Annotated in this window: 98 protein-coding genes and 3 pseudogenes (2 of these 101 cut by a window edge); 50 read left to right on the top strand and 51 right to left on the bottom strand. The window is 69.9% G+C overall.

Annotated elements, in window-relative coordinates; all coding sequences use genetic code 11:
• Nucleotides 1–255 carry the end of an NAD(P)-dependent oxidoreductase gene (locus tag SLUN_RS27685; RefSeq protein ID WP_108152708.1) on the top strand. It extends 354 nt beyond the left edge of the window, so 255 of the gene's 609 nt are visible here — the last part of the coding sequence; the start codon falls outside the window, past its left edge; the stop codon is at nt 253–255.
• A gap of 8 nt (nt 256–263) precedes the next feature.
• On the opposite strand, the gene SLUN_RS27680 is transcribed toward SLUN_RS27685, so the two are convergent.
• Nucleotides 264–1,163, bottom strand: a complete 900-nt coding sequence (locus tag SLUN_RS27680; protein WP_108152707.1) for a LysR family transcriptional regulator — start codon at nt 1,161–1,163, stop codon at nt 264–266.
• A 55-nt stretch (nt 1,164–1,218) separates the two neighbouring features.
• Between SLUN_RS27680 and SLUN_RS27675 the strand changes: the two genes are divergently transcribed.
• From SLUN_RS27675 to SLUN_RS27660, 4 genes and pseudogenes are all read left to right on the top strand, one after another.
• The gene (locus tag SLUN_RS27675) at nt 1,219–1,998 is read left to right on the top strand and encodes an inositol monophosphatase family protein (RefSeq protein ID WP_108152706.1); all 780 of its coding nucleotides are present in this window, start codon (nt 1,219–1,221) and stop codon (nt 1,996–1,998) included.
• A gap of 60 nt (nt 1,999–2,058) precedes the next feature.
• The gene (locus SLUN_RS27670) at nt 2,059–2,544 is read left to right on the top strand and encodes a GNAT family N-acetyltransferase (RefSeq protein WP_108152705.1); all 486 of its coding nucleotides are present in this window, start codon (nt 2,059–2,061) and stop codon (nt 2,542–2,544) included.
• Nucleotides 2,545–2,694: 150 nt separating this feature from the next.
• Nucleotides 2,695–2,869, top strand: a pseudogene (locus SLUN_RS42650) (IS630 family transposase); the annotation flags it as partial.
• A 102-nt stretch (nt 2,870–2,971) separates the two neighbouring features.
• The gene (locus SLUN_RS27660) at nt 2,972–3,499 is read left to right on the top strand and encodes a hypothetical protein (protein ID WP_254709781.1); all 528 of its coding nucleotides are present in this window, start codon (nt 2,972–2,974) and stop codon (nt 3,497–3,499) included.
• A gap of 317 nt (nt 3,500–3,816) precedes the next feature.
• Here the strand turns inward: SLUN_RS27660 and SLUN_RS27655 are convergent, their stop codons facing one another.
• On the bottom strand, nt 3,817–5,175 hold the full coding sequence (locus SLUN_RS27655; RefSeq protein WP_108154969.1) for an NAD(P)-binding domain-containing protein: 1,359 nt from the start codon (nt 5,173–5,175) through the stop codon (nt 3,817–3,819).
• A 165-nt stretch (nt 5,176–5,340) separates the two neighbouring features.
• Between SLUN_RS27655 and SLUN_RS27650 the strand changes: the two genes are divergently transcribed.
• Complete coding sequence (locus SLUN_RS27650; RefSeq protein ID WP_108152704.1) at nt 5,341–5,700, top strand: ArsR/SmtB family transcription factor; 360 nt, start codon at nt 5,341–5,343, stop codon at nt 5,698–5,700.
• A gap of 16 nt (nt 5,701–5,716) precedes the next feature.
• Here SLUN_RS27650 and SLUN_RS27645 read toward each other — a convergent pair whose 3' ends face one another.
• Complete coding sequence (locus SLUN_RS27645) at nt 5,717–7,327, bottom strand: FAD-dependent monooxygenase (protein ID WP_108152703.1); 1,611 nt, start codon at nt 7,325–7,327, stop codon at nt 5,717–5,719.
• Nucleotides 7,328–7,524: 197 nt separating this feature from the next.
• On the opposite strand from SLUN_RS27645, the gene pstS reads away from it, so the two are divergent.
• The gene (gene pstS / locus SLUN_RS27640) at nt 7,525–8,649 is read left to right on the top strand and encodes a phosphate ABC transporter substrate-binding protein PstS (protein ID WP_108152702.1); all 1,125 of its coding nucleotides are present in this window, start codon (nt 7,525–7,527) and stop codon (nt 8,647–8,649) included.
• A 42-nt stretch (nt 8,650–8,691) separates the two neighbouring features.
• On the opposite strand, the gene SLUN_RS27635 is transcribed toward pstS, so the two are convergent.
• Nucleotides 8,692–9,429, bottom strand: coding sequence for an aquaporin (locus tag SLUN_RS27635; RefSeq protein ID WP_175313017.1), 738 nt, complete (start codon nt 9,427–9,429; stop codon nt 8,692–8,694).
• A gap of 85 nt (nt 9,430–9,514) precedes the next feature.
• Nucleotides 9,515–9,829 carry an ArsR/SmtB family transcription factor gene (locus tag SLUN_RS27630; RefSeq protein ID WP_108152701.1) on the bottom strand — a complete coding sequence of 105 codons (315 nt, stop codon included), beginning with the start codon at nt 9,827–9,829 and terminating at the stop codon, nt 9,515–9,517.
• Between the two features lie 123 nt (nt 9,830–9,952).
• On the opposite strand from SLUN_RS27630, the gene SLUN_RS27625 reads away from it, so the two are divergent.
• A complete protein-coding gene (locus tag SLUN_RS27625; protein WP_108152700.1) occupies nt 9,953–10,399 on the top strand; it encodes an arsenate reductase ArsC in 447 nt (148 codons plus the stop codon).
• Nucleotides 10,400–10,444: 45 nt separating this feature from the next.
• Here SLUN_RS27625 and pstB read toward each other — a convergent pair whose 3' ends face one another.
• The 5 genes from pstB to SLUN_RS27600 all read right to left on the bottom strand — a co-directional run bounded on the left by pstB (nt 10,445) and on the right by SLUN_RS27600 (nt 14,769).
• Complete coding sequence (gene pstB, locus SLUN_RS27620) at nt 10,445–11,305, bottom strand: phosphate ABC transporter ATP-binding protein PstB (protein ID WP_108154967.1); 861 nt, start codon at nt 11,303–11,305, stop codon at nt 10,445–10,447.
• A gap of 5 nt (nt 11,306–11,310) precedes the next feature.
• Nucleotides 11,311–12,219, bottom strand: a complete 909-nt coding sequence (gene pstA / locus SLUN_RS27615; RefSeq protein ID WP_108152699.1) for a phosphate ABC transporter permease PstA — start codon at nt 12,217–12,219, stop codon at nt 11,311–11,313.
• Complete coding sequence (gene pstC, locus SLUN_RS27610; protein WP_108152698.1) at nt 12,216–13,157, bottom strand: phosphate ABC transporter permease subunit PstC; 942 nt, start codon at nt 13,155–13,157, stop codon at nt 12,216–12,218. Before pstC ends, pstA begins: the two co-directional genes overlap by 4 nt.
• The gene (locus SLUN_RS27605; protein ID WP_257153804.1) at nt 13,154–14,131 is read right to left on the bottom strand and encodes a PstS family phosphate ABC transporter substrate-binding protein; all 978 of its coding nucleotides are present in this window, start codon (nt 14,129–14,131) and stop codon (nt 13,154–13,156) included. Before SLUN_RS27605 ends, pstC begins: the two co-directional genes overlap by 4 nt.
• A gap of 266 nt (nt 14,132–14,397) precedes the next feature.
• A complete protein-coding gene (locus tag SLUN_RS27600; protein WP_108152696.1) occupies nt 14,398–14,769 on the bottom strand; it encodes an ArsR/SmtB family transcription factor in 372 nt (123 codons plus the stop codon).
• 467 nt (nt 14,770–15,236) lie between these two features.
• Between SLUN_RS27600 and SLUN_RS27595 the strand changes: the two genes are divergently transcribed.
• The gene (locus SLUN_RS27595) at nt 15,237–17,273 is read left to right on the top strand and encodes a M4 family metallopeptidase (RefSeq protein ID WP_108152695.1); all 2,037 of its coding nucleotides are present in this window, start codon (nt 15,237–15,239) and stop codon (nt 17,271–17,273) included.
• Nucleotides 17,274–17,358: 85 nt separating this feature from the next.
• Here the strand turns inward: SLUN_RS27595 and SLUN_RS27590 are convergent, their stop codons facing one another.
• From SLUN_RS27590 to SLUN_RS27560, 7 genes are all read right to left on the bottom strand, one after another.
• The gene (locus SLUN_RS27590; RefSeq protein ID WP_108152694.1) at nt 17,359–18,597 is read right to left on the bottom strand and encodes an alginate lyase family protein; all 1,239 of its coding nucleotides are present in this window, start codon (nt 18,595–18,597) and stop codon (nt 17,359–17,361) included.
• A 251-nt stretch (nt 18,598–18,848) separates the two neighbouring features.
• Nucleotides 18,849–21,509 (bottom strand): alpha-glucan family phosphorylase, encoded by a 2,661-nt coding sequence (gene glgP, locus SLUN_RS27585; RefSeq protein ID WP_108152693.1) that lies wholly within the window; start codon nt 21,507–21,509, stop codon nt 18,849–18,851.
• Between the two features lie 138 nt (nt 21,510–21,647).
• Nucleotides 21,648–22,934, bottom strand: coding sequence for a flavin-dependent oxidoreductase (locus SLUN_RS27580; RefSeq protein ID WP_108152692.1), 1,287 nt, complete (start codon nt 22,932–22,934; stop codon nt 21,648–21,650).
• Nucleotides 22,935–22,965: 31 nt separating this feature from the next.
• Nucleotides 22,966–24,105, bottom strand: coding sequence for a monodechloroaminopyrrolnitrin synthase PrnB family protein (locus SLUN_RS27575; RefSeq protein ID WP_108152691.1), 1,140 nt, complete (start codon nt 24,103–24,105; stop codon nt 22,966–22,968).
• A gap of 95 nt (nt 24,106–24,200) precedes the next feature.
• Complete coding sequence (locus SLUN_RS27570; RefSeq protein ID WP_108152690.1) at nt 24,201–25,616, bottom strand: MFS transporter; 1,416 nt, start codon at nt 25,614–25,616, stop codon at nt 24,201–24,203.
• Nucleotides 25,613–27,064, bottom strand: a complete 1,452-nt coding sequence (locus tag SLUN_RS27565; RefSeq protein WP_108152689.1) for a 4-hydroxyphenylacetate 3-hydroxylase family protein — start codon at nt 27,062–27,064, stop codon at nt 25,613–25,615. Before SLUN_RS27565 ends, SLUN_RS27570 begins: the two co-directional genes overlap by 4 nt.
• Before the next feature lie 103 nt (nt 27,065–27,167).
• Nucleotides 27,168–28,121 carry an AraC family transcriptional regulator gene (locus SLUN_RS27560; protein ID WP_108152688.1) on the bottom strand — a complete coding sequence of 318 codons (954 nt, stop codon included), beginning with the start codon at nt 28,119–28,121 and terminating at the stop codon, nt 27,168–27,170.
• Between the two features lie 118 nt (nt 28,122–28,239).
• Between SLUN_RS27560 and SLUN_RS27555 the strand changes: the two genes are divergently transcribed.
• The 5 genes from SLUN_RS27555 (at nt 28,240) to glgB (ending at nt 37,311) form a co-directional block, all read left to right on the top strand.
• Nucleotides 28,240–29,169, top strand: a complete 930-nt coding sequence (locus tag SLUN_RS27555) for an SDR family oxidoreductase (protein ID WP_175312976.1) — start codon at nt 28,240–28,242, stop codon at nt 29,167–29,169.
• A gap of 463 nt (nt 29,170–29,632) precedes the next feature.
• On the top strand, nt 29,633–31,633 hold the full coding sequence (locus tag SLUN_RS27550) for an alpha-1,4-glucan--maltose-1-phosphate maltosyltransferase (RefSeq protein WP_108152687.1): 2,001 nt from the start codon (nt 29,633–29,635) through the stop codon (nt 31,631–31,633).
• A complete protein-coding gene (gene treS, locus SLUN_RS27545) occupies nt 31,630–33,336 on the top strand; it encodes a maltose alpha-D-glucosyltransferase (protein WP_108152686.1) in 1,707 nt (568 codons plus the stop codon). The genes SLUN_RS27550 and treS overlap by 4 nt, the downstream gene beginning before the upstream one ends.
• Before the next feature lie 154 nt (nt 33,337–33,490).
• Nucleotides 33,491–34,873, top strand: a complete 1,383-nt coding sequence (locus SLUN_RS27540) for a maltokinase N-terminal cap-like domain-containing protein (protein ID WP_108152685.1) — start codon at nt 33,491–33,493, stop codon at nt 34,871–34,873.
• Nucleotides 34,874–35,100: 227 nt separating this feature from the next.
• The gene (glgB, locus tag SLUN_RS27535; RefSeq protein ID WP_217504971.1) at nt 35,101–37,311 is read left to right on the top strand and encodes a 1,4-alpha-glucan branching enzyme; all 2,211 of its coding nucleotides are present in this window, start codon (nt 35,101–35,103) and stop codon (nt 37,309–37,311) included.
• A gap of 36 nt (nt 37,312–37,347) precedes the next feature.
• Here glgB and SLUN_RS27530 read toward each other — a convergent pair whose 3' ends face one another.
• On the bottom strand, nt 37,348–39,618 hold the full coding sequence (locus tag SLUN_RS27530) for a HelD family protein (RefSeq protein WP_108152683.1): 2,271 nt from the start codon (nt 39,616–39,618) through the stop codon (nt 37,348–37,350).
• Nucleotides 39,619–39,766: 148 nt separating this feature from the next.
• Between SLUN_RS27530 and SLUN_RS27525 the strand changes: the two genes are divergently transcribed.
• Nucleotides 39,767–40,336, top strand: a complete 570-nt coding sequence (locus SLUN_RS27525) for a DUF6817 domain-containing protein (protein ID WP_371413854.1) — start codon at nt 39,767–39,769, stop codon at nt 40,334–40,336.
• Nucleotides 40,337–40,429: 93 nt separating this feature from the next.
• Here the strand turns inward: SLUN_RS27525 and SLUN_RS27520 are convergent.
• Nucleotides 40,430–40,921, bottom strand: a pseudogene (locus SLUN_RS27520) (membrane-associated oxidoreductase); the annotation flags it as partial.
• Nucleotides 40,922–41,338: 417 nt separating this feature from the next.
• Complete coding sequence (locus tag SLUN_RS27515) at nt 41,339–41,791, bottom strand: nuclear transport factor 2 family protein (protein ID WP_108152682.1); 453 nt, start codon at nt 41,789–41,791, stop codon at nt 41,339–41,341.
• 241 nt (nt 41,792–42,032) lie between these two features.
• Between SLUN_RS27515 and SLUN_RS27505 the strand changes: the two genes are divergently transcribed.
• Nucleotides 42,033–42,917 carry a helix-turn-helix transcriptional regulator gene (locus tag SLUN_RS27505; RefSeq protein ID WP_108152680.1) on the top strand — a complete coding sequence of 295 codons (885 nt, stop codon included), beginning with the start codon at nt 42,033–42,035 and terminating at the stop codon, nt 42,915–42,917.
• A gap of 143 nt (nt 42,918–43,060) precedes the next feature.
• Here the strand turns inward: SLUN_RS27505 and trxA are convergent, their stop codons facing one another.
• The 5 genes and pseudogenes from trxA to SLUN_RS27480 all read right to left on the bottom strand — a co-directional run bounded on the left by trxA (nt 43,061) and on the right by SLUN_RS27480 (nt 46,907).
• Complete coding sequence (gene trxA, locus SLUN_RS27500; protein WP_108152679.1) at nt 43,061–43,408, bottom strand: thioredoxin; 348 nt, start codon at nt 43,406–43,408, stop codon at nt 43,061–43,063.
• Nucleotides 43,405–43,812, bottom strand: coding sequence for a MerR family transcriptional regulator (locus SLUN_RS27495; protein ID WP_108152678.1), 408 nt, complete (start codon nt 43,810–43,812; stop codon nt 43,405–43,407). Before SLUN_RS27495 ends, trxA begins: the two co-directional genes overlap by 4 nt.
• A gap of 29 nt (nt 43,813–43,841) precedes the next feature.
• The gene (locus tag SLUN_RS27490) at nt 43,842–45,464 is read right to left on the bottom strand and encodes a glycosyltransferase family protein (protein WP_254709779.1); all 1,623 of its coding nucleotides are present in this window, start codon (nt 45,462–45,464) and stop codon (nt 43,842–43,844) included.
• A gap of 117 nt (nt 45,465–45,581) precedes the next feature.
• A pseudogene (locus SLUN_RS42715) lies at nt 45,582–46,315 on the bottom strand (NAD(P)-dependent oxidoreductase).
• Between the two features lie 73 nt (nt 46,316–46,388).
• Entirely contained in the window at nt 46,389–46,907 is a 519-nt protein-coding gene (locus SLUN_RS27480) for an Lrp/AsnC family transcriptional regulator (RefSeq protein ID WP_108152677.1), read from the bottom strand.
• 64 nt (nt 46,908–46,971) lie between these two features.
• On the opposite strand from SLUN_RS27480, the gene SLUN_RS27475 reads away from it, so the two are divergent.
• From SLUN_RS27475 to SLUN_RS27460, 4 genes are all read left to right on the top strand, one after another.
• Nucleotides 46,972–47,880: an NAD-dependent epimerase/dehydratase family protein gene (locus tag SLUN_RS27475; protein ID WP_108152676.1), complete on the top strand. Its 909-nt coding sequence runs from the start codon at nt 46,972–46,974 to the stop codon at nt 47,878–47,880.
• A complete protein-coding gene (locus SLUN_RS27470; protein WP_108152675.1) occupies nt 47,880–48,779 on the top strand; it encodes an aldo/keto reductase in 900 nt (299 codons plus the stop codon). Before SLUN_RS27475 ends, SLUN_RS27470 begins: the two co-directional genes overlap by 1 nt.
• Nucleotides 48,780–48,969: 190 nt before the next feature.
• Nucleotides 48,970–50,439 (top strand): glycoside hydrolase family 16 protein, encoded by a 1,470-nt coding sequence (locus SLUN_RS27465; protein ID WP_108152674.1) that lies wholly within the window; start codon nt 48,970–48,972, stop codon nt 50,437–50,439.
• A 21-nt stretch (nt 50,440–50,460) separates the two neighbouring features.
• Nucleotides 50,461–51,417, top strand: coding sequence for a DUF1996 domain-containing protein (locus SLUN_RS27460; RefSeq protein ID WP_108152673.1), 957 nt, complete (start codon nt 50,461–50,463; stop codon nt 51,415–51,417).
• Between the two features lie 182 nt (nt 51,418–51,599).
• Here the strand turns inward: SLUN_RS27460 and SLUN_RS27455 are convergent, their stop codons facing one another.
• On the bottom strand, nt 51,600–52,991 hold the full coding sequence (locus SLUN_RS27455) for a cation:dicarboxylate symporter family transporter (RefSeq protein WP_257153802.1): 1,392 nt from the start codon (nt 52,989–52,991) through the stop codon (nt 51,600–51,602).
• A 122-nt stretch (nt 52,992–53,113) separates the two neighbouring features.
• On the opposite strand from SLUN_RS27455, the gene SLUN_RS27450 reads away from it, so the two are divergent.
• From SLUN_RS27450 to SLUN_RS27425, 6 genes are all read left to right on the top strand, one after another.
• The gene (locus SLUN_RS27450) at nt 53,114–54,754 is read left to right on the top strand and encodes a sensor histidine kinase (protein ID WP_108152671.1); all 1,641 of its coding nucleotides are present in this window, start codon (nt 53,114–53,116) and stop codon (nt 54,752–54,754) included.
• Between the two features lie 85 nt (nt 54,755–54,839).
• Nucleotides 54,840–55,541 carry a response regulator gene (locus tag SLUN_RS27445; protein WP_108152670.1) on the top strand — a complete coding sequence of 234 codons (702 nt, stop codon included), beginning with the start codon at nt 54,840–54,842 and terminating at the stop codon, nt 55,539–55,541.
• Between the two features lie 159 nt (nt 55,542–55,700).
• Nucleotides 55,701–57,062 (top strand): extracellular solute-binding protein, encoded by a 1,362-nt coding sequence (locus tag SLUN_RS27440; RefSeq protein ID WP_108154963.1) that lies wholly within the window; start codon nt 55,701–55,703, stop codon nt 57,060–57,062.
• On the top strand, nt 57,059–57,925 hold the full coding sequence (locus SLUN_RS27435) for a carbohydrate ABC transporter permease (RefSeq protein WP_175312972.1): 867 nt from the start codon (nt 57,059–57,061) through the stop codon (nt 57,923–57,925). Before SLUN_RS27440 ends, SLUN_RS27435 begins: the two co-directional genes overlap by 4 nt.
• On the top strand, nt 57,925–58,749 hold the full coding sequence (locus tag SLUN_RS27430; RefSeq protein ID WP_108152668.1) for a carbohydrate ABC transporter permease: 825 nt from the start codon (nt 57,925–57,927) through the stop codon (nt 58,747–58,749). Before SLUN_RS27435 ends, SLUN_RS27430 begins: the two co-directional genes overlap by 1 nt.
• Before the next feature lie 192 nt (nt 58,750–58,941).
• Entirely contained in the window at nt 58,942–59,553 is a 612-nt protein-coding gene (locus SLUN_RS27425) for a helix-turn-helix domain-containing protein (RefSeq protein ID WP_254708534.1), read from the top strand.
• Between the two features lie 21 nt (nt 59,554–59,574).
• Here SLUN_RS27425 and SLUN_RS27420 read toward each other — a convergent pair whose 3' ends face one another.
• On the bottom strand, nt 59,575–60,600 hold the full coding sequence (locus tag SLUN_RS27420) for an ATP-dependent 6-phosphofructokinase (protein WP_108152666.1): 1,026 nt from the start codon (nt 60,598–60,600) through the stop codon (nt 59,575–59,577).
• Between the two features lie 462 nt (nt 60,601–61,062).
• Between SLUN_RS27420 and pta the strand changes: the two genes are divergently transcribed.
• The 3 genes from pta (at nt 61,063) to pyk (ending at nt 65,935) form a co-directional block, all read left to right on the top strand.
• Complete coding sequence (gene pta, locus SLUN_RS27415) at nt 61,063–63,144, top strand: phosphate acetyltransferase (RefSeq protein WP_108152665.1); 2,082 nt, start codon at nt 61,063–61,065, stop codon at nt 63,142–63,144.
• The gene (locus SLUN_RS27410) at nt 63,141–64,430 is read left to right on the top strand and encodes an acetate kinase (RefSeq protein WP_108152664.1); all 1,290 of its coding nucleotides are present in this window, start codon (nt 63,141–63,143) and stop codon (nt 64,428–64,430) included. Before pta ends, SLUN_RS27410 begins: the two co-directional genes overlap by 4 nt.
• A 74-nt stretch (nt 64,431–64,504) precedes the next feature.
• Complete coding sequence (gene pyk / locus SLUN_RS27405; protein WP_108152663.1) at nt 64,505–65,935, top strand: pyruvate kinase; 1,431 nt, start codon at nt 64,505–64,507, stop codon at nt 65,933–65,935.
• Between the two features lie 111 nt (nt 65,936–66,046).
• Here the strand turns inward: pyk and SLUN_RS27400 are convergent, their stop codons facing one another.
• The 5 genes from SLUN_RS27400 to SLUN_RS27380 form a co-directional block, all read right to left on the bottom strand.
• Nucleotides 66,047–69,535, bottom strand: a complete 3,489-nt coding sequence (locus SLUN_RS27400) for a CARDB domain-containing protein (RefSeq protein WP_108152662.1) — start codon at nt 69,533–69,535, stop codon at nt 66,047–66,049.
• 407 nt (nt 69,536–69,942) lie between these two features.
• Nucleotides 69,943–71,238, bottom strand: coding sequence for a hypothetical protein (locus SLUN_RS27395; protein ID WP_108152661.1), 1,296 nt, complete (start codon nt 71,236–71,238; stop codon nt 69,943–69,945).
• Nucleotides 71,228–71,785, bottom strand: a complete 558-nt coding sequence (locus tag SLUN_RS27390; RefSeq protein WP_108152660.1) for a DUF6114 domain-containing protein — start codon at nt 71,783–71,785, stop codon at nt 71,228–71,230. Before SLUN_RS27390 ends, SLUN_RS27395 begins: the two co-directional genes overlap by 11 nt.
• 97 nt (nt 71,786–71,882) lie before the next feature.
• Nucleotides 71,883–72,539 (bottom strand): DUF6230 family protein, encoded by a 657-nt coding sequence (locus SLUN_RS27385; RefSeq protein WP_108152659.1) that lies wholly within the window; start codon nt 72,537–72,539, stop codon nt 71,883–71,885.
• A gap of 677 nt (nt 72,540–73,216) precedes the next feature.
• Complete coding sequence (locus SLUN_RS27380) at nt 73,217–74,203, bottom strand: tetratricopeptide repeat protein (protein WP_175314062.1); 987 nt, start codon at nt 74,201–74,203, stop codon at nt 73,217–73,219.
• Nucleotides 74,204–74,422: 219 nt separating this feature from the next.
• Here SLUN_RS27380 and SLUN_RS27375 point away from each other — a divergent pair, with 219 nt between their 5' ends.
• Complete coding sequence (locus SLUN_RS27375; RefSeq protein WP_108152657.1) at nt 74,423–75,070, top strand: TetR/AcrR family transcriptional regulator; 648 nt, start codon at nt 74,423–74,425, stop codon at nt 75,068–75,070.
• Nucleotides 75,071–75,118: 48 nt separating this feature from the next.
• On the opposite strand, the gene SLUN_RS27370 is transcribed toward SLUN_RS27375, so the two are convergent.
• Together SLUN_RS27370 and SLUN_RS27365 are read right to left on the bottom strand one after the other, a co-directional pair.
• Nucleotides 75,119–76,138 carry an SDR family NAD(P)-dependent oxidoreductase gene (locus tag SLUN_RS27370; RefSeq protein WP_108152656.1) on the bottom strand — a complete coding sequence of 340 codons (1,020 nt, stop codon included), beginning with the start codon at nt 76,136–76,138 and terminating at the stop codon, nt 75,119–75,121.
• On the bottom strand, nt 76,135–77,313 hold the full coding sequence (locus SLUN_RS27365; protein ID WP_108152655.1) for a UDP-N-acetylglucosamine--N-acetylmuramyl-(pentapeptide) pyrophosphoryl-undecaprenol N-acetylglucosamine transferase: 1,179 nt from the start codon (nt 77,311–77,313) through the stop codon (nt 76,135–76,137). The genes SLUN_RS27370 and SLUN_RS27365 overlap by 4 nt, the downstream gene beginning before the upstream one ends.
• A 63-nt stretch (nt 77,314–77,376) precedes the next feature.
• On the opposite strand from SLUN_RS27365, the gene SLUN_RS27360 reads away from it, so the two are divergent.
• The gene (locus SLUN_RS27360; protein WP_108152654.1) at nt 77,377–78,057 is read left to right on the top strand and encodes a response regulator transcription factor; all 681 of its coding nucleotides are present in this window, start codon (nt 77,377–77,379) and stop codon (nt 78,055–78,057) included.
• Nucleotides 78,054–79,475: a sensor histidine kinase gene (locus tag SLUN_RS27355; RefSeq protein ID WP_108152653.1), complete on the top strand. Its 1,422-nt coding sequence runs from the start codon at nt 78,054–78,056 to the stop codon at nt 79,473–79,475. The genes SLUN_RS27360 and SLUN_RS27355 overlap by 4 nt, the downstream gene beginning before the upstream one ends.
• A 33-nt stretch (nt 79,476–79,508) precedes the next feature.
• On the opposite strand, the gene icmA is transcribed toward SLUN_RS27355, so the two are convergent.
• The 5 genes from icmA to SLUN_RS27330 form a co-directional block, all read right to left on the bottom strand.
• Nucleotides 79,509–81,209: a coenzyme B12-dependent isobutyryl-CoA mutase large subunit gene (gene icmA, locus SLUN_RS27350; RefSeq protein ID WP_108152652.1), complete on the bottom strand. Its 1,701-nt coding sequence runs from the start codon at nt 81,207–81,209 to the stop codon at nt 79,509–79,511.
• Between the two features lie 86 nt (nt 81,210–81,295).
• Nucleotides 81,296–81,622 (bottom strand): DUF3817 domain-containing protein, encoded by a 327-nt coding sequence (locus SLUN_RS27345; protein ID WP_108154962.1) that lies wholly within the window; start codon nt 81,620–81,622, stop codon nt 81,296–81,298.
• A 76-nt stretch (nt 81,623–81,698) separates the two neighbouring features.
• Entirely contained in the window at nt 81,699–82,208 is a 510-nt protein-coding gene (locus SLUN_RS27340; RefSeq protein ID WP_108152651.1) for a MarR family winged helix-turn-helix transcriptional regulator, read from the bottom strand.
• Between the two features lie 137 nt (nt 82,209–82,345).
• The gene (locus SLUN_RS27335; RefSeq protein ID WP_108152650.1) at nt 82,346–82,639 is read right to left on the bottom strand and encodes an MTH1187 family thiamine-binding protein; all 294 of its coding nucleotides are present in this window, start codon (nt 82,637–82,639) and stop codon (nt 82,346–82,348) included.
• On the bottom strand, nt 82,636–82,980 hold the full coding sequence (locus tag SLUN_RS27330; RefSeq protein ID WP_108152649.1) for a DUF3817 domain-containing protein: 345 nt from the start codon (nt 82,978–82,980) through the stop codon (nt 82,636–82,638). Before SLUN_RS27330 ends, SLUN_RS27335 begins: the two co-directional genes overlap by 4 nt.
• 171 nt (nt 82,981–83,151) lie before the next feature.
• Between SLUN_RS27330 and SLUN_RS27325 the strand changes: the two genes are divergently transcribed.
• The 4 genes from SLUN_RS27325 to SLUN_RS27310 all read left to right on the top strand — a co-directional run bounded on the left by SLUN_RS27325 (nt 83,152) and on the right by SLUN_RS27310 (nt 85,819).
• Entirely contained in the window at nt 83,152–83,784 is a 633-nt protein-coding gene (locus tag SLUN_RS27325; protein ID WP_108152648.1) for an AIM24 family protein, read from the top strand.
• Nucleotides 83,784–84,434 carry an AIM24 family protein gene (locus tag SLUN_RS27320; protein WP_108152647.1) on the top strand — a complete coding sequence of 217 codons (651 nt, stop codon included), beginning with the start codon at nt 83,784–83,786 and terminating at the stop codon, nt 84,432–84,434. Before SLUN_RS27325 ends, SLUN_RS27320 begins: the two co-directional genes overlap by 1 nt.
• A 23-nt stretch (nt 84,435–84,457) precedes the next feature.
• A complete protein-coding gene (locus tag SLUN_RS27315) occupies nt 84,458–85,213 on the top strand; it encodes an AIM24 family protein (RefSeq protein WP_108154961.1) in 756 nt (251 codons plus the stop codon).
• Between the two features lie 129 nt (nt 85,214–85,342).
• On the top strand, nt 85,343–85,819 hold the full coding sequence (locus tag SLUN_RS27310) for a MarR family winged helix-turn-helix transcriptional regulator (RefSeq protein ID WP_108152646.1): 477 nt from the start codon (nt 85,343–85,345) through the stop codon (nt 85,817–85,819).
• Between the two features lie 87 nt (nt 85,820–85,906).
• On the opposite strand, the gene meaB is transcribed toward SLUN_RS27310, so the two are convergent.
• Together meaB and SLUN_RS27300 are read right to left on the bottom strand one after the other, a co-directional pair.
• Nucleotides 85,907–86,863: a methylmalonyl Co-A mutase-associated GTPase MeaB gene (meaB, locus tag SLUN_RS27305; protein ID WP_108152645.1), complete on the bottom strand. Its 957-nt coding sequence runs from the start codon at nt 86,861–86,863 to the stop codon at nt 85,907–85,909.
• 11 nt (nt 86,864–86,874) lie between these two features.
• Nucleotides 86,875–88,083 (bottom strand): acetyl-CoA C-acetyltransferase, encoded by a 1,209-nt coding sequence (locus SLUN_RS27300; RefSeq protein WP_108152644.1) that lies wholly within the window; start codon nt 88,081–88,083, stop codon nt 86,875–86,877.
• A gap of 145 nt (nt 88,084–88,228) precedes the next feature.
• Here SLUN_RS27300 and mce point away from each other — a divergent pair, with 145 nt between their 5' ends.
• From mce to SLUN_RS27275, 5 genes are all read left to right on the top strand, one after another.
• Nucleotides 88,229–88,657, top strand: coding sequence for a methylmalonyl-CoA epimerase (gene mce / locus SLUN_RS27295; protein WP_108152643.1), 429 nt, complete (start codon nt 88,229–88,231; stop codon nt 88,655–88,657).
• A 166-nt stretch (nt 88,658–88,823) separates the two neighbouring features.
• Nucleotides 88,824–92,747: a polarized growth protein Scy gene (scy, locus tag SLUN_RS27290; protein ID WP_108152642.1), complete on the top strand. Its 3,924-nt coding sequence runs from the start codon at nt 88,824–88,826 to the stop codon at nt 92,745–92,747.
• 114 nt (nt 92,748–92,861) lie between these two features.
• Nucleotides 92,862–93,800 (top strand): coiled-coil domain-containing protein, encoded by a 939-nt coding sequence (locus SLUN_RS27285; protein WP_108152640.1) that lies wholly within the window; start codon nt 92,862–92,864, stop codon nt 93,798–93,800.
• Nucleotides 93,801–93,966: 166 nt separating this feature from the next.
• A complete protein-coding gene (locus SLUN_RS27280; protein WP_108152638.1) occupies nt 93,967–94,950 on the top strand; it encodes an ABC transporter ATP-binding protein in 984 nt (327 codons plus the stop codon).
• A gap of 3 nt (nt 94,951–94,953) precedes the next feature.
• On the top strand, nt 94,954–95,733 hold the full coding sequence (locus SLUN_RS27275; protein ID WP_108152636.1) for an ABC transporter permease: 780 nt from the start codon (nt 94,954–94,956) through the stop codon (nt 95,731–95,733).
• Nucleotides 95,734–95,906: 173 nt separating this feature from the next.
• Here the strand turns inward: SLUN_RS27275 and SLUN_RS27270 are convergent, their stop codons facing one another.
• Nucleotides 95,907–96,770, bottom strand: a complete 864-nt coding sequence (locus tag SLUN_RS27270; protein ID WP_108152634.1) for a hypothetical protein — start codon at nt 96,768–96,770, stop codon at nt 95,907–95,909.
• A gap of 267 nt (nt 96,771–97,037) precedes the next feature.
• Here SLUN_RS27270 and SLUN_RS27265 point away from each other — a divergent pair, with 267 nt between their 5' ends.
• From SLUN_RS27265 to SLUN_RS27255, 3 genes are all read left to right on the top strand, one after another.
• A complete protein-coding gene (locus SLUN_RS27265) occupies nt 97,038–97,919 on the top strand; it encodes a hypothetical protein (RefSeq protein WP_108152632.1) in 882 nt (293 codons plus the stop codon).
• A 111-nt stretch (nt 97,920–98,030) separates the two neighbouring features.
• On the top strand, nt 98,031–99,131 hold the full coding sequence (locus tag SLUN_RS27260; RefSeq protein ID WP_108152630.1) for an ABC transporter ATP-binding protein: 1,101 nt from the start codon (nt 98,031–98,033) through the stop codon (nt 99,129–99,131).
• A gap of 19 nt (nt 99,132–99,150) precedes the next feature.
• Nucleotides 99,151–99,993 carry an ABC transporter permease gene (locus SLUN_RS27255; protein WP_108152628.1) on the top strand — a complete coding sequence of 281 codons (843 nt, stop codon included), beginning with the start codon at nt 99,151–99,153 and terminating at the stop codon, nt 99,991–99,993.
• A gap of 5 nt (nt 99,994–99,998) precedes the next feature.
• Here SLUN_RS27255 and SLUN_RS27250 read toward each other — a convergent pair whose 3' ends face one another.
• Nucleotides 99,999–100,328 carry an Rv1322 family protein gene (locus tag SLUN_RS27250; RefSeq protein WP_108152626.1) on the bottom strand — a complete coding sequence of 110 codons (330 nt, stop codon included), beginning with the start codon at nt 100,326–100,328 and terminating at the stop codon, nt 99,999–100,001.
• Nucleotides 100,329–100,542: 214 nt separating this feature from the next.
• Here SLUN_RS27250 and SLUN_RS27245 point away from each other — a divergent pair, with 214 nt between their 5' ends.
• Complete coding sequence (locus SLUN_RS27245; protein WP_108152624.1) at nt 100,543–101,583, top strand: LLM class flavin-dependent oxidoreductase; 1,041 nt, start codon at nt 100,543–100,545, stop codon at nt 101,581–101,583.
• Between the two features lie 76 nt (nt 101,584–101,659).
• Here SLUN_RS27245 and SLUN_RS27240 read toward each other — a convergent pair whose 3' ends face one another.
• Nucleotides 101,660–102,052, bottom strand: coding sequence for an SCO5389 family protein (locus SLUN_RS27240; RefSeq protein WP_108152622.1), 393 nt, complete (start codon nt 102,050–102,052; stop codon nt 101,660–101,662).
• Between the two features lie 243 nt (nt 102,053–102,295).
• On the opposite strand from SLUN_RS27240, the gene nucS reads away from it, so the two are divergent.
• On the top strand, nt 102,296–102,958 hold the full coding sequence (gene nucS, locus SLUN_RS27235) for an endonuclease NucS (protein WP_175259789.1): 663 nt from the start codon (nt 102,296–102,298) through the stop codon (nt 102,956–102,958).
• A 117-nt stretch (nt 102,959–103,075) separates the two neighbouring features.
• On the opposite strand, the gene SLUN_RS27230 is transcribed toward nucS, so the two are convergent.
• The 3 genes from SLUN_RS27230 to SLUN_RS27220 form a co-directional block, all read right to left on the bottom strand.
• Nucleotides 103,076–105,559, bottom strand: a complete 2,484-nt coding sequence (locus SLUN_RS27230; protein WP_108154960.1) for an ATP-binding protein — start codon at nt 105,557–105,559, stop codon at nt 103,076–103,078.
• A 257-nt stretch (nt 105,560–105,816) separates the two neighbouring features.
• Entirely contained in the window at nt 105,817–106,140 is a 324-nt protein-coding gene (locus SLUN_RS27225) for an STAS domain-containing protein (protein WP_041984301.1), read from the bottom strand.
• 172 nt (nt 106,141–106,312) lie between these two features.
• On the bottom strand, nt 106,313–107,161 hold the full coding sequence (locus tag SLUN_RS27220; RefSeq protein WP_108152618.1) for a 3-hydroxyacyl-CoA dehydrogenase family protein: 849 nt from the start codon (nt 107,159–107,161) through the stop codon (nt 106,313–106,315).
• 187 nt (nt 107,162–107,348) lie between these two features.
• Here SLUN_RS27220 and SLUN_RS27215 point away from each other — a divergent pair, with 187 nt between their 5' ends.
• Nucleotides 107,349–107,921, top strand: coding sequence for a cob(I)yrinic acid a,c-diamide adenosyltransferase (locus SLUN_RS27215; RefSeq protein ID WP_108152616.1), 573 nt, complete (start codon nt 107,349–107,351; stop codon nt 107,919–107,921).
• 44 nt (nt 107,922–107,965) lie between these two features.
• On the opposite strand, the gene SLUN_RS27210 is transcribed toward SLUN_RS27215, so the two are convergent.
• Nucleotides 107,966–108,532: a hypothetical protein gene (locus tag SLUN_RS27210; protein ID WP_108152614.1), complete on the bottom strand. Its 567-nt coding sequence runs from the start codon at nt 108,530–108,532 to the stop codon at nt 107,966–107,968.
• A 151-nt stretch (nt 108,533–108,683) separates the two neighbouring features.
• On the opposite strand from SLUN_RS27210, the gene SLUN_RS27205 reads away from it, so the two are divergent.
• From SLUN_RS27205 to SLUN_RS27195, 3 genes are all read left to right on the top strand, one after another.
• Nucleotides 108,684–109,889 (top strand): sensor histidine kinase, encoded by a 1,206-nt coding sequence (locus tag SLUN_RS27205; RefSeq protein ID WP_108152612.1) that lies wholly within the window; start codon nt 108,684–108,686, stop codon nt 109,887–109,889.
• Nucleotides 109,886–110,536 carry a response regulator gene (locus tag SLUN_RS27200; protein WP_108152610.1) on the top strand — a complete coding sequence of 217 codons (651 nt, stop codon included), beginning with the start codon at nt 109,886–109,888 and terminating at the stop codon, nt 110,534–110,536. The genes SLUN_RS27205 and SLUN_RS27200 overlap by 4 nt, the downstream gene beginning before the upstream one ends.
• A gap of 262 nt (nt 110,537–110,798) precedes the next feature.
• Nucleotides 110,799–112,559: a glycoside hydrolase family 18 chitinase gene (locus SLUN_RS27195; protein ID WP_108154959.1), complete on the top strand. Its 1,761-nt coding sequence runs from the start codon at nt 110,799–110,801 to the stop codon at nt 112,557–112,559.
• 92 nt (nt 112,560–112,651) lie between these two features.
• On the opposite strand, the gene SLUN_RS27190 is transcribed toward SLUN_RS27195, so the two are convergent.
• From SLUN_RS27190 to atpD, 3 genes are all read right to left on the bottom strand, one after another.
• Nucleotides 112,652–113,098 (bottom strand): DUF2550 domain-containing protein, encoded by a 447-nt coding sequence (locus tag SLUN_RS27190; RefSeq protein ID WP_108152608.1) that lies wholly within the window; start codon nt 113,096–113,098, stop codon nt 112,652–112,654.
• A 170-nt stretch (nt 113,099–113,268) separates the two neighbouring features.
• A complete protein-coding gene (locus SLUN_RS27185) occupies nt 113,269–113,643 on the bottom strand; it encodes a F0F1 ATP synthase subunit epsilon (protein ID WP_108152606.1) in 375 nt (124 codons plus the stop codon).
• Nucleotides 113,644–113,753: 110 nt separating this feature from the next.
• A protein-coding gene (gene atpD, locus SLUN_RS27180; RefSeq protein ID WP_108152604.1) for a F0F1 ATP synthase subunit beta crosses the window boundary here: on the bottom strand, nt 113,754–114,033 show its end. The gene runs 1,163 nt beyond the window's last position; only the last 280 of its 1,443 coding nucleotides appear in the window; its start codon lies beyond the right edge, outside the window — the gene reads right to left on this strand; its stop codon occupies nt 113,754–113,756.

The following is a 114,033-nucleotide window of genomic DNA, read 5'->3' as shown; positions in this document are numbered from 1 at the left end:
AAGGTGCTGGGCGACCGGCTCGCGGACAAGGTCGAAGCCGACAACACCGTTCTCGCGGCCGGGGGCACCGTCTTCCACGCCGGGATGCTCGCTGACGGGCCGGAAAGCCCCCGTCGGCGCACGGTCGGCCTGGAGGCCGCGCCTCCCTTCGACCTCGGTGCGAAGGTCAGCCGGGAAACCGTCGCCGCGGCGATGCTCGACGAAGCCGAGGCGCCTGGTTTTCCCGGTGCCGTGGCCCTGCCATTGGCGGAGTAGAGGAGCAGTCAGCAGGCGGTGATCTCCTCGATCGACGCCCGGACCTGCTCGCGGAGCCAGGCGTGGGCGGGGTCGGAATCGTAGCGCTGGTGCCAGTTGCAGTTGATCGTCGCCGCCGGGGACTCGATCGGCAGCGGCCGGGCGAGGAGTCCGAACGCCTCGATGAGCGGGCGGCCGAGGATCGCCGTGCAGGTGACCAGCGCGTCGCCACGGGCGGCGATCTGCAGGGCGGTGGAAACCGTCGCCACCGCCGCGACCACCCGGCGCCGCAGGCCTTCGGCAGCCAGCATGTCGTCGATCGGCGCGGTGAGGCGGCCACGCCGGGAGATCACCACATGCGGCTGCGCCGCGTAGGAGGCCAGGTCGAGTCCGGCGGCACAAGGGTGGTCCGCGCGCATCGCCACGACGAGCCGATCGTCGCCGAGCCGCTCGGACCGGAACTCGGGCAGACTCGGCCTACCGCCACCGAGTTCCAGATCGACGCGGCCGTGTCGCAGGTCGTCGGTGTCGACGGAGTTCTCCGCCAGCACCCGCAACTGCACCCCGGAAGCCCGCTGCTGGATCCTCCCGATCAGTACCGGTAGCAGTGACGCGGCCACCGCGTCGTGACACTGGATCGTGAAGGTGCGTTCCATCTCGGCCGGGTCCAGCTCACGGATCGGCGAGAGCACTTCGTGCGCTTGCCTGACCAGCCGGTGCACGTCCTCCCGCACCGACAGCGCGTACGGGGTGGGAGCCATCGAGTGGCCGGTGCGCACCAGGATGTCGTCCCCGGTGACGGCGCGAAGTCGGCCGAGGGTGCGGCTGACCGCGGGCGAGGAAAGGTGCAGCCGCTCGGCTGCGCCCATCACACTGCCCTCTTCGAGCAGGGCGTCCAGCACGGTCAGCAGATTCAAGTCCAGTTGCATAAAAGTAAATCTTAACAAGACATAGATCCACTTCGATCAACTCCAGGAGCATCCCATGAACCAGGAACTGCTTGCCGCCACCGTCGCCGCCGTCCGCCACGCCGGCGCCCGGATGATGACGCGCTATTCCACCGAGTCCCGTCAGCCCGGGCTCCCCGAACTGCTCGTGAACCTCCAGGCCAATGACGCGGCCGTCGTCGACACGTTGCGCCCGGCGTTGACCGAGGCCCTGCCGAGCGCGGGCTGGCTCAACGACGAACACGGATCGGGACCGCTGGCCATGGGCGAGTGGTGGCTCATCGACCCGGTCGGTGGCAACGTCAACGCCGTGCACGGCATGCCCGACTGGAACATCGGCGTGAGCCTCGTCCGTGACGGCCGCCCGGTGCTGGCGGTGGTCTACTTCCCGGCCCTCGACGAGATGTTCACTGCGACCGAGGGCGGCGGGGCGTTCCTCAACGGTGAACGGCTGCGGGTTTCGGTCAAGACGTCGTTGGACGGCGCACTGGCCGGGACCGGCCAGGCCAAGCCGGGTCACGACCCCGAGCTCGCGAAGCGGATGGGCTCCGCCTTCACCGCGATGATGAACGCCGCCCTCTATGTGCGGGTCTCCGTACCGGTGACCCAACATCTCGCCCAGGTCGCCGCGGGCCAGATGGACTTGCACTGGCAGTTCGACAACGTCCGGTCCCACGCGGCAGGTGTGCTTCTGGTCCAGGAGGCCGGAGGCGTCGTGACCGACATCGAGGGCAAACCGTGGGAACTGGCCGGCGAGAGCTACCTCGCCGCCGCGCCGGGTGTGCACGCCGCCGCGCTGGAAGTCCTCACCGCCTGAGGGAAGTTGCAAAGTCCGGATCCATCTTCCTCATCACCGCCACGAACGGGAGAATCGCGAATGACGACCACCGTGCCGCCCGGCCTTGCCGAGCTGACCGAGATCATGGCCTACGCCGACTTCGCGACCAGCGCGTCGGCGTCCGTACGGGAGGCCTTGGGCGTCGGCTCGTTGCAGGTCGGCTCGACGCGGGCACTGGCCATCCGCGAGGACCCGAGCAACTTCTTCAACCGGGCGGGTGGGTTCGGCGCCGAACAGTACGCGGTATGGGGGGGTGAGCGGATCGTCGCGGTCGGGAGCGTCTTCCTGAACGGGGAGTGCGCCGACATGTTCGGCGGGGCGACGCTCCCGGAAGCGCGCGGGCGTGGCGCCCAGTCGGCGCTGCTCACCGCTCGCGTCCGGGCGGCCACGGCTGAGGGCTGCCGATGGCTCGTCGCCGAGACCGGCGTGGAAGGTCCCGGTGAGCACAACCCGTCGCTGCACAACATGGTGCGCGTCGGCTTCGAGCCGTTGTATGAGCGGGCCACCTGGCTGTGGCGTGCGTAGCCCGTTGATGTTGCGGCCGGCACCCGGCCGGGCGAGCCGTGCCGGCTCTGCTTTCGGTCCAGAGATCTTTGATGGTGCGGGTCAACTCGGGTCGTGACGGTTGGTGTGGGGTGCTGTGCCGGAGGGCTGAGGCATCCCGATGGCGGTGGGCTGACGGCCGAGGAGCGGGCGCGGCGCGAGCAAGTCCGTTCCGCGGTAGCCGACTTGGACGAGGCAGGCCGGGGCCTGAGGCCGCCCGAAGGCCGCACGTGGAACCGCCGTGGCCACACCCCCGTCGTGCGGGTCACCGCCGCAAGGACCAAAACGCGTCTCGATGGCCGCGCTGAGCGGCACCGACGCCGACGCCGTCAAAGATCCCTAGAGGTCTCCCGCGGTTGATCGACCGCACCTGCCCCGTACCCCATGCACCCCGCAGACAAGGACGATCATGAGTACCCTCACCACACCCCGAACCACCCCGCCGGCACGGGTGAACCGAGTCCGCTGGCGCATCCCGGCCCGGCTGCGCAAGAGCATCCTGGTCACGCATGTCGTGTCGGCAGGAGCCTGGATCGGCATCGATGTCATCTCCACCGTTCTGGTGGTGATCGGCTGGGTACGCGCGGGCGACGACCGCACCGCCGTATACCGGGCACTCGCGGACTTCTTCGTCGTTCCCCTGCTGCTGTCGGCTCTCGCAGCGGGGGTGGTCTGCCTTGTCACCGGTGTCCTGCTGGGGCTGGCGACCAAGTGGGGACTCGTTCGCTACTGGTGGGTATCGGTGAAGCTGGCCCTCAACGTCATCGCCTGCGTGATGCTGCTGTTGTTCCTGGGCCCGATCACCGAACTCGCCTCGGGCGAACAACCGTTGCAGGACATCTGGTTCGTCGCGTTCCTCGCCACCACCGCCATGGTGCTGCTGAGTTTCGCGATGGTGCTCTCGGTCTTCAAGCCGTGGGGCCGAGTCCGCAAGTAGTTCTCGCGCGCCGATGTACGGCGGCCTTCTCCACAATCGAGGCGACTGTCAGCAGGCGAAAGCGCGACGCACACGAGATGGAGAATGCAGAGACCAGCATCCGATCGAAGTTCCGCATCCCGCGGGCACCTGCCCACCGACCACCGCCGAAACCACCGCGGACACGTGGGCCAGTAACAACCAGATAGCCGCGCACTGACTGCACAGCTGGTGAACCCCGGTCAGCCGAGCCGGAGTTCGCCGTGACCAGCGAGACGTCACCCATTGTCACCGATAAGATCGCGGTCCCCTCGCGCCAAAGGCCGGTCATCGCCGGGTCAGCAGCCGCCGCCGGAGGTGGCCGGGGTGCCGGTGCCGATCTGGAGGGTGGTGGGGGCCGCACAGCAGCCGCCGCCCTCTTCGGCCCTGGCGGCGTCGGGCTCGTCGAACAGGCCGGCGCCGCCGCATACGCCGGTCTCGGGGAGGGTCAACTCGACGCGCTCGGCGGCTTCCTGGTCTCCGGCGAGGGCGGCTGCGACGGAGCGGACCTGCTCGTAGCCGGTCATGGCGAGGAAGGTCGGGGCCCGGCCGTAGCTCTTCATGCCGACGAGGTGGACGTCCTGCTCCGGGTGCGAGAGCTCGCGGACGCCGTGCGGGTGGACGGTGCCGCAGGAGTGGACATTGGGGTCGATCAGCGGGGCCAGTTCGACCGGAGCCTGGAGACGATCGTCGAGCCCGAGGCGGAGCTCTTCGAGGAAGGACAGGTCGGGGCGGAAGCCGGTCAGCACGATGACCGTCTCGACCGGGTCGAGACGGCGCCCGTCCTCGGCCACGAGCACCAGCCGGCCGCCGCTCCTCTCGACGGCTGCCGTGCGGAATCCGGTGACGGCGGAGGCGTATCCGTCGTCGACGGCGGCCTTGGCACGCAGGCCGAGTGCGCCGCGGGCGGGCAGTTGGTCGGCTTCGCCGCCGCCGAAGGTGGAGCCGCCGATGCCGCGCCGCAGGACCCACACGGCGTGGGTGCCCGGGGCGTCCTCGGCCAGGTCGGCAAGGTCGGCGAGGGCGGTGAAGGCGGAGGCGCCGGAGCCGATGACGGCGGTGCGCCGGCCCTCGTAACGGGCGCGTACGGCCGGGTCCTTGAGGTCCGGGACCCGGTAGGAGATGCGGTCTGCCGCAGCGCGCTCGCCGAGGGCGGGCAGGCCGTCGCCGCCGATCGGGCCGGGCGTCGACCAGGTGCCGGAGGCGTCGATGACGGCGCGGGCCGTGATCCGCTGCTCGGTCCCGTCGGCGCCTTGGATGTGCACGGTGAAGGGCTGCCGCTCGCGGTCGGCGTCGACGACCCGGTCGCGGCCGAGGCGGGAGACACCGGTGACGCGGGCGCCGAAGCGGACCCTGTCGCCCAGGGTGTCGGCGAGCGGCTGCAGGTAGCGCTCCGCCCAGTCGCCGCCGGTGGGGTACGTCGCTCCGTCGGGCGCGGTCCAGCCGGTGGGGGCCAGGAGCTTCTCGGCGGCGGGGTCGACGAGCTCGGCCCAGGTGGAGAAGAGGCGTACATGACTCCACTGCCGTACGGCGGCGCCCGCACTGTCCCCCGCCTCCAGGACCAGGGGCTCGATGCCGCGCTCGACGAGGTGGGCGGCAGCGGCCAGACCGATCGGGCCGGCTCCGATCACCACGGTGGGCAGGGCGGTGGCGGGCATCTCGGTGGTCGGCACGGTCACGGTGACTCCCCAGGCATTATTTCGACATCCGTCGATGGCTTACGTAGCCAGGATGCCACCTGCTTCGATGGACGTCAACATAGACACACATCGAAACAGAGGAGCGACGCGGGCGCTTGGTTCGACGTGTGTCAACATAGACGTATGTCGAATACGAAGGTGCTGCCCCTGCTGGAGCCGGACGTCGCCCCCTGCTGCCCGCCGTTGACCGAACGCCCCCTCACGGCAGAGGAGGCCGTACGCACGGCCGCCATGTTCAAGGCGCTCGGCGACCCGGTCCGGCTGCGGCTCTTCTCGTCGATCGCCTCGCACGAGGGCGGCGAGGCATGCGTCTGCGACATCTCCGACGTCGGCGTCTCCCAGCCGACCGTCAGCCATCACCTGAAGAAGCTCAAGGAAGCGGGCCTGCTCACCTCCGAGCGGCGCGGCACCTGGGTCTACTACCGGGTCGAGCCGTCCGTGCTGGCCGCCCTGGGCCACATCCTCGGCCGGTACGCGGCCTGACGCGCACCATCGCCGTTCACGCGCGGGTCGTGCGCGCCGCGGCGGCCGAGAGCGGCAGCCACCGTTCGAGATATCCGACGAGCCCGGTCAGGTCCGTACCTCCGGCCCGGTACGCGATGTAGCCGTCGGGCCGGACCAGGCAGTGCGTGATGCCGCGCCAGGGCACCTTCGTACCGAGTGTGTGGACATGGATCAGGTGATCGCGGCCGCGGGTGGCGGCCTCGATCCGGCCGGTGTCCCAGACGTCGTGCGGGCCGCAGAGGAGCAGGTGGTACCCGGGCGCGGCAGTCGTCGCATGCAGGCCGCCGGGAGTGTCGGGGAGCCGGTCACCTGCCCGCGGGCCGCGCCTGGGTGGATGCGGGCCCTCGGCCGTGGCGGGGCTGCGCCGGTAGTTGATGGCCAGCTGGGAGAGCCTACGGAAGGCCGCGGCGCGCAGGGCGGGAAGGCGAAGGACCAGCGGGGCGAGGCGGGGTGCGAGGTGGGTGCGGGCCAGCCGCAGCAGTGGACTGCGGCTGGTGGCGATGATGAAGGCGCGGTCGGTGAAGCGCAGGACGTTCCGGCCGACCGGGGCGCGTTCACTCTCGTACGTGTCCAACAGGGCGGCCGGTGCGGCGTCGCGGCAGACGAGGGCGAGTTTCCAGCCGAGATTGAGGGCGTCCTGGATGCCGGTGTTCATGCCCTGGGCCCCGGCGGGACTGTGGATGTGGGCGGCGTCACCGGCCAGGAAGACGCGGTCGGAGCGGTAGTTCTTGGCGCCGCGGTTGTGGATCCGGAAGTCGGTCATCCACACCGGGTCGCGCAGGAGCAGCCGGTCGCTGACGTAACGGTCGGCAATCGACTGCAACTGGCCGATGTCCACCGGGTTTTCGGCACCCGGGCTGCTGGCATCCGGGCCCTTGGCACCCGGGGTTCCGGCATCGGGGGTTCCGGACGGTCGCATCGCGAGCATCCGCCAGCTCGCGGGCGAGCCCAGCGGGAAGAAGAACAGCATCCCGGTCTCGGTCATGTACGCGTGCGCGGCGCCGCGTTCCAGACCGTCGACCTCCAGGTCAGCGAGGAGGAACGTCTGCGGGTAGGAGTAGCCGTCGAAGCCGATCCCGGCCTGATCGCGTACCGTGCTGCGCGCCCCGTCGCAGCCGACGACATAGCGGGCACGCACGCTCTCCTCGGTGCCGTCGCGCTGCCTCAACCGGCAGGCGACGTGACCCCCTTCGGCAGTCAGCTCCACCAGCTCGGTTCCCCGTTCGACCGCCGTACCGTCCTCGGCGAGACGGCTGCCGACCACGCTCTCCGTCTCGGCCTGGGACAGGAACAGCAGGAAGGGGTACGGGGTGTCGGCGACGCCGATGTCGAACAGCGGCAGCCGGACCGTACGACGACCCGGAAGGTGCATCCGCAGCTGCACGGCCGGATTCCCGCGCGCGACCAATGTGTCCGTCACGCCGAACGGGGCCAGGGCTTCCAGGGTCCGGGGCTGGATGGCCAGGGCACGTGACTCCCTGGCCCGGTCCAGGTTCCGGTCGACGATCCGGAACCGCGCGCCGTACGCGTGCAACTGAGCCGCGAGAGCCAGCCCCGTCGGCCCCCCGCCCACCACCAGGACATCAAGTGACTCACTCGCAGCCATGGCAGCAGTCTGCCGCCAATGAGCGCGCCGCGCCTGGACGGCGCCGCGGCAGCTCTGCCGGCGCCCGCCTCCGCCGGGTGAACGCTCGCGCCTTCCAAAGAGTGGCAGAGCGACAGCTGGTGTTCATCGACGCGTCACCCCAGGCGCTCGTGCATAGGGCGAACATCTATTTTCCCGGCTTCTGGAAGGGAACACGGATGCAGCATCGACTGACGAGCCGCAGGTACCTGCTCGGCGCGGGTGTGACAGCAGTGGCGGGCGCCGTGCTCCTGACCGCCTGCGGGCTCGGCGACGCCGCGGACGAGGACCCACCGCCCACGAAGGCGACGACAAGCCGCATCGCGTGCGCGCAGAAGGGGCAGCTGCCCGCCTCCGGTTCCAGCGCCCAGCAGAACGCGATGGCGCACTGGATGCGGGAGTACCAGCGGGCGTGCCCCGGGGTGGAGATCCGCTACGTGCCCGTCGGCTCCGGGGCCGGTGTCGCCCAGTTCCTGCGCGGGGCGACCGTGCTCGGCGGGACCGACAGCGCACTGAAGCCCAACGAGGTCGAGGATTCCCGCGAGGTGTGTCCGGGGGGCAGAGCCATCGATCTGCCGATGGTCGGCGGCCCCATCGCCATCGGCTACAACGTCTCGGGCGTGGAGAACCTCGTACTGGACGCCCCCACCCTCGCGAAGATCTTCAATTCGGAGATCACGACGTGGGACGCTCCGGCCATCCAGCGCCTGAACCCCGGGCTTCGGCTGCCCGCAATCCCCATCAGCGCACTGCACCGCTCCGACGATTCGGGCACGACCCAGAACCTCAACGCCTACCTCGCCGGGGCCGCGCCGGACGAGTGGCCCTACCCGAAAACGAAAGCCTGGCAGGCCAAGGGCGGCAACTCCGCGCCCGGTTCGGACGGAGTGGCAACTCAGGTAGGCGCCACTGACGGCGCGATCGGTTACTTCGAGCTCTCGTTCGCCAAGGCGGGCAAGATCCCCACGGTCAGACTCGACACGGGTGCCCCCGAGCCCGTCGCCGTCTCCGCCGAGACCGCCTCAGCCGGTATCGCCGCAGGCCAAGTGGCAGGCACCGGCAAGGACATCACGCTGAAGTTCGACTACAGCACCAAGGCCGCCGGGGCCTACCCCATCGTCCAGGTCACGTACGAGATCGTCTGCGACAAGGGCACGCCGGCCGATGTACTGCCCGCCCTGAAGTCCTTCCTGACCTACACCGCGGGTCCGGAGGGCCAGAAGGACCTCCCGCGGATTCACTACGCCCCCCTGCCGGAGGCGGTGGCCGACCAGGTCCGCACGGTCATCCGCACCCTGTCCTGACGCGTCGGCGTCACGCTTCGGCGTCACCCTTCGGCGTCACCCTCACGGCCGCGAATCGGCCCGCCCCTGCATGAAGATGAGCGCCACCAGGGCCAGCCCGACCACGGCACCGGCCAGTTGGGCGCCGATGAAGCCCGGGACCGAGCCGGGTGCGATGCCGGCGAATGTGTCGGAGAACGCGCGGCCGATCGTCACAGCCGGGTTGGCGAACGAGGTGGACGAGGTGAACCAGTAGGCGGCGCCGATGTACGAGGCGATGGCGACCGGTGCGAAACGCAGGCGGTCGGTGCGCGCCAGTCCGAAGATCAGCAGGATCAGCCCGGCCGTTGCCACGACCTCGCCCAGCAGCAGATGGCCGGCGGAGCGGTCGTGCGTGGACCACTTGACCAGCGGCTCGCCGAACATCGCGTCGGCCAGCACGGCACCGGCAATCGCCCCCGCGACCTGGGCGGGGACGTACACGGCCACCTCGCGGGCGGTGACGCCGGCGCCCCCGCGGCGGGCGGTCCACCACTCGGCCAGGGTCACGGCCGGGTTGAAGTGCGCACCGGAGACCGGGCCGAGCAGAGCGATGAGGACACCCAGTCCGAAGACCGTGGCCAGGGAATTGGCGAGCAGCTGGAGGCCGACGTCCTGGGTCAGTTCGGTGGCCTGGATGCCGGAGCCGACCACCACCGCGACCAGAGCGGCGGTGCCGACCAGTTCGGCGGCGGCCCGGGCGACCAGCGGCGTGCGGGGCGGTGCGGCGCCCGGCGCGGGCCGGGGCTCTGCGGCGGCCATGACTGACTCCGCGGCGGTCTCGGGGCGGGCGGCCCGGGTGGTGCTCAACAGGACTCCTCCGTGCGGATGCGACGGGACAACGTGATCAGGGGCAGGAGCGCTTGAGGTTCGCATCGGCCGTGGCACGCGCGGTCACGGCCAGGTCGGCGAACTGACCGGCGAGCGCCTCGATGACGTCGGGCCTCAGCCGGTAGTACGTGAACCGTCCGCAGGGCTCGGTCTCCACGACCCCGGCCTCGCGCAGCACCTTCAGGTGGTTGGAGAGATTGGTCTGCCGTGCACCGGTCTCCTCGACCAGGTGCGTCGTACAGAGCGTCTCGCGGGCGAGCAGGGTCACGATCTTGAGCCTGAGCGGGTCGGCCAGCACCCGGATCAGTTCAGTGTCGACTGACGTCATCATGGGCTGATACTGTCACATCATCCAGAGCTGATACCAGTCTGGACTGAGCCGTAGCGCCCGTTCGGAGGGGGTCCCATGTCCACCCCACCGCTCCCCGCCCTTCCTGATCCGGAAGAAGAACCGATGTCCTCCACCCCTGCCGCCTCCGTGCTGTTCGTCTGTGTCCACAACGCCGGACGCTCCCAGATGGCGGCCGCCTGGCTGACCCACCTGGCCGGGGACCGGATAGAGGTCCGCTCCGCGGGATCCAACCCCGGCGACGCCGTGAACCCGGCCGCGGTCGAGGCGATGAAGGAGGCCGGCATCGACATCTCCGCCGAAACCCCGAAGATCCTCACGATCGACGCCGTCCGCGAGTCCGACGTCTGCATCACCATGGGCTGCGGCGACACCTGCCCGGTCTTCCCCGGCAAGCGCTACCTGGACTGGCAGCTGGAGGACCCGGCCGGGCAGGGCGTCGAGGCCGTACGCCCCATCCGCGACGAGATCAAGAGGCTCGTCGAGGGCCTGATCGCCGAGATCGACGCCGAGGCCGCGAAGCGCCGCGCTGGTGGCACCCGGACCTCCTAGGCCGTGTCTGACAAATCCCGTCTGGCGCTATGTGTCAGACACGGCCTAGCCGAAACGACCGGTGATGTAGTCCTCGGTGCGCTGGTCGGCCGGGTTCTCAAAGATCGTCACCGTGGTGTCGTACTCGGCGAGACGGCCGTGGCGCACCCCCTCCTCGTCGACGTCCGCGGTGAAGAAAGCGGTGTAGTCGGAGATACGGGCGGCCTGCTGCATGTTGTGGGTGACGATGACGATCGTGAACTGCGAGGCCAGTTCCGCCATCAGGTCCTCGATCTTGGCGGTGGCGATCGGGTCCAGCGCGGAACACGGCTCGTCCATCAGGATCACCTCGGGCTTCACCGCGATGGCGCGGGCGATGCAGAGCCGCTGCTGCTGGCCGCCGGACAGCGCAAGCGCACTCGCCTTCAGCTTGTCCTTGACCTCGTCCCACAGCGCCGCTCCGGTCAGGGCTTCTTCGACGAGATCGTCGAGATTGCCCTTCACACCGTTCACCCGCGGCCCGTACGCAACGTTGTCGTAGACCGACTTCGGGAAGGGGTTCGGCTTCTGGAAGACCATGCCGATCCGCCGCCGGACCTCGATCGGGTCGACCTCGGCGTCGTACAGACTCTCCCCGTAGTACGCGACCTTCCCGGTGACACGGGCGCCGGGGATCAGGTCGTTCATCCGGTTCAGACAGCGGATCACCGTGGACTTGCCACAGCCGGAGGGGCCGATCATCGAGGTGATCTGACGGCTGCCGACGGTCAGCGTGACATCGCGTACGGCCTGGTGGTCGCCGTACCAGACATCCAGATCGGCGATCTGGAAGACCGGGTTGTCCAGCGAGGGCGACGGCCTGCCGTGCCGCCGGCCACCGAGCGCGATCGAGAAACCGTGGCTCTCGGGGGTGTCGTCCTTTGTCATGGCGGTCACCAGCGCTTGCTGTAGTGGTTGCGGAGCCAGATGGCGGTGGCGTTCATCGCGAGCAGCAGGCCCAGCAGGATCACGATAGCCGCGGCTGCCAGGTGGTGGAACTCCTCACGGGACTGGCTGATCCAGCCGTAGATCTGCACGGGCAGCACGGTGTACGCGCTCCCCAGCCCCTCGGGGTTGAACGCAACATAGGTGACCGCGCCGAGCATGATCACGGGTGCGGCCTCGCCGATCGCCCGGGACAGGGCGAGGATCGATCCGGTCGCGATGCCTGGGACAGCGGCGGGCAGGACCTGGCGCCGTACGGTCTGCCACCGCGTCGCCCCCAGAGCCAGCGAAGCCTGCCGGATTGACTGCGGTACGGCTCTGATGGCTTCCCGCGCCGAGATGATCACGATGGGCAGCACCAGCAGTGACAGAGTGAGCGATGCCGTCAACACCGTTGTGCCGAGGCCGAGTTGGCGGGCGAGCAGGCCGAGTCCCAGGATGCCGTAGATGATCGAGGGGACCGCGGCGAGGTTCTGGATGTTCAGCTCGATCAGCCGGTTGTACCAGCGGTCGGGATTGGCGTACTCCTCCAGATAGATCGCCGCCATGATTCCGGTCGGCAGGCAGAACAGCGCGGTGAAGGAGATCACCCAGATCGTGCCGAAGATCGCCGACTGGGCACCCGCTCTCTCGGGGCGGCGGATCGAGGGGAAGTTGGTCCACAGCCGGGAGTCCAGCCGCGGCCACGCGGCGACCAGGACGTAGATCAACAGCACACCGAGGAACGCAATGCTGATGGCCAGGCAGGAGAACAGAAGCCAGCGGAAGGCGGCTTCGCCCGGGCGGAAGCGCGGGCCCGCCAGCTTGCGGCCCGGCACGGGGGCCGGTGGTGCGATCGGGTCGCCCACGACGCTCATTCGTACACCTCGCGGTACTTGCGCACCAGACGGATGCTGATCACGTTCATCACGAAGGTCAGCAGGAACAGCAGTGCGCCGACGGCAAAGATGGTCTTGTACTCGAAGGACGCCGTCGAGACGTCACCGGACGCCGCGCCCGCGATGAAGGCGGTCATCGTCTGCATCTCATGCAGCGGATTGAGGGTCAGATCGGGCTTCGCGCCCGCCGCGATCAGCACGATCATGGTCTCGCCGAGCGCGCGGGAGACACCGAGGACGAAGGCGGCAACGATGCCGGACAGCGCGGCCGGCATGACGACCCGTACCGAGACAGTGCGCTTGCCGGAGCCCAGCGCATAGGCGCCGTCGCGCAGCGAGTACGGGACGGCCGACATCGCGTCCTCAGAGAGGGAGGCGATGGTCGGCACGATCATGACACCCATCACGAGCCCGGCGGACAGGGCGTTCTTGACCTCGGGCGGGTCGCCGAAGGGCCAGTGGTCCTGGAGCAGTGGGGTGATGAAGGCGAACGCGAAGAAGCCGTAGACCACGGTGGGGATACCGGCCAGGATCTCCAGAATCGGCTTGAAGATGCCGCGCGTGCGCCGGCTCGCGTACTCGCTGAGATAGACGGCGGCCCCCAGGCCGATGGGGATCGCCACGATCAGCGCGATGACGGTGATCAGCACTGTGGCCGTCAGCAGGGGCAGGACGCCGTACTTGGGGTCGGAGAACAGGGCGGTCCACTCGGTGCCGGAGAGGAACTCCCACACACCGACCCTCTGGAAGAAGTCGGCGGTCGGCGGGATGAGCGCCACCACGATCCCGACCGTGGTGCCGACCGAGACCAGGGCTGCCAGGAACAGCAGCGCCTTGATGACCGCCTCGCCGTAGTGTGGCCGGGCCCGCCGCAGGGAGCGAGTCCCTGCGGGGGACGGTGGGACGGGCGCAGTCACTGGCTCGACTTCAGCTTCTCGAGGTCGGCCTGGAGCTCCTTCTCCTGCGTGGCGTTGAGCGGGATGAACTTGGCGTCCTTGGCGATGTCCTGGTTGTTCTCGACGTAGTACTCGACGTACCCCTCGGCCTCCGGGCGCTCCAGAGCCTTGGCGCTCGGGTAGATGAACAGTGGACGGGACAGCGGCTTGTACGTGCCGTTCTGCGCGGTCTCCACACCGGGCGCCACGCAGCCGTCACCGGCGTTGATCTTCAGGGCCTTGAGCTTGTCCTGGTTCTCCTCGAAGTAGGAGAAGCCGAAGTAGCCCATGCCGCCGTCGGATCCGGCGACGCCCTGCACCGTGACGTTGTCGTCCTCGGTCGGGCTGTAGTCGGTGCGGGACGCGCCTTCCTCGCCGTTGATCACCTCGGTGAAGTAGTCGAAGGTGCCCGAGTCGGTGCCCGCGCCGAAGAGCTTCAGCGGCACGCTCGGGAACGTGGGGTCGACCTGGTTCCAGTTGTTGACCGTGGACTTGGGTTCCCAGATCTTCTTCAGCTGGGCGACGGTCAGGCAGTCGACCCAGTCGGCGTCCTTGTTCACCACGACGGTCAGCGCGTCATTGGCGACGGTGAGTTCGTCGTACGTGATGCCCTTCTTGTCGCAGGCGGCCTTCTCGTCGGGCTCGATGGGGCGGGAGGCGTCGGAGATGTCGGTCTCGCCGTTGCAGAACTTCTCGAAGCCGCCGCCGGTGCCGGAGGTGCCCACGGTGACCTGGACCTTGGGCTGCTCCTCGGCGAAGAGTTCGGCGGCGGCCGTACTCAGTGGTGCGACCGTGCTGGAGCCGTCCACCGTGACCTTGCCCGACAGTTCTTCGCTCACAGCGGAGCCCGAGGTGCTGCCCGAATCCCCGCCCCCGCAGGCGCTCAGCGTCAGTGCTGCGGCGAAGGCCAGCGCGGCGGGCCCGGCAAACCTTCTGGAACCACTGGCTGCGTTCACTTTTCTCGATCCTTGAGGTCGGGCCGGTGTCGAAGCCGGCATCCGAGGGGCCGGTACGGGAGACCCCCTCACACCTTGGATCGAACTTTGACTATATGAATCCACGGTGTACAAACGGTGACCCAGTCGGGAACTATAGCTGTGCATCTATATAGGCAATCGCCTCTATGTGCATGTCGGGCGCATAGAAAAGAGGGCGGAAGCTATTTCCCTCCACCCTCAGGCGTGCGTTTCGGAAAGCGCTTGAGTCTCCGCCCAGGCCGTCTTCAGAGGGAAGCGACGGGTGAGCTCAGGATCCGCCGTACGGCTTCCATGCCCACCCGGTCGACCGAGTACCAGACCCAGGTGCCGCGCTTCTCGCGCGACAGCAGGCCGGCCGTGGCCATGGTCTTCAGATGGTGGCTTATGGTCGGCTGCCGCAGCCCGAGCTTCTCGGTGAGGTTGCCGACGCAGGCCTCACCGCCGGGCGCGGTCTGTATCAGGTGCAGCAGCTGCAGCCGGGTGGGGTCGGCGATCGCCTTCAGCACGCGGGCGGTGCGCTGGACCTGCTCACGGTCCGCGAGGGGTGCGGTCAGCGAGGGTGCGCACGGCCCGGTGACCCCCTCGCCCGATTGCGGGCCCGGTATAAAGACACTCATCTATGCAGCATACGAAGCGCCCTCCCCCGGAAAGCGGGCCGATCACTTCCCGGTCCATCTGTTCACTTGGAGTTCACCTTCACTGCCGCCGCAGGGCCCCTCGCTTCCGCTGCCGCACGGGCGCCCGGAACGAGCCACAGTTCGAGGTGATCGCCACGACCGGGAACCAGCCCGCACTCAACACCCCGTTCACACAGCACGAGTTGGGGATGAACCTCGAAACACTCGCTGAGTCCGGCCTGCGCGAACGTTCGACGGCGTCGCGGTGATGATCGACGAAACGTCCGCTTAACGAACATGACCAATCGGGCAGCGGACGATTTCCGGCCAACTTGTTGACGCGGTCCTGACAGCAACCGTTCACTGCTGCCACTCTTCCTGCGATCCACGCTCCACATGTGCTCCGCATGCTCTGCCCGGCCGGCCCCACCCAGCCGACCGGTACCCCCCTCGCAGAAGGAGTTCGCGTGAGACCCACGCCTCGCCGGCGCGCCACAGCGACCGGAGCTCTCATAGCCACCGCAGCCCTCCTCGCGGTCGGCTTCCAGACCGGCACCTCCTCGGCCGACCCGGCGTCAACCGCCGTGCCGGCGGCGGCGAAAGCGGGGAAGGCCGACCCCGGCGCCCTGCCGCTGACCCTCTCCCCCGCCCAGCGCGCGGAGCTGATACGCAAGCAGAGCGCCACCACGGCGGCCACCGCCAAGGAACTGGGCCTCACCGCCCAGGAGAAGCTCGTCGTCCGGGACGTCACGCAGGACCGCGACGGCACCACGCACACCCGCTACGAGCGCACCTACGCCGGACTCCCGGTCCTCGGCGGCGACCTCGTGGTCGCCGAGACCAAGGCGGGCGCCACCGAGTCGGTCACCAAGGCGTCGGCGGCCGTCCTCAAGAACGTGGACACCAGCGCCGACGTCGCCCCGGCCACCGCCGAGAAGCAGGCGCTGGGTGCGGCCAAGGCGGAGGGTTCGGCGAAGACCAAGGCCGACCGCGCGCCGCGCAAGGTGGTCTGGATGGCGAAGGGCACGCCGGCCCTCGCGTACGAGACCGTCGTCGGCGGCATCCAGCACGACGGCACCCCGAACGAGCTGCACGTCGTCACCGACGCCACCACCGGGGCGAAGCTCTTCGAGTGGCAGGCGGTCGAGAACGGCACCGGCAACACCCAGTACAGCGGCCAGGTCACCCTCGGCTCGACCCAATCGGGCTCGACCTACAACCTGACCGACGCCGGCCGCGGCAGCACCAAGACGTACAACCTCAACCGCGGCACCTCCGGCACCGGGACGCTGTTCTCGGGCCCCGACGACATCTGGGGCAACGGCCAGGCCTCCAACTTGGAGACCGCGGGTGCCGACGCCGCGTTCGGCGCCGGGATCACCTGGGACTACTACAAGAACGTCCACGGCCGCTCCGGCATCCGCGGTGACGGCGTCGGCGCGTACTCCCGGGTCCACTACGGCAACAACTACGTCAACGCGTTCTGGCAGGACAGCTGCTTCTGCATGACGTACGGCGACGGCTCGGGCAACGCCAAGCCGCTCACCTCGATCGACGTGGCCGCGCACGAGATGACGCACGGCGTCACCGCCGCCACCGCGAAGCTCGTCTACAGCGGCGAGTCCGGTGGTCTCAACGAGGCGACCTCCGACATCTTCGCCGCGGCCGTCGAGTTCTACGCCAACAGCGCCCAGGACAAGGGTGACTACCTGGTCGGCGAGAAGATCGACATCAACGGCGACGGCACCCCGCTGCGCTACATGGACAAGCCGAGCAAGGACGGCGCGTCCAAAGACGCCTGGTACTCGGGCATCGGCGGGATCGACGTCCACTACTCCTCGGGCCCGGCGAACCACTGGTACTACCTGCTCTCCGAGGGCAGCGGCGCCAAGACCATCAACGACGTCAGCTACGACTCGCCGACCTCCGACGGTCTGCCCGTGACCGGCATCGGCCGCGACAAGGCCTCGCTGATCTGGTTCAAGGCGCTCACCACGAAGTTCAACTCCACGACCAACTACGCGGCCGCCCGCACCGGCACCATCGCGGTCGCGACGGAGCTGTACGGAGCCACCAGCGCCGAGGTCAAGGCCGTGACCGACGCGTGGGCCGGCATCAACGTCGGCGGCCGCCCCGGCGGCGGCGACCCCGACCCGGGCACCGTCTTCGAGAACACCACCGACGTCTCCATCCCGGACAACGCCGGTGCGGTCACCTCGACGGTCACGGTCTCCGGCCGCACGGGCAACGCCCCGAGCACGCTCAAGGTGGCCGTGGACATCATCCACACCTGGCGCGGTGACCTGGTCGTCGACCTGCTCGCCCCGGACGGCACGGTGTACCCGCTGAAGCCGTTCAGCTCGTCCGACTCGGCGGACAACGTCCAGGCGACGTACACGGTCAACGCCTCGTCCGAGGTCGCGAACGGTGCCTGGAAGCTGCGGGTCCAGGACAAGGCGGCGCTGGACGTCGGCTACATCAACAGCGTCAAGCTCACCTTCTGAGCCTTGCCGTAAACAGTGAGGAAGCTGCCCGGGGCCCATGGCCCCGGGCAGCTTCCGCGTTCCGTGCCGCAGCGGTCGGGCCGGCCTATGCCGTGTTGCCCGCGTGGGTGAGCGTTTCCCAGGCGACGAACAGGTTGTTGGACCCGGCCGGTCGCTGCTGCTCGGTGAGGCGCTGGGTGTTGGTCATGCCGATGCCCATGCGGTTGTGCAGGGCGTTGAAGCCGACCTCGGTGATGGGGCCGAGCTTGTCCTTGAGGCTGCCGTTGCAGAGATTGCCGGGCACGGGCTCGCCGAGCTGGTACTTGGCGTGCAGGCCCAGCGCGTGACGGAGCCGTTCGGCGACCTCGGGGTAGAGGTCCTGGCCCTGGATGCGGCTGGTCTCGGCGATGTGCGAGATGGCGGAGAGTCCGTATCCGGTGTGGGTGAGATCGCGGCAGGTCTCCTGGCTGAGCCCGTTCATGAAGGTCGACTGGCCCTGCCAGTACCCGATGATCTCGTCGCGGGTGTCGAGACCGGAGCCGGGCGCGGTCTTGGGCAGGGAGCCGTCCGAGGTCACGTAGATGTACGCGGGGACGCGGCCGCGGAATTTGGTGACGGCCTTGTCGTAGGCGCCGCGGTCCTCCAGGAAGACCGCGATGCCGATCGCGGCCTCGACCATGCTCAGCTCCCAGTTGCCGTTGGAGTGCGAGCCGTTGATGACCTTCGGAAGGTAGACGTTGCGCAGCATGGTGCCGAAGCGGCCGGAGTTCGGCCAGCTGCTGTAGGTGTACTTGACGATCTCGGCGGCCCGCGGCCAGGAGGAGCCGGCCCAGCCGGTCTGCAGCGGGGCGTTGCTGTTGGTGTGGTCCTTGATCACGGCGGACCAGGCGTCCATGATCTCGATCGACTTCGTGGCGTAGCGGCTGTCTCCGCCGATGTACCAGGCCAGCGAGAGGGTGTACGCGGCGATCGCGTCCTCGCGCTCGTCCGTGCAGCCGTTGTTGGGGTTGGAGTACGAGCCGCACTCGACGATCGCGCGCGGCTTGGCGGTACGGGTGAGCGAGGCGTACTTGCTGCCGAGCATCTGGTCGTAGGCGCCCTTCCAGGGCTGGGCGCCGGCCTGGACCTTGGCCTTCACGAAGTCGAGCTGGGGACGGCTGACGAGTACGCCGGGGTGGGTGAAGTTCACGGGGGCGGCGGCGAGTTGGGCGTGGGCGGGCGTCTCTTTCACGGCCGAGGCCGGGGCTGTCAGCACCGCGGCGAGCACTGAGGCCAGGACGGTGGCGAGAGCCGTCATCAGCAGTTTGGGTCTGCGCAGGGCGTGCGTGGTGGATCCGGTACGCATGGGGGTTGCCTTCCGGGTGGGGGCCATCCAACGAGGTTCACTCACATGAACGCTGGATGTGAGAGTGAACTGAAGCGTGGATCTGGAAGTTAGGGGCATCCCATGAGCACGTCAAGGCTTGACTTCAGGACATGAAGAAAGTCGCGAGGAAGGCCGTGGGCAAAGTCGCGGCCGGAGGGGCGAACGGCGAGGCGGGCGCGGGCCATTGGCCCGCGCCCGCCCGGCGCCTCACCACACCGCGGTCCGGTGCGTCAGCGCATCAGCACTCCCGCGCCCTCCCCCGTCGCCTCCGTCGGCAACGCCACCAGACCCAGGTCCGCGCTGGCGGCGAGCAGTCGGTGGGCCGGGAGGATGCGCACCGTGTAGCCGAAGGGGCCCGTGCTGTCGAGGGCGAGCGGCCCCTCGTAGACCCAGCGGCCCTCCAGGTCGGGACCGCCCGTCGGCTTCAGCGGGAAGTTCTGGGCGCCGGCGATCGCGTCGTCGGAGTCGACGCGGCCCGCCACCGCCTGTACCTCCACATCGTCCGGCTGGAGTTCGCCGAGGGCGACCCGCACCCGCAGGGCGAGGGTTGAGCCGAGCTCCGCCGTGCCGCCCGCCGCGGCCGCCTGTTCCAGCGCCTCCACATGGTCGACGGCCACCCACGGCCAGGCGGCGCGCACCCGGGACTTCCAGGCCGCAAGCTCCCTTGCCGTATCGGCGTTCAGGGAACGGTGGGCCCGGGCCGCGGGGGCGTACAGACGCTCCACGTACTCGCGCACCATGCGGCCCGCGAGCACCTTGGGGCCGAGCGTCGTCAGCGTACGGCGGACCATTTCGATCCAGCGTCCGGGCAGTCCACTGCCGTTGCGGTCGTAGAAGCGGGGGGCCACCCGCTCCTCGATCAGCTCGTACAGCGCGGCCGCCTCCAGATCGTCGCGCCGGTCGTCGTCGGTCGCCGAGCCGTCCGCGGTCGGGATGGCCCAGCCGAAGTCCGGCTCGAACCACTCGTCCCACCAGCCGTCCAGCACCGACAGATTGAGGCAGCCGTTCAGCGCCGCCTTCATCCCGCTCGTCCCGCACGCCTCCAGCGGCCGCAGCGGATTGTTCAGCCACACATCGCAGCCCGGGTAGAGCTTCTGCGCCATCGCCATGCCGTAGTCGGGCAGGAAGACGATGCGATGACGGACGCGCGGATCGTCCGCGAATCGCACCAGCTCCTGGACCAGCCGCTTCCCGCTGTCGTCCGCCGGATGCGCCTTGCCCGCGACGACGATCTGGACCGGGCGGGTCGGGTGCAGCAGCAGTTCCATCAGCCGGTCGCGGTCGCGCAGCATCAGCGTGAGCCGTTTGTACGAGGGGACCCTGCGGGCGAAGCCGATGGTGAGCACGTCCGGGTCCAGGACCCCGTCGATCCAGCCCAGTTCGGCCGCGCCGGCGCCGCGCTGCCGCCAGGAGGCGTTCAGCCGCGACCGCACCTCCAGGACCAGCTGCTCGCGCAGCGCGCGCCGCAGCTCCCAGATGTCGGCGTCCGCGATGTCGGCCACGGCGTCCCAGCGTTCGGAGCCGCCCACGGACAGGGCGTCCTCGGCCCGGCTCACCCCGATCTGGCGCACCCCGAGGCGGAACACCTCGGGCGCCACCCAGGTGGGCGCGTGCACCCCGTTGGTGACGGAGGTGATCGGCACCTCCTCGGCGTCGAAGCCCGGCCACAGACCGGCGAACATGCCGCGGCTCACGGCCCCGTGGAGCGTGGAGACCCCGTTGGCGCGCTGGGCCAGCCGCAGCCCCATCACCGCCATGTTGAAGAGATTGGGCTCGCCGCCCGGATAGGTCTCCATGCCGAGCTGGAGCACCTTCTCGACCGGCACTCCCGCCAGCTCCCCGCGCTCGCCGAAGTGCCGGGCGACGAGCTCGCGGTCGAAGCGGTCGATGCCGGCGGCCACGGGGGTGTGCGTGGTGAAGACGGTGCCCGCCCGCACCGCCTCCAGGGCCGCGTCGAAGTCCAGACCCGTGTCACCCAGTTCGCGGATGCGCTCCAGGCCGAGGAAACCGGCGTGGCCCTCGTTGGTGTGGAACACCTCGGGCGCGGGGTGTCCGGTCAGCCGGCAGTACGCCCGTACCGCCCGCACTCCCCCGATCCCCAGCAGCATCTCCTGCAGCAGCCGGTGCTCGCTGCCGCCGCCGTACAGCCGGTCGGTGACCTCGCGCTCGCCGGGGCCGTTCTCCTCGACGTCCGAGTCGAGCATCAGCAGCGGTACACGGCCGACCCGCGCGACCCAGATATGGGCGCGCAGCGAGCGCCCGCCGGGCAGTGCGAGGGAGACCCGGCAGGGTGTCCCGTCGCCCTCCCGCAGCAGGCTCAGCGGCAGCTCGTTCGGGTCGAGCAGCGGATAGTGCTCCTGCTGCCAGCCGTCGCGGGACAGGGACTGGCGGAAGTAGCCGTGCCGGTAGAGCAGGCCGACCCCGATGAGCGGTACGCCGAGGTCGCTGGCGGCCTTGAGATGGTCTCCGGCGAGGATGCCGAGGCCGCCGGAGTACTGCGGGAGTGCGGCGGTGACGCCGAACTCGGGTGAGAAGTAGGCCACCGCGGCCGGGAACTCCGGCGCCTCGGGGTCGGTGTCCCCGGGGGCGCCGCTGTTGGCCTGGTACCACCTGCGGCCGTGCAGATAGTCGTCCAGGTCGTCGGCCGCGGCGGTCAGTCTGCGCAGAAAGCGCCGGTCCCCGGCCAGCTCGGCCAGTCGAGCGGCGGAGACGGCCCCGAGCAGCCGCACAGGATCGCCCCCGGCGGCCTGCCACCCCTCGGGGTCGACGGACTGGAAGAGGTCTCGGGTTTCGGTGTGCCAGGACCAGCGCAGATTGCGCGCGAGGTCGCTGAGCGGGCTGAGAGGTCCGGGGAGGACGGGGCGGACGGTGAATCGACGAATGGCCTTCACGGGTCCCACCTTCAAGGGGAGGTACGCATCCGAGGGGACGCACGACGGTGTGCGCCTCTCCGTCACCGACGACGTTAGTGCCAGCCCGCCCTCCGCAACCACGGCGTACGCCCCTCGGGCGGGCGTCCGCCGGGGCACTCAGCGCAGCGAACGCACCGAAAGGCCGTACGGGGAACCCTGGTTGACCCTCGCCGGGTCGAAGGCCCCGGTCGCCGCGTAACGGGCTGCGATCTCGGCGCGTTCCCGCGCCGGAATCACCTCCTCGATGTCGGTGAAGCCGCCGGGTGCCCGTTCGTGGGCGAGGTTGATGACGACCTCGGGGCCGAGCTGCCGGTTCGCCCGCTGGAGCTCGGTCATGGCCGGCCGGCGCTCCGCCTCGTACGCGGCCAGCGCGTGGGCCGGCTCGGAGTACCGGGCCATGGCGTGGGCGAGTGCGCGGCCGTCGACGATGGACTGGGTCGCGCCGTTGGAGCCGATCGGGTACATCGCGTGGGCCGCGTCGCCGATCAGCGTCGTACGGCCGTGGGACCAGCGCTCCAGGGGCTCGCGGTCCACCATCGGGTACTCGAAGGCCGTGTCGGCGGCGCGGAGGACCTCGGTGACGCTGACGCCGTCGAAGTCCCAGCCCTCGTAGTGGTGGAGGAACTTCTCGACGGGCACCTGCCGGTTCCAGTCTCCGCGCGTAGCGTCGTCGACGGCGTCGGCGGGCATCGCGAGCGCCCAGTTGACGAGGACCTCACCGGTGTCCTTGTCAGGCGAGGTCATCGGGTAGACCACGGCCTTCTGCCGGTCGTCGCCCGCGATGAACATGAACGTGCCGATCCGGTGGGCGGCCATCCTGGAGACGCCGCGCCACACCAGCATGCCGTTCCACGGCGGCTCGCCCTCGCCGGGGTTGAGCGCGGCCCGGACCGCCGAGCGGATGCCGTCGGCGCCGATGAGGAGGTCCGGTTCGAGGGAGGCCTTGCCGCGCCGGGCACCGTCGCGGTGCTCCAGCTGGACGCGTGGGCGCCCGTCCGGCATCGGCTCCACGCCGATGACGCGCACCCCGCCCACCAGGGCGCCCGCGCCGAGCCTTGTCCGTACCGCGTCGGCGAGCACCAGTTGGAGATCGCCGCGCTGGATGGAGAGCTGGGGCCAGTGGTATCCGGCGCCGAGGCCGCGCGGCTCGCGGGAGATGAGTCCGCCGCTGCGGTGGTAGTAGCGCAGCTCATGGGTGCGTACGGCTCGCTCCTCGAGACGGTCGAGCAGCCCGAGCGCGTCGAGTTCGCGTACCGCGTTGGGCATGATGTTGAGTCCGGCGCCGACCGGGTGGATCTCGGGGGCCGTCTCGACGACGGTGATCCGCTCGAATCCGGCGGTGTGCAGGGCGAGTGCCGCGGTGAGCCCCGCGATTCCACCGCCGGCGATCATTATGTGGGTCATGGGGTCGGACTTCCTTCGGCGGTCGGGACGGTCAGGGGGTGTTCGGCCGTTCGACGGAGCGGCGTACGAGGGTTTCGTTGTCCCGGGTCAGATCGAGTACCGAGCGCAGCAGTTCGATGGGGGCCCCGCCGCTGCCCATGTCGTAGAGCCGCACGTCCTCGCTGTACGCCTTGCGGGCGATGGTCATATGGCGGGCGCGGAAGGTCTTGAGGATGCGCAGCACCCGGGCGAGGGAGACCGCGGAGGCGGCGAGTTGCTGCGGCAGCCGGTCGACCGCCTCCCAGCTGATGGCCGCGGAGAGCTTGGAGACGGCGGAGGTGCCGCCCTGGTGCCTGGCGTAGTGGTCGCGCCAGGACGGGAGGCTGTACTGCACCGACTCGCGCAGGAACGCGTCGTACTTCGGGTTGCTGCGGTCGCACTGCCACAGGGTCAGATCGACCAGCCAGAGCGGCACCTGGGCGGCGGCCGGGCCCAGGTACTCGTGGCCCGCGACGTCGATCTCCTCGAAGTAGGAGCGCATCTCCTGCGCGAAGAAGACCGGCGAGACGTTGGCGACGGTGAAGTCGATGGAGTCCACCATGGCCTGCACATGCTGGGCGGTGCGGTCGAGGCAGAGTGCGAAGCCGGGGTCGTAGGGTTCCAGGCGGGCGAGCTCCGCGCAGGTGCCGAGCGCGGCGACCAGGCTGGGGAAGACCATCCGGACCGCGTCCTGGAGACTGGCCTCCATCCTGTCGCCGGTGTACATCCGCTGCCTGGCGCCGAGAGGGTTCCAGGTCGTGTAGTGGTGCACGGTGTCGCGCGGCACCATGTCGGTGCGCCGCCCCAGCTCCTCGAGCACCGGCAGGACTTCGGGCACGGCCGGGACGGGCTCGGTACCGTGGCGTTTGAGGGAGCCGAGGAGGATGCCGAGGTCGCGCATGGCGGCGAGCGCGTCGACGACGCTGAGTGCGGCGACCCGGTCGGGATCGGGCACCAGGGCGCGCAGGGCGACGGTGAGCGCGGGCACATCGGCGGCGGCGTTCATCGCGGGCAGTGCGGCCAGCATTGCGTCGGCGCCGAGCGGATCGGCCGCGCGTATCTCGGCTATCCGGTAGCGCGGTTCGCCGCGCAGATCGAGACCGGGCGCGACAAGGTCGTACAGGGTCAACGGAATGCCCCCCTTGGGCAACATCGGTTCAGTGGGTGGGATGCGGAGCGGCTCGCGTCACGCGGTCACCGGACGCTGAAGCCGCATGCGTACTCCGCACGCTTGCGCGCCGCACACGGTCACTCCACGGCGCCGCCTGTCCGGTCCTGGCGTGGCGACGCCATCGCGGGCACGGGCAGCCGCAGTCGTACGGAGAGCAGGGTGGCCAGGGCCGCGAAGGCGGCGCCGGCCAGCAGCGCGGACCGGAAACCCGCGGTCTGGGCGGCGGCCGACGAGCCGCCTGCGGCGGTGGCGACGCCCACCAGCACGGCGAGTCCGAGCACCGAGCCGAACTGCTGGCTGGTGTTGATGAGTCCGGAGGCGAGCCCGGTCTCCTCGGGCGCGGCCTCCGCGGTCGCGGCCACATTGGTGGTGACCATGACCAGCGGCAGGGCGACGCCGAGGACCAGGCTGGGCGCGAGAACGGTGCTGAGGAAGGTGCCGTCGGCGGCGAGAGCGAGCGCCAGCCAGACCATGCCCACGAACAGCAGTCCGAAGCCGAGCGTCATGGTGGACCCGAGCCCGATACGGAAGATGAGACGGCCGGTCTGCGGCGCGACGGCGACAACGGCCAGCGACAGCGGCAGCAGGCCGAGCCCGCCGGTCAGCGGGGACTGTCCGAGCACGCTCTGCAGATAGAGGCTGACCAGGAAGAACATCGGGAACAGCGCCATCTGGGCCAGCGCACTGAGGATGTTGGCGTCGCGCAGCGCGGGCCGTCGCAGTACGGCGGGCGGCACCAGCGGGCGGGCGACCCGCGACTCCACCACCGCGAACGCCGCCAGCAGGAGGAGTCCTGCGCCGCCTGCGGCGAGGGTGCGCGGGGAGGTCCAGCCCGCCTCGCCCGCGCCGACGAGTGCGTACGCCACCAGGCCGAGTCCGCCCGTCGCGGTGAGCGCGCCGCCGAGGTCGAAGCCGGACTGTGCGCTGCGCGTCCCCCCGTCGAGAACGCGCAGTGCGAGCAGCCCGAGCACCAGGGCGAGGAGCACATTGAGCCAGAACGTGGAGCGCCAGCCGAGCAGATCGGTGAGCACCCCGCCGAGCACGGTGCCCGTCACCCCGCCGAGCCCGCCCATCGCGGCGAACGCGCCGAGCGCCCTGTGCCGGTCCGGCCCGTCGGGGAAGAGGTTGAGCAACAGGGCGAAGGCCGCGGCGGCGGCGAGTGCGGCCCCCACGCCCTGCACCGCCCGCGCCGCGATCAGCTCGCCCGCGGTCCCCGCGATGCCTCCGGCCGCGGATGCGGCGGCGAGCAGGCCGAGTCCGGTGAGGTAGAGCCGCCGGTGGCCCAGCAGATCGGCGGTGCGGCCGCCGAGGAGCAGCAGCCCGCCGAAGGTGATCAGATACGCGTTGGCCACCCAGGACAGACCTGCCGAGCCCGAGCCGAGATCGTCGCCGACCGAGGGCAGCGCGACATTGATGATCGCGGTGTCCATGATCAGCAGCAGCTGGGTGGCGGCGAGCAGTGCGAGCGCGGCCCCCTTGCGGGCCGAGGTCACTTGTCGGTCCCCAGGTCCTGTCCGGCCGGAGGGAGACCGTAGCCGTCGAGACAGGCCCGGGCCAGCTCCTCGCAGTTCTCGGCGCCACCGGCCCACGTCTGCATGGTCAGATAGACGTGCGGGGCGCCGTGGTAGAAGCGCTCGTACTGCTCATGGCGGCCGGCGAACTCCGAACCGAGCGCGTCCCAGACCAGCTTGAGCAGCTTGATCCGGTCCTCGGCCGAACTCCCCGGCGCACGCAGATACTTCCTGACGACGGGACCGAGCTGCGGGTGGAGCAGATCCTCGGCGGACGCGGGCAGTTGGATGACGCCGCCGCCCGCGAGCAGCTTGATCTCCTGGACGGCGCGCGGGTAGAGCTCACCGGCCATGATGCGCTGGGCGAAGGAGATCTCCTGGCCCGGCCTGACGCCCCCGCGGCCGCCGTCGACCTGTTCGTAGCTCGCCTCCGCGGCGAGCACGAAGGCCTTGGCCTGGGCGACCATGCCGAGCAGCCGGCCGACCGACTGGGTGACGGCGGGGAGTTGGTACGTCTTGTTGGTGCGGGTCAGCAGGATCGCGAGGCCGGTGAGGAATTCGAGCTTGGTCCAGAAGCGGGTGGCCGCCTGGTGCCCGAAGTTGAGATAGGCGGGGGTCTGCCACCACATCGCGCCGGTCGCCTCGACGTTGCGGTACGTCAGCACCCGTTCCCACGGCACGAAGACGTCCTCGCACACGAGCAGCGCGTCGTTCTCGTCGAAACGGGAGGAGAGCGGGTTGTCGAAGACGCTGCGGGCCTGTGCCTCGTACGAGGTGCGCGAGACGAACCGCAGGCCGGGTGTGCCGATGGGCACCGAGAAGCACAGCGCGTGCTCCACGTCCCCCGGGGCCAGCGGCTCGATCGTGCCGACGATCACCTCGTCGGCGAAGACCGCACCGGTGCCGACCGTCTTGGCGCCGCTCACCACGATGCCGCCGTCCTTCTCGGCGACGACCCGCACCACCAGGTCGTCCTCCCCCTCGCCGGAGTGCGGGTTGGTGATGGTGAAGGCCGAGTACAGATCACCCTCGGCGAGCCTGCGGTGGTAGGCGAGGGCGTTGTCGGCGCCGTCGAAGGAGTCGGTGGTGAACAGCTGCGGCACGGCGGCGAATCCGGCCGCACCGCCCGCCATGTAGTCGGGCGAACGGCCCAGGAAGCCAAAGCTCGATTCCGCCCACACCTTGTACGCCTTGCGCCGCGCGACCAGGTCCTCGTACGAGCGCGGTACGGCGAAGGCGCGGTGGACACCGCCGGAGGTGAGCACTTCACGGTGCTCCGATTCGTGCGCCAGGTCGTAGAGGCGTGCGATCGACGACGCGGTGTTGCGGAAGGCGGCATGGCGGGTGACGTCCTTGACCCGTTCGCCGTCGAGCCACACCTCGCGCCCGTCCCGGAGCGAATCGAGGTATTCCTGGCCGGACCTGGTCAACGTCTCTCCTCAAACGGAACGTCCCCCGACATAGCCGAGCCTCGCTCCAGCCAGGGACAGTCGGCAATGAACGACCGTCCAGCGGTGATTAAGAACCAGCCAGTCATGCAGCTGAGGAGCTTCCTGATCGGTACTCTCCCGGCGTCTTCCCGTACCACTTGCGAAAGGCGAGGTGGAAACCGACGGCGCTCTGGTACCCGACGCGCTCCGGCACCGCGGACTGGGGCAGCGAGGTCTCGCCGAGCAGCCGGGCCGCCTCCTGCATCCGCCGGCCCGTCAGATGCCGTGCGGGCGCCTCGCCCACCAGGTCACGGAAGGCGGCGGTGAAGGCGGAGCGCGACATGCCCACCTCACGGGCGAGCGACTCGACGGTCCAGGGCTCGGCGAACCGGGTCGCCATCATCACCATCGCCTTGCTGATGCCGGGGTGGCGCAGCACGGGCAGCGACGAGGGATTGTCGGCCAGCTCGCACAGCAGCGGCCGCAGCGCGAGCACCAGCGCCATCTCGAACGCGCGTAGAGTGATCAGCCGGTCGCCCGGTCCTACTGGGCGGTCCGTGGTGGCGAGCAGCCGCAGGGTGTCGCGCAGCAGGGGCTCCTTGTCCACCTGGGAGCCGTCGAGCACCAGGGCCCAGGGCAGCGCCTTGTAGAGGTGCGTGGCGGCGCTCGCGTCGTAGTGCAGCCCGGCGCAGAGAAGCCGGCTCACGGGTCCCTCGCCCTCGATCCTGATCTCGCCGGAGGTGCCGGGCTCGCGCTCGGGCAGTACGGCGGCGAGCGCCACGCCGCGCCTGTCGGGCCGGTCGGAGAGCCGGTGGGCGGTGCCGGTGGGGAACAGGGCGAGGTCTCCCGCGTGCAGTTCGAGCGGGGTCTGGTCCGCGCCGGTGATCCAGCAGCCGCCCTCGGTGATGAAGTGCAGTACGGCGCAGCTCTGTTCCGCGTCACCCTCGATGGCCCAGGGAGCGCGGACATGCCACCGGCTGTCGAAGACCCCTGTGAGACGGAGGGGTTTCAGCAGTTCACTGAGGAGATCGTCGCCTTCGCGGTCCGTAGGTTCCATTGGACGATCCTTCAACCTCCGCCCCGGTTTGTTAATTGATTGGCCGAAGCCGCCGACGCGAGCCTGGAAGAGCCGTTCACGGCAGCAGCCACACCCTATCGAAGGGCTCTTCAGACTCATGTCCGATCACATTCCGATGCGCATCGCGGTTGTGGGGGCGACCGGCTTCCAGGGGGGCGCGACGGCCCGTCTGCTGGCCGAGCGGAAACACCGGGTCCGCACGCTGAGCCGCAGGCCCGAGGCGGACCGGCCGGAGCTCCCCGGCATCTCCGTCGCCGGGGGTGACCTCGGGCGCTACGAGGACGTTCGCCGGCTCTTCGAGGGAGCCACGCACGCCGCGGTGGTGATACCGCTGGTGTACCAGGCCGAGAAGGTCATGACGTACGCGCAGCACATCGCCAAGGCGGCCCGTGAGGCCGGGCTGCGGCGGCTGGTCTACAACTCCAACACCCGTGTCCCGGAGCGGTCCACGAATGTCGCGGCCTTCGAGACGCGCCGGCTGGCCGAGACGGTGGTCCGGGAGAGCCTCGCCCACAGCGGTGTGGAGGTGGTGGTCGTACGCCCGCCGGTCTATCTCGACAACCTCTTCAGCCCGTGGAACGGCCCGGCGCTGGTGAACGAGGGCGTGCTCGCCTACCCGCTGCCCGCCGAGGTGCCGACCGCCTGGATCTCGCACCGGGACCTGGCGGAGGCGGTGTACGCGGCGCTCACGGTGGAGGGCGTGGCAGGCCGCACCTTCGACATCGGCGGCGCGCAGACGCTGACGGGCCAGGAGCTGGCGACGGCGTTCGGGCAGGGTCTCGGGCGCGAGATCCGTTACGTAGAGCTGCAGCCGACGGTCTTCCAGCAGGGGCTCGCACACATCCTGGGCGCGGAGTCGGCGGCCGGGGTGGCGGGGATCTACCACTACATGGCGAGCGGCGCGGAGCCCGGCCTGCTGTCGGGTGACAACGGTGTCTCGGCGGAGGCGCTCTCGCTGAAGCCGGCGCCGGTGGACGAGTGGGTGGCCAGGCAGCCGTGGCAGATGTGGTCGGGTGAGGAGTCATGAGGAAGCCGAGGCCCGAGCCGAGCTGGGGCGCGTAGACAGTCCCTGCGAGCCGCCCACGGAGAGGAGACCGGTTCCGTCATCACGACGGGCCCGGTCTCTTTGCGTGTCGCAGACCCGATCGGACCCGCCAGGTTCTTGTGCAGCCACCAGCGGCCGCCCCGGCCCCTGGACCCCCAGCAGAACCCCGATCGGACCCGCCAGGTTCTTGTGCAGACACCTACGCCCTAGTAGTTAACAAACCACCGGATTGCCCACCCGAGGAGCGTGGGAAGGCTCCTCCGGTACGCATGCGATCGCACACCTCTCACAGCATTCTTTCCGCCCACCCGAGTGAACGCGGACAGGAGCGGCCATGCCCGCAGCCCGCCAGTCGTCGACTGAGCAGCTACAAAGAACACCCAAACCGCGTAAAAAGACTCAACACGCTCAATCCGCCCTGCCCGCACAGCCCTCAGGTGATCCCATGATCGGTCGCATTCCCGTCCTGGACGTCCGCCCCCTCGTCGACTGCGGAAGAAGACCAGCGAAAGCAGTGGCCGGTGAGACCTTCCAGGTCACCGCCACCGTCTTCCGCGAGGGTCATGACGCCGTCGCCGCCAATGTCGTACTGCGTGATCCCAGCGGCCGCCCCGGCCCCTGGACCCCCATGCGCGAGCTCACCCCCGGCACCGACCGGTGGGGCGCCGACGTCACTCCCGGTGCCGAGGGGCGCTGGACGTACGCCGTCGAAGGGTGGAGCGACCCCGTCGCCACCTGGCGGCACCACGCCCAGATCAAGATCCCCGCCGGTATCGACACCGCGCTCGTCCTGGCGGAGGGCGCCCAGCTCTACGAGCGGGCCGCCGCCGGGGTGCCCAAGAGCGACGGGCGGGAGGCCGTGCTCGCCGCGGTCGACGCCCTGCGCGACGAGACCCGTTCGGCAGCCGCCCGGCTCGCCGCCGCCCTCGCCCCGGACGCCGCCGCCGCGCTCAACCGCCACCCGCTGCGCGAACTGGTCACCGCCTCCCGCCCCTTGCCCCTCCTCGTCGAGCGGCAGCGCGCGCTGTACGGCTCCTGGTACGAGCTCTTCCCGCGCTCCGAGGGCGCGGTCGTGAGGGAGGGCGCACCGCCCGTCCCCGGCACCTTGCGCACCGCCGCCGAGCGGCTCCCGGCCGTCGCCGCGATGGGCTTCGACGTCGTCTATCTGCCGCCGGTCCACCCCATCGGCACGACCCACCGCAAGGGCCCCGACAACAGCCTCTCCCCCGGCGCGGACGATGTCGGGGTGCCCTGGGCGATCGGCTCCCCCGACGGCGGCCATGACGCGCTCCACCCCGGTCTCGGGACCATGGAGGACTTCGACCACTTCGTCGAGACGGCGGGCGCCCTGCGCATGGAGGTCGCGCTGGACTTCGCGCTCCAGTGCTCCCCCGACCACCCCTGGGTGACCGAGCACCCCGAGTGGTTCCACCACCGTGCCGACGGCTCCATCGCGTACGCCGAGAACCCGCCCAAGAAGTACCAGGACATCTACCCGATCGCCTTCGAGGCGGACATGCGCGGTCTGGTCCGCGAGACGCTGCGGGTGCTGCGTTTCTGGATGGACCACGGTGTACGGATCTTCCGCGTCGACAATCCGCACACCAAGCCCGTCGTCTTCTGGGAGAAGGTGATCGCGGACATCAACCGCAGCCATCCCGACGTGGTCTTCCTGGCCGAGGCGTTCACCCGTCCGGCGATGATGCACACCCTGGCCGCGATCGGGTTCCAGCAGTCGTACACGTACTTCACCTGGCGCAACACCAAGCAGGAGCTCACCGAGTACCTCACCGAGCTGTCCGGCGAGGCGGCCTCCTACATGCGGCCCAATTTCTTTGTCAACACCCCCGACATCCTGCACGCCTACCTCCAGCGGGGCGGCCGGCCCGCGTTCGAGGTACGGGCGGTGCTCGCCGCGACGATGGCCCCCTCCTGGGGGGTCTACGCCGGTTACGAGCTCTGTGAGAACACCCCGCTGCGGGACGGCAGCGAGGAGTACCTTCACTCGGAGAAGTACCAACTGCGCCCGCGCGACTGGGAGTCGGCGGAGCGTGAAGGCCGCACCATCGCCCCGCTGATCACCACTCTCAACCGGATCAGACGCCGCAATCCCGCCCTCCAGCAGCTGCGTGACATCCACTTCCACCCGACCGACAACGACGCGGTCATCGCGTACTCGAAATCCGCCGACGGCGCTTCCGGTTCGAACACCGTCGTCGTGGTCGCCAACCTCGACCCCCACCACACCCAGGAGGCCACGGTCTCGTTGGACATGCCGCACCTCGGCCTCGAATGGCACGAGAGCGCACCGGTGCGCGACGAGCTCACCGGCGAGACCTATCACTGGGGCAGGGCCAACTATGTGCGCCTCGAGCCGGGCATCACGCCCGCGCACATCGTCGTTCTGCGACCGTCCCCGCCGATCGGAGGGTCACCCACATCATGATCGTCAATGAGCCCGTCCACGACCTGTTCGAGGACACCCCCGCCAAGGACCGCGATCCCGACTGGTTCAAGCGGGCCGTCTTCTACGAAGTCCTCGTGCGGTCCTTCCAGGACAGCAACGGCGACGGCATCGGCGACCTCAAGGGCATCACCGCCAAACTTGACTATCTGCAGTGGCTGGGGGTCGACTGCCTCTGGCTGCCGCCGTTCTTCAAGTCACCACTGAGGGACGGCGGTTACGACGTCTCCGACTACACCGCCGTGCTGCCCGAATTCGGCGATCTCGCCGACTTCGTGGAGTTCGTCGACGCCGCCCACCAGCGCGGTATGCGCGTCATCATCGACTTCGTCATGAACCACACGAGCGATCAGCACCCGTGGTTCCAGGAGTCCCGCAACGACCCGGAAGGGCCGTTCGCCGACTACTACGTCTGGGCCGACGACGACAAACAGTTCGAGGACGCCCGGATCATCTTCGTCGACACCGAGACGTCCAACTGGACCTTCGACCCGGTCCGCAAGCAGTACTACTTCCACCGTTTCTTCTCGCACCAGCCCGATCTCAACTACGAGAACCCGGCGGTGCAGGAGGAGATCATCTCGGCGCTGCGCTTCTGGCTGGACCTGGGCATCGACGGCTTCCGGCTGGACGCCGTGCCGTATCTGTACAAGGAGGAGGGCACCAACTGCGAGAACCTCCCCGCCGCCCACACCTTCCTCAAGCACGTACGGAAGGTGATCGACGCCCACTACCCGGACACCGTGCTCCTCGCCGAGGCCAATCAGTGGCCGGAGGACGTCGTCGACTACTTCGGCGACTTCCCGGCCGGCGGCGACGAATGCCACATGGCGTTCCACTTCCCCGTGATGCCGCGGATCTTCATGGCGGTGCGGCGCGAGTCGCGCTATCCGGTCTCGGAAATCCTCGCCAAGACCCCGGCGATCCCGAAGAACTGCCAGTGGGGCATCTTCCTGCGCAACCACGACGAGCTCACGCTCGAGATGGTCACGGACGAAGAGCGCGACTACATGTACGCGGAGTACGCCAAGGACCCGCGGATGCGTGCCAATATCGGCATCCGCCGGCGGCTCGCGCCCCTGCTCGACAACGACCGCAACCAGATCGAGCTGTTCACCGCGCTGCTGCTGTCGCTGCCGGGATCGCCGATCCTGTACTACGGCGACGAGATCGGGATGGGCGACAACATCTGGCTGGGCGACCGGGACGCCGTACGGACCCCGATGCAGTGGACGCCCGACCGGAACGCGGGCTTCTCCTCCTGCGACCCCGGCCGGCTCTATCTCCCCACGATCATGGATCCGGTCTACGGCTACCAGGTCACCAATGTCGAGGCGGCGATGGCCTCGCCGTCATCGCTGCTGCACTGGACCCGGCGGATGATCGAGATCCGCAAGCAGAACCACGCCTTCGGCCTCGGTTCGTACACCGAACTGCCCTCGTCGAATCCGGCCGTGCTCGCCTTCCTTCGCGAGTACAAGGACGATCTCGTGCTCTGCGTCAACAATTTCTCGCGTTTCGCGCAGCCCACCGAGCTCGATCTGCGGGCCTTCGGCGGCCGGCATCCGGTGGAGCTGATCGGCGGGGTGCGGTTCCCCCCCATCGGCCAGTGGCCCTACCTGCTGACTCTCGCCGGGCACGGCTTCTACTGGTTCCGGCTCAGGAAGGACCAGGCCCCGACCTGAGGCACGGATGGGGAGAGGTATGTCACGCGGGGCGGTTTCCGCCGCCCCGCCCTGGGCACTCTCCCCCTCATCCCCGCGCGCCGCCGGACAGCCACAGCTGTAATCCGGGACACTCTGCGCATTCGTGGTGTACCCGGGGAAAGGACGCGATGCCATGTCGGAGGCTGCATCCACCCGGACTCTCGTCGCTCTTCTCCCGTCACTCGCCCCACTCCTGCACGAATGGCTGCCGCGGCAGCGCTGGTTCGCCGGCAAGGGCCGGCCGGTCACCGGCTTCTCGCTCGTCTCGGCGACCGAACTGCTGCCGCTGGACGGACCCGGCAGCGGGCTGCTGCATCTGCTCGTCCGGGTCCAGCAGCCGGGAGGGGGCGCCCAGGCTTCGAACGACTGCTATCAGCTCCTGCTCGGCGTGCGCGAGACCCTGCCGCCGTATCTCGCGCCCGCGCTGATCGGCCGTCCGGCGGAGGGTCCGCTGGCCGGACGGACGGTCTACGAAGGTCTGCACGATCCCCGGCTGGCCGAGCTGATCCTGGAGCGGCTGCGTACGCCCGGCTCGCTCGGGCCGCTGCGCTTCGACCGGTTCGACCGGGGCCCGGCCATCCCCGGCGGCCTCGCCGGGCGCCCGCTGGACGTCGAACAGTCCAACTCCTCGCTGGTGTACGGCGATGCGTACATCCTCAAGCTCTTCCGCCGGGTCCACCCCGGCCCCAACCCCGATCTGGAACTGCCGCTCGCGCTCGCCCGCGCGGGCTGCGACCGGGTGCCGGCGCCCGTCGCCTGGTACGAGTCGACCACGCCGGAGCCGTACACCCTCGGCGTGCTGCAGCCCTTCCTGCGCGGCTCGCAGGACGGCTGGCTGCTCGCGCTGGACTCACTGGCCGGCGGGCGCTCCTTCACCGACGAGGCCCGTGCGCTCGGCCGGGTGACCGCAGAGGTCCATGCGGCGCTGGCGAGCGAGCTGCCGACGGTGATGGTGCGCAGCCCGCAGACCGAGCAGCTGGCGGCCGCGATGTCGGAGCGGCTGGACGCGGCCGCACAGGCGGTGCCCGCCCTGCAGCCGTACGTGCCCCGGCTGCGCGCGGCCTTCGACGCGCTCGCCGCGCCGGGCCGGGGCGGCGACGGCTGGCGGGCCCAGCGCGTCCACGGAGATCTCCATCTGGGCCAGACGCTGCGCGGCGCCGGTTCCGCGGGCGGCCACTGGTCGGTCATCGACTTCGAGGGCGAGCCCGCGCGCCCGCTCACCGAACGGCGCAGGCCGCAGCCCCCGGTGCGGGATGTCGCCGGGATGCTCCGCTCGTTCGACTACGCGGCGCGCACGCACCGCCCGTGGAACCCTTCCTGGGCGGAGCGCTGCCGTACGGCGTACTGCGAGGGCTACGCCGAGGTCTCCGGCGCGGATCCGCGCACCGAACCCGAACTGCTGCGTGCGTACGAGACGGACAAGGCCGTGTACGAAGTCGTGTACGAGGCCAGGAACCGCCCCGACTGGCTGCCGGTTCCGATGGCGGCCATCGACCGACTGGCCGCCCTCACCTGATCGCCGCCCTCGCCTGATCCACAGATCCACCCGCCGCCCAAGGAGGCCGACCCCCCGTGACCGCCCGACCCTCGTCCCGCAATTCGTCCGACCCCGATGTACCGAAGCGGCCGGCCGACACCGAACCGCGCCACGAGCAGCCCGCGCCCGCCGCGCCCCGGCCGCGCGCCGGCGGCAGTCATGGCGTACGGGCGGCGCACCCGCTCGCGGACGGGGACAGGGAGCGGCTGCTGAGCGGCGCCCACCACGATCCGCACGGGCTGCTCGGCGCGCACTCGGTGCGGGGCGGCCTCGAGCTGCGCGTGCTGCGCCCGTACGCGCGGGCGGTGACCGTGCTCTCCAAGGGGCTGCGGGCCGAGCTGCACGAGGACGGCGACGGGTTCTTCTCGGGGGTGCTGCCGCTGCGTACGGCCCCGGAGTACCAGCTGCTGGTCGCCTACGGCAGCGACGGCGACGTTGACGAGACCGTGGCCGACAGTGAGTCCGAGGCCGAGGCCGAGGGCACGCACGAGATCGAGGTGCAGGACCCGTACCGCTTCCTGCCCTCTCTCGGCGAGCTCGATCTGCACCTGATCGGCGAGGGCCGGCACGAGGAGCTGTGGAACGCGCTCGGTGCCCAGCCGATGGCGCACCAGGGCGTCACCGGCACCCGGTTCACCGTCTGGGCGCCCAACGCCCGCGGGGTGCGGGTCGCCGGCGACTTCAACTACTGGGACGGCACCGGGTATCCGATGCGCTCGCTCGGCTCGACGGGCGTCTGGGAGCTGTTCCTCCCGGGGGTGAGCGAGGGCGCGCTCTACAAGTTCGACATCACCCGCCCCGACGGCTCGCACACTATGCGCGCCGACCCGATGGCGCGGCGCACCGAGGTGCCGCCCGCCAACGCCTCGATCGTGACCGAGTCCCACCATGTGTGGCACGACGAGGAGTGGATGGCACACCGCGGCGACGTGCCCGTGCACGAGTCGCCCTTCTCCGTCTACGAGGTGCACCTCGCGTCCTGGCGGCCGGGACTGACCTACCGCCAGCTGGCCGTCCAACTACCGGCGTACGTCAAGGACCTGGGCTTCACCCATGTCGAGCTGATGCCGGTCGCCGAGCATCCCTTCGGCGGCTCCTGGGGCTATCAGGTCACCGGCTTCTACGCCCCGACCTCCCGGATGGGCACCCCCGACGACTTCCGCTTCCTCGTCGACGCCCTGCACCGGGCGGGCATCGGGGTGCTGGTGGACTGGGTGCCTGCGCACTTCCCGAAGGACGACTGGGCGCTGGCGGAGTTCGACGGCCGTTCGCTGTACGAGCACGAGGACCCGGCCAGGGCCGCGCATCCCGACTGGGGCACGCTCGAGTTCGACTACGGCCGCAAGGAGGTGCGCAACTTCCTGGTCGCCAACGCCACGTACTGGTGCGAGGAGTTCCATATCGACGGCCTGCGGGTGGACGCCGTCGCCTCGATGCTCTACCTCGACTACTCCCGCGAACACGGCGAGTGGACGCCGAACGAACACGGCGGCCGGGAGAACCTGGACGCCGTCGCCTTCCTCCAGGAGATGAACGCCACGGTCTACCGGCGGTGCCCCGGTGTCATCACGGTCGCCGAGGAGTCCACGGCCTGGGACGGCGTCACCCGGGCCACCCACCATGTCGGCCCCGGCGGCTTCGGCGGTCTCGGGTTCGGCCTGAAGTGGAACATGGGCTGGATGCACGACTCGCTGGGCTATGTCTCGCACGAGCCGGTGCACCGCAAGTTCCACCACAACGAGATGACGTTCTCGATGGTGTACGCGTACAGCGAGAACTATGTCCTGCCGATCTCGCACGACGAGGTGGTGCACGGCAAGCAGGCGCTGGTCAGCAAGATGCCGGGCGACTGGTGGCAGCAGCGCGCCAACCACCGCGCGTATCTCGGCTTCATGTGGGCGCACCCGGGCAAGCAGCTGCTCTTCATGGGCCAGGAGTTCGCCCAGGGCGCCGAGTGGTCGGAGGGCCACGGCCCGGACTGGTGGCTGCTGGATCCGTCGTACTCGGCGGAGGCGGACCACCGCGGGGTGCGGCATCTGGTCGGCGATCTGAACGCGGTGTACGGCGCGACCCCGGCCCTCTGGCAGCGGGACACCGAGCCCGAGGGCTTCGCATGGGTGGACGGCGACGCGGCCGAGGACAATGTCTTCGCCTTCCTCCGCTACGACGCCTCGGGCACGCCGCTGCTCGCCATCAGCCACTTCTCGCCGGTGGTCCGCCACGAGTACCGCCTCGGTGTACCGGACTCGGTCCAGGCCTGGACCGAGGTCCTGAACACGGACGCGGCACGCTACGGCGGCAGCGATGTTCTCAACCCGGACCCGCTGAAGCCGGAATCGGTCCCCTCGCACGGCCGCCGGGCGAGCATCCAGCTGACGCTGCCACCGCTGGCGACGCTCTGGCTGCGGCCCGCGTAGGCCGCCACGCCCGGACGGGCTTGCTGTGCTCTGGCCTCAATCGCCGGGCAGGCTCGGCCGGACCCGTCCGGTGCTTGAGGACGAACCGGCTGCCGGACGGCCCCGGCCCGGATGCACCACCCCGAGCCGCTGCGTGGCCCGGGTGAGCGCCACATAGAGATCGTTGGCGCTCATCCGGCCGGGGTCGACGACGAGGACGGTGTCGAACTCGAGGCCCTTCGCCTGGCGGGGGTCGATGAGGACGACGGGCCGGGACAGATCCAGCGGACCGTCGCCCTGTCCCAGCCCTGCGAGCTCGGCGTGCAGCTCGCGCGGGGCGATCACCGCGAGCCTGCCCTCGTCCGGGGTCTCGGCGGCGGCGAGCCGGGCCACCTCTCCGAGCGGCATCGTGAGCTCCCAGGGCCGTACCCCCGTCGACCGGATGGAGCGCGGCGGCTCGAAGGCGGGGTCGGTGATCCGGCGCCGCCGGGACGCGTACTCCATGATCTCGGCAGGCGTACGGTAGTTGACGCCGAGCCGGGCCAGTTCCCAGCGGTCGCCGACGTACGGAGCGAGGATCTCCTGCCAGGAATCGCACCCGGCCAGGTCGCCGGTCTGCGCCGGGTCGCCGACCAGGGTCATCGAGCGGGTCGGACTGCGGCGCATCAGCAGCCGCCAGGCCATGGCCGACAGCTCCTGCGCCTCGTCGACGACGATGTGCCCGAAGGCCCACGTCCGGTCGGCGGCGGCACGCTCGGCGGCGCTGCGGTGGTCGGCCTCCTCCTGCCGCTCGGCCATGCGCTCGGCGTCGATGATGTCGTGCGCGGCGAGGACCTCGGAATCGTCGTCGTGCTTGTCCTCGAACTCGTATGTACGGGAGGCGTACGAGACGTCGAGGACGCCCTGTGCGTAGGCGATCTGCCGCGCCTGCTCGGCCTCGGCGGCGGCCAGGGCGGCGGAGTCGTCCTCGCCGAGGAGCTCGGCGGCCTCGTCGAGGAGGGGCACGTCGGCGGCGGTCCACGCGGTGCCGGTCCAGGCGGTGCCAGTCCAGGCGGTGGCGGTGCGCCGGATCAACTCGGCTTCGTGCTCGGGCAGATGGGTGGGGTCTTCCAGGTACCCGGCGAGGAACCCCTGCGGGGTGAGCGGGGGCCACAGCGACGCGATCGCGGCGTGCACCTCGGCGCTCGCGGCGATGCCCTTGCCGAGCTGGGCGATGTCGTCGGGGCCGAGGAAGTTCGGGCCGCCGTACGGGTCCGCGCCGATCCGGTCGGCGAGCTGGGTGGTCAGGTCGTCGATGATCCGGAAGACGAAGTGCGGGCGGGCCAGGTTGTGCGGCAGGCCGGTCTCGCGGGCCTTGTGCCGGGCCTCGACGGCCATGTCCCAGTCGAGCAGCAGCTCCCCGTCGTCGTGCCGGATGACGATCGGCGCGTCCTTCTCGGGCACCTCCTGCCGGTCCCGTACCGCCTCGGCCAGTACGCCGGCCATGTCCGCCCGGCCCTTGACGGCCGCGGCGGCGGGGCTGTCCGTGCCCGTGGCCGTAACGCCGGGGAACAGCTCGCCGACCGTCGCCAGCAGCACGCCCGTCTCACCGAGTGAGGGCAGCACCTCGCCGATGTAGCCCAGGAAGGCAGGGTTGGGTCCGACGATCAGCACGGCACGCTTGGCCAACTGCTCCCGGTTCGCGTACAGCAGATACGCGGCCCGGTGCAGAGCGACCGCGGTCTTCCCGGTCCCCGGCCCGCCCTCGACGACGAGCACTCCGCGCCGCGGGGCGCGGATGATGCGGTCCTGCTCGGCCTGGATGGTCGACACGATGTCGCCCATCCGACCGGTACGGGCGCTGTTCAGCGCGGCGAGCAGCACCTCGTCGGCGTCGTGCGACTCGTATCCGGTGCGGTTGGTGTCGGCGAGATCCATGATCTCGTCGTGCAGCGCGGTGACGGTGCGCCCCTGGGTGGTGATGTGCCTCCGCCGGCGCAAACCCATCGGCTCATATCCGGTCGCGAGATAAAACGGCCGCGCGGCGGGAGCCCTCCAGTCGATCAGCAGCGGAGTCCGCTCCAGGTCGTCCCGCCGGATTCCCGTACGCCCGATGTGGTGCGTGACTCCGTCGCGCCGGTCGATACGCCCGAAACAGAGCCCGGAGTCGGCGGCATTCAGCGCGGCGAGGGAGGCGGAGTGCTCGGCCACGCCGACATCGCGCTCCACTCGCGCCTGAAGACCGGTGCTGACCTGCGCGATCGTGAAGAGCATGGCGGCTTCGGCCTCGGCCCTGAGCTGGTCGAGCCGCTCGTGGGCGAGAGAGACGAATTGTTGTTCCTGCCGCATTTCCTCGGTTGACAATTCAGCTCCTGACGCGATACAGTGCCTTTATTGAACTTCCCTGCATGCTTTAGCGCACACGCATACGTAAACACTTAATATACGCGAAGAAAGACCCCGGCCGCCAATTCGGTTCCGGGGTATTTTTCTGTGCGTGGACATATCAGGGAGCACGAAGGAAGCGGTCGCGCTGCTGCGGGAGCACGGCGCCGAGGGGATGCCGCATCCGGGCGGGACGCTGCTCGCCCACCTGGACCGGGTCCGGCAGCGCCTGTCCCAGTGGGGCGCGCGGCCGGAACTCCAACTGGCCGGGCTGTGCCACGCGTTCTACGGCACGGACGGGTTCGCGCACGCCCTGCTGCCACTGGACCGGCGCTCCGAGCTGGCGGCGGTGATCGGGACGGAGGCGGAGGAGCTCGTGTACTTCTACGCGAGCTGCGACCGCAGGGCGTCGTACGCGACGCTCGCGGACGAGGACGCGGCGTTCCGGGACCGCTTCACGGGCGGGACGTACCCGCCTTCGCGCGCCCGGCGCCGGGACTTCGCCGAGCTGACGGCGGTCAATGAACTCGACCTGGCACGGGCGGACGGGGCCTTCCGGACTCGGCACGGCGCCTCGCTGCTGCGGCTGTTCACGCAGTGGCGCCCGCTGCTGAGCGACGCCGCATGGGCCGATGTGCGTGACGTACTGGTCCCGCGCGGCAAGGAACTCGGACTGTCGTAACGGTCGCTGCGGATTCGCACCGTCGCCGCGTCCGCTCTCCCCGCGTCCCTCTCAGAGGGCGTTCTGCGAGGTTTTCGCGGGTTCTGGAGGGGGTCATTGGCGGCTGACCGTACGGGTCACGCCCGCGACGATCGTCGTCGCCAGTATCCAGCCAGTGATGATCAGGGCGTACGACAGCCACTGGTGCCAGCCGTCAGGGGCGAACGCTGACTCCTGGCCGAAGTTGATGACGGGCAGGAGCAGGTCGAGTGTGTAGAAGACGGGGTTGAGGTCAGGGGCCTCGTCCGCCTTGATGGGGCGTGGGTGGTCCAGGCCGTACGCGATCGATCCGATGGTCATGAGGGACAGCAGCCAGACGGCCGCGCGCAACGGGCGGAAGCCGTAGCCGACGGTGGCGTCCTGGACGTACCCCCACAGCCGTCCGTACCAGGTGAGCGTGGTGCGTCGGCGGCGCTGCTTGGCGAGTTGGACGAGCCGGGCCGCGTCGTCGTCACCGACGTGGCGGTAGGCCGCCATCAACTGCTCGTAGCCGTACGGCTCATACCGGTCGCCGTCCCGCTCCAGCATCGGAATGCGGCGCTCGGCGCCCCAGGTGTTGCCGAGCGCCGGATCCTCGTTCTCGGCGGCGCGGAAGTCCACGGACTCGCCTCGCGGAAAGGCCCGCCATACACGCGCCTCGGCCGGCGTCAGATCGTTGGTCTCGCTCACGCCGGGACTTTGACGTGCTGCGTTCGAGCTGTCAAATGCCATGCATGGCCGTGATCGCCCCGCCGACCGCGCGCGCTGAAGTTGTGCGGCATCTGGGGGCCGCTGTTCAGCACGCGTACGCCAATGCCATGCGGTCCACGTCAGCGATGGCGGCCGGACTGTGAGGAGAACACACCATCTCTCGACGCTGTCCACGGCCGGCCGGGGTGCTGTGCTGGACAGGCGACATCCGACCCGACCGGCGTTCTGCGGGTGTGTGCCCGGAGCAGAAGCTCCGGGCACAGCACATCGTGTTCAGCGGGCCTGGGCGGCTGCTTCGGCGTCGGAGTTCTTGATGCCGAGGTTGGCGTAGGCGACGGGGTTGGCGTACTCCCAGACCTTGGCAACCTTGGCGTCCTGGATGTCGAGACGGAAGACGTACACGTTGCGGTAGACGAGCTGTTCGGCGGTGGACAGGATGTCGCCGTTGGCCTGCAGGAAGACCGACTTGGCGTCCTCGCTGACGGTGTAGACCTTGTCGAGGAAGGCGACGTGGTCGAACTTCGCGGCGACGGACTCGATGTAGCCCATCACGTGCTCGATGCCGTCGAAGACGTACCAGGGGTCGGGCGTGCCCTCGATGGAGAGCGGGATGGTGATGTTGGCGTGGGGCACGAGGAGGGCGCGCACGCCCTGCGGGTCGCGTCCCTCGAAGGCGGCGAAAAGGGCCTTTGCGGTGTCCAGGGCGGTCTCGTGGTTCGTGGTCATCGTCATGCTCCGTAGGTCGGCGGCCCAGAGGGCCGACGGGGGGTGGTGCGCGTTGTCACCGGGGGATGGGGCCACGGGCGTGGTCCCGCTCGACGAAGCGGCACGCCGCTTCGCATACGAGCCCTTGTTCGTCTCCGTCATCACTGCGGTGGCGATGTCCTCAACCTTTGCTGACCGGCACTGATCGAGGGAGAGCCCCGGCCGGCGGGGGGTCTGGCAGTACCAGGCTGCGGCCGGGCCGATGGCGGACAATAGGGGGGTGACTCAGGACAGCACGGCACTCGGCACAGCTCTGCGCCAATGGCGCGACCGGACCAGCCCCCAGGACGCGGGGCTCCCGGTCAACGGCGTCAGGCGCGCTCCGGGACTGCGCCGCGAGGAACTGGCCCAGCTCGCGGGGCTCTCCGTCGACTACGTCGTGCGCCTGGAACGGGGCCGCGCCACCTCACCTTCTCCCCAGGTCCTCGCCGCGCTCTCCCGCGCCCTGCGACTGTCGCAGGCCGAGCGGGACCACCTCTTCCTCCTCGGTGGGCAGGCCGTTCCCTCGACAGGGCAGGTCTCCCAGCATGTCGGGCCCGGTGTCCAGCGGCTGCTGGACCAACTGCGCGGCACCCCGTTCAGCGTTCACGACGCGGCGTGGAACCTGATCTCGTGGAACGCACTGTGGGCGGCGCTGATCGGTGACCCGTCAGCCTCGCGCGGCAGGGAGCGCAACGTCGCGTGGCGCCACTTCACCCACCTGCCCACCCGCGTCAGCCACACCCCCGATGAGGAGGCCCGGTTCGAGACCGCCCTCGTCTCCGACCTGCGCACATCCAGCGCCCGCTACCCCGCGGACACGGAGCTCCGATCGCTGATCGCCGACCTACGGCATGAGAGCAGGCGCTTCGACGAGCTGTGGCGCTCCCACAGCGTGGGCTTCCACACCGCCGACAGCAAAACCATCCACCATCCCGAACTCGGCCCCGTCACCGTGGACTGCGACACCCTCACCGTCCCCGGGAGCGACCTGCGTATCGCGGTCTTCTCCGCGCCTTCGGGCACCTCGACCAGCGAGCAGTTCGCGCTGCTCTCGACCATCGGCATCCAGGCCATCGCAGCCGCCGCCCACGACGCCGGCCAGTAGCCCTGGCGCCACGGCTGAGGCGTGAGACAGGTGGCCCGGTGGCGGCGGCCGGATCCGGATACGGTTCTCCGCCGTCCGTGACAGATCCGGTGACCGATCCGCTCCGACCAGATCCAGCGCGAGGCGGACCCACCGGACAGCCCCTAGCTAGATCGCCCCTGGATCACGTCGTCCAGCTCCTGGAGCAGTCGGCGCTTGGGGCGGGCGCCCACCATCGACTTCACCGGCTCCCCCTCGCGGAAAACCATCAGCGTCGGCATTGACAGCACCGCGTACCGCGTCGTGATCTCCGGGTTGGTGTCCACATCGAGCTGGACCACCTTGAGCCGGTCGGCCTCCTCGCTCGCCAGCGCGCTCAGCACGGGCGCGAGCTGGCGGCACGGGCCGCACCAGTCGGCCGTGAACTCCACCAGGACCGGGCGGTCGGCCCTGAGGACCTCGTCGTCGAAGTCGGCGTCCGTCACCTCGTCGACGCCTGCTGCGTGGATCATTCGGGTTCCCCTCCGTAGGTCAGCTCGCACAGCGGCTCGGGCCCGCCCGGCAGTTCCGCCTCGGCGCGCGCGAGCTGCGCGCCGACCTGGGCCCGTACCGACTGGAGCTGTTCGATGAGCGCATCGAGCTCGCCGAGCTTGGAGCGGTACACCGCGATCGAGGCGGGACAGGAGTCCCCCGCCGGGTGCCCGGCGCGCAGGCACTCGACGAACGGTCTGGTCTCCTCCAAGTCGAACCCGAAGTCCTGCAGGGTCCTGATCTGCTGGAGCAGCCGCAGATCGTCCTCGTCGTACGTGCGGTAGCCGTTCACCGCGCGCCGCGCGGGCAGGAGCCCGCGGGACTCGTAGTAGCGCAGGGTGCGGGTGGTGGTCCCCGCCCGCTCCGCGAGCTCGCCGATTCGCATGTTCAGGACGGTAATCCTTGACGCCGAGGTCAAGGCAAGCGAGTTGGCGGCAGGTAGACACGGTACGTTTCGAGGCCGCGTACGTGAGGCAGGGCGGAGGCACGCCAGGTGCGCGCGTAGGGCGGAGGAGCATTGCCGCCGACCACGACGACTGCCACCGGCATGCGGCGTGCGGCGGCTTCGATGCCGTCGGGCGTGATGCTGGCGTCGTGGCCGCTGGGCTGGCGTGAGGTGCATCCCGCGTAGTAGGCGATGGGGACGGCATGGTGGCCGCTGACCATGCAGGGCGGACGTACGCCCAGCCGGTGCAGCCCGGCCGCGATCGTCGAGTAATGGGCACGCAGGGAATGGCCGACGCCCACCATGTGGCTGAGCATCCAGTACTGGATCGCGAGGTGGCCGGTGAGGGTCAGGGCGAGGACTCCGGCGCCGATCGGCCGGAGGGACGGCCGGATGCCGGTGGCCACGAATGCGGCCAGGAACACGAGGCACTCGGCCACCGGCAGGGCCAGGAGCGCGTAGGCGGGCAGGAGAAAACGGGGCGCGGCGTAGTCGATGAGGAAGAGGTACGGCAGCGCGAGCGCTGCCGCGGCGAAGGTCGCCAGCAGGGCGGCTGATCCTCGGTGCGTTCGTGAGCCGAGATGCGTGCGTGAGCCGAGGCGCCGCCCTGAGCCCAGATGCGTGCGTGAGCCCAGATGCATGCGTGAGCCCAGATGCATGCGTGAGCCGAGGCGCGCGCGGAACACCGCCGCGATGCCTCCCGCCGTGAGTACCGGCAGCGCGAACCACCATGCCGCGGCGACCGGGTACTTCCAGGGCACGTCGCACGGGCGGCACAGCGAACGCCCGTCCAGGGCCCGCACCTGGTCGTCCACGGCCATGTGCCAGCCAAGTCCGCCTTGGATCTCGTCGGCCCGATGGAGCCGGGCGCTCGGACCGCCGTAGTGCGCGTACGCCTCGACGACCCAGGGCGCGGCCCCGATCAGGAACCCGCCCACGACCGCGGCGAGCACCGCCGGACGGCGCCACCCCGGAACCAGCAGGGCCGACGCGACCATCGGCAGGGTCAGCCACAGCCCGTCGGAAGGGCGCATGAGGACAACGAAGGCGACAGCGGACCCGACACCGATGACCGCCCGGCGTTCCCCGGGACGGGGCACGGCGCGCAGGAACCAGCCGACGGCTGCCAGGGCCCCGAGCGCACACCACAGATTGGGCATGGCCCGGGGGCCGTAGAACAGGGTGATCCACAGAGAGGCGAACAGCGCACCCGCGCAGCCGAGCACCGGGCCGGGCAGCAGCCTGCGCCAGATCCACAAGCAGGCGAACAGCCCGCCGCCGGACAGCAGGGCCAGCCAGACCCGGATCGCGGTGGTGGATGCCGTCAGGGAGGCAACCGGAGCGACGAGGTAGGAGATCCCCCGCGCGCGGGGCGCGCTGAAGTACGCGGGCGGGGCGTTCCCTCCGACCTGGCTGACGTAGACGGTCTCGTCCCAGCCGAGCCCGGAGCCGGGGACCACGAGGATCAGCTGGGTGGCGGTGAAAACCCCCGCAACTGCCAGCAGCCACAGGAGCGGACGGCCACCCGTCGTCCTTCGAGGCGTGTCCCGGACGGGCTCCAGTACCGGGTGCAGCGCCACGCGTCCTCGCATGATCAGTCCTCTGATCAGTCCTCGCCGAGAGCCCTGGGCCGGGCGGGGGCGGTACGCCTGCAACACTGCGGCGGGGCCGCGGAGCGGGCAACCGGGGAGGCCATCCGGCGTAAGCGGTTACCCGGTGACCGCCTCGTACGTGCTCGCCCAGTCGTCCGCCCCATGGCCCTTCGCGATCGCCCGGTCGGCGACGGACTTGACCGACTCCAGCTGAGAGACGTCGAGCCCACGGGCGCGCGCCGCATGCAGGATGTGCTCGACGCCGGCCGCCATCATGCCCAGATTGGCCTGCGCACCCGGATAGCTGCCCACGTCGATGTTGGCCGCCGTGTACTCCGCGATGGGCGGCAGGATCCGGACGATGGTGTTCAGATACGGGGCGATGTCGACGGCCTTGACCCCGTCGGCCGTGGCCGGCGCGTATGCGTGCACCAGGCCCGAGATGCTGCCGTAGAAGACGAGCGGGGTCGGCACCATGACCGCGCCGTCGAGGTAGGCGATGCCGTGAGCGTCCGCCCAGGCGGCCGCCTCGCGGGAGCGCTCCGGGGTGTCCGAGGTGAGGTTGACCAGGACGCGGTCCGCGAGGGCGGCGGCGCGAGGATCGCGGCCGACGCGTCGTGGTCGACCACGCAGACGACGGTCAACTCGCTTGCGCGTACGGCAACTTCGGTGCTCGCGGCACGGACCGCGCCACGAGCGACGAGCTCTTCGCCCTTGTCCTGAGAGCGATTCCAGACGGTGGTGGGGTGGCCCGCGTCGAGGAGGGCACCGGCGAGGGCCCGGCCCATCGCGCCGAGGCCGATGACGGTGACAGAGGTGAGTGGGGCGTTCGTGGTGGACATGGCCGCCATGCTTCTGCGCAGCGCACCGCCGTACAAGTACCTACAAATAAGTCAGGTACCCACCAAAGGGTAAACATCGAGGTCACTGCGGTGGCAGCAGCGGCTTTCGCTCCAGCGGCGAGGTCAGCACGATCGACGTGGTCGTACGGCCGAGCGCCGAGGTCTGCTCCAGTACGTCCTCGAGATGGACCGTGTCGGCCACCGCGACCTTGATGATCCAGCAGTCCTCGCCGACGACATGGTGCGCCTCGATCACCTCGGGGCGGGCGAGCAGCTCCAGCGTTCTGGGGTGCTTGAAGTTGTAGCCACCGTGCGGGTTGACGCGGATGAAGGCCTGGATGCCGTAGCCGAGGCGGGCCGGTGAGACATGCGCGCCGTATCCGGTGATCGCGCCGCAGGCCTCCAGCCGGCGGACCCGTTCCGTCACCGCCGCCGGGCTCAGCCGTACGCGGCGGCCGAGTTCGCTGAGTTTGATGCGGCCGTCCCGCTGGACGAGCTCCAAGATGTGGCGGTCGACGGGGTCGAAGGCGGCCGCCGAGGTTTCGCCGGTGGCGGGACGCAGTTGCCGTGGTTCCTTCGGCTGGACGGCCGGATCTCCCATGACTCCCCCTTCAGGCTGTGGTCCATAAACGTAACACTTGACCTACGACGAGAGGGAGTTGGGAATGCGCGAGATATGCGTCATCGGCGGGAACCGGTATTTCGGAAAGCGACTCATAGAGCGGTTGCTGGATTTGGGAGACCGAGTCACCGTCATCAATCGCGGGTCCTCCGCTCCGCCTGCGGGAGTGACTCATCTTGTCGCGGATCGCGATGACGAGGATTCGCTGAGGGGGGCGCTCGGTTCGCTCACCTTCGATGTGGTCTTTGACCAGGTCTGCTATACGCCGCGCCAGGCGGACATCGCCCGGCGGGTGTTCGCGGGACGCACCCGGCGCTATGTGATGACGTCGACGGTCGAGGTGTACGAGTACGAACACTCCACCGCTCCTGTGCTCGAGGAGGCTGTCGACCCGCTGACGGTGCAGGTCGATCTGGCGGCGCCATGGGACGACGCCAGCTACCGCGAGGAGCACTACGGCGAGGGAAAGCGGCAGGCGGAGGCGGTTCTCGCGCGGGATCCGGCATTCGGTTATGTGGCGGTGCGCGTCGCCCATGTGCTGGGCGGGGACGACGACTTCACCGGCCGCGTGGACCACTATGCCCGCCGGATCCGGGCGGGCGAGCCGATCGCCGTGCCCGCCGAGAACCACCCGGCCACCTATGTGTACGTCGAGGAGATCGCCGATTTTCTGGCGTGGACGGCCGGCCAGGAATTCACCGGTCCGGTGAACGCGAATGCGTACGGGACACTCACGACGGACGACATCTGCGCGGCGATCGAGCGCGAAGTGGGCGGAAAGGCGGAATTCCTTCCGGTGGAGGTGGGTGAGATTTCGCCGTTCTCCTTTGCGCGTTCCTATGGAATGGACAACGCGTGTGCTGCGGAGCTGGGATACACATTCCGGCACTCGGCGGAATGGCTGCGGCAGGCCGTCGCGGAGACTCTCGGCTCGGGCGAGGAGAACCGGTAATGCGATACCGGCGGCTCGGTGATCTCCAGGTGGGTGCGATCGGGCTCGGCGCCATGCCGCTGTCCATCGAAGGGCACCCCGACGAGCGACAGGCCAGGGCCACGGTCCATGCCGCCCTCGACGCGGGCGTGACGCTGATCGACACGGCCGATTCGTACTACGCCCCGGGCGCCGAGCCGGGCCCGGGCGAGTCCCTCGTCGCCCGCGCGCTCACGGCGTACCGCGGCGACACGGACGAGGTTCTGGTCGCCACGAAGGGCGGCCGAGGCCGGACGCCCGACGGCGACTGGACGGTCAACGGCGACCCCCGGCATCTGAAGCGGTCCGCGAGAGACTCGCTGTCCAGGCTGGGCACCGAGGCGATCGGTCTCTATCAACTGCACAAGCCGGACCCTTCCGTCCCCTTCGCCGACTCACTGGGAGCGCTCCACGACCTCCTGAAGGAGGGCACGATCCGGCTGGCGGGGATCTCCAATGTGAACACGGATCAGATCCGGCTGGCCCGCCGAATGTTGGGCGACCGCCTTGTCTCGGTCCAGAACCGCTACTCCCCGGCAGTGCGGGACAGCGAGGCGGAACTGCGGCTCTGCGCGGAGCTGGGAATCGCCTTCCTGCCGTGGAGCCCACTCGGCGGCATCTCCCGCAGCTCCCTGGACGGACCGTCCGGACCGTCCGTGCCCGGACCCTGCGCCGCCTTCCACCAGGTGGCACGCAGTCACGGCGCGAGCCCTCAGCAGGTCGCCCTCGCCTGGCTGCTGGCCCAGTCCCCCACGGTGATCCCGATCCCAGGGTCGAGCCGCCCCCGGAGCATCCGCGACTCGGCGGCCGCTGCGGATCTCGTACTGAGCGAGTCGGACCTGGCGGAGCTCGACGCCTCGGGCAGCCAACTCACCGGATGAACAGCTTCCGGTCACCGCCCGGTCGCGCCCCGCTCCTGACCAGCGATTCGGCCCAACTCCCTGTTGCATTCAGGAAGTTAAGGGAGCGGAGCCATTGACGGCCGCACTGTCTACATCTACAAAACTGTGTGAGAGCGCTCTCACCCCTCCTTGGCACCACCCTCGGCACCACCCCTCCCGGAGGTGTTCCTTGAGCACGAGCCGCATCAAACGGACCCCCTTCCTCACCATCGTCGTCGCCCTGGCCGTCGCCCTCGCCGGCTTCATCGCCGTCACCGGCGCAGGATCCGCGCGCGGCGACGTACCGCCCACGCCCGGCTGGAGCCTCCAGTGGAGCGACGACTTCAACGGCGCCAACAGAACCCTGCCCTCGTCCGCCGACTGGCAGATCGACCTCGGGCACGCCTACCCCGGCGGGCCCGGCAACTGGGGCACGGGTGAGATCCAGAACTTCACCAACAACCCCGACAACCTCAGCCACGACGGCAACGGCAATCTGCGCATCACCCCGCTCCGGGACGGCGCGGGCAACTGGACCTCCGGCCGTATCGAGACCCAGCGCGCCAACTTCAAGGCCCCGGCCGGCGGCACGCTCCGCATCGAGGGCCGCATCCAGATGCCGAATGTGACCGGACAGGCCGCGCTCGGCTACTGGCCCGCGTTCTGGGCCCTCGGCGCCCCGTACCGCGGAAATTTCTGGAACTGGCCGTCCATCGGCGAGTTCGACATCATGGAGAACGTCAACGGCATCAACTCCGTCTGGGGCGTGCTGCACTGCGGGGTCAATCCCGGCGGCCCCTGCAACGAGACCAGCGGCATCGCCAACAACCGCGCCTGCCCCGGAGCCAGTTGCCAGTCCGCCTTCCACACGTACCGCTTCGAGTGGGACCGTTCCACCTCCCCCAACGAGCTGCGCTGGTACGTGGACGGCCAGCTCTTCCACAGCGTCGCCGAGAACCGGATGGACGCCGGGACTTGGGCGAACATGACCAACCACGCGGGCTACTTCATCCTGCTCAATGTCGCGATCGGCGGCGCGTTCCCCGACGCGCTGGCCGGCAAGACGCCGACGCCCGCGACCGTCCCCGGCCGGCCCATGCTCGTCGACTACGTCGCCGTCTGGACCAAGGGCGCCGGCGACCCGACGACCCCGCCCCCCACCGACCCGCCGACGACCCCGCCGCCGTCCGGCTCCTCCCAGCTGTATCTGCGCACGGGAGGCGGCGCGGGCGACGCGGCGGGATCGGCGGCGACGGTGAGCCTCGCATCGGCGGGCGGCGCCAACTACGACGGCACCCCGCATAACCCGCAGGTCTTCACCTCGTCCGGGATCACCCGCAGGTACAACGGCGGCTCCACCCAGTTCGACCTCTTCGTCGACGCGGGCACCACGGTCGCCAACGGCCAGCAGGTCAGGGTGAGTTACGACCGTACGGGCGACGGCAGCTGGGACCGGACGGAGACGTACCACTACTTCGCCACCGATCCCGTTGCGGGCTGGGAGCACTACACGCAGGCCAAGGGGCTCAAGTCGTCGACCGGGGCGCTCGGCGATCTGACGAACGGCAAGGTGCGGATCGAGGTCTGGAACGCCATCGGCGGCGGGTCCAGCACGGTCGGTGTCGGCAACCAGTCCGTCGTACGCATCCCCTTCGACTGAACCTGCCAGGAGGACGACCTCATGCTCCACCGACTGCTCGCGAGCACCGCCGCCGTGATCTTCCTGGTCACGGCGGGATGGGTCACCGCGAGGAACGACGCACCAGCCCCTCATGCTGCCTCGCGCCACGCGGCGTCGGGCCACGCAGGCCACGCGTACACCTTCACCGCCGCCCAGGCGGCCGCGATCGTCGCGCAGGCGGCGGCCCCGCTGCGCGGCAGCGAGTTCCGCGCGGACTGCTTCTCCAGCCACCGCAAGGGCGACGACCCGATCGTCTTCCCCGGCCAGGCAGGCCGCTCGCACATCCATGAGTTCTACGGGAACAGGACCGCGAACGCGTCCTCGACGCTCCAGTCGCTGGCCTCAGGCACCACCAACTGCACGCCCACGGTGGACCTTTCCTCGTACTGGACCCCCACCCTCTACAAGAACGGAGCCCCGGTGGCCCCCGAGCGGGTCACCGTCTACTACCAGGGCATCACCGACCGGACCAGGGCCGTGGCCCATCCGCGCGGCCTGCGGTACGTCGTGGGCAACGCCCTGGCAAGCTCCCCCGACCAGAACCCGGCCGCGCGCTGGTCGTGCGTGGGCAGGCCCGAGTCCAGCCGGGACTTCATCAACTGCCCGCCCGGCACGAAGCTGGAGAACTATCTGGACTTCCCCACCTGCTGGGACGGGAAGAATCTGGACAGCGCCAACCACCGGGACCATATGACCTACGCGGCGGGGCAGACCTGTCCCGCGTCGCACCCGGTGGTCGTACCGCGGCTGGAGCTGCTGATCACCTGGCCGGTCAACGGCGGCGGGCTCACACTCGCCGGCACCAGGAACGGCGCCAATGTCACCGACCAGCCCGGCTACACCTTCCACGGCGACTTCTTCAACGCCTGGGACGACGGTGAGCTGAAGCGGCGGGTGGCGAACTGCATCGTGGCCGGATACATCTGCGGGACGGACGGCAACCCGATCCAGCAGTGACCATTCCGTTCGCGTTCTCCGGCCGGGACGTGACGGGCCGGGACACCCAGCAGCCTTCGGGCGTGGGCGCCCCGGCCCGTCACGCAGCCCCGCCCTCTGCCAGGGGGAGGGCAGAGGGCGGGGCAGATCGAGGTGGGCGCGGCCCACGCGGCGGGCGGCGGAGTGCCGGAGCAGGCCGGGCGTCAGACCTTCACGCGCAGCTCGTCCTCGTCCCGCGGCTCCGGGACCTCGGCCTCCGTGCCCGAGTCCGCTTCCGGCGTCGTAGCCGGGTGGTCGCGGCCGTCGTCGAGCAGCGTCTTCTCGTCGAACGGGAGCCGCCCGGCCAGCACCTCACCGACCTGTACCTTGTCGATCTCCTTCGTCCAGGTCCCGACCAGCACGGTCGCCACCGCGTTGCCGGCGAAGTTCGTCAGGGCGCGCGCCTCGCTCATGAAGCGGTCGATGCCGACGATCAGGCCGACACCGTCGACCAGTTCGGGACGGTGCGACTGCAGGCCGCCCGCCAGCGTGGCCAGGCCGGCCCCGGTGACACCCGCCGCGCCCTTGGACGCCACGAAGAGGAAGAGCAGCAGCGAGATCTGCTCCCCGATCGACATCGGGTCGCCCATCGCGTCGGCGATGAAGAGCGAGGCCATGGTCATGTAGATCATGGTGCCGTCAAGGTTGAAGGAGTAGCCGGTCGGGACCGTGATGCCGACCACCGGCTTGCTCACGCCCAGGTGCTCCATCTTCGCGATGAGCCGCGGGAGGGCGGACTCGGACGAGGAGGTGGACAGGATCAGCAGGAACTCACGCCCCAGGTACTTGAAGAGCGTGAGGATGTTGAGGCCCGCGACAAACCGCAGCAGCGCTCCGAGCACGATGAAGACGAAGAGGAAGCAGGTCACGTAGAAGCCGAGCATCAGCACGGCGAGGCTCTTCAGCGCGTCCAGTCCGGCCGACCCGGTGACAGCGGCGATCGCGCCGAAAGCACCGATCGGCGCGGCCCACATCACCATGGCGAGGATGCGGAAGACGAGCCGCTGGATGTGCTCGACACCGCGCAGCACCGGCTGGCCCGCCGGGCCCATCGCCTGCAGCGCGAAGCCGGCGAGCAGTGCGACGAGGAGGGTCTGAAGGACCTCGCCGGTGGTGAAGGCGGAGACGATCGTGGTCGGGATGATCCCGAGCAGGAATTCGGTCGTGTCCTTGGCCTCGGCCGATACCTGGCCCTGGCCCGCGTCCTTGACGGCGTCGGTCAGCGCGAGGCCGTCCCCGGGCTGCAGGATGTTGCCGACGACCAGGCCGATGCCGAGGGCCACCATCGACATCACCAGGAAGTAGCCGAGCGCTATGCCGCCGACCGCGCCGACCTTGGCGGCCTTGCGTACGGAGCCGATGCCCAGCACGATCGTGCAGAAGATGATCGGCGAGATCATCATCTTGATCAGGTTCACGAAGCCGGTACCGAGCGGTTTGAGCTCCGTGGCGAAGTCGGGGGCGGCCAGACCCACGGCGATGCCTGCCGCGACAGCGATGATCACGGCGATATAGAGATAGTGGGTACGGTCCCGCCTGACGGCTCCAGTGGCCACGGGGTCCTCCTCGTTCGGTTTGTCCATGTCCCTATGGATGCCGTGACTATCGCCCACCCTGTGACCCCGGTCACCCTTACGTTCTTTTCGTTCACACGAAATCGGCCAGGCAGACTTACTCCATGCGCATACCCCGCCCCCGCAGCCTCGCCGGCCAGCTCTTCGCGATGCAGGTCGTGCTGGTCGCCGCGATCGTGGCGGGCTGCGCCCTCTTCGCGTACCTCACCGACCGCTCCCAGGCCGAGGAGACCGCGCGCCTGCAGTCCAGGGCCACCGCGACCGCCGTCGCGCGCTCGCCTTCGGTCATCGCGGCGGCGCGCTCGGCGAATCCGACCGAGCTCCTTCAGCCGTACGCGGAGGGGCTGCGCAAGGACGCGGGCGTCGCCTTCATCGTGATCATGGCGCCGGACGGTACGCGGTGGACGCATCCGGAGCCGGGCAATATCGGCAAGAAGTATCTGGGGAGCATCGACGAGGCGCTGAGGGGCAAGATCCACAGCGAGAAGCACCTGGGCACGCTCGGCCCCTCGGTACGGACGGTGGCACCCGTACACGACAACGGGAAGATCATCGGGCTCGTCAGCTCGGGCATCACCATCCAGAAGATCAGCGAGCAGGTGAGCAAGCAGGTCGCCGGGCTGCTCGGGGTCGCGGGCGCGGCACTCGCGCTGGGCGGCACCGGCACGTACGTGATCAACGCGCGGCTGCGGCGGCATACGCACGGCATGAACGCGGCCGAGCTGAGCCGGCTGCACGACTACCACGAGGCCGCGCTGCACGCCGTGCGCGAGGGGCTGCTGATGCTCGACGGCAGGCGGCGGATCGCCCTGGTCAATGACGGAGCCAGGGAGCTGCTGGGTCTCGGCGACGACGTGGTCGGCCGCCCGGTGGACAGCCTCGGCCTGCCGGCCCCGCTCACCGGCGCGCTGCTGGCGTCCGAGCCGCGGGTCGACGAGGTGCATCTGACCCCGGACCGCGTCATCGTCGTGAACACCAGCCCGGTCGTCGGCGGCGAGCAGCGCGGAACCGTGGTCACGCTCCGGGACCACACCGAACTCCAGGCACTCTCGGGGGAGTTGGACTCCGAGCGCGGCTTCACCCAGGCCCTGCGCTCCCAGGCGCACGAGGCCGCCAACCGCCTCCACACGGTCGTCTCGCTGATCGAGCTCGGCCGCGCGGACGAGGCGGTCGACTTCGCAACGGCCGAGCTGGAACTGGCCCAGGTCCTGACCGACCGGGTCGTCGGCGCGGTCGGCGAGCCGGTGCTGGCCGCGCTGCTGCTGGGCAAGGCGGCCCAGGCGAACGAGAGCGGTGTGGAGCTGGTGCTCGCGGCGGACAGCCGTATCGACGACGGGGTCCTGCCGCGGTCGCTGCCGGCGCGGGACCTGGTGACGATCCTGGGCAATCTGATCGACAACGCGGTCGACGCGGCGGCGGAGGCGGCGACGGGCCGGGGCGGCGACGCGCCCGGGCCGACGGCCGTACGCCCGCGGCGCGCCCGGGTTGTCGTCACCGCGCGCGCGGACCACGACGAGCTGCTGCTGCGGGTCGCCGACACGGGCGCGGGCGTCGACCCGGCGGACGCGGACGAGGTGTTCCGGCGCGGCTGGTCCACGCACGGCGCCGGGCGCGGTCTCGGCCTGGCGCTGGTCAGGCAGGCGGCGCACCGCAGCCGCGGCACGGTGCGGCTGTCCGAGGGCCCGGACGGCGGCGCGGAGTTCACGGTCCGGCTGCCACTGCGACCGGCGGAGGTCCGCGCATGAGTCAGGGTGCGCAAATCCAGCCCCGCCGGCGATTGAGGCGCGGGGTCTGGGGCGGAGCCCCAGTTTCGGGCCTGGAGGTCGCCCCATGACCGCCGCCCCCACCCCCATCCGGGTTCTCGTCGTCGAAGACGACCCCGTCGCCGCCGACGCGCACGCGCTCTACGTCGGCCGCGTCACCGGCTTCGCCGTCGCCGGGGTCGCGCACTCGCGCGCCGAAGCCGTCCGCGTACTGGAGCGCACCGGGGTCGATCTCCTCCTCCTCGATCTGTACCTCCCCGACGGGCACGGGCTCCACCTCGTCCGTTCCCTCCGTGCCGCCGGGCACTCCGCCGACGTCATCGCCGTCACCTCCGCCCGCGACCTCGCGATCGTGCGCGAGGGCGTGTCCCTCGGGGTCGTCCAGTACGTCCTGAAGCCCTTCACCTTCGCCACCCTCCGCGACAGGCTCACCCGCTACGCCGAGTTCCGCGCCACCGCCGGTGAGGCCAGCGGCCAGGACGAGGTGGACCGGGCACTCGCCGCCCTCCGCGCGCCCCATGCCGACGGCAGTGCCGGTCTGCCCAAGGGGCTCAGCGCCCCCACGCTGGAGGCGGTCACCCGTACCCTGCGCGGGTCCGCCGCCGGGCTCACCGCTGCCGAGGCCGGCGCGGCCGTCGGCATCTCGCGGATCACCGCGCGCCGCTACCTCGAGCACCTGGTCATGGAGGGGCGGGCGGCGCGCAGTCCGCAGTACGGGCAGATCGGGCGCCCCGAGCTCCAGTACCGCTGGAAACCGGCCACCCGCTGAACGAGCGACGAACGGCGGGCGGCACATATTGCGTGTGCCGCTCAACGACCTTGCCCTGCACGGGGATTGCCTTGTGAATGGGCCGGTCCTACGGTCACCGGGCAGCCCCCGTGGCCCGAGGCCCGCCTCGGAGCCCCCGGCTCAGAGGAGGTCGTGCTCGTGCGCCCCACCGCCCCACTCATCCTCATCACCGCCGTCACCGCGCTCGCCGCAGGAACGCTCACCGCCTGCGGCGGCGGCTCCGGCGGCGACCGCGACACCGTCAAGGTCGTCTACAACCGGTCCACCGACAACAAGATCCGCTTCAAGGACGCCCACCTCGAAGCCGCGAAGAAGCAGTTCGAGAAGGACCACCCGGGCAAGAAGATCAAGCTGATCCCGGTCCAGGCCCCGGACAACGACTACGCCACCAAGGCGCAGCAGATGATGCGCTCCCCGAAGACCGCCCCCGATCTGGTCTACGAGGACACCTTCCGTATCAACTCCGACATCAAAGCGGGGTACTTGAAGTCGCTGGACGGCTATCTCCCCGAGTGGGACCAGTGGAGCCAGTTCGTCGACACGGCGAAGGCGGCCGCCAAGGCGGAGGACGGCAAGACGTACGGCATCCCGGACGGCACGGACACCCGCGGCCTCTGGTTCAACAAGGCGATCTTCGCCGAGGCCGGTCTGCCAGCCGACTGGCAGCCCAGGAACTGGGCGGAGATCCTGCAGGCGGCCCGTACCGTCAAGCGGAAGGTCCCCGGCGCCATTCCGCTCAATGTCTACACCGGCAAGGGCCCAGGCGAGGCGGCCGTGATGCAGGGCTTCGAGATGCTGCTGTACGGCACCGGGGCCGATCCGCTCTACGACCCGTCCGCCAAGAAGTGGGTCAGCGCGGGCAAGGGCTTCCAGGACTCGCTCGACTTCGTGCGGACGGTGTACGCGGAGAAACTCGGCCCGGACGTCACCGACGCGCTCGACCCCAATGTCGGCACCCGGGTCGCCACCGAGTGGTTCCCCGAGGGCAAGCTGGCGATCTCCCTGGACGGCTCCTGGATGGGCCAGAACTGGATCAACAAGGGTCCCAAGGAGTGGCCGGAGTGGAGCAAGGAGCTCGCCCAGACCCCGATGCCGACCCAGAACGGCCAGGCGCCCGGCAAGGTGTCCATGTCCGGCGGCTGGGCCTGGTCGGTTCCACAGAAGGCCAAGAACCCCGACCTGGCCTTCGACTTCGTCAAGACGCTGCAGACCAAGGAGAACGCGACGCGGTGGTGCGTGGTCGCCGCGCAGATCGCGGTACGCAAGGACGTGGCGGCGGACCCGGGATATCTGAAGTCCATGCCGGGCATCGACTTCTTCACCGGGCTCGTCCAGTACACGCACTACCGGCCCGCGCTGCCGGTCTATCCGCAGGTGTCGACGGCGATCGGCGAGGCGATGGAGAAGGTGACCACGGGTGACGCCTCGGCGGCTGACGCGGCGAAGGCGTACAACGACCAGCTGAGGACCATCGCCGACGGCGCGGTCGTCTCCAAGTGAGCGCAAAACGAACGGGGTTGTGGCGGTGGGCGCCGATCGCCCCCGCCACCGCCCTGCTGCTGCTCTTCCTGGCCGGACCCATCGGCTACTGCGTCTGGATCGCCTTCACCAACACCCAGCTGACGGGGGCGTCGGGCTCCGACTTCGTCGGCCTGGACAACTTCCGCCGGGCCTTCGCCGACGACAACTTCCGTAACGCCGTCCGGCTCACGCTCGTCTTCACGTTCATCTCGGCGGTCATCGGCCAGAACACGCTGGGGCTCGCGCTGGCGGGACTGATGCGGGCCGCGTCCCGTCCCGTACGCACCGTCACCGGCACGCTCGTGATCACCGCATGGGTCCTGCCGGAGATCGTCGCGGCGTTTCTGCTGTACACGTTCTTCCGCCGGGAGGGGACGCTGAACGCGCTGCTGGACTGGCTCCATCTGCCGGGCCAGAACTGGCTGTTCACGCTGCCGATCCTGGCGGTGTCCTTCGCCAACGTCTGGCGCGGCACAGCCTTCTCGATGCTGATCTACTCCGCCGCGCTCGCCGAGATCCCCCGCGACATCACGGAGGCAGCGGAGGTCGACGGCGCGAGCGGGCCGCGCCGGGTCTGGCACATCACACTGCCGATGATCCGCCGCTCCATCGGTACGAATCTGATGCTGAACACGCTCTCCACCCTCTCGGTCTTCGGCCTGATCTGGGCGATGACGCGCGGCGGTCCGGGCAACCGCAGCCAGACCCTGCCGGTGTTCATGTACGACCAGGCGTTCCTGAAGAGCCTGATCGGCTACGGCACGGCGGTGGCGCTGCTGCTCCTGCTGGTGGGCTCGCTGTTCTCGATCGTGTATCTGCGCCTGATGAAGGTGGAGGTGTGATGCGCCGGACCACCCGCGCCCGGCTCGCCGCCAACGGTGCCCTGCTGCTGACCGCGGCGGCGTTCGCGATCCCGCTGGCCTGGCTGCTGCTGGCGTCGGTGAACGCGGAGGCGGACCTGCGGGTGCGGATCCCTTCGTCCGTCACCGCGGACAACTTCGACGCGGTGCTCACGGACGAGATCACGTTCACGCCGATGCTGAACAGCCTGGTGCTGTGCGGCGGGGCGACGCTGCTGACGGTGGTGTGCGCGGCGCTGGCGGCGTACCCGCTCTCGCGGCACCGCTCGCGCTGGGGCCGGCCGTACCTGCTGACGATCCTGTTCACGACGTGTCTGCCGATCACCGCGATCATGGTTCCGGTGTACGGACTGTTCGTGCAGGTCAATCTGATCGACACGATGTACGGCACGGGGCTCTTCCTTGCCACGTCCCAACTGCCGTTCTCCATCTGGCTGATGAAGAATTTCATGGACGGCGTCCCGGTGGTCCTGGAGGAGGCGGCCTGGACGGACGGCGCGTCGAATCTGCAGACGCTGGCCAGGGTCGTACTGCCGCTGATGGGGCCGGGCGTGACGGTGGTGACGATCTACACCTTCATCCAGCTCTGGGGGAACTTCTTCGTCCCGTTCATGCTGATCCTGTCCCCCGAACAGCTGCCGGCGTCGGTCTCGATCTTCACCTTCTTCGGGAACTACGGTTCGGTGATCTACGGGCAGCTGGCGGCGTTCTCGATCCTGTACTCGGCGCCGGTGCTGGTGCTGTACGTGCTGATCTCACGGAGGCTGGGGGGCGGGTTCGCACTGGGCGGCGCGGTCAAGGGGTGATCGGCCAACCTGTATCGTCACGTGACGTTACCAAGTGGTAACGATCAGCTCAGAGGTTCCTACGATAAGTCGCTCTGGGGGAACGCACCGTAGTCGCCGCCCCCTTCCGCCCCCTAGCGTGTGCGCGTGCACCACACCCCTACTCCACGCTTCAACGCCCTCGCCGCGCGCCGCCTGCGCGAAGCCCTGGGTATGGCGCCAGGCCATGTCGCGTACGGCCTCCGCGCCCAGTACGGGCTCCAGATCACCCCGGACACGGTGCTCACCTGGGAGCGCGGGCTCCGCGCGCCCACCTCCCATGAACTCACCGCGCTCGCGGGGGTTCTGTGGTGCGCGCAGAGCGAGCTGCTCGCCGCGGCGAGCAGCCTGCGCGAGCACCGGATGGCGCAGGACATGGCCCCCGACGAACTGGCGCGGCGGGTGGGCGTGGACGCCTCCGCGTATGTCCGGATGGAGGAGTCGGGCCGCTGGCGGGGCAACGAGCGGCAGACCGCGGCGCTCGCCGAGGTGCTGTACCTGACGCCCCGCGAGCTGCTGACGGCGACCGGCCAGGACGACGAGCTGGCGGGCCTGCTGCGGGACGCGGTGAAGGCGCGCTGGCAGGCGTATGTGCGCCCGGTCGCGAAGTTGCTTCCGATGGACCGGAACGACCTGGAGCACGTACTGCAGCAGCTGCACGCCGACTACCAGTCCCGGATGGTGGCGACGCTGAGCTGGGGCTCGGCGTCGCAGGACACGGGCGAGGCGGGCCGGGAGTTCCTGGAGCGGATACTCGAGCACTTCTGGGACGTGGCGCAGGGCTAGGCGGCCCCGGGGAAGGCCGGGTCAGAAGACCGACTCGGCCTCGTGCATCCGGTCCGTCGGCACCCGCTTCAGCTGGGTGACCGCCTCGGCCAGCGGCACCATCGTGACGTCCGTACCGCGCAGCGCCGTCATCATCCCGAACTCACCGCGGTGCACCGCCTCCACCGCGTGCCAGCCGAAACGCGTCGCCAGCACCCGGTCGTACGCGGTCGGCGTGCCGCCACGCTGCACATGCCCGAGAATGACCGGCCGCGCCTCCTTGCCGAGTCGCTGCTCCAGCTCCGCGGCGAGGCGGTTGCCGATGCCCAGGAAGCGCTCATGACCGAACTGGTCGATCACGCCCTTCTGGTAGTCCATCGAGCCCTCCGCCGGGTGCGCGCCCTCGGCGACGCAGATGACCGCGAACTTCTTGCCGCGCGAGAAGCGCTCCTCGACCATCTTGACCACGTCCTCGACCTGGAAGGGCCGCTCGGGCAGACAGATACCGTGCGCGCCGCCCGCCATGCCGGACTCCAGCGCGATCCATCCCGCGTGCCGGCCCATGACCTCGACGACCATGACGCGCTGGTGCGACTCGGCGGTCGTCTTCAGACGGTCGATGGCCTCGGTGGCGACCGTGACGGCGGTGTCGAAGCCGAAGGTGCGGTCGGTGGCGGAGATGTCGTTGTCGATGGTCTTCGGTACGCCGACGACGGGCATCCCGGCGTCCGCCAGCATCCGGGACGCGGTGAGCGTGCCCTCGCCGCCGATCGGGATCAGCGCGTCGATGCCGTACTGCTGCGCCAACTCCGCGGCGGTCTCGGCGGCTTCGCGCAGCCGGCCGCGCTCCAGGCGCGCGGAGCCCAGGACCGTACCGCCGCGCGCGAGAATGCCGCTGACCGCGTTGAGGTCGAGGGGACGGTAGTGGCCGTCGAGAAGCCCCTTGAACCCGTCCTCGAAACCGATGACTTCATCGCCGTGCCCGGTCAGGGCGCGATGCACGACCGACCGGATCACTGCGTTCAGGCCGGGGCAGTCGCCGCCTGCGGTGAGAACTCCGATGCGCATCGTGCTGTGTCTCCTGCTCGTCAGTGGTACACGTGAGCCCACGTTCGATTGTTCCACGGAGTTGCGGGACCCCGCGCTGTCAGCTACTCCGCCGGATGGCACTTGGACCCTGCTCGCGCGCCCTTGGACCGGGGCCCGGCCGGCGGGCGCTCTGAGCGGCCCCGGGGAAGTCCGGGCGGCGTCGCGGGCCGATGGCTGTCGCCTGGCTGCGTTGTCGTCAGTCGCCGACGCTCCGCGTGGACTCCTTCCTCCGCCTTGCCAGACTCGGCCCTCGACCCGCTCCTTCACCCACCCGGACTTCCCCGACACCGCTTAGCTACCCGCGGAGGTATTGTCAAGAGGGCCATGCCGCCCCCGAGCGGCTCTTTCGCACGCCCCGGAACCGGCCACGATTTGCCGGATTCAGCCCGATATGTACGCCACAGCGTGGGCGTACGCCACACCATGGACGGGAGAGCACGCGTGACGCGCAGCGTGTACGTGACCGGGATCGACCGCGGAGACGGCCGCCAGGTCGTCGAGCTGGGAGTCATGGAGCTCCTGACCCGCCAGGTGGACCGGGTGGGAGTGTTCCGCCCGCTCGTGCACGACGGCCCCGACCGGCTCTTCGACCTGCTGCGTGCGCGCTACCGGCTCTCCCAGGATCCGGCGACGGTGTACGGCATGGACTACCACGAGGCATCGGCGCTCCAGGCGGAGAAGGGTACCGACGAGCTGGTCTCCCAGCTCGTCGAGCGCTTCCTGCGGGTGGCGCGGGAGTACGAGGTCGTGCTCGTCCTCGGTACGGACTACTCCGGCACCCAGCTCCCCGACGAGCTGGCGCTCAACGCCCGCCTGGCCAATGAGTTCGGCGCCTCGGTGATCCCGGTGGTGGGCGGCAAGGGCCGGACCGCCGAGTCGGTGCGGGCGGAGACCCGTAACGCCTATCGCGCGTACGAGGCGCTGGGCTGCAATGTCCTCGCCATGGTCGTCAACCGGGTCGCCGCCGAGGAGCGCGCGTCCATAGCCGAGCGGCTGGCGGCCCGCGTCCCCGTGCCCTGCTACGCGCTCCCCGACGACCCGGCGCTCGCCGCGCCCACGGTCGCCCAGATCACCCATGCCCTGGGCGGCACGGTGCTGCTCGGCGACGACGCGGGCCTGGCCCGGGACGCGCTGGACTTCGTCTTCGGCGGTGCGATGCTGCCGAACTTCCTGAACGCCCTGACCCCCGGCTGCATGGTGGTCACCCCCGGCGACCGCGCCGATCTGGTGGTGGGCGCGCTCGCCGCGCACTCCGCGGGCACGCCGCCCATCGCGGGCATACTGCTGACGCTGAACGAGCGGCCGAGCGAGGGGATCCTCACTCTGGCGTGCCGGCTCGCGCCCGGCACCCCGGTGATCTCCGTCGCCGGCAACAGCTTCCCCACCGCGGCCGAACTCTTCGGGCTGGAAGGCAAGTTGAACGCCTCCACGCCGCGCAAGGCGGAGACCGCGCTCGGCCTCTTCGAGCGCCATGTCGACACCGGAGACCTGCTGGCCCGGATCGCGCTGGCCCGCAGCAGCCGGGTCACCCCGATGATGTTCGAGCACGATCTCCTTGAGCAGGCCCGCGCCGACCGGCGCCGGGTCGTGCTGCCCGAGGGCACGGAGGAGCGGGTGCTGCGCGCCGCCGACGTACTGCTGCGCCGCGACGTCTGCGATCTGACCCTGCTCGGCGACACCGAGGTCATCCGCAGGAAGGCCGCGGACCTCGGCATCGACCTGAGCTCCACCCAGCTGATCGACCCGGTGAACTCCGAGCTGCGCCAGGGCTTCGCCGAGCTGTACGCGCGGCTGCGCGCCCACAAGGGCGTGTCGGTGGAGCTCGCGTACGACGTCGTCGCCGACGTGAACTACTTCGGCACGCTGATGGTCCAGGAGGGCCTGGCCGACGGCATGGTCTCGGGCGCGGTTCACTCCACGGCCGCGACGATCCGCCCCGCCTTCGAGATCATCAAGACCAGGCCGGACACGTCGATCGTGTCCTCGGTCTTCTTCATGTGCCTCGCCGACAAGGTGCTGGTGTACGGCGACTGCGCGGTCAACCCGGACCCGAACGCCGAGCAGCTCGCGGACATCGCGGTCCAGTCGGCGGTGACGGCGGCCCGCTTCGGTGTGGAGCCGCGGATCGCGATGCTCTCGTACTCCACGGGCACCTCGGGCTCCGGCGCGGACGTCGACAAGGTGCGCGAGGCGACCAAGCTGGTGCGGGAGTCACGTCCGGATCTGCGGATCGAGGGCCCCATCCAGTACGACGCGGCGGTCGCGCCGTCCGTCGCGGCGACGAAGCTGCCGGACTCGGAGGTGGCGGGCCGGGCGACGGTGCTGATCTTCCCGGACCTCAACACCGGCAACAACACCTACAAGGCCGTGCAGCGCTCGGCCGGCGCCGTCGCCGTCGGGCCGGTGATGCAGGGTCTGCGCAAGCCGGTCAACGACCTGTCGCGGGGCGCGCTGGTCAGCGACATCGTGAACACGGTCGCGATCACCGCGATCCAGTCCCAGGGTGAGGAGCTCCCCGCATGACCGCCATCCCCGCCGCCACCCCTCCCGCCACCCCTCCCGCTGCCCGTGCCGCTGCCCGTGCCGCCACTCGCGTCCTCGTCCTCAACTCCGGCTCCTCGTCGGTGAAGTACCAGCTTCTCGACATGCGCGACAGTTCGCGGCTGGCGGTCGGTCTCGTCGAGCGGATCGGCGAGGAGACGTCCCGGCTCGTGCACACCCCGCTGACCGGCGACGGCGCCGAGAAGCGCGAGCGCACCGGCCCGATCGCCGACCACAGCACGGCCCTGAAGGCGGTCGCCGAGGAACTGGCGCACGACGGGCTCGGCCTGGACTCCCCCGAGCTGGCGGCGATCGGCCACCGGGTGGTGCACGGCGGGCTGCGGTTCACCGAGCCGACCGTGATCACCGAGGAGGTGCTCGCCGAGGTGGAGCGGCTGATCCCCGTCGCCCCGCTGCACAACCCGGCGAACGTCACCGGCATCCGTACCGCCCGGGCCATGCGCCCCGACCTCCCGCAGGTCGCGGTCTTCGACACCGCCTTCCACACGACGATGCCGGAGGCGGCGGCGCGCTACGCGATCGACGTCGAGACCGCGGACACCCACCGGATCCGCCGCTACGGCTTCCACGGCACCTCGCACGCGTACGTCTCCCGCAGGACGGCTGCCCTGCTGGGCAAGGACCCGTCCGAGGTGAACGTGATCGTGCTGCACCTCGGCAACGGCGCCTCCGCCTCGGCCGTCGCGGGCGGCCGCTGCGTGGACACCTCGATGGGGCTGACGCCGCTGGAGGGTCTGGTGATGGGCACCCGCTCCGGTGACATCGACCCCGCGGTCACGTTCCATCTCAAGCGGGTCGCGGGAATGTCGGTGGACGAGATCGACGAACTGCTCAACAAGAAGAGCGGTCTGGTCGGTCTGTGCGGCGACAACGACATGCGGGAGATCAGCCGCCGGATCGAGGAGGGCGACGAGCGCGCGCGGCTCGCCTTCGACATCTACATCCACCGGCTGAAGAAGTACATCGGCGCGTACTACGCGGTGCTCGGCCGGGTGGATGCGGTGGTGTTCACGGCCGGGGTCGGTGAGAACGCGGCGCCGGTGCGGGAGGCTGCCGTGGCGGGGCTGGAGGAGCTCGGTCTGGCGCTGGACGCCGAGCTGAACGCCGTACGGTCCGACGAGGCGCGGATTATTTCGGCGCCGTATGCCCGAATTGCGGTGGCCGTGGTCCCGACCGATGAGGAGCTGGAGATCGCCCAGCAGACATTCGCCCTGGTCACGGGCGCTTCCGAGGCGGGCAACGCCTGAGCGGAACACCGCCCATTTGTACTTTCCACCAGACGGAATATTCCGCGTCGAAACAAACCGATAGGATCCGCCTTATGCGCCGTTCCAAAATCGTTTGCACACTGGGCCCCGCCGTCGACTCCTACGAGCAGCTGAAAGCGCTCATCGAGGCCGGCATGAACGTGGCCCGATTCAATATGAGCCACGGAACCCACGCTGAGCACGAGGAGCGGTACCACCGCGTGCGCAAGGCGTCCGTGGACACCGGCCGCGCCGTGGGCGTGCTGGCGGACCTCCAGGGTCCCAAGATCCGTCTGGAAACCTTTGCCGAGGGACCGGTCGAACTGGTCCGTGGCGACGAGTTCACCATCACCACCGAGGATGTCGCCGGCGACAAGTCGATCTGCGGCACCACGTACAAGGGTCTGCCCGGGGATGTCTCCAAGGGCGACCAGATCCTCATCAACGACGGCAATGTCGAACTGCGGGTCGTCGCGGTCGAGGGCCAGCGGGTGAAGTCGATCGTCGTCGAGGGCGGTGTGATCTCCGACCACAAGGGCATCAACCTGCCCGGCACGGCGGTCAACGTCCCCGCCCTGTCCGAGAAGGACGTCGAGGACCTCCGCTTCGCGCTCCGTATGGGCTGCGACCTGGTCGCGCTCTCCTTCGTACGGGACGCGAGCGACATCAAGGACGTCCACAAGGTGATGGACGAGGAGGGCCGCCGCGTCCCCGTCATCGCCAAGGTGGAGAAGCCGCAGGCCGTCGAGAACATGCAGGACGTCGTGATGGCGTTCGACAGCGTGATGGTGGCGCGCGGCGACCTGGCCGTCGAGTACCCGCTCGAGAAGGTCCCGATGGTGCAGAAGCGGCTCATCGAGCTGTGCCGCCGCAACGCCAAGCCGGTGATCGTGGCGACCCAGATGATGGAGTCGATGATCACCAACTCCCGCCCGACACGCGCCGAGGCGTCCGATGTCGCCAACGCGATCCTCGACGGCGCCGACGCGGTGATGCTCTCCGCGGAGTCCTCCGTCGGCGCGTACCCGATCGAGACGGTCAAGACGATGTCGAAGATCGTGGTCGCGGCGGAGGAGGAGCTGCTCTCCAAGGGCCTCCAGCCCCTGGTCCCGGGCAAGAAGCCGCGCACCCAGGGCGGCTCGGTGGCCCGCGCGGCCTGCGAGATCGCGGACTTCCTGGACGGCAAGGCGCTGGTCGCCTTCACCCAGTCCGGCGACACGGCCCGCCGCCTGTCCCGCTACCGCACCCAGCAGCCGATCCTGGCCTTCACGACGGACCCGGCGACCCGCAACCAGCTGGCGCTGAGCTGGGGCGTGGAGTCGTACGTGGTTCCGCACGTGGACAACACGGACGCGATGGTGGACCTGGTGGACGCGGAACTGCTGAAGCTCCAGCGCTACAACGAGGGCGACGTCATGATCATCACGGCGGGGTCCCCTCCCGGGGTGCCGGGCACGACGAACATGGTGCGGGTGCACCACTTGGGCGGAGAGTCGCGGGGCTGACGTCCCTTCTGACGCGGGTGGTGTCCCGGTCTGACGCGGGTGGTGCCCCGGCCTCTGGTGGAGGCCGGGGCACCGTCGCGTCTCAGGCGCGTGCCTCAGAGCTGCCGCTGATCACGGCTGTCGTGTGGCCGGATGGGGCACTCGCACACCCGCGGCCGGTCCCGCCGGTTTCGGCGCCTTGGCCCCTCCGGCAGCGCCATTGATCACGAACTGCGATCCCGGCTCGATCAGTACGTTGCCGTCCGCCGAGTTGGTGATGGTCACGTTGGTCAGCGTCGCGCTGCCGCGGGCGCCTCCCATGGCCAGGATCCCGGACCCGTTGTTGGACTTGTCGATCCGGACGTTGTTGATCGCGACGCCCGGCACCGATCCGCCTCCCGTCTTGAACTGGATGCCGTCGTACGTCGAGTCGTGGATCTCGGTGTCGCGGATGGTGACACCCGGGATGTCCTGGCCGGCCGCGAAGAGCGTGATGGCCCCGAACTCCTGGTCCTCGTTCCAGAACGCGCCTCCCGTGCGGTGCAGCGCGTTGTTGGCGATCAGCGTCTGCCCGGAGAAGGGCAGCGGGTCGTGGTCCGTGGCCAGCATGATGCCGGGGTAGTTCATCGTGTCGTAGATCAGGTTGTTCTCGATCGTGTTGCCGTAGCCGCCGTACACGGCAATGCCATTGGCGCGCCAGGGCAGTTGGATCGTGTTGTTGCGGAAGTGGTTGTCGTGCCCGATGTCCACCGACGGATCCTTCACATAACGGCTGGCCCACACTGCCAGCGCGTCGTCGCCGGTATTGCGGAAGTGGGAATTGAACACCGTCGAGTTCCGTGTGCCGTTGGCGAAGTTGACGCCGTCGGCATAGGTGTTGCGGATCCGCATGCCGCTGAACTCGAGCCCGTCACCGGGTCCCCACAGCTCCGGGATGTTGGAGAAGTCGCGGCCGACCCAGGCGCCGACGTTGGCGTGCTCGATCCAGACGTTGGTGATCTTGGTGTTCTTGCCGAACCGCCCGTTCAGGCCGACGCCGCCCTCGTGGTTGCCGTCTCCACCGCGGATGGTGCCGGAACCGAAGATGGCGATGTCGGAGATCTTGGTGTTGTCGTCGATGTCGAAGCCGAAGTTGCCCTCGTGCGGGTGGTTGATGCCGCCCGCCTGGTGCGGCGGGGTGAGCGTGTAGAGCTGCGAGTGCCACATTCCCGCGCCGCGGACCGTGACATCCCTGATGCCCACCTGGTTGAACTCGCCCCGGTTGAGCGGGTCGTCGGTCAGGATCTTCTGCTCCTGCCGCCACTGCCCGGCCGGGATCCACACGCAGCCGATCTCACCGTTCTGGTCCGCCGTCACCGCGCGCTGGATGGCGTCCGTGTCGTCGATGCCGTCGTTGGGCACGGCTCCGTACGACGTGATCGAGGTGCATCCGGCGGGCTGGCTCGCCGCCGGCGCCACCTGCTCCAGGTCGATGAGGTCGATGATGTAGAAGGGCGCCGAGTCGGTGGCGTCCCGCTGCAGCCGGAACTTCGTGCCCTCCGGATAGGTCTGCGCGAGCAGTGCGTGCGACTCGTCGAACAGCCGCCGGGCGTCGGCCCCCGGGTTGTTCGTCAGCCCCTCGGGCTGGTCGGTGTTGCCGTACAGCCAGCTGTGCTTGGAGGAGAGGTTCAGCTTCCGTACGAAGGTGTTGTTGACGTAGAGGCTGATGGTGGCCTCGTTGCCGCCGCCGCCCGGTGCGTCCGGGATGGAGTTGCGCACGACGATGGAGTTCGCCGCGCCGGTGGAGGTGAACTCCACGTACTGGCCCGAGGAGTTCAGCCGTACCGACTCGCGTCCGGACGACTCGGTGGCGAAGTTGGTGTGACCGAAGGTGCGCTTCTGGTCGGCATGCAGGAGCGTGCCCTGGTACTGGGCGTCCTCCGCCTCGTACTCGGCATACGGCACGGCGGCCCCGCGCCCGACCACGACGGAGCGGGCGAACACGTTGTTGTTCTCGTTGGTCTCGGCGACGACGCCGGTCGCGTCGGCCGTGGCGGTGAGGGTCGCTCCGCCGCTGGTGGCAGTCCAGCTGCCGCTGATGGCCGCGTTGACGGTGCCGCCGGCGGGGATCGCGCCGGTCGTGCCGTTGAGCGTGGTGCTCCCCACGGCCAGGCGGGTGACCGAGCCCGCGCTCACCGCGGCGGTCCCGCGGTTGTGCACCGCGACGGTGAACGTCACCGCTGCTCCGACGGCCGGGTTCGGGGGGTTGGAGGTGATTCCGGTGACCTCGAGGTCGGGGCCGGGGCTCTGTCCGACGACCAGATTGGTCGCTGCCGTACGGCTGTTGTTGCTGTTGTCCTGCTCAGGGATCGTGTCGGTCGGGTCGACCACTGCCGTGACGGTGTAGCTGCCCATCGGCCGCTTGCCGACCACGACCGGGACGGTCGCCGACGCGCCGGAGGCGAGCGCGCTGACGGGGGCACTGCCCGCGACGACGCCCGCCAGACTGACGTTCACGGTGGTCGCACCGGCGGCGGCCGTACCCGCGTTGCGCACCGTGGCGTTCACCGTGACCGAGTCGCTCTCGGACGGCGACGCGGGAGTCCACGCCAGCTCCGTGACGGTCAGGTCCGGGTTGGGTGCGGCGGTTCCGATGACCTGCATCTCGGCGGCCTGCCCGCCGGTCGCGCCGTTGTTGCTGAAGAACTTCAACTGCACATCGGCGTAGCCACCGCTGACCGGGATCGTCACGGTGTTCTGGTTCCCGGACGGATTGAAGCTGTAGTCGGCCCGGTCCTTGAGCGAAGTGAACCCGGTGCCGGACTGCTCACGGCCGAGCACCTGCACACTCTGCGTCCGTGTGCCCCATGCCCCGTCGGGGTTGAGCTTGATGACGACTGCCTCGAGGTCCGCGTTGGCACCGAGCTTCACGGTCAGCGTCGACGGGAAGCCGCTGGACTCCCAGTACGTGTTCACGCTGTCGTCGTTGGCGTTGGCCGCGACGTAGGTCTGAGTGGTCGAGGACGCTTCGATCGGCTTGTTACGGGCCAGGTTGGTGCCGGCCGGGGGCGGGTTGCCGGAATCCTCGCCGTATATCTCCAGCTCGGAGAGCTGCGCCGCGTTCCACCCGGTGTTGGCGGTCACATGCACGCGTACGTAGCGGACGTTCGTGGCGGTGAAGGCGACGCTGACGGTGTTGGCCGCGGCCGCGGCCGGGTTGAACACCCGGGCGGCCGGGGCGGAGAGAGTGCTGAATCCGCTCCCGTCCGTGCTCCCCTGCACGCTGAGGTTCTGGGTGCGCGCCTCCCAGGAGGACGGCAGCTTCAGCACCACTTCATTGACGCCGACGCTGCTCCCGAGGTCGACCTGAACCCACTGCGGAAAGGCACCGGCAGGGCCTTCCCAGTAGCTCTGCTGACTGCCGTCGGTGACGTTGGCAGCCGAATACTCCCTGTGCGATCCACTGGCCGTGGCGGCCTTGCCCAGGGCGAGGTTGGGTCCTTCCGCGGCGGAGGCGTTGAGGGCGTTGGGGGCGTCAGGGAAGGTCCCCGCAGCGGCGGTGACGGGCAGAAGCCCGACGACGATCAATCCGGCGAGCCCAAGGCCGGCGATGAGCCGCCGTCCGAGTTGCGTCCATCTCATGATGTCCTCTTTGTTCCGTGGGGTGCCGTGGGGCGGCGGAACCGGGACAGCGGTGCGACGCGCCGGTACCCGTGGGGGCGCGTTGCGCTTTGCGTCCCGCGGATACCGACGGGCGGCGGGCTGCCGGTGCGCCGGTGGAGGGCGAGCGTGGAACGGCAGCAGGCGAGTGAGCAGGGCACCTGCCGGGAAATCGCAGAGCTTGCTTACAAAATTGAGCGAATCAGTCAATGTTTTGCGGTACGCGAGTGACAGGTTTCTAGTAGTTATGAGATTTGTCAACGGCCCTGACAGGGCGAGTGGTTGGGAGGCGACTCGGCCGGTTCATAGAGCAACCGGGACAACGACTGTGGGCCGCACCCCCGACAAGGGGTGCGGCCCACAGCCTTTGTGCGGCTCCCGGAAAGGTCTTAGTTGTTGCCGCCGGTGAAGTAGTTGCTCAGGCCGGGAACCGTCAGCGTCCCGCCGAACTGGCCCGCCTGCGTCACCTTCACGTTGGTGAAGAAGGCGAAGGGAACATTCAGCGGCGGAGGCGTCTCCGGGCTGAACGTGATCGGGATGAGGCCGAAGAGGTTGCCCTTCAGCTCCTCCGTGTACATGGTCACCTCGCCGTTGCGAATCGTCGAGGTGGAGCCCTTGTCCGCCTCGACGTGCGCCGTGGTGCCCTTCGGGCCGACCACCAGCTGGTGGAGGTCCTTGATGTCCACGCTCGATGCAGTGAACTTCAGGACCTTCTTGATCTTGCCGCTGCCCGTCTTCACCTCGACGATGCCGTGGTAGTCCAGGCCCTTCAGGGTGAGCAGCGAGCTCTCCAGGATCCACGGGTCGTCCGGGAGCAGGGGGCGGCCCTGTTCCAGATCGGCTTCGGCAAGGGCCTTCGGATCCGCGGTCGGGCACGGGAAGGGCGGCTTGGCCCCGTCCGGAACGTCGACGTCCAGCTTGGGGTCGAGACTCTTGACCGCCTCGTCCAGCTCCTCCGTCGTCGCACCGGCCTTGTCCGCCGCGTCCTTGATGGCGTCCTTGGTCTTGTCCGCCGTGTCGCCCGCCGCGTCGTCCACCGTGTCGGTGGGCTTCGTGGTCGGCTTCTCGGACGGCTCGGTGGAAGGCGTCGCCGACGGCTCCTCGGACGGCTCCTCGGACGGCTTGCTGGTCGCGGAGGCGGTCGGCGTCGGGCTCGCCGTCGGCTCGCTGTCGGGGCCGTCCAGCAGGTCCTTGATCGCGTCGCCCACACCCAACGGGTCCAGCGGGTTCGTCGTCTTCGTCTCGCTCGGGGTCGGAGCCGGAGTCGCAGCTGTCCTCGGGTCCGCAGACTCGGACGCGGACGGGGTCGTGCCCGGCGTCGGCTCATCGGCGGGCTTGTCGCCCTCCGAAGCGCTCGGGCTCGGTTCGGGCTTCTCCGACGGGGACTCGGACGGCTTCGCCGATTCCGAGGGAGACGGCGACTCCGACTCCACCGGCTCGTCCGAGCGGGTCACGCACGGACCCGGCGCGAACGGAATGTCCTTGTCCTCGGCCAATGCCAGCTTGGGGGTGAGACTCATGCCCACGAAGACGGCGGTCGGCATCGCGGCCAGGGCTATCGCCTTGCCCGCGGGCCTCTGCAGCTTGGTCAGCAGCGACTTCCTGGGGGCCGCGTGGCGCGGCCCCTTTCTGACCTCCGCCCCGTCGCCTCCAGCCGTGGTCAGCGATGTGACGTCACCCGGCACTGTTCCTCCCGCCGTTGGCTTCGATGGTTGTCTCGTGCGCGTCCGTGCCGTGGCCGTCCCACTGCTCCGGTACGGGTGCTCCCGCCGGATCGGGCTCGGACTTCGGCTCGGGAGTCACAGCCGGCTCTGCTGCGGCCGCAGGCTTGCCGGGCCCCCACGACAGTGCGAGCGCACCACCCGTGAGCGCGAGCAGGAAGCCGACGATGAAGCCGCCCAGATTGGCGACCGGGATGGAGATCAGCGCCAGCAGAATCGTGGCGACACCCGCGAACACCCGGACGATGGCGTGGAACCACATCGTCAGGCCGAGCGTGATCAGCAATACGCCGATGATGAGCGAGCCCGCGCCCGCGGTGGTCGACATCGAGAGCGTCATGTGGCCGAGCTTGAGGCTCGCGTACGGGAGATAGGCGATGGGGATTCCGCCGAGCAGGGTGAACAGACCCGCCCAGAAGGGCCGCTGCCCCCGCCAGGTGCGGAAGAACCGCCGAAAGACGCGGAGGTAGTGCTCGTCCCGCCCCGGTGACACTGAAGACTCGGCGCTCATGGAAAACAGCTCCCTGGAACTGGCGTTGCTGTGTGAAGAATTGGGCGGGCGGGCGAAGCTGCGAATGCTTTCCCCGCCCGCCCGGACGGGATGACCGTCAGAAACACTCGACCCCGTCGCCGGAGCCCTTGAGCAGACGCATCTTCAGACCGCTCAGCTTGAACGTGCCGGCAGTCGTCGCCCACGCCTTCTGCTCGACGTTGTCGAGGATGGCGCGGTCGGCCTGCTGCGCGAACCCGTTCTCAAGGATCGACTTGTCCTTGACGGCCGGACCCTTGCCCGTGCCCGGGTTGTCCGTGTCCTTGGCCGCGACGCCGATGTCGATGTTCTCGAACGTGGCGTCCGCGTCCAGCTGGGACACGTCGAGGTAAAGGTTCTCCGCGGATACCGGAGTCTTTCCCTCGCCGGCCTTCAGCTTCAGGGTGATCTTGCCAACGAACGGCACGTCGGTGACGACCGACTGGCACATGTTGTTGATCGTGGCGTTCTTGAAGGTCGAGATCGCGACCGGGTGCGCAGTCTTCGCGTCACCCTTCAGGTCCGCGTATCCCATGTCGACGCCGCCGTACTGGGCGAAGCCGCGACCGTCGAGATGACCGGCCGTGACCTTGAACTCCTGGCCGGACACGGCGAAGGACGCGGCGAGCGCCCCCTGTGCCAGACCGATGCCTATCGCAGCCGTTGCGGCCACACTCGGCACCATGACTAGGGCGAACCGCTTCCATCTGGTTCCGCCACGAGCCAAAGACTCCATGACTTTCCTCCTTCTCGGACGTACATCTCCGGTCCGGACCGTGGGTCCGTCCTGGGATGGGAGAAGTGCTACGTCCTCGGGAAGGAGAGCGCCCGTTCTTCAGGCGCGAACTGCGTCCGAAACACCGGCGATCACCCCCGAGCGACAACCACTGGTCGCGCCTGACGCTTATCACGCACAACCTGCTGGACAGGCCCCGCCGTTCGGCAGGAACCCCCCTGTCCACGACCGGCGCCACTGCCGCCGGTCCACCCGGTGGGGACCCAAAAGTTCCGTGGCACGGCTGGGGGCCGAGCTGGTGTGTATTGGACCGAGCGTCGCCGATCGTGGTCCATTCCCGGCCGCGACACAAGGGGGTTCGTTACTCACTAGTAACGGGCTGATAACCACGCCACGACGGCCTGATGTCGGGCAGCCACACAGGGTGCCGTCGAGCGACCCAACAGAAGGGGTGATTGCCGCTAATAAGCGGACAGAACAAGCGAGTTGATTTACTGCGAGTAACAGCACCCTCAATTGCCAAGTTTTGGCAAAGTACGGCCGTGCTTTGTCACTCTGTCGCCAAAACGGCGGCGGCGCCCCCCGGACGCCACCGCCGCAAACCCGTCAGACCTGGCTGAACAGAGCGTTCGGTACAGGTCTTTCAAACATGACTCAGCAGAGTCGGATCAGCAGAATCAGAAGAGCACGCGCGCCAGCGCCGAACGCGCCGCAGTCACCCGCGGATCGTCCGGACCGACCACCTCGAAGAGTTCGAGCAGCCGCACCCGCGCCGCGTCGCGGTCCTCGCCCGCCGTGCGCCGCACGGTGTCGACGAGCCGGCCGAACGCGTCCTCCACATGACCGCCGACCAGCTCCAGGTCGGCCGCCGCGATCTGGGCCCGCACATCGCTCTGGTTCTCGGCCGCGTCCTGGCGGACCTTGGCCGGGTCCATGTCCTGCACCCGGGCGAGAAGTTCGGCCTGGGCGAGGCCCAGCTTCGCCTCCGTATTACCCGGATCGTCGGAGAGGACGTTCTTGTACGCCTGGACCGCGCCACCGAAGTCGCCCGCGTCGAGCGCCTGTACGGCGGCTTCCAGCAGGGCGTCGTACGGACCGACGGGCACCGCGGCAGGGGCCGCGTCCGCCTCGGCGCCGGCGCCTTCCGCGCCTTCCGCGTCGACCGCGACGCCGGTCAGGCCGAAGCGCTCCTCGGCCACCTGGATCAGCTGGTCGAGGGTGGCGCGGATCTGGGCCTCGGGCGCCGCGCCCTGGAAGAGGGGCAGGGCCTGGCCGGCCACCACCGCGAAGACCGCCGGGATGCCCTGGACCCCGAACTGCTGCATCAGCATCTGGTTGGCGTCGACGTCGATCTTGGCGAGGACGAACCGGCCGCCGTACTCCTGCGTCAGCCGCTCCAGCAGCGGGCTGAGCTGCTTGCACGGCTCGCACCACTCGGCCCAGAAGTCGATGACGACCGGGACCTCGGCGGAGCGCTGCAGGACATCGCGCTCGAAGCCCGCCTCATCGACATCGATCACAAGACTGGAAGGGGGTACGGCACCGCCGCCACCTTGGCGGGCGGCTTCGGCGCGCGCCTGCTCCGCCTTCACCTTGGCCTCACCGGCCGCCTTCACCGCGGCGAGGTCGACGACGCCGCTCATGGACATGTTCCTAGGCTGCATGAGTACATCCTCCCCCCTCCGCGCACGCATGTGAAAAGTGCGGCCGACAGACCGCCGTACTGGACAGAATGTTCGACACCGGGTCCCCACCTGGCGCCTGTGGTCGTCGCTCGAGCCGGTCAAAGCTTTCGCTACGAGCCGTAGCGTATCTGCACCAGCTCTCCCGCGTGTGAGATTCCTCCGGTGAACTGGCTCACAGCAGATCGCCTACCCGCCGGTATGGTCGCCGTCATGTGCAGCCACACCCGCCCCAAATCCGCACGTACCGGTCGTACGGGACGTCCTCGCAGCGTCGAGGCCGATGCCGCGATCCTCGAGGCGACCCGTGCGGCGCTCGTGGAGCTGGGCTGGTCGAAGCTGACGATGGGAGACGTCGCCACCCGGGCCGGGGTCGCCAAGACCACGCTCTACCGCCGCTGGACGAACAAGAACGAGCTGGTCGTGGACGCCGTCGCGGTCCTCTTCGACGAGCTCGAGCTGCCCGACCGCGGAAGTCTGGTCGCCGATGTGGAGGGCGTGGTGCTGCAGTTCGCGGCGCTGCTGGCCCGGCCCGAGGCCAGGACCGCGCTGATGGCGGTGGTGGCGGAGTCGACGTGTGACGACGCGCTGCGGGTCCGTATCCGCTCGGCGATCGTCGACCGGCAGAAGCGGCTGGTCGTTCAGGGCCGGGAGCGCGCCCAGGCCCGTGGCGAGCTGCCGTACGAGGAGGACCCCGGGGCGGCAGCCCGCAACACGGACCTGATCTTCGACGTGGTGGCGGGCGCGGTGGTGCACCGGGCGCTGGTAAGCGCCGAACCGGTGGACGATGAGTGGGCCCGCCGCTTCACCCTGCTGCTGGTGTCGGGGATCGGCTCCCTGCAGAACTGAACGCAGAGCTGAAGACAGGGCTGAAGACGGGGCTGAAGAGGTCGTGGGTCAGACCTGGTAGCGGTCCGTCGCGAACAGGTCCAGATGCTCGGCGATCCACTCCGACGTCTGCTTCAGGCCCTCCTCCAGCGAGACCTCGGGCCGCCAGCCCGCCCACTCGCGCGCCCGCGTGTTGTCCGACAGCAGCCGCTCCACCTCGCTGCCCGCCGGCCGCAGCCTCGCCGGGTCGACGACCACCTGCGCGGACCGCCCCGACGCGGCGATGAGCGCCTCGGCCAGTGCGCCGATGGAAATCTCCTGCCCCGTCCCGAGGTTGACCGCCTCACCCACCGCACGGTCGCACTCCGCCAGCGCCAGGAAGCCGCGGGCGGTGTCCGTGACATAGGTGAAGTCGCGGGTCGGGGTGAGCGAACCGAGCTTGATCTCCCGTGCCCCCGCGTGGAGTTGGGCCAGGATCGCCGGGATCACGGCCCGCGCGGACTGCCTGGGCCCGTACGTGTTGAAGGGGCGTACGACCGTCACCGGCAGCTCGAAGGCGTGCCAGTGCGAGAGCGCCATCATGTCCGCGCCGATCTTCGACGCCGAGTACGGGGACTGCGGCTGCAGCGGGTGGTCCTCGCCGATGGGGGCGGTGAGGGCGGTTCCGTACACCTCGCTCGTCGAGGTGTGGACAAGGCGGCGTACGCAGTGGCGGCGGCAGGCCTCCGCGATGTTCTCGGTGCCGACGACATTCGTCTGCACGTACGCGCCCGGCGAGTCGTAGCTGTACGGGATGCCGATCAGCGCGGCGAGATGGAAGACGGTGTCACAGCCGGCGACGGCGTCCATGACGCGGCCCGCGTCGCGTATGTCGCCCGCGATCATCTCGACGTCGCCGCCGCGCAGATGGTGCGCGAGGTGGCCCTTCTCGGCGTACGGCTTGTAGTGGACGAAGGCGCGGACCTTCGCACCGCGCTCGGCGAGCAGGTCGACGAGGGTCGAGCCGATGAAGCCCTCGGCGCCGGTGACCAGGACGGTGCGGCCGGTCCAGTTCAGGTGCGTGCTCGTGCTGGGTACTCGCGTGCTCATGCTGCGTACTCCTCGGTGCGGTGGGCGAGTTGGAGGACCCGGGCCGCCAGCAGGTCGGCGGCGTGGGCGTGCGGGCCCGGGTCGGCGGCGCCGCTCATCGCGGCGAGCCGTGCCGGGTCGGCGAGGAGCGGCTCGACGAGGGCGGCGAGCCGGTCGGCGGTGGTCTCCGCGTCGGGGAGCAGGAGGCCGGCGCCCGCGTCGGAGAGGACCCGGGCGTTGTGGGTCTGGTGGTCGCCGGGGGCGTGCGGATACGGGACGAGGACGGCGGGCACGCCGACCGTGGCCAGTTCCGCGACGGTCGACGAACCGGCCCGGCAGACCACCAGGTCGGCGGCGGCGTACGCGAGGTCCATCCGGTCCAGGTAGGGGACGGCGCGCGCGACGGGCGAGTCGCCGAGCCGCCGCCGGGTCCCGTCCAGTGCCGCGGGTCCGGTCTTGATCAGCAGCTGTACGCCGGGGCGCTCCCGCCAGCGGTCCGCGAGCCCGACCGCCGCCTCGGTGAGCCGGGTCGCGCCCAGGCTGCCGCCGTTGACCAGGACGAGCCTGGCGTCCTGCGGTACGGAGAGGGCTCTGCGGGCCTCCGCGCGCATCCCTCGCCGGTCCAGGCGGGCGATGGGCTCGGCGATCGGCATTCCGGTGGTGATGGCGTTCTGGCCGCCCGCGAGGTGGGCGCGGCTGCGGTCGAAGGCGACGGCCATGTGCGGGGTGAGGCGGGCGGCGAACTGGTTGGCCCGGCCCGGTACGGCGTTGGACTCGTGGATCACGCTCGGCAGCCCGGCCATCCGCGCGCCGAGTATGACGGGCGCGCTCGGATAGCCGCCCATGCCGACGGCGATCTGGGCGCCCTGCTCACGCAGGATCGCCCGGCACTGGGCGCCGGACCGCAGCAGGGCCGCGGGCAGCAGGTAGCGCTTGGCGCCGAGGGCGGGGTCGAAGGGGATCATGTCAACGGTGTGGAGGCGGTGCCCGGCGGCCGGGATCAGCTCGGTCTCCAGGCCGCGCGTCGTACCGACGAAGGAGATCACCGCGTCGGGGGCGGCCCGGCGCAGTGCGTCGGCGAGCGCGAGCCCGGGGTAGATGTGGCCGCCGGTGCCGCCCGCACCGATCACGACGGAGAGTGGTGTGCGAAGTGGTGTGCCCGGTGGAGAGCCCGGAGAGCCCAGTGGTGTGCGCATGGCGGCCACGCTCGCGAAACCCCTTAAGAGGGTTCTAAGACCACGCTTTGGCAGTCTTTGCCCATGACGAAGATCCTGGTTGTCGACGACGAGCCCGAAGTACGCGCCGCGGTCGAGGACGGACTGGCCCTCGATGGCTATGAGGTGCGCGGCGTGGGCGACGGTCTCGCCGCGCTCTCGGCCGTGGCGTCGTGGCAGCCGGACGCGATCGTCCTCGATGTGATGATGCCGGTGCTCGACGGGCTCGGCTTCTGCCGTCGGCTGCGGGCGATGGAGGACCATACGCCGGTGCTCGTACTGACCGCGCTGGACTCGGTCAGCGAGCGTGTCGACGGCCTGGACGCGGGCGCCGACGACTATCTGGTGAAGCCCTTCGCGCTGGACGAACTGACCGCGCGCGTACGGGCGTTGCTGCGACGCGCCGCTCCCCTGCCCGAGGAGTCGGGCGGGCTGTCCTTCGCCGGTCTGACGGTGGACCCCGACACGCGCACGGGCAGTCGGGGCGGCCGGTCACTGGAGTTCAGCCGTACCGAGTTCACGCTGCTCGAACTGCTGCTGCGCCATCCCGGGCAGGTGCTCCCCCGCGAGCTGATCCTGGAGCTGGTGTGGGGACGGGACTTCGGCCCCGCCTCCAACTCCCTTGCCGTGTACGTCGGTTATCTGCGCCGCAAGCTGGAGGCGGGCGGTGAGCCGCGCCTGGTCCATACGGTGCACGGGGTCGGCTACCGGCTGGACCTGTCATGAGCGCCCGGCGCCGGCTGGGCGCTCGCTGGCGCCGGCACCGGCCGCTGCGTACGCGACTGGCCCTCGCCGCGTCGGCGGCCGTCGCCCTGGTCGCGGTGGGCATCTGCACGGCCGCGTTCTTCGTGATCCGGTACGAGCTGAACCACCAGCTCGATCTGAATCTGACGCAGTCGGCGACGCTGGTCACCCAGCAGAACCGGGACGAGGGTCCGGGGATGGTGGCGGGCGAGTGCCGCTTTCTGTCGGCTCCGGCCTGCGCGCAGATCGTCCCCGCGGCGCCGGCGCAGGACCCCGCGGAGCCCTATCTCCTCCCGGTAGTTGTGCCCGTGCGCGAGGTCGCCGCCGGGGAACGGGCCCCGTACTTCAGCAATGTCACCCTCTTCGGGCATCCGGCGCGGATGCTGACGACCACGTTCGGCCGGGGCGAGGCGCTCCAGGTCGCGCTGCGCGCGGACACGGTGGAGAAGGGCGTACGTCAGGCGGCCTGGCTGCTCGCGGGGGCGGGCGCGGCGGGTGTGCTGCTCGCGGGCCTGCTGGGGTACTGGGTGTCCCGTACGGGCCTTGCTCCCGTGGCCCGGCTCACCGCGACCGCCGAGCACATCGCTGCGACCCGCGATCCGCGCCACCGCATCGAGCTCCCGGCGGGTCCGCCGGGCCGGGAGGACGAGGTGACGCGGCTGGCCGGGTCGTTCAACACGATGCTCGGGGAGCTGGAGCAGTCGGTCACGGCGCAGCGCCGCCTGGTGGCGGACGCGTCGCACGAGCTCCGGACGCCGCTGACGGCGCTGCGCACCAATGCGGAGCTGCTGGCGCGGGCGGACCGCCTCAGCGAGGCGCAGCGTGCGCGCGCGTCCGCCGCACTTACGCGCCAGCTGCGTGAAGTCACCGGTCTGGTCAACGACTTGATCGAACTCGCCAGGGACGAGGAGCCGCAGCCGCTCCTGGAGACGGTCCGCATCGCGGCGCTCGCCGAGCACTCGGTCGAGATGGCCCGCGCGCACTGGCCGGAGGTCGCGTTCACGCTGTACATCGACGATGCGGCGGCGGGGCTGGGGCTGCCCGGGGTGCCGTCGCGGCTGTCGCGGCTGCTGACGAATCTGCTGGACAACGCGGCCAAGTTCAGCCCGGCCGGGTCGGCGGTCGATGTCGCGCTCAGTACGAGGGAGTTGACGGTGCGGGACCATGGTCCGGGTATCGCGCCGGAGGACCTCCCGTACGTCTTCGACCGCTTCTACCGGGCGGAGACGGCGCGCGCGCTGCCGGGTTCGGGCCTGGGCCTGGCGATGGCCCGCCAGATCGCACGCGCGCACGGCGCGGAACTGACGGCGGAGGAGGGGGCGGGGGGCGGGGCGGTGTTCCGGCTGACGTTCCCCTCAAACGCCGGACGGGCTGACTTTGTCAGCCTCGCCGGCGATTGAGGCGCGGGGTCCGGGGCGGAGCTCCGGGTTACGTCAGAAGCCGGGGGGCTCGGTGTACGTTCCCCACTCGTCCCGGAGCACATCGCAGATCTCGCCCAGGGTCGCCTCGGCCCGGACCGCGTCCAGCATCGGCGCGATCATGTTGGAGCCGTCCCGCGCGGCGGCCAGCATCGCGTTCAGCGAGACCCGTACACGAGCGTCGTCACGGCCCGACTTGCGGCCCGCCAGGACCCGCACCTGCTCGCGCTCGACCTCGTGGCTGACCCGCAGGATCTCCAGGTCGCCGGTGACCGAGCCGTGGTGCACATTGACGCCGACGACCCGCTTGTCACCCTTCTCCAGGGACCGCTGGTACTGGAAGGCGGACTCGGCGATCTCGCCGGTGAACCAGCCGTCCTCGATACCGCGCAGGATGCCCGAGGTGATCGGGCCGATGGGGTGCTTGCCGTCCGGGTGCGCCCGCCGGCCGCGCTCCCTGATCTGGTCGAAGATCTTCTCGGCGTCGGCCTCGATCCGGTCGGTGAGCTGCTCCACGTACCAGGAGCCGCCCAGCGGGTCGGCGACATTGGCGACGCCGGTCTCCTCCATCAGCACCTGCTGGGTACGGAGCGCGATCTCGGCGGCCTGCTCGCTCGGCAGGGCGAGGGTCTCGTCCAGGGCGTTGGTGTGCAGGGAGTTGGTGCCGCCGAGGATCGCGGAGAGCGCCTCGACCGCCGTCCGTACGACGTTGTTGTACGGCTGCTGGGCGGTGAGCGAGACGCCCGCGGTCTGGGTGTGGAAGCGGAGCCACTGCGCCTTGTCGGTCTCGGCGCCGTACACCTCCTTCATCCAGCGCGCCCAGATCCGTCGTGCCGCCCGGAACTTGGCGATCTCCTCGAAGAAGTCGAGGTGCGCGTCGAAGAAGAAGGAGAGGCCGGGCGCGAAGTGGTCCACGTCCATACCGCGGCTCAGCCCCAGCTCGACATAGCCGAAGCCGTCGGCCAGCGTGTACGCGAGCTCCTGCGCGGCAGTCGCGCCCGCCTCGCGGATGTGGTAACCGGAGACGGAGAGAGGCTTGTACGCGGGGATGCTCCGCGCGCAGTGCTCCATCAGGTCGCCGATCAGACGCAGATGCGGCTCGGGCTGGAAGAGCCACTCCTTCTGCGCGATGTACTCCTTGAAGATGTCGGTCTGCAGCGTGCCGTTGAGCAAGGCCGGGTCGATGCCCTGGCGCTCGGCCGCGACCAGATACATGCAGAAGACCGGGACGGCCGGGCCGCTGATCGTCATCGAGGTGGTGACATCACCGAGCGGGATGTCCTTGAACAGGACCTCCATGTCGGCGGCCGAGTCGATGGCGACACCGCAGTGGCCGACCTCGCCGAGCGAGCGCGGGTCGTCGGAGTCGCGGCCCATGAGCGTCGGCATGTCGAAGGCGACGGAGAGCCCGCCGCCGCCGTTCGCCAGGATCATCTTGTAGCGCTCGTTGGTCTGCTCGGCGTTGCCGAAGCCGGCGAACTGGCGGATGGTCCAGGTGCGGCCGCGGTAGCCGGTCGGGTACAGACCGCGGGTGAAGGGGTACTCCCCCGGCCAGCCGATCCGCTCGAAGCCGTCGTAGGTGTCCCCGGGCCGGGGCCCGTAGGCGGGCTCGACCGGATCCCCGGAGAGCGTGGTGAAGTCCGCGTCCCGCTTGCGGGCCTTGTCGTAACGGGCCTGCCAGCGTTGGCGGCCTTCCTCGATGGCGTCAGCGTCCATACCCTTGAATTTACTAGGACGTCCTAGTAAATGTCGATGGGAGAAGCCCCGCACATGCGTACGGGGCTTCGGGGAGGCCAGGGGCCCTACGCCTCGGCGGTCGCCGCGCTGCCGTCCGTGATCAGCGGCCGGATCTCGCGGGTGATCTTCGGCTCGACAAAGAACGAGGCCACAGGGATGCAGCCGGCGGCCAGCACCCACAGCAGCTTCGGGAAGGGCCACTTCGCCTTGGAGCCGAGATCGAAGGCGAAAATCACGTAGATGATGAACAGCACACCGTGGATCTGCGAGATCAGCATGGTGTCGCCGGCCTCGAAGGCGTACTTCGCGATGATCGCCACGGTGAAGACCAGCAGCCATACGGCGGTGACGTACGCCATCACCCGGTAACGGGACAGCACATTCGACTTCATGGCCACGAGCGTAACCGGACGCAATGGGCGATCTTCGCGTGGGTCGGGGCCTCGGGCCGGGGCCTCCGCTCCCCGGCTACTGCTCGTCGAAGTCGTGCGCCGAGACCCGCAGCGGGCGGAGCATCGCGAAGATCTCCGCGCACTCCTCCTCGTCATAGGCACCGAGCCCGAAGTCCATCTCCATCAGCGCGCGGGTGGCCGCCTCGACGACCTCCCGGCCCTTGTCCGTGATGGAGGCGAGCGTGCCGCGCCCGTCGTTGGGATTGGGCCGCTTGTCGACCAGACCGGACCTGACCAGCCGGTCCACGGTGTTGGTCACCGAGGTCGGGTGGACCATCAGCCGCTCGCCGATCTTGGACATCGGCAGCTCACCGGCCTTGGAGAAGGTGAGCAGCACCAGCGCTTCGTACCGCGCGAAGGTCAGTCCGTACGGCCTGACGACCGCGTCGACCTCGGCGAGCAGGATCTGGTGCGCGCGCATGATCGAGGTGATCGCGGCCATCGAGGGCACGGGACCCCATCGCTGCTGCCAGAGCTCGTCGGCTCGGGCGATGGGATCGAAGGGGAGACTGAGCGGCTTCGGCACGGCACCGACCCTACCGACTGGTCATATGCCGGTCAGCCCCGTCTCGCACTTCGGTCGCTGCACGAGCGGAGGGCCGCTCGGGATCGCGCTGACGGTGCCGCGGCCGGACGCGCTGTGACCGCTACCTGCCCGGCCGGTCAGGCCGACAGATGCCGCTCGACGGTCTCGACCTTGGAGCTGAGTCCGTCGGTGACGCCGGGTCTGATGTCGGCCTTCAGGACGACGGAGACGCGCGGCGCACGGGCCTCGACCGCCGCAACGGCACGTTTGACCACGTCCATCACCTCGTCCCAGTCGCCCTCGACGGAGGTGAACATCGCGTCCGTGCGGTTGGGCAGACCGGACTCGCGGACGACACGAACGGCGTCGGCGACGTATTCACCGACGTCCTCGCCGACACCCAGAGGAGTGACGGAGAAGGCGACGATCATGCGCTGACCTTGCCCTCGCGGTGGGCGCGGGAGGCGATGACCTCGTCGTCGGCCGCGCGCTTGAGCTTGCGCTCGGCGAAGAAGCCGCCGAAGGGGAGCACGGAGAGCACGAAGTAGAGGGCCGCGGTCTTCGCGTTCCACTTGGTGCGGTTCCAGGCGTCAAGCCAGAAGATCACGTACAGGATGAAGAGCACGCCGTGGACCGCGCCCATGACCGGGACCGCGTTGAACTCCGTGGTGCGCTTGAGCACGGAGCAGACGAGCAGCAGAAGGAAGGAGACGGCCTCCGGCGCGGAGACCAGACGGAGGCGGTGGAGGGACGAGGCGGTCTTGATGTCCACGGGGGCACCTTTGGTCGATCTTGTGAATGGATGCACAAGGGCGCCCTCATTGTGGCAGCCGGGTTCTGCCGCACCTTTGTCAGGGTCGGGATCCTCCCTGAGGCTATGTCGGGATCCTCCCTGGGGCTCTGTTCGGACGACCTGCCCGGCCAGTAACGTCACCCCGTGGCAATGTTCCGACTCCAAGGCAGCAAGGTGCTCGCCGTCGACATGACCGGCGACGCCGTCAAAGCGAAGAACGGCTCGATGGTCGCCTACGACGGCCAGATGGCCTTCAAGAAGATGTCCGGCGGCGGTGAGGGCATCCGCGGGATGGTCACTCGCCGGCTGACCGGCGAGCAGATGGTGATGATGGAGGTGAGGGGGCAGGGCACCTGCTATTTCGCCGATCGCGCGTCCGAGATCAATCTGGTCAACCTGCACGGCGACAAGCTCTATGTCGAGTCGAGCAATCTGCTCTGCACCGACGCCGGGCTGCGCACCGGGACGACCTTCACCGGACTGCGCGGCGGGGCGAGCGGCAACGGGCTGTTCACCACCACCGTCGAGGGCACCGGCCAGGCGGCGATCATGTCCGACGGCTCGGCCGTGGTGCTGCGGGTGACGCCCCAGTACCCGCTCTCCGTCGACCCCGGCGCCTACATCGCGCACCAGGGCAATCTGCAGCAGCAATTCCAGTCCGGGGTGACCTTCCGCACCTTCATGGGCGAGGGCTCCGGCGAGGCGTTCCAGATCCGCTTCGAGGGCGACGGACTCGTCTACGTCCAGCCGAGCGAACGCAACACCATCGGGGGCGAGGTCTGATGCCGTTCCGTGAGGTCAACGCGAGGATGGTCGAGGCGACGGTCGTTCCCGGCCAGAAGATGTTCAGCCAGCGCGGCGCGATGCTCGCCTACAAAGGCGACGTCTCCTTCACCCCGAACATGCAGGGCGGCCAGGGCGGCCTGGCGTCCATGATCGGGCGGCGGGTGGCCAACGAGGCGACGCCGCTGATGACGGTCGAGGGCAACGGCACGGTGATGTTCGGCCACGGCGGCCATCACATCCAGGTCATCAACCTCAGCGGTGACACCCTGTACGTCGAGGCCGACCGGCTGCTCGCCTTCGACGGGACGCTGCAGCAGGGCACGATGTTCATGGGCTCGCAGGGCGGGGTCATGGGCATGGTGCGCGGCCAGGTGACCGGCCAGGGCCTGTTCACCACGACACTCAAGGGCCAGGGCGCGGTCGCTGTGATGGCGCACGGCGGTGTGATCGAGCTGCCGATCACTCCCGGCCGGGCGGTCCACGTGGACCCCCAGGCGTATGTCGCGCACCACGGCGACGTACGCAACAAGCTCTCCACCGCGCTGGGCTGGCGCGACATGGTGGGGCGCGGCTCGGGCGAGGCCTTCCAGCTGGAGCTCAGCGGCAACGGTGCGGTGTACGTCCAGGCGTCGGAGGAGAAGCTGTGAGCGGGCCCGTGATCTTCGACCCGATGACGCTGCCGAGCGACGACAGTGTCAATGCGTACACCTTCTGCGTGGAGCTCAAATCCAGCCAGTGGTTCCTGCAGAAGGGGAAGATGATCGCCTACTACGGGCGCATCGACTTCAACGGCATCGGCCACGGCCGGCTCGACCGGCTGCTGCGGACCTCCTTCCACTCGCCGCTGCACGCGAGCGACTGGGTGGTGGCGGAGGGCAGCGGCAAGATGCTGCTCGCCGACCGCGCCTTCGATGTGAACTCGTACGACCTGGACAACGGCAATCTGACGATCCGCTCCGGGAATCTGCTGGCCTACCAGCCGACACTGGCGCTGAAGCAGTCGATCGTGCCGGGCTTTCTGACCCTGATCGGTACGGGGAAGTTCGTCGCCGCGTCCAACGGTCCCGTCGTCTTCATGGAGCCGCCGATCCGGGTGGATCCGCAGGCGCTGGTGGGCTGGGCGGACTGCCCTTCGCCCTGCCACCACTACGACCACGGCTATATGACCGGCCTGATGGGCGGGCTGCGCGCGATGACCGGGATCGGCGGGGCGTCGGGCGAGGAGCACCAGTTCGAGTTCGTCGGGGCCGGCACCGTACTGCTGCAGTCGACAGAGGTGCTGATGGCCGAGCAGGCGACGGGCGCGGTCCCGGCGCAGGCGGGCGTGCCCGGGGGCCACGGCGGGGCCGGAGCCCCTGGTCAACCCGGGGCCACACCGCGTCTTCCCGGCCAGCTTGGGGACCTCCAGCGTCGCTTCGGCCTGTGAGCGGTAGTCTGCGGAGTGTGACGTCGAACGTGTGCACCCCTGTGCGTGCGACATCTGTCGCGCGCCGGGTGCCGTGCGTCACACTCACCAACTTCGTCCGTCTTTCAACTTCTTAGGTAGAATCCATATATGGAGACCGAGACGGCCACCCGCTGGCTTACCGATGCAGAGCAGTGCGCCTGGCGCACCTATCTGGACGTCAACCGACTGCTGACGTACCAGTTGGAGAAGGATCTCCAGCCGTTCGGCCTGACGAACAACGACTACGAGATCCTGGTCAACCTCTCCGAGTCGCCGGACCGGCGGATGCGGATGAGCGACCTCGCCACTGCGACGCTCCAGTCCAAGAGCCGGCTCTCCCACCAGATCACCCGCATGGAGAACGCCGGGCTGGTCCGCCGGGAGAACTGCGAGTCGGACCGGCGCGGTCTGTACGCGGTCCTGACCGACGGGGGCACGGAGACGATGCAGAAGGTCGCGCCACACCATGTCGCGTCCGTACGCAAGCACTTCATCGACATGTTGACGCCGGAGGCGCTGGCGGATCTACGCGAGTCACTGGGTCCGGTCGCGGAGCATCTGCGCGGGCAGCGCGGCAAGTTGTAAGTACGCCGGGGGCTCTCCCCCCGTCGGGAAGGGGCGGGGCCGGGAAACCGGCACCCGCCCCTTCGCGTCGGGCCTGCGTGATGCGCGTCAGGCCTGCGTGATGCCCGCCACCAGCTCGTCCGCCGCCGTGTACGGGTCCAGCTCCCCCGCCACGATCCGCTCCGCCAGCGCCCCCAGGCGCCGGTCACCGTGCAGATCGCCGATGCGGGAGCGCAGCGCCGTCACCGCGATCGTCTCCACCTCGCCGGCCGCGCGGCGGGCCCGGCGTTCGGCGAGGACACCGTGCTCCTCCATCCAGGCCCGGTGCTTCTCCAGCGCCTCGACGACCTCGTCGATGCCCTCGCCCCGAGCGGCGACCGTCTTCACGATCGGCGGCCGCCAGTCGCCGGGGCCGCGGGACTCGCCCAGGCCCAGCATGTGGTTCAGCTCGCGGGCCGTGGCATCCGCACCGTCCCGGTCCGCCTTGTTGACGACGTACACATCGCCGATCTCGAGGATGCCCGCCTTCGCCGCCTGGATGCCGTCACCCATGCCGGGCGCCAGCAGCACCACCGAGGTGTCCGCCTGGGAGGCGATCTCCACCTCCGACTGACCCACGCCCACCGTCTCGACGAGGATCACGTCGCAGCCGGCCGCGTCCAGCACACGGATCGCCTGCGGGGCGGCCCACGCCAGACCGCCCAGATGCCCACGCGTGGCCATCGAGCGGATGTAGACACCGGGGTCGGACGCATGGTCCGACATCCGGACCCGGTCGCCGAGCAGCGCCCCGCCCGAGAAGGGCGAGGACGGGTCGACGGCCAGGACGCCGACCCGCTTCCCGGCCCGCCGGTACGCCGACACCAGGCCCGACGTCGAAGTCGACTTGCCGACACCCGGCGAACCGGTCAGACCGACGACGTACGCCCCGCCCGCCAGCGGAGCCAGCGCCGCCATCACCTCGCGCAGCTGCGGGGACGCCCCCTCGACGAGTGAGATCAGCCGGGCCACGGCCCTCGGCCGGCCCTCTCTCGCCTGGGCAACCAGCTGGGGGACGTCCACCATGTACGTGCTCCTTACTTGCCGTTGCCCGGAACGCGGACGATCAGAGCGTCACCCTGGCCGCCACCGCCGCACAGCGCCGCCGCCCCGGTGCCGCCGCCCCGGCGCTTCAGCTCCAGCGCCAGGTGCAGGACCACCCGCGCGCCGGACATGCCGATCGGGTGTCCGAGGGCGATCGCCCCGCCGTTGACATTCACCTTTTCCGGGGATACCCCGAGATCCTTCATTGACTGCACGGCGACCGCGGCGAACGCCTCGTTGATCTCGATGAGGTCGAGGTCCTCGACGCCGATGCCCTCCTTGCGGAGCGCGTGCTGGATGGCGTTGGAGGGCTGCGACTGGAGGGAGTTGTCCGGGCCGGCCACGTTGCCGTGGGCGCCGATCTCCGCGATCCACTCCAGGCCCAGCTCCTCGGCCTTGGCCTTGCTCATCACCACGACCGCGGCGGCTCCGTCGGAGATCTGCGAGGCGGTACCGGCCGTGATGGTGCCGTCCTTGGCGAACGCGGGACGCAGCCTGCCGAGCGACTCCACCGTCGTCTCGGCGCGGATGCCCTCGTCCTTGGCGAAGATCACCGGATCGCCCTTGCGCTGCGGGATCTCGATGGGCGTGATCTCCGCCTCGAAGACGCCGTTCTTCTGCGCGGCCGCGGCCCGCTGGTGGGAGAGCGCCGCGATCTCGTCCTGCGCCGGACGGGCGATGCCGAGCCGGGTGTTGTGCTTCTCCGTGGACTCGCCCATGGCGACGTTCTCGAAGGCGTCGGTCAGACCGTCGTACGCCATCGCGTCGAGCATCTCGATCGCGCCGTACTTGTAGCCCTCGCGGGACTTCGGCAGCAGATGCGGCGCGTTGGTCATCGACTCCTGACCGCCCGCGACGATCACATCGAACTCACCGGCGCGGATCAGCTGGTCGGCCAGCGCGATCGCGTCGAGCCCCGAGAGACAGACCTTGTTGACGGTGAGCGCGGGGACGCTCATCGGGATGCCGCCCTTGACGGCGGCCTGGCGGGCCGGGATCTGCCCCGCGCCGGCCTGCAGCACCTGGCCCATGATCACGTACTGCACCTGATCACCGCCGATACCGGCCCGGTCCAGGGCCGCCTTGATGGCGAAGCCGCCGAGGTCGGCACCGGAGAAGGACTTGAGCGAGCCGAGCAGCCTGCCCATGGGCGTACGAGCGCCCGCAACAATCACTGAGGTGGTACCGGTCGTTCCAGACATGAGGCGCGATCCCCTTTCAGCCGCAGCTGAGGAGTGAACGAGGGTTTACTCAAATGTACTGAGCGGTACGGTCCCCGGTCACCGGGCAGCCGGTGTGATCGCGCGCACGTTGCGTAACCACCGTCCGGCGCGCTGCACTGGGGGCATGCTGACGCGAATCGACCACATCGGGATCGCCTGTACCGACCTTGACAAGACGGTGGAGTTCTACCGGGCCACGTACGGCTTCGAGGTCTTCCACACCGAGGTCAACGAGGAGCAGGGCGTACGCGAAGCCATGCTCAAGATCAATGAGACGTCCGACGGCGGCGCCTCCTACCTGCAGCTCCTGGAGCCCACCCGCGAGGACTCGGCCGTCGGGAAGTGGCTGGCCAAGAACGGTGAGGGGGTCCACCACATCGCCTTCGGCACCGCCGATGTGGACGGGGAAGCGCAGTCGATCCGGGACAAGGGCGTACGTGTCCTGTACGACGAGCCGCGTATCGGTTCCATGGGTTCCCGTATCACGTTTCTCCACCCCAAGGACTGCCACGGCGTTCTCACCGAACTCGTCACCTCTGCAACGGAGCACTGACCTCAGGATTCCCGGCCCGGTAGAGTGAGCCGTTCCGGGCCGGGGCCGGGTCGGGGTCGCGCCGCGTCCCCTCCGCTGATCTGTCACCATTCCCCGGGGGGCCGTTCGCCGGCGAACGGTGCTCGTACGGAGACAGTTGCGACCAGGGGACGGATGGGACCGCGCAGTGCGGGGCTACGAACGCCAGGAGAGCCACCGAGCTGACGACGACCACCTCTCGCGGTTCGAAGCCGAGATGGACCGGCTGAAGACCGAGCGGGAGAAGGCCGTCCAGCATGCCGAGGACCTCGGCTACCAGGTCGAGGTATTGCGCGCCAAGCTCCACGAGGCGCGCCGCAACCTCGCCTCTCGTCCTGCCTACGACAGCGCCGACATCGGCTACCAGGCCGAACAGCTGCTCCGCAATGCCCAGATCCAGGCCGACCAGCTGCGCACCGACGCCGAGCGCGAGCTGCGCGACGCCCGCGCGCAGACGCAGCGCATCCTCCAGGAGCACGCCGAGCACCAGGCCCGGCTCCAGGCCGAGCTGCACTCCGAGGCGAACCAGCGCCGCCAGCGCCTCGACCAGGAGCTGGCCGAGCGCCGGCAGACCGTCGAGTCGCACGTCAACGAGAACGTCGCCTGGGCGGAGCAGCTGCGCGCCCGCACCGAATCGCAGGCCCGCCGGCTGCTCGACGAGTCCCGCGCCGAGGCCGAGCAGGCGCTGGCCGCCGCCCGCGCCGAGGCCACCCGCGTCGCCGAGGAGGCCCGTCAGCGGCTCGGTTCCGAGGCCCAGGCCGCCCGCTCCGAAGCCGAAGCGACCCTGCTGCGCGCCCGCAAGGACGCCGAGCGCCTGCTGAACGCCGCGTCCAACCAGGCGCACGAGGCCACCTCCCACGCCGAGCAGCTGCGCTCCTCCACCTCCGCCGAGTCCGACCAGGCCCGCCAGCAGGCCGCCGAACTGAGCCGGGCGGCCGAGCAGCGGATCCAGCAGGCCGAGGAGAAGCTGCGCGAGGCCCGCGCGGAATCCGAGAAGCTGCTCACCGAGGCCAAGGAGTCGGCGTCCAAGCAGGTCGCGTCCGCCGAATCCGTCAATGAGCAGCGCACCCGTACCGCCAAGGCGGAGATCGCCAGGCTGGTCGGCGAGGCCACCAAGGAGTCCGAGGCGCTCAAGGCGGAGGCCGAGGAGAAGATCCGCGAGGCCCGCGCCGAGGCGGAGAAGCTGGTCGCCGCCGCGACCGAGACGGCCAAGACGGTCGCGGCCGAGGACTCCGCGGCGCACCTCGCCAAGGCTGCCCGTACCGCCGAGGACGTCCTGACCAGGGCCTCCGAGGACGCCAAGGGCACCACCCGCGCGGCGAGCGAGGAGGCCGAGCGGATCCGCCGCGAGGCCGAGGCCGAGGCGGACCGGCTGCGTGGCGAGGCCGCCGAGCAGGCCGACCAGCTCAAGGGCGCGGCCAAGGACGACACCGAGGAGTACCGCGCCAAGACCGTCGAGCTGCAGGAGGAGGCGCGCCGGCTGCGCGGCGAGGCCGAGCAGCTGCGCGCCGAGGCGGTCGCCGAGGGCGAGCGGATCCGCGGCGAGGCCCGCCGCGAGGCCGTCCAGCAGATCGAGGAGGCGGCAAGCACCGCCGAGGAGCTGCTGACCAAGGCGCGCACGAACGCCGACGAGATGCGTTCGGCCGCGACCACCGACAGCCAGCGTGTCCGTACGGAGGCGATCGAGCGGGCCACGACGCTGCGCAAGCAGGCCGAGGAGACGCTGGAGCGCACCCGTGCCGAGGCCGAGCGGCTGCGCGGTGAGGCCGAGGAGCAGGGCGAGGCCGTCAAGACCGCGGCCGAGGAGGCCGCGGCCGCACTGCGCGAGGAGACCGAGCGCGGTGTCGCGGCCCGGCAGGCCGAGGCCGCTGACGAACTGACCCGGCTGCACACCGAGGCCGAGTCGCGTCTCACCGCCGCCGAGCAGGGACTCACCGACTCCCGCGCCGAGGGTGAGCGGATCCGCCGCGAGGCCGCCGAGGAGACGGAGCGGCTGCGCGGCGAGGCCGCCGAGCGGATCCGTACACTCCAGGCGCAGGCCGAGCAGGAGGCCGAGCGGCTGCGCGACGATGCCGCGGCCGACGCCTCGACCACCCGCGCCGAGGCCGAGACCGTCGCGGTACGGCTGCGCAGCGACGCCGCCGCCGAGGCGGAGCGGCTCAAGAGCGAGGCGCAGGAGAGCGCCGACCGGATGCGGGCGGAGGCCGCGGCCGCCGCCGACCGGGTCGGCGCGGAGGCCGCCGAGGCGCTCGCCGCCGCCCAGGAGGAGGCCAACCGCCGCCGCCGGGAGGCCGAGGAGACCCTCGACTCCGCGCGCAGCGAGGCGAATCAGGAGCGCGAGCGGGCCCGCGAGCAGAGCGAGGAGCTGCTGGCCTCCGCCCGCAACCGGGTCGAGGAGGCACAGACCGAGGCGCAGCGGCTGGTCGAGGAGGCCGACCGCCGTGCCACCGAGATGGTCTCCGCCGCCGAGCAGACCGCCCAGCAGGTACGGGACTCCGTCAACGGCCTCCATGAGCAGGCCGAGCAGGACATCGCCGGGCTGCGCTCCGCCGCCGAGCACGCCGCCGACCGCACCAGGACCGAGGCGCAGGAGGAGGCGGACCGGGTCCGCGCCGACGCGTACGCCGAGCGGGAGCGGGCCACCGAGGACGCGAGCCGGCTGCGCGCCAGGGCCCAGGAGGAGACCGACGCGGCCAACGCGCTCGCCGAGCGGACCCTCGGGGAAGCGATCACCGAGTCCGAGCGGCTGCGCGCCGACACCGCCGAGTACGCCCAGCGGGTACGTACGGAGGCGGCGGACGCCCGCGCGTCCGCCGAGCAGGACGCCTCGCGCGCCCGCGCGGAGGCCCGCGAGGACGCCAACCGCATCCGTTCCGACGCCGCCGCCCAGGCCGACCGGCTCATCGGCGAGGCGTCGGGCGAGAGCGAGCGACTGCGTACGGAAGCGGCCGAGGCGCTGGCCACCGCCGAGCAGGCCAAGGTGGAGGCCGAGGCCGACGCCGAGCGGCTGCACGCCGGGATCCGGGCCGACGGCGAGCAGATCCTCGACGAAGCGCGCCAGGCCGCCGACAAGCGCCGCGGCGACGCGGCCGCCCAGGCCGACCAGCTGATCTCCGAGGCGAGCGGTGAGGCGGAGCGCCTGCGCGCCGAGGCAGCGGAGACGGTGGGCTCCGCCCAGCAGGCCGCCGAGCGCATCAAGTCCGAGGCCCAGAAGGTCAAGGCGGAGGCCGAGGACGCGGCCGAGCGGATGCGGGCGGAGGCCAGGCAGGAGGCCGAGCGTACGGTGGACGAGGCGCGCGAGGCCGCGGCCAAGCGCCGCGCGGACGCCGCCGAGCAGGCCGACCAGCTCATCAACAAGGCTCAGGAGGAGGCGCTGCGCGCGGCCACCGAGGCCGAGGAGCAGGCCGACACGATGGTGGGCGCGGCCCGCAAGGAGGCCGACCGGCTGGTCGCCGAGGCGACGGTCGAGGGCAACACCCGGGTCGAGAAGGCCCGTACGGACGCCGACGAGCTGCTTGTCGGCGCGCGCCGGGACTCCACCGCCATCAGGGAGCGCGGCGAGGAGCTGCGGACCCGGATCGAGGCCGAGGTCGAGGAGCTGCACGAGCGCGCCCGCCGGGAGACCTCCGAGCAGCTGAGGTCGGCGGGCGAGCGCGTCGACAATCTCGTGAAGGCCGCCACCGAGCAGCGGGCCGAGGCCGAGGCGAAGGCCAAGGAGTTGCTGTCCGACGCCAATTCGGAGGCGAGCAAGGTCCGGATCGCCGCCGTGCGCAAGGCTGAGGGGCTCCTCAAGGAGGCCGCGCAGAAGAAGGCCGAGCTGGTCCGGGAGGCGGAGCGGGTCAAGGCGGAGTCCGACGACGAGGCCGAGCGCACGGTCGCCGAGGGCAAGCGGGAGCTGGATGTGCTGGTGCGCCGCCGGGAGGACATCCAGGCCGAGATCTCCCGTGTCCAGGATGTACTTGAGGCGTTGGAGTCTTTCGAGGCACCGTCCGGGGGTAGCAAGGAGAGCGGCGTCAAAGCGGGCGCAACAGCGGGGGTTACACGTTCGAGTGGCAAGTCATCCGAGAGCTAGCCACTCAAAAGGCTGGACATTCTCCAGATCAAACGGGCATACGCTCGATGACACGCCGCTTCGGCCCCTAGGATTCCCCCTATCACCTCACCGGTCTCATTCGACAGGAACCCCATGAGCGACACTTCCTCCCCCTTCGGCTTCGAGCTCGTGCGGCGTGGTTACGACCGCGGTCAGGTGGATGACCGCATTACCAAACTCGTCGCCGACCGTGACAGTGCCCTGGCACGGATCACCGCACTGGAAAAGCGCATCGAGGAGCTCCACCTCGAGACGCAGAACGCCCAGGCCCAGGTCAGCGACGCGGAGCCGTCGTACGCCGGGCTCGGTGCGCGCGTCGAGAAGATCCTCCGCCTCGCCGAGGAGGAGGCGAAGGACCTGCGCGAGGAGGCCCGTCGCGCGGCCGAGCAGCACCGTGAGCTCGCCGAGTCCGCCGCGCAGCAGGTGCGCAACGACGCCGAGTCGTTCGCGTCCGAGCGCAAGGCGAAGGCCGAGGACGAGGGCGTCCGCATCGTCGAGAAGGCGAAGAGCGAGGCCTCTACACTGCGGGGCGAGGCCCAGAAGGACGCGCAGTCGAAGCGCGAGGAGGCGGACGCGCTCTTCGAGGAGACCCGCGCCAAGGCCGCCCAGGCCGCCGCGGACTTCGAGACGAACCTCGCCAAGCGCCGCGAGCAGTCCGAGCGTGACCTGGCTTCGCGTCAGGCGAAGGCGGAGAAGCGCCTGGCGGAGATCGAGCACCGCGCGGAGCAGCTGCGCCTGGAGGCCGAGAAGCTGCGTACGGACGCGGAGCGTCGCGCCCGTCAGACGGTGGAGACCGCGCAGCGCCAGGCCGAGGACATCGTGGCCGACGCGAACGCCAAGGCCGACCGGATCCGCAGCGAATCGGAGCGCGAGCTGGCGGCGCTCACCAACCGCCGCGACTCGATCAACGCGCAGCTGACCAACGTCCGCGAGATGCTGGCCACGCTGACCGGTGCGGCTGTGGCCGCCACCAGCACCCCTGCCGACGACGAGCCGATCTCGCGCGGCGTCCCGGCGCAGCAGTCCCGCTGATTGCTCCGCTTGTTCGTACGCCCTCAAACGCCGGGCGGGCTTTGCAGCCCGTCCGGCGTTTGAGGACAAAGCCCAGCAGCCCGTCCGGCGTTTGATGACCGGGGTCCGGGCCGGAGCCCCGGCGTCCAGGATTGCGTGCGGCACCCCGCCCGCTTAGCGTGGCCGCATGATTGAGCTCGAGGGCCTCACCAAGCGCTTCGGCAGCAAGACGGCGGTCGACCATCTGTCCTTTCAGGTACGGCCAGGCGTGGTGACCGGCTTCCTCGGCCCCAACGGCGCGGGCAAGTCGACGACGATGCGGATGATGCTCGATCTCGACAACCCGACCAGTGGTTCGGTGCGGATCGACGGCAAGCACTACCGCGAGCTCGAGGAACCGCTGAAGTACATCGGTGCGCTGCTGGACGCCAAGGCCATGCACGGCGGGCGGAGCGCGTACAACAACCTCCTCTGCCTGGCTCAGTCCAACCGCATCCCCGCCTCCCGGGTCACCGAGGTTCTGGACACCGTCGGTCTGACCCCGGTGGCGAAGAAGAAGTCCAAGGGCTTCTCGCTCGGTATGGGCCAGCGGCTCGGAATCGCCTCCGCGCTGCTCGGCGATCCGGAGATCCTGATGTTCGACGAGCCGGTCAATGGTCTGGACCCCGAGGGAATTCACTGGATCCGCAATCTTATGAAGACTCTCGCGTCGGAAGGGCGCACGATCTTCGTCTCCTCCCACCTGATGAGTGAAATGGCCCTCACCGCCGACCACTTGATCGTGATCGGGCAGGGGCGACTTCTGGCCGATACCTCGATGGCCGATTTCATCCACGAGAACTCCCGCAGTTTTGTACGGTTGCGCTCGCCGCAGCAGGAGCGGCTGCGCGATGTACTGCACGGCGAGGGGTTCGTCCCCGTCGAGTCGGGCAACGGCGTGATCGAGGTCGACCACGCCACCACCGAGCAGCTCGGCGAGCTCGCCGCCCAGCACCAGCTCGTGCTGCACGAACTGAGCTCCCAGCGCGCCTCGCTGGAGGAGGCCTTCATGCAGATGACGGCCGGCTCGGTCGAATACCACGCGCACAACGCCGGCGAGGACGCGCTGCCGCCGACCCAGCCACCGGGTCCCCAGTGGGGCCAGAGCTACCAGAGCAGCAAGGGAGCCTGACCCATGGCCTCGGTACCCGCCGTCCTGCAGTCCGAGTGGACCAAGATCCGTACGGTCTCCTCCACCATCTGGACGCTGGTGAGCGCGCTGGTCGTCACCGTCGCGATGGGAGCCGCGCTCAGCGCACTGCTGAAGTCGACGTTCGACGACCTGTCGCGGGAGGAGCAGCTCACCTTCGACCCGACCTTCATCAGTTTCTCCGGGATGATCCTGGGCCAGCTGGCGATGGTGGTGTTCGGAGTGCTGGTGGTCGGCACGGAGTACAGCTCCGGCATGATCCGCACCTCGCTGGCCGCCGTACCGCAGCGCGCCACGTTCATGTTCAGCAAGATCGCGGTGGCCACGGGTCTGGCGCTGGCCGTCGGGATGGTGACCAGCTTTCTCTCCTTCTTCCTCGGCCAGGCGCTGCTGGGTGAGTACCGCACGACCATCGGCGCGGACCACGTCCTGCGCGCGGTCATCGGCGGCGGCCTCTATATGGGCCTGATCGCGCTCTTCTCGATGGCCGTGGCGGTGATGCTGCGCAGCTCGATGCTCTCGCTCGGCATCCTGATGCCGTTCTTCTTCCTGGTCTCGCAGATCCTCGCGTCCGTCCCGAAGGCGAAGACGGTCGCCCTCTACTTCCCCGACCAGGCCGGCTCCAAGATCATGCAGGTGGTCCCGGACGCGCTGGACAGCGACAGGGCTCCGTACGGCCCGTGGGGCGGGCTCGGCATCATGGTCCTGTGGGTGATCGCGGCGCTGATCGGCGGCTACCTGGTCCTCAAGAAGCGGGACGCCTAGGGCGTGTTTTAGAAGTCCCGCCTGCCCCGCGACGCCTGGCACGCGCACTCGCGATGTTGTCGGAGTCGCCCAAGTACGTCCAGTACGAGGGCGATCCTCCGCCTTGCGATTGCACGCACCAGACGCCGCAGGGCCCGCCCTGCGGGCGGACGGCGCTACTTCTAAAACGCGCCCTAGGGGGCGGGGTCCCCCTCATCCGGCAGCAGTTCGTCGAAGTCCCTCCAGCCCCGCCACGTCCAGACGTCCTTGGCCAGATTCGGCTCCAGCGGCACGAAGCGGCCGGTCTCGAAGTCGTCGCCGCCCAGGTCGAACCAGCGCTCGTCGACCACCTCGGTCCCCATGCCGACCGTTCGCGCGGTCAGCCGGACCAGCAGCTTCGCGCCGTGCGACTGGGCGAGGTCCTTGCCCTGGATCCGGGTGACGGGCAGCGCGGGCACCGGGGCGTCGACCGGTATCCATACAGTGAAGGGTGCCCCGCGCTCCACCGCCAGCCAGGAGCGCTCGTCGGCCGGCTCGCCCTTCTCGTCCAGCACACTGAGCCACTTCTTGTAGATGACCAGGCTGCCGTCGTGCGGCGAGCGCTCGAGATACCGCAGATGGACCCTGGCCCGCAGATCGACGACGGAGAGATTGTCGAGGTGGTTGTAGAAGCGCACCGCGATGATCGCGTCCTCGCTCTCCGCGTGGAGCCGCGCATAGCCCGGAAAGTCCGCGGCCCAGGCGTGCGAGACGCTCGCCCGCCGCCGCCAGATGAACGGCCGCAGTGCGAACATCTTGATCAGTACGATGCCGAGCAGCACCGCGGGCGCCAGCGCACCGGTCAGCGAGGCGAGCGTGGCCAGCAGCTGATGGACCAGGCTGTCCGGCTCGGGGCTGAGGCTGTCGGTCCCGACACAGGCCCGCAGGGCTCCCAGCGCCAGGTTCAGCAGCCCCTCACCGTCCCGCAGGCGCTCCCCCATGCTGCGCTTCGAGTCCTCGGAGAGCGTCCACGCGACCGAGATGACCACAGCGAGGGCGGTCAGCGCGGTCAGGGCCATCAGGATCAGGACGTGGACCGAGTGTCCCGCGATCCACCAGCGAACCGACGTCCGATATCGGGGGTGCGGCCTGCGCCGTCCGAGCCACCCGGGCAACCAGTTCAACTCCCGCCTCCCCACCGTGAGTTCATACCATGGGAGATCCTCCTGCCCCGCTGCCGTTCGCGCCAACCGCAATACACAGGGGGGTCCCGTAGGCTCGGCACGGGTAGACCTGCCATGGAAGGCTCTGCCCGTACGCGCGACCAACCCCGAAGGGCGTCACCCGTGAAGGACCGAAGCCTCGAAGCGCTGGGCCTGGACGACGTGCCGGCCAAGGAGCCGCTGACCTATCCGGGCCGCCCCACCACCGAGCCGTCGCTGCTCACCGGCGACGAACTGCTGCAGCTGGATGTACGGCCGCTGCGGCTCGGCGACTGGTATGTGGAGGAGCAGGCGCAGCAGCAGCGGCTCGACGAGGCGCTGTCCGGTCTCGGCCAGGTCGTGACGGGCCGCCGCCACCCGGTCATCGCGGTCGGCTCCAACGCCTCGCCGGGTCAGGTCAGCCACAAACTCAGCCGGCTCGGCATCCCCGCGACCGTTCCGATGGTGCCGGTGCGGGTGGGCGGCATCGGCGTCGGCTGCTCCGGCCACATCAGCCCGGCCGGCTATGTCGCGGGCACGCCGTATGTCGACCGGGACGCGGAAGCGGTTCTCGTCGTCGCATGGCTGGATTCGAATCAGCTCAAGGCCGTCGACGACACGGAGTTCCCCGACTACCGCCGGGCGATACTGCCCGGCGACGAGTTCCCGATGACGATGCCGTCCGGGGAGCGGCTCGGCGGGGCGTACATCTACTTCAGCGCGCACGGGGTACTCGCGGGCCCCGACGGCAGGCCCCGTCCCGGCGGCGGCGACCAGTCCGCGCTGCTCGCGGCCCTGCTCGACGCCTCGCCGCGGCTGCGGGAGCTGCTCGGACCGGATCCGGCGGCCTGGGTGAAGGAGGCGGGCGCGGACCGCGCGCTGCGCGAGCGGGGTACGCAGATCTTCGGCGAGGAGGGCTGGGTGCTGCCGCAGACGGACTTCTTGCCGTACCTCGACGACTCCGCCGAGCTGCGGCTCTATGACGATCTGCCGCCGGTCGGCGACTCCCTCCCACCGATGCCATAGCGTTACGGCTTGGCCGGAACCGTCAAGGCGCGGCTATCCTCCTAACTCTTACGGGGGCGTGCGGCCGGTCGGCCTGTGCCCCGACGACCCGAAAGTCGATGGGGCTGGAGAATGATCGAGGCAGTCGGCCTGACCAAGCGTTACGGCGCCAAGACGGCCGTGTACAACCTTTCCTTCCAGGTGCGGCCCGGAGCCGTCACCGGGTTCCTCGGCCCCAACGGCGCGGGCAAGTCGACGACGATGCGGATGATTCTCGGGCTCGACCAGCCGACCCAGGGTCATGTGACGATCGGCGGCCGTACCTTCCGGCAGCTGCCGAACGCGCCCCGCCAGGTCGGCGCGCTTCTCGATGCCAAGGCCGTGCACGGTGGCCGCAGCGCGCGCAATCACCTGCTGTCGCTGGCACAGCTGTCGGGCATCCCGGCCCGCCGGGTCGACGAGGTGCTCGGTGTCGTCGGTCTGCAGGACGTTGCGAAGAAGCGCTCCAACGGCTTCTCGCTCGGTATGGGGCAGCGGCTCGGCATCGCGGCGGCGCTGCTCGGCGACCCGCAGGTGCTCCTCTTCGACGAGCCGGTCAACGGCCTGGACCCGGAGGGCATCCTCTGGGTCCGGAATCTGATGAAGCAGCTGGCCGCCGAGGGCCGTACCGTCCTCGTCTCCTCGCACCTGATGAGCGAAATGGCGCTCACCGCCGATCACTTGATCGTGATCGGTCGCGGGCAGCTGCTCGCGGACATGAGCGTCAAGGACTTCATCTCGCACAACTCCGCCGACTTCGCGCGGGTGCGGGCCCCGCACACCGAGCCGCAGCAGCGTGAGAAGCTCTCGGCCGCGCTCACCGAGGCGGGCGGGCAGGTCATGCCGGAGCCGGACGGCGCGCTGCGGGTCACCGGTCTCGCACTGCCGCAGATCAGCGATCTGGCGTACTCCGCCGAGGTCCGGCTGTGGGAGCTCTCGCCGCACCAGGCCTCGCTGGAAGAGGCGTACATGCGGATGACGCAGGGCGCGGTCGACTACCGCTCGACGACCGACCAGAAGTCGGGTCTGATGCAGCAGCCGCCGATGGGCTACGTACCGCCGCAGCAGCAGATCCCCCAGGTGCCGCAGGAGGGCTGGTACGCCCCGCCGCCGCCCCAGCCCGGCCAGAACCCGTACGCCGCCGCGCCCGCCGGCCCGCCCGTGATGCCCCGGCCGCCGCCCCCGCCGACCTGACCAAGCCCGAGGACGCCCGATGAGCACCCCCTACCAGCAGCAGGGTTACCAGCAGCAGGGCGCGCCCGGCACCCTGTACTCCTCGCCCATTCCGGTACGCAGCGCCCACCTCGGCGACGCCCTCGCCTCCGAGTGGACCAAGATCCGCTCCGTGCGCTCCACGATGTGGACGCTCGGCGTCATGATCACGCTGATGGTCGGCATCGGCGTCCTCTCCGCGGTGGCGGTCTCCGCATCGGACGCCGATCTGGACGGTCAGTCCGTCCTCTCGCTCGGCTTCTTCGGCGTACTGCTCGGCAGCATCTGCGTGATGACGCTCGGCGTGCTGACCATCGCCTCCGAGTTCGGCACGGGGATGATCAGGACCACGCTGACGGCATGCCCCAGCCGGGCCCGGGTGCTGACGGCCAAGGCGATCGTCTTCTTCCTGCTCGTCTTCACCCTCACCACGGTGATCACCGGGATCGTGGGCGGGCTGCAGATCTCGATCGTGGACCAGGGCTCGTCCACCGGCGAGGAGTGGTTCCGCGCGACGGTCGGCGTGGCCCTCTACGTCGCGACGCTCGGCCTGCTCTCGCTCGCCGTCGGCACGCTGATCCGGCACTCCGCGGGCGCGATCACCATCATGATCGGCGTGGTGCTGCTGCCGCTGGTGCTGGCCATGTTCATGTTCTCGGAGTCGCTGCGGGACCTGCAGCAGGCCCTCTTCGAGTACTCGATCCCCAACCAGATCGGCGTGCTCTACGACACCGCCGTGACCGAGTCCGGCCCGGCCGGCTGGGACCCGCTGTGGATCATGCTGGGCGTGACGGCCGTCGCGCTGGCCGGCGCCTACGCATCGCTCCGCACCCGCGACGTATAGCGGCCTCAGTACTTCGGCGCGTTTCGGGACCGCTGCACCCGTGTGGTGCGGCGGTCCTTCGCGTTCCAGCACGCCTTGTGCCAGTGCCGCCGGTCGTCGACGCCGCCGTGCTCGGGCCAGGCGACCACATGCGGCACCCCGGACGGGATCTCCTGGTCGCAGCCCGGGCAGCGGTACCGCTTGCCTGCGGCACTTGCGCCGGCGACATGGCGGACCAACCACTCCTCGCCCTGCCAGGACTCACTCCGGCCGAAGCCCCCGTACCTCTCTCCGGGCTCGGCGGGCGGCTCGGTGGGCTTCTCGCCGCCTCGGGGGCGGTTGCGGCGCGGGGACACGTGACACCTCACGGGGCAAGTCCGGACAGTTCCTCTCCAGCCTACGGGCCGCAGTCGGGGGTACACGTCCTTGCACGGCGTGAGACCGTGGCACCCGCAAGGGCCAGTTACCGGAAAATCGCAACAACTTCACGTTCGGCCGTGCCTTTGGCACGTGTCAGACGTTGTTGCCAGTAGGGGGAGTGACGCGTCGGCCGCAAGGAGGCAGAAGGCGATGCGCGTGGGAACGTTCGTACTCGCAGCCCAATTCCCGGGCCAGGGGCAGGGGGAGGCGCTGCACCGGGCGGTGCGGTCCGCCGAGGTCGCGGAGGAATCCGGGCTGGATTCCGTCTGGTTGGCAGAGCACCACTTCGTGCCGTACGGCGTGTGCCCGTCGGCCGTGACACTCGCAGCGCTGCTGCTCGGCCGCACCCGCCGGATCCGGGTGGGCACCGCGGTGAGCGTGCTGCCGAGCGCCCATCCTGTGGCCCTGGGCGAGCAGGCGGCGCTGCTGCATCTCACCACCGGAGGGAGATTCTCCCTCGGTGTCGGGCGCGGCGGCCCCTGGGTCGATCTGGAGGTCTTCGGCTCGGGCCTCGACGCGTACGAGAGGGGCTTTCCCGAGTCCCTCGACCTGTTGATGCGCTGGCTGCGCGAACCCCGCGTCGCCACCCGGGGGGACCGATTCACCTTCCGTGAAGTCCCGGTCGTACCAAGGCCGGACGAACTGGACGAGCCGGACGGCTGCGGATCCCAGGGACCCGAGGTGATCGTCGCCTGTACGTCTCCGAAGAGCGTGCGGCTCGCCGCCGAGCGCGGACTTCCGATGCTCCTCGGGATGCACTGCGGCGACGAGGAGAAGGCGGAGATGGTCGCCCTGTGGCGTACGTACGCGCTCGGCGCGGGACATGCGCCCGAGGTGCTGGACGCCGCCGGCCACGTATCGGCCGGGGTCGCCCAGGTCGCGGACCGCCGGGCCGATGCGACGGAGACTCTGGTGAAGGCCATGCCGGGCTGGCTGAAACAGGGGCTGGACGCCCATGTCACCATCGACGGCCGGCCCCGCGCGATGCGGGACCCCGTGGCGTACACGGAACTGCTGTGCGGGATGCACCCGGTGGGCCCACCGCGGCTCGCCGCGGACCGGATCGCGGCCACCGCCGAACGTACCGGCATCACGCGCTTCGCGCTGCTCGCCGAGGGCTCGGGCGATCTGGCGGCCACGGAGGAGAACGTACGGCGGCTCGGCACCGAAGTGCTGCCGCTGCTGGTCTGAACCGACAACCGCACGGAGGTGCTGCCGCTCCGACACCAGTAGCACCTCCCGCGATGCGGAGCGGCAGCAAAAGACTTCAGCAGTCGCGCATTTCGGGCGACTGATTGAGCAACTGGGCCCGTACGGACGTGAAGCGGGCCAGCCGCTCGTCGACCGAGGAATCCAGCGGGAACACCGCTACGCGGTGGCAGTTCTGGAATGCCAGACGCACTCCGAAGTGCCGCTGCAGCGCGCCGCGAATGGCGTCACTCGCGAGCGCGCGCAGCAGCTGACCACGTGCCTGCTCGTCCGGCGGAGGCGTCTGGTTGTCGGCGAAGTCGCCGCCGTCCACCTTCAGCTGAGCCACCAGAGAACTGATCATCTCCCACGCGAAGGGCAGGGAGGTCCGGACGCAGTCGACGAAAGCAGCTTCATCGACCTCGCCTCGCTCGGCCTGATCCAACAGCGCCGGTGAGACGTCGAGCGACATGGGTTCTCCTCTCGCGGCCCCGGGTGAACGGGGCCTTACGGGCAGGGAAGGAGGACGACGGACGACGAGGGCATACGAACGACGTATGACGACGCAGAGTGCACGACCGACAACCTCCTGCTTCCACGTTAAGTGCGCTGTCCGGGCGGCACCAGGAGATTGGGAGCACAACCGGCCAAATAACGAAGGGGGCTTCCGGGGCGAATCGCGCGCAACTGCTTCCGTCGAGTAGCGTTGCCGACCATGCGTCTTGTCATCGCCCGCTGCTCCGTGGACTACGCGGGCCGGCTCACCGCCCACCTGCCCTCCGCCCCCCGTCTCATCCTGGTCAAGGCAGACGGCAGCGTCTCCATCCACGCGGATGACAGGGCGTACAAACCACTGAACTGGATGTCCCCTCCCTGCACTCTGAAGGAGGGCGACGGCAGTGTGTGGACCGTCGTGAACAAAGCGGGCGAGAAACTGATCATTACGATGGAGGAAATCCTCCATGACTCGTCGCACGAGCTCGGTGTGGACCCCGGCCTCATCAAGGACGGCGTGGAAGCGCACCTCCAGGAGCTCCTCGCCGACCGGATCGAGACACTCGGCCAGGGATACAGCCTGATCCGGCGCGAATACCCCACGGCCATCGGCCCGGTGGACATCCTGTGCCGGGACTCGGACGGCGCGACGGTGGCGGTGGAGATCAAGCGACGCGGCGAGATCGACGGCGTGGAGCAGCTCACGCGCTATCTGGAGCTGCTGAACAGGGACCCGCATCTGGCGCCGGTGAAGGGCGTGTTCGCGGCACAGGAGATCAAGCCGCAGGCCCGGGTGCTGGCGACGGACCGCGGGATCGGGTGCGTGGTGCTGGACTACGACGCGCTGCGGGGCATCGAGGACGACAAGCTGCGGCTGTTCTGAACCGGCGCTGATCCGGGGGCCCGGATCCCCGTACTGACTTCGGCTGCTCCAGCCCCGCCGGCGTTTGAGGCGCGGGGTCCGGGGCGGAGCCCCGCAAGAGCCCGCGCCCCGCGTCCGTCAGATGACCGACGCGCTGCTGCTGGAGCCCGACGGCGCGCCGCCGGTCGTGATCGGAGCGCTGGCCGAGGTCCCGGGTGCACCGCCGCCGCCGCTGCTGGGAGTGGACGTAGAGGTCGACGGCGAGGGGCTGCCGGTGGACGACGTGCTGGACGGCGTCGGCGACCCCGAGGGCGTGTTGGACGGCGTCGGCCTACCCGACGTGGTCGGGGTCGGCTTCGTCGGCGGCTTACTCGGCGTCGACGGCTCACCACCCGGCCGCGACGAACTCGGCGACGGCCTCCCGCCCGGCGTCGACGCATCCCCCGACGACGTGCTCGCCCCCGGCGTCACCGGGTCCGGGTTCTTAGGGCCGTCGCCCGGGCTCTTGGTCGAACCGCCGCCCGGCTCGTCCGCGTTCAGGCCGTCCTGTGCGTCGTCCTCGTTCGCGGTCTGGCCGTTTCTGACCTGCCCGGCCGGCGGGTCCTGCTTGTCCGAGGTCGCCCCCAGCGTCACCACCGTGCCCAGCACCGCGGCGAGCAGCGCGCCCGCGCCCGCGGCGACCAGGTTGCGCCGGGCGCCGCCGATGAACGAAAGACGGCGGCTCGGCCGCGTGCCGTCCCCCGGCGTCTGCCGACGCGACACGAGCGTCGCGGGCTCGTCCGGGGTCTTCGACCGTCCCACCGAACCCGGTCCCGATACCTGCCCCAGTTCGGCGAGCGGCACCGCTGCCGGTACGCCTCCGGGCGGCGACGCCGACTCCTCGTAGCGCGCGGCCGGCACCTCCTCGCCCGCCGGGGTGCGTCCGCCGAGCACCGGGCCGCCTGCACGGTCCGCGACGAGCGCCAGCGCCCTGCGTCCCGCGACGGTGCCGGCCTTGTCGGCGAGCGCTCCGCGCATGCCGATCGAGGCCTCCAGCTCGGCCCGTGCCCGGTCCAGGTTGCCGGTGCAGAGGGCGAGGACGCCCAACTCGTGGTGGAAATACGCCTCTTCGGCCACTTCACCCGCTATGCGGGCCGCTTCGGAGCCGACCCGCAGGACCCGCTCCCAGGCGCTCCAGTGCTGCCCCGCCGCGAAGGCGGGCGCGGCGCTGCGGGCGAGCAGTACGGCCGCGCTGGAGTGCCCGGCCTCTCCCCCGGCGCCGCCCCCGGGAGGCGCCCCCTGCCCCTGCACGAGCGCGGTGAGGGCCGCCAGTACGGCGTCCGCCTCGGCCACGGCCCGCTCGGGCGTGACCGAGGGGTGCCCGGCCCACCAGGCGTAGTGCTGGGCGGCGGTGTGGGCGTGGGCCGCCGCTTCATCGGCGTACCCCTTCTCCGCCAGCTGGGCGATCACCCCGGCCGCGAGCCGGTAGCGCGTGCCGGCCGGGGAGAGCAGCCCGCAGTTCATCAGCTCGCCGAGGGCCGCGTCCGCGTGGGTGTCGCCGACGAGCGCCGGCAGATGCGCCTGATGCGGCACCTCGCCGCCGAGCGCGACGGCGAAGCGCAGGGTCTCGCGGGCGGACTCGCCGAGGCGGGAGGCGAGCAGCGCTGCGGGCGCGGCACCCTCTCCCAGCGTCGGCAGTGGTATGTCGGCGCCCTCTGCGGCGCCGAAGGCGTTGTACGACTCGAGGTCCTCCGGGTCGCTGCGCAGGGCGTCGCCCTGCCGCAGCAGCGCGCCCGCTTGTATGAAGCGCAGCGGCAGGCCCTCGGACTCGAACCAGAGGTCGCCCGCCCAGTTCGTCTCGTCCTCGGTGAGCGGCCGGTCCACGGTGCGCTGCAGCAGCTCCAGCGAGGCGCTGCGGCCGAGACCGCCGAGGAAGACCTCTTCGAGGTGCGAGTCCGCGGCGGGCGCGGCGATGTCGGGGGTGGCGGCGACCAGGAAGGCGCACTCGGGCGCGGCGTCCAGCAGCTCGCCGAGGGCGCTGCCGCCGAACTCCAGGTCGTCGAGGACGACGATCGCGCCGATGCCGCGTACGAGCTCGAGCAGCCCGGCCCGGTCCTGCCTGTACCGCGGCGCCTTGTGGACGACGGCGAAGAGGTTGTGGAGCAGCTCGGTGGGGGTGCGGTGATGGCCGTTGAGACGTACGACACCGTCGGGCGCGAGATTCGCGCACTCCTCGGCGACGGCGTCGAGCAGGGCGCTGCGCCCGGAGCCGGCGGGGCCGGTGAGCCGTACGGAGCGGCCGCGGCCCAGCAGCCGTACGAGCCGCTGGCGCTCCTCGTCGCGCTCCAGCAGCGGGAGCGGCGGCGCGGGAGGCCCGGCCGGCAGCGGCGGCTGCGCCGCGCGCAGCAGCTCGGTGCGCTCCTCGGCGCTGTGCCGTGCGGGTGGCGCGGGCCGCTCCCCCGGCGGGCAGGGTTCTATCTCGCTGCCGTCGACGGGATTGACCGTGAGCAGGAAGTCGCCCGAGACGAGCTGGACGGTACGGGCGAGCGCCGGCGTGGACTGTCCGTAGTCCGGCGCCGAGGCGGCGGCGTCGCGCGGCGGGCGCGGCTGTCCCGCGTCATCGCCGAAGGTGTCGTTGTCCATGTCAGTGCCCCCCAGATGCGCTTCGCTGAGCTTCGTCCCCGCCAAGATCGTTGATTCCTGGTGGCGGAGCCGCGTGCGGATGTCCCTCCCGGCCTTTCTGCACGCCCCGCTGTCGCTTCGGTCCGGTGCCCACCGCTTGGGTATGTCGAATCGGGAGGCGACCGAACCATAGACCTTCGCTCAGTATCTCCGCACGCGCGGGGTGCCGCCCCGCCCGTGACGTCACAGTCTCGTGAGGATTGCGAGCGTCGTACGGTTCACACCCGAGGGAGCGATTCGGCAGCGATGCCGCCTTCGATGGCAAGAATGCGATGCAGCCGGGTGGCCACCAGCAGTCGCTGCATCTGTGGCGGTACGCCGCGCAGCACCAGCCGGCGGCCGCACCGGCCGGCCCGGCGGTGTGCGCCCATGATGACCCCGAGCCCGGTGGCGTCCCAGGAGTCGAGATCGGTCAGGTCGAGCACCAGGTCGCCGACTCCGTCGTCGACGGCCGAATGCAGGACCGTACGGGCGTCCGCGGCGCTGCGGACGTCGAGGCGGCCCCCGACGACCAGCTCGGCGTGGTCGCCCCTGATGTGCATATGCGCTCCCCGAGAGTGCTTCAGTGCCCTGTGTCTGAGGTCTGTTCTCTGTCTTCTGTCTTCATTCGGTTCTTGCAACAACTGACTGCCGCCTGAGCAAGGAAGTTGCCGTCTGTAAGCGAACCGATACCGAATTCACCCCATGGGGTGACACCAAACCGGTCGATGAGGGTCAGTGCTTGTAGAAGCCCTGCCCGCTCTTGCGGCCGATGTCACCGGCGTCCACCATCCGGCGCATCAGCTCCGGCGGCGCGAACTTCTCGTCCTGGGACTCGGTGTAGATGTTGCTGGTGGCGTGCAGCAGGATGTCCACGCCCGTCAGGTCGGCGGTGGCGAGCGGCCCCATGGCGTGGCCGAAGCCCAACTTGCAGGCGATGTCGATGTCCTCGGCGGACGCCACGCCCGATTCGTACAGCTTGGCGGCCTCGACGACGAGCGCCGAGATGAGGCGGGTGGTGACAAAGCCGGCGACGTCCCGGTTGACGACGATGCAGGTCTTGCCGACGGACTCGGCGAACTCCCGCGTGGTGGCGAGCGTTTCGTCACTGGTCTTGTAGCCGCGCACCAGCTCGCACAGCTGCATCATCGGGACGGGCGAGAAGAAGTGCGCGCCGACGACCCGCTCCGGACGTTCCGTCACCGCCGCGATCTTTGTGATCGGGATGGCGGACGTGTTGGAGGCGAGTACGGCGTCGTCCCGTACGAGCTTGTCGAGCGTACGGAAGATCTCGTGCTTGACCTCGAGCTTCTCGAAGACCGCCTCGACCACGATGTCCGCGTCGGCGGCGGCGTCCAGGTCGGTGGTGGTGGTGATGCGCGCCAACGCCGCTTCGGCGTCGGCCGCTTCGAGCCTGCCCTTGGACACGAACTTGTCGTACGAGGCCTTGATGCCGTCCGTGCCACGGGTCAGGGCCGCGTCGGTGACATCACGCAGCACGACCTCCCAGCCCGCCTGGGCCGAGACCTGCGCGATACCGGACCCCATGAGTCCGGCCCCGATGACGGCGAGCTTCCTGGCCACTGCGGCACCCCTTAACACCTGTTTACATTTCGGCTCTCCGGCGGAGATTAGCGTCCGTGAGGGGCCGTGTGGCGGTGAAGAGATGCGCGTCACGTCGCAGATGACGGACATCACACTGGTGCGGCCCATCGGCCGTCGCGGAGGGACTCGAGTGTTCCTCGGGCCGGTGCCTAACTACGCTGGACCCATGGTCAATCTGACACGCATCTACACCCGTACCGGCGACCAGGGCACGACGGCGCTCGGCGACATGAGCCGGACCGCCAAGACCGATCTGCGGATCGCCGCGTACGCCGACGCCAATGAGGCCAATGCCGCCATCGGCACGGCCATCGCGCTCGGGCAGCTCGACGCGGAGGTCGTGCGGGTCCTGGTCCGCGTCCAGAACGACCTGTTCGACGTGGGCGCGGATCTGTGCACCCCCGTGATCGAGGATCCCAAGTACCCGCCGCTGCGGGTCGAGCAGTTCTACGTCGACAAGCTGGAGGCGGACTGCGACCGCTTCAACGAGGAGCTGGAGAAGCTGCGCAGCTTCATCCTGCCGGGCGGTACGCCGGGGGCGGCGCTGCTGCACCAGGCCTGCACGGTCGTACGGCGCGCGGAGCGCTCGACCTGGGCGGCGCTGGAGGTGCACGGGGAGACGATGAACCCGCTCACCGCCACATATCTCAACCGCCTCTCCGACCTCCTGTTCATTCTGGCGCGTACGGCCAACAAGGAGGTCGGAGACGTGCTCTGGGTACCGGGCGGCGAGCGCTGACCAAAGGGCTCCGCCCCCTTTCAGCCCCTCCCGGCGGACGCGCTCTAGCGCTTGACCCGGACCGGTTCGCGCTCCGCCACCGGCGCCTTCTTCGGGAAGAGCGTGTACGAACCCGCGATGATCACGTTGATGCCGATGAGGAAGAGCATCTTCTCCTGCCAACTGCGCAGCGAGCCGACGTCGCCGTCGCCTCCGACGTACCAGATCGCGGCCTGGAGCAGGCCGATGGCGACCACCGCGGCGGTGATCCAGCGGGCGGCCGTCCTCCACTCGTGGAGCATGCGGGCCGTGCCGTACTTCGGCGGCCTGACGGGCGGCGGGCCGCCCGCGAAGCGGTGCGCGAACCTCGCGTCGACCCACGTGATCGTCTGGTGGCCCAGGCCCACGGTGAAGCCGATGTAGACCGCCGCGAGACCGTGCTTCCAGTCCGGCTCGGCGCCGTTCTTGAGGTCGATCGCCGTCACGACCAGCAGGATGACCTCCAGCAGCGGCTCGCAGAGCAGGACACCCGCCCCCAGGCGCGGCATCTTCGCCAGGTAGCGCAAGGCCAGTCCACCGACCAGCAGCACCCAGAAGGCGACCTCACAGATCACGATCAGCGTGACGATCACGGCACTCTCCCTTCGTTCCTCCTCAAGCCTCCCGGCCGCGCGGCCGTGAATCGTCGTCGGCAGTGACGAAGTGGCACTGCATCCTTCGATGTAGCCGGTCCTCACCCGGGACGTGGAGGCCCGCCCGCCGCCCGCCGTGTTTGATGGATCTGTGACCGCTATCCCCCGCCCCCACCGCGACGATGTGCTCATCGCCGTGGCCGGATTCCTCGGGGGCCTGCTGCTGTGGTCGCTGGGTCTGGACACCCACGACGGCCAGAGCTCCGGACCGCGCACGCTCGCGCTGCTGCCCCTCGCGGTGATGAGTGGGGCGGAGCTGCTGCGCCGGACAATGCCGAACACCGCGCTCACGATCGGCTGTCTGACGATCCTCGCCGACGAGTTCACCCCCGGAAACATCGCCACGATCGCGATGTTCACGGACCTGGTGTACGCGGCTGTCCTCTACGGCACACCCGCCGCCGCACGCCGCGTCCCGGCCGTGTCCATGGTGGCCACCGCCGCCGTCACGGTCACCCTGCTGGTGATCTTCCAGGACGCGGAGGCCGTACTCTTCGGTCTGTTCTTCGGCGTGCTGACGGTGGCCCCCGCCTGGACCGGCGTGAGCGTACGCACCCACCGTGACGCCGCCGAGGCGGCCCATCTGCGCGCCGAGCAGACCGCGCTGCTCGCCGAGGTCGACCGTACGCAGGCCGTGACCGCAGAGCGTGCCCGGATGGCGCGCGAGCTGCACGACCTGGTCGCGGGCCATCTCTCGGCGATCGCGATCCACTCCACGGCCGCGCTCTCCATCGACGATCCGAAGACTTCCCGCGACGCGCTCGGCGTCATCCGCGAGAACAGCGTCGAGGGCCTCGCCGAGATGCGCCGGCTGATCGGACTGCTGCGGGAGCGCGGCGACGACGCGGAGCCCGCGGCCGCGCCCACCCTGGCCGGCGTGGACGCGCTGCTCGATCAGGCACGGACGAACGGCGCCTCCAGCGGCCTGGAGTTCACCCTCACCGACACCCGCGATACGGACCTGCGACTGCCCGCGCCCGTCGAGCTCGCGGCGTACCGCATCATCCAGGAGTCACTGACCAATGCCCTCAAGCACGCGTCGCCCGGCGAGGTCAGGGTCGCACTCGGCCGGGACAAGCGGCTGCTGACGGTACGGATCACCAGCCCGTACGGGGACCGGCCGGGGCCGCGCGCCCCCGGCTCCGGGGCGGGTCTGGTCGGTATGCGCGAGCGGGTGGCGCTGCTGGACGGGGAGTTCCGGTCGGGCCCGGTCAGCACCGGCGACGGCGGCAAGAACTGGCAGGTGCGGGCAGAGCTGCCCCTCGACGAAGGCGACGAAGGGAACGGGAAGGCATGACGATCCGGGTACTGGTCGCGGAGGACCAGAGCGCCGTACGCGCCGGTCTCGTCCTGATTCTGCGCAGCGCGCCGGAGATCGAGGTCGTCGGCGAGGCGGCGGACGGCGAGGAAGCGGTACGGCTCGCCCGCGAGCTGCGCCCGGACGTCGTGCTGATGGATGTCCAGATGCCGCGTCTCGACGGGGTGTCGGCGACCCGGCAGGTCGTCGCGGAGCGGCTCGCCGACGTTCTCGTACTGACCACCTTCGATCTGGACGAGTACGTCTTCGGGGCGCTGAGGGCGGGAGCCGCGGGCTTCCTCCTGAAGAACACCGAAGCAGGCGATCTGCTGGAAGCGGTACGGACGGTGGCGCGCGGCGAGGGACTGATCGCCCCGGCCGTCACCCGCCGGCTCATCGCGGAGTTCGCGGCGCCGAAGCCGGTACGGTCCGCGAACGCGCCCGATCCTTCGGTCCTCGACGCGCTCACCAGGCGCGAGCGCGAGGTGCTCTCGTGCCTCGGCGAGGGGATGCCGAACGCGGACATCGCGGTCCGGCTCGATATGGCGGAGGCGACGGTGAAGACGCATGTGAGCCGGCTGCTGGCCAAGCTGGAGCTGCGCAGCCGGGTTCAAGCGGCCGTACTGGCACAGGAGTTGGGCGTCTGAGCCGGCATCAGAGCCACACCCTACCCACCCCGCCCCCTCTCGTCACAGCTTTGGTCTGGACCTATTGACGATTGGTCCAGACCTTCCTACTCTCACCGCACACGCTGCGGTGAGCTGCCGCAGCGTGCGCACTTCACGGACCACCCCCTATTGTCCGTCCGCAACTCGAGGAGCACCCTTGAGAACCCGAATCCCCCTGCACCGAAGATTCAGCTCCAGAGCTGTCGCGGGCCTGACCGCGCTGCTGCTCCCTCTCGCCGCCATGGTCGGCCTCGCCTCCCCCGCCGAAGCCGCCACATCGGCGACCGCCACCTACGCCAAGGTCTCCGACTGGGGAACCGGCTTCGAGGGCAAGTGGACGGTGAAGAACACCGGCACCACCTCCCTCGCCTCCTGGACCGTCGAGTGGGACTTCCCCTCCGGCACGTCCGTCACCTCCGCCTGGGACGCCGACGTCACGAGCTCCGGCACCCACTGGACCGCCAAGAACAAGAGCTGGAACGGCACCCTCGCCCCCGGCGCATCCGTCTCCTTCGGCTTCAACGGCGCGGGCCCCGGCGCCCCCTCCGGCTGCAAGCTCAACGGCGGCTCCTGTGACGGCGGCAGTGTCCCCGGCGACAACCCGCCCTCCGCCCCCGGCACCCCGTCCGCGAGCAACATCACCGACACCTCGGTGGCATTGAGCTGGACCGCCGCCACCGACGACAAGGGCATCAAGAACTACGACGTCCTGCGCGACGGCGCCAAGGTCGCGACGGTGACCGGCACGACGTACACGAACACCGGACTCACCGCCGGCACCGACTACTCGTACACCGTCCAGGCGCGGGACACCGCAGACCAGACAGGACCGGTCAGCGGCGCCCGCGCGGTGCGCACGACCGGCGGTGGCGGCGGCCCGGGCCCGGGCTCCGCGGTCAAGCTGGGCTACTTCACCGAGTGGGGCGTCTACCAGCGCAACTACCACGTGAAGAACCTGGTGACCTCCGGCTCGGCCTCCAAGATCACGCACATCAACTACGCCTTCGGCAATGTCTCCGGCGGCCGCTGCACCATCGGTGACGCCTACGCCGACTACGACAAGGCGTACACCGCCGACCAGGCCGTCGACGGCGTCGCCGACACCTGGGACCAGCCGCTGCGCGGCAACTTCAACCAGCTGCGCAAGCTCAAGGCGCAGCACCCGCACATCAAGGTGCTGTGGTCGTTCGGCGGCTGGACCTGGTCCGGCGGCTTCGGCCAGGCCGCGGCCAACCCGGCGGCCTTCGCCCAGTCCTGCTACGACCTGGTGGAGGACCCGCGCTGGGCCGATGTCTTCGACGGCATCGACCTGGACTGGGAGTACCCGAACGCCTGCGGTCTGTCCTGTGACACCAGCGGACCCGCCGCGTTCAAGAACCTGATGCAGGCGATGCGCGCCAAGTTCGGTACGAACAACCTGGTCACCGCGGCCGTCACGGCGGACGCCTCGTCCGGCGGCAAGATCGACGCGGCCGACTACGGCGGCGCGGCGCAGTACCTCAACTGGTACAACGTGATGACGTACGACTTCTTCGGCGCGTGGGCCGCACAGGGCCCGACCGCCCCGCACTCCCCGCTCACCTCGTACCCGGGCATCCCGCAGGCGGGCTTCAACTCCGCCGAGGCGATCGCCAAGTTCAAGGCGAAGGGCGTGCCATCGGCCAAGCTGCTCCTCGGCATCGGCTTCTACGGGCGCGGCTGGACCGGAGTGACCCAGGCGACGCCGGGCGGTACCGCGACAGGGCCCGCCCCCGGCACGTACGAGCAGGGCATCGAGGACTACAAGGTCCTCAAGAGCAGCTGCCCGGCCACCGGGACGATCGCCGGCACGGCGTACGCGAAGTGCGGCAGCAACTGGTGGAGCTACGACACCCCGGCCACCGTCAACTCGAAGATGAGCTGGGCGAAGAGCCAGGGCCTGGGAGGCGCGTTCTTCTGGGAGTTCAGCGGTGACACGACGAACGGAGAGCTGGTCGGCGCGATCAACAGCGGCCTGAACTAGCACTGCGTACAGCGAAGCCCGGGAGACTCGCGCTCCCGGGCTTTGTCACGTTCTCAGGTCTGGTTCTCAGGTCTGGTTCTCAGGTCTGGTTCTCAGGCGACGTTCACGCGCTGGCCGGGCGGTGCCGCCTCCAGCCAGGCGAGGAATCCGGTGAGCGCGTCCTCGCTCATCGCCAGCTCCAGGCGCGTCCCGCGGTGCAGACAGCCGAGCACCACCGCGTCGGAGAGCAGCGCCAGCTCCTCCTCGCCCTCGGGGGTGCGGCGCGCGACGACCTCGATCGACGAGCGCTCCAGGACGCGGCGCGGCCGGAGTGCGTACGAGAAGACCCGGAACCACATGATCCGGTCACTGTTGTAGCGGGCGACGCCGTACACCCATCCCTTGCCGGAGAGATCGGTCTCCTCCGGGATGTTCCAGCGGAGGCTGCAGTCGAAAGTGCCGCCGGAGCGCTGGATCAGCCGTCTGCGCAGTCCGAAGACGAAAAGCGCACCCACCACCAGTGCGACGACCAGGCCGCCCACAAGAAGAGCGAGGAACATCTCCACCGACCTCCTCGCATCGTCCAGTAACGGGATCCCACTATTACCTTCACCTGCACTGCCTCAGCCGCGGCACGGTCTGGAGAATTCCAGCCCGGGCCGCGGCTGACGCGACTGTTCCTCTCTGGGGAGCGACCCCCAGACCCCCGAAGGGACTGTCGGCAGGGTGTCTAGTGCACCGCCACCGCACGCAGCCGGACGTCGGCGCGACGCTCGGCGGCGTCGTCGTCGCCCGACTTTGCGCGCTCCAGCGCACGCTCGGCACGCTGGGCATCGATTTCGTCGGCCAGCTCGGCGATCTCCGCCAGCAGCGACAGCTTGTTGTCCGCGAACGAGATGAAACCGCCGTGAACAGCGGCGATGACAGTCCCGCCCTCGCTCGTACGGATCGTCACCGGGCCCGACTCCAGCACACCGAGCAGCGGCTGGTGACCGGGCATGACGCCGATGTCGCCGGACGTGGTGCGCGCGACGACCAGGGTGGCCTCGCCGGACCAGACCTGCCGGTCAGCGGCGACCAGCTCGACGTGCAGCTCAGCAGCCAAGGGTGGCTCCTCGGGTCACCACCCGGCGGTTCTGCCGGGTGTTGGGTCAATTCTAATGGGCGTACGAAGGGGGGCGGGACGCACCCGCCCCCCTTCACGAGTCATGGGACTCAGGAGACGCCGAGCTCCTTGGCGTTGGCCTTGAGGTCCTCAATGCCACCGCACATGAAGAACGCCTGCTCGGGGAAGTGGTCGTACTCACCGTTGCAGATCGAGTTGAACGCGGTGATCGACTCCTCGAGCGGCACGTCCGAACCGTCCACGCCGGTGAACTGCTTGGCGACGTGGGTGTTCTGCGACAGGAAGCGCTCGACGCGACGGGCGCGGTGGACAACGAGCTTGTCCTCTTCGCCCAGCTCGTCGATACCGAGGATCGCGATGATGTCCTGG

Source organism: Streptomyces lunaelactis, assembly GCF_003054555.1.
Taxonomy (GTDB): domain Bacteria; phylum Actinomycetota; class Actinomycetes; order Streptomycetales; family Streptomycetaceae; genus Streptomyces; species Streptomyces lunaelactis.
The sequence above is the reverse complement of the archived record's forward strand: the minus strand, read 5'-3'. Positions and strand labels throughout refer to the sequence as shown.

Coding starts and splice junctions, on each gene's coding strand:
- SLUN_RS27600 (WP_108152696.1), bottom strand. CDS start 14,769: ATGAGTGTCTTTATACCGGGCCCGCAATCGGGCGAGGGGGTCACCGGG.
- SLUN_RS27555 (WP_175312976.1), top strand. CDS start 28,240: ATGTCCGATCACATTCCGATGCGCATCGCGGTTGTGGGGGCGACCGGC.
- SLUN_RS27540 (WP_108152685.1), top strand. CDS start 33,491: ATGTCGGAGGCTGCATCCACCCGGACTCTCGTCGCTCTTCTCCCGTCA.
- SLUN_RS27420 (WP_108152666.1), bottom strand. CDS start 60,600: ATGCGCATCGGAGTTCTCACCGCAGGCGGCGACTGCCCCGGCCTGAAC.
- SLUN_RS27550 (WP_108152687.1), top strand. CDS start 29,633: ATGATCGGTCGCATTCCCGTCCTGGACGTCCGCCCCCTCGTCGACTGC.
- SLUN_RS27495 (WP_108152678.1), bottom strand. CDS start 43,812: ATGCGAATCGGCGAGCTCGCGGAGCGGGCGGGGACCACCACCCGCACC.
- pyk (WP_108152663.1), top strand. CDS start 64,505: ATGCGCCGTTCCAAAATCGTTTGCACACTGGGCCCCGCCGTCGACTCC.
- SLUN_RS27630 (WP_108152701.1), bottom strand. CDS start 9,829: ATGATGACGTCAGTCGACACTGAACTGATCCGGGTGCTGGCCGACCCG.
- SLUN_RS27675 (WP_108152706.1), top strand. CDS start 1,219: ATGAACCAGGAACTGCTTGCCGCCACCGTCGCCGCCGTCCGCCACGCC.
- SLUN_RS27270 (WP_108152634.1), bottom strand. CDS start 96,770: ATGGCCCTGACCGCGCTGACCGCCCTCGCTGTGGTCATCTCGGTCGCG.
- SLUN_RS27430 (WP_108152668.1), top strand. CDS start 57,925: ATGCGCCGGACCACCCGCGCCCGGCTCGCCGCCAACGGTGCCCTGCTG.
- pstB (WP_108154967.1), bottom strand. CDS start 11,305: ATGACAAAGGACGACACCCCCGAGAGCCACGGTTTCTCGATCGCGCTC.
- SLUN_RS27635 (WP_175313017.1), bottom strand. CDS start 9,429: ATGGCCGCCGCAGAGCCCCGGCCCGCGCCGGGCGCCGCACCGCCCCGC.
- SLUN_RS27490 (WP_254709779.1), bottom strand. CDS start 45,464: ATGCGAGGACGCGTGGCGCTGCACCCGGTACTGGAGCCCGTCCGGGAC.
- SLUN_RS27345 (WP_108154962.1), bottom strand. CDS start 81,622: ATGAAGTCGAATGTGCTGTCCCGTTACCGGGTGATGGCGTACGTCACC.
- SLUN_RS27445 (WP_108152670.1), top strand. CDS start 54,840: ATGACCGCCGCCCCCACCCCCATCCGGGTTCTCGTCGTCGAAGACGAC.
- SLUN_RS27325 (WP_108152648.1), top strand. CDS start 83,152: ATGTTCCGACTCCAAGGCAGCAAGGTGCTCGCCGTCGACATGACCGGC.
- SLUN_RS27190 (WP_108152608.1), bottom strand. CDS start 113,098: ATGTTCCTCGCTCTTCTTGTGGGCGGCCTGGTCGTCGCACTGGTGGTG.
- SLUN_RS27680 (WP_108152707.1), bottom strand. CDS start 1,163: ATGCAACTGGACTTGAATCTGCTGACCGTGCTGGACGCCCTGCTCGAA.
- SLUN_RS27315 (WP_108154961.1), top strand. CDS start 84,458: ATGACGCTGCCGAGCGACGACAGTGTCAATGCGTACACCTTCTGCGTG.
- SLUN_RS27425 (WP_254708534.1), top strand. CDS start 58,942: ATGGCGCCAGGCCATGTCGCGTACGGCCTCCGCGCCCAGTACGGGCTC.
- SLUN_RS27300 (WP_108152644.1), bottom strand. CDS start 88,083: ATGTCTGGAACGACCGGTACCACCTCAGTGATTGTTGCGGGCGCTCGT.
- SLUN_RS27460 (WP_108152673.1), top strand. CDS start 50,461: ATGCTCCACCGACTGCTCGCGAGCACCGCCGCCGTGATCTTCCTGGTC.
- SLUN_RS27355 (WP_108152653.1), top strand. CDS start 78,054: ATGAGCGCCCGGCGCCGGCTGGGCGCTCGCTGGCGCCGGCACCGGCCG.
- pstS (WP_108152702.1), top strand. CDS start 7,525: ATGCAGCATCGACTGACGAGCCGCAGGTACCTGCTCGGCGCGGGTGTG.
- SLUN_RS27215 (WP_108152616.1), top strand. CDS start 107,349: ATGGTCAATCTGACACGCATCTACACCCGTACCGGCGACCAGGGCACG.
- SLUN_RS27245 (WP_108152624.1), top strand. CDS start 100,543: ATGCGCGTGGGAACGTTCGTACTCGCAGCCCAATTCCCGGGCCAGGGG.
- SLUN_RS27200 (WP_108152610.1), top strand. CDS start 109,886: ATGACGATCCGGGTACTGGTCGCGGAGGACCAGAGCGCCGTACGCGCC.
- SLUN_RS27590 (WP_108152694.1), bottom strand. CDS start 18,597: ATGCGTACCGGATCCACCACGCACGCCCTGCGCAGACCCAAACTGCTG.
- SLUN_RS27260 (WP_108152630.1), top strand. CDS start 98,031: ATGATCGAGGCAGTCGGCCTGACCAAGCGTTACGGCGCCAAGACGGCC.
- SLUN_RS27645 (WP_108152703.1), bottom strand. CDS start 7,327: ATGGCTGCGAGTGAGTCACTTGATGTCCTGGTGGTGGGCGGGGGGCCG.
- SLUN_RS27560 (WP_108152688.1), bottom strand. CDS start 28,121: ATGGAACCTACGGACCGCGAAGGCGACGATCTCCTCAGTGAACTGCTG.
- SLUN_RS27195 (WP_108154959.1), top strand. CDS start 110,799: ATGGTCGGCCTCGCCTCCCCCGCCGAAGCCGCCACATCGGCGACCGCC.
- SLUN_RS27450 (WP_108152671.1), top strand. CDS start 53,114: ATGCGCATACCCCGCCCCCGCAGCCTCGCCGGCCAGCTCTTCGCGATG.
- SLUN_RS27335 (WP_108152650.1), bottom strand. CDS start 82,639: ATGATCGTCGCCTTCTCCGTCACTCCTCTGGGTGTCGGCGAGGACGTC.
- pstA (WP_108152699.1), bottom strand. CDS start 12,219: ATGAGCGTCGTGGGCGACCCGATCGCACCACCGGCCCCCGTGCCGGGC.
- SLUN_RS27575 (WP_108152691.1), bottom strand. CDS start 24,105: ATGTTGCCCAAGGGGGGCATTCCGTTGACCCTGTACGACCTTGTCGCG.
- SLUN_RS27380 (WP_175314062.1), bottom strand. CDS start 74,203: ATGCAGCCTAGGAACATGTCCATGAGCGGCGTCGTCGACCTCGCCGCG.
- SLUN_RS27255 (WP_108152628.1), top strand. CDS start 99,151: ATGAGCACCCCCTACCAGCAGCAGGGTTACCAGCAGCAGGGCGCGCCC.
- SLUN_RS27230 (WP_108154960.1), bottom strand. CDS start 105,559: ATGGACAACGACACCTTCGGCGATGACGCGGGACAGCCGCGCCCGCCG.
- SLUN_RS27275 (WP_108152636.1), top strand. CDS start 94,954: ATGGCCTCGGTACCCGCCGTCCTGCAGTCCGAGTGGACCAAGATCCGT.
- SLUN_RS27310 (WP_108152646.1), top strand. CDS start 85,343: ATGGAGACCGAGACGGCCACCCGCTGGCTTACCGATGCAGAGCAGTGC.
- SLUN_RS27655 (WP_108154969.1), bottom strand. CDS start 5,175: ATGCCCGCCACCGCCCTGCCCACCGTGGTGATCGGAGCCGGCCCGATC.
- SLUN_RS27225 (WP_041984301.1), bottom strand. CDS start 106,140: ATGCACATCAGGGGCGACCACGCCGAGCTGGTCGTCGGGGGCCGCCTC.
- SLUN_RS27385 (WP_108152659.1), bottom strand. CDS start 72,539: ATGGAGTCTTTGGCTCGTGGCGGAACCAGATGGAAGCGGTTCGCCCTA.
- SLUN_RS27580 (WP_108152692.1), bottom strand. CDS start 22,934: ATGACCCACATAATGATCGCCGGCGGTGGAATCGCGGGGCTCACCGCG.
- icmA (WP_108152652.1), bottom strand. CDS start 81,209: ATGGACGCTGACGCCATCGAGGAAGGCCGCCAACGCTGGCAGGCCCGT.
- SLUN_RS27670 (WP_108152705.1), top strand. CDS start 2,059: ATGACGACCACCGTGCCGCCCGGCCTTGCCGAGCTGACCGAGATCATG.
- meaB (WP_108152645.1), bottom strand. CDS start 86,863: ATGGTGGACGTCCCCCAGCTGGTTGCCCAGGCGAGAGAGGGCCGGCCG.
- SLUN_RS27480 (WP_108152677.1), bottom strand. CDS start 46,907: ATGGGAGATCCGGCCGTCCAGCCGAAGGAACCACGGCAACTGCGTCCC.
- treS (WP_108152686.1), top strand. CDS start 31,630: ATGATCGTCAATGAGCCCGTCCACGACCTGTTCGAGGACACCCCCGCC.
- SLUN_RS27650 (WP_108152704.1), top strand. CDS start 5,341: ATGTCGAATACGAAGGTGCTGCCCCTGCTGGAGCCGGACGTCGCCCCC.
- SLUN_RS27285 (WP_108152640.1), top strand. CDS start 92,862: ATGAGCGACACTTCCTCCCCCTTCGGCTTCGAGCTCGTGCGGCGTGGT.
- trxA (WP_108152679.1), bottom strand. CDS start 43,408: ATGATCCACGCAGCAGGCGTCGACGAGGTGACGGACGCCGACTTCGAC.
- SLUN_RS27240 (WP_108152622.1), bottom strand. CDS start 102,052: ATGTCGCTCGACGTCTCACCGGCGCTGTTGGATCAGGCCGAGCGAGGC.
- SLUN_RS27365 (WP_108152655.1), bottom strand. CDS start 77,313: ATGCGCACACCACTGGGCTCTCCGGGCTCTCCACCGGGCACACCACTT.
- SLUN_RS27280 (WP_108152638.1), top strand. CDS start 93,967: ATGATTGAGCTCGAGGGCCTCACCAAGCGCTTCGGCAGCAAGACGGCG.
- SLUN_RS27370 (WP_108152656.1), bottom strand. CDS start 76,138: ATGAGCACGCGAGTACCCAGCACGAGCACGCACCTGAACTGGACCGGC.
- SLUN_RS27470 (WP_108152675.1), top strand. CDS start 47,880: ATGCGATACCGGCGGCTCGGTGATCTCCAGGTGGGTGCGATCGGGCTC.
- SLUN_RS27410 (WP_108152664.1), top strand. CDS start 63,141: ATGACCGCCATCCCCGCCGCCACCCCTCCCGCCACCCCTCCCGCTGCC.
- SLUN_RS27625 (WP_108152700.1), top strand. CDS start 9,953: ATGTCCTCCACCCCTGCCGCCTCCGTGCTGTTCGTCTGTGTCCACAAC.
- SLUN_RS27475 (WP_108152676.1), top strand. CDS start 46,972: ATGCGCGAGATATGCGTCATCGGCGGGAACCGGTATTTCGGAAAGCGA.
- SLUN_RS27320 (WP_108152647.1), top strand. CDS start 83,784: ATGCCGTTCCGTGAGGTCAACGCGAGGATGGTCGAGGCGACGGTCGTT.
- SLUN_RS27660 (WP_254709781.1), top strand. CDS start 2,972: ATGAGTACCCTCACCACACCCCGAACCACCCCGCCGGCACGGGTGAAC.
- SLUN_RS27515 (WP_108152682.1), bottom strand. CDS start 41,791: ATGACCACGAACCACGAGACCGCCCTGGACACCGCAAAGGCCCTTTTC.
- SLUN_RS27505 (WP_108152680.1), top strand. CDS start 42,033: ATGGCGGACAATAGGGGGGTGACTCAGGACAGCACGGCACTCGGCACA.
- SLUN_RS27400 (WP_108152662.1), bottom strand. CDS start 69,535: ATGAGATGGACGCAACTCGGACGGCGGCTCATCGCCGGCCTTGGGCTC.
- mce (WP_108152643.1), top strand. CDS start 88,229: ATGCTGACGCGAATCGACCACATCGGGATCGCCTGTACCGACCTTGAC.
- SLUN_RS27360 (WP_108152654.1), top strand. CDS start 77,377: ATGACGAAGATCCTGGTTGTCGACGACGAGCCCGAAGTACGCGCCGCG.
- SLUN_RS27375 (WP_108152657.1), top strand. CDS start 74,423: ATGGTCGCCGTCATGTGCAGCCACACCCGCCCCAAATCCGCACGTACC.
- SLUN_RS27530 (WP_108152683.1), bottom strand. CDS start 39,618: ATGCGGCAGGAACAACAATTCGTCTCTCTCGCCCACGAGCGGCTCGAC.
- nucS (WP_175259789.1), top strand. CDS start 102,296: ATGCGTCTTGTCATCGCCCGCTGCTCCGTGGACTACGCGGGCCGGCTC.
- SLUN_RS27390 (WP_108152660.1), bottom strand. CDS start 71,785: ATGAGCGCCGAGTCTTCAGTGTCACCGGGGCGGGACGAGCACTACCTC.